A 115,343-nucleotide genomic window follows, 5' to 3' on the forward strand; every position below is an offset into this window, starting at 1 on the left:
ACCGCCCCCTCAAACTACGCAAAAACTCGCGCATCTCTTGCCTATTTCATAAGCAAACTTTCTAATGTCTAGCCCATACGCAGATCTCGTTCTATAGTGAGCGGGATTGCGGTGATTAAGGAATGTAGGCTCTGTGACAGTTTTGGAAGATCATCAGATTAAGGCGATAGCGAACTACAGCAGTGCGCTTGACACCGGAGTTCAGGTACCCGCATTTGAGGTACTCTCCCCAGATGAACATTCTGTCCCTTTTATTTTTAACAGCCCCCACTCCGGGCGCGCGTACCTTTCGTCGTTCCTTCAAGCCTCTCGATTGGACACCACCCAGATCAGACAAAGCGAGGATGCATTTGTCGATCTTCTCATCAAGGATGTCGAGCAGCTAGGTGCACCGGTTCTAAAAGCCAACTTCCCGCGTGCTTACCTTGATGTGAACAGAGAGGCCTATGAGCTCGATCCAAAGATGTTTGAAGGCAAGCTCCCCAAGCACATCAACTCGCGCTCTCTGCGTGTTGCAGGAGGTCTTGGAACTATCGCCCGCATTGTGGGTGAGCGCAGAGAAATCTACCACACGCGTATTCCGGCGGAAGAAGCGCTGGATCGCATTGAGCAAGTCTACAAGCCCTACCACAACACCCTGCGTGGCCTTTTGAGCAACGTACAGGACAAGTTTGGTCTCGCAGTCCTGGTAGACTGCCATTCAATGCCGTCCGCCAACTCAAACAAGAACCACGACCCCAAAGCCGACTTCGTCATTGGGGATAGGTTCGGGACTAGCTGTTCTGCCTGGCTTTCATCCTGTGCAGTCGGACTATTGCAAAACATGGGCTATAACGTAGCTCTCAATCGCCCGTATGCTGGCGGCTACATCACAGAAAACTACGGCAAGCCAGAACGCGGCGTGCACGCGCTGCAGGTTGAGATCAACCGAGCACTCTACATGGATGAGCACACCCACCAGCCACACTCAGGTTTCCACGACCTGCGCAAAGACCTGATGGAGTTCATTACTGCCTTGGTCGAGATGGTAACGGAAAGCTTTACCAGAGAAACTCTGGCTGCAGAATAACCTGCAGCCCCAGTCCATACTGCCTAAAAACCAAGCCAGTAGTCGTAAAGCCTCTCAATATCTGAGGAACACATAAGAGGCATGGCCCCTTTCAGGACTTCATCTGTCCAATCCCACCATTTCATCTCCAATAGCATCTGAACTTGTTCTTCAGAAAAGCGGGAGCGCACAACTGTTGCAGGATTACCGGCCACAACAGCATAGGCCGGTACATTCTTAGTCACGACTGCACGGCTGCCAATCAATGCGCCATTACCGATCTGCACGCCCGGCATGATCATCGCTTCAGAACCAATCCAGACATCATTGCCGACACATGTTGAACCTGCAGGTTTGAAACCGTCGTGAGCTCCTTCAAAAGCAGGCTCATCAAAATAGTGAAATGGAAACGTTGTGGCCCATTCAGGACGGTGTCCCTGGTTACCGGCCATCATAAACGCTGCCCCTGAACCGATAGAGCAATACGCACCGATTATCAGCTTGTCTTGCGTCTCTTCATCTGAGCGTAGGTATCGGGCACACTCATCAAAGCTGTGGCCGTGATAATAACCAGAATAGTAGGAATGCTTTCCAACAATAATGTTGGGATTGGTCACCTGCTCCTGAAGCGGGGTTCCCTTAAACGGACTCTCAAAAAAATTCGGCACCTTGTTCTCCCCTTGCCTGCACCTCCCTACGACGGAGAACATTAACAACCAGACAAAAAAAAGGCCGCTCTCATCTGGAGGCGGCCCTTAGTCTAGGGAGGAAACGCCCTTCGCGAAGGGCGGCGCAGACACTGAATGTCGCGCTGCAATAAAACTCGCATCGCATCGCAAACACGTCAAGCATTCAGCTCCGTAATCGGGCTGTTCCTATACGAATTGGCCAGTTTGTATCCTTGAGACAACACCCTGATTTTTCAGGGATCATAGCCGTTGGTATGAGTTTCACACGATAGTTTAGCAGTAAGTCGTAGACACCAACGCATGGTTTCAACAAGAGCATTTACGAACTAAAACCGGTCTCAGAGCCATAGACATTTGCACTTTTCTAAATCCTGACTATGGTGCGCATGCAATTGACTGCTCCTACCGGATAAATTGATATGACCTCTCCCAGTCCTGATTATGCTTTTCTTCACAAACTTGCTGACGCCGCGGATGCTAAAACCATGCAGCACTTCCGCAGTGGCTACGAGGTAGACAACAAACTGGAAGCAGGCTTTGATCCAGTCACTATCGCGGATCGTTCAGCAGAAGAAGCAATCCGCGCGGTTCTGGAAGCAGAGCGCCCGGATCACGGCATCATCGGTGAGGAATACGGCAAGGTCCGCGAAGAGGCAGAGAATGTCTGGGTTCTTGATCCAGTTGACGGCACACGCTCTTTCATCTGTGGCACCCCGTTGTGGGGCACACTGATTGGCCTCAGAACCAACGGCAAAGCATCTCAAGGCATTATGAGCCAGCCGTACAACAGCGAGCGCTTTTGGGGCGATTGCAACGAAGCTTTCATGACTGGTCCGCTCGGCAAGCGTGTTCTGAAAACCCGCAGCTGCGCATCCTTGTCAGAGGCAATCATCACCACGACCGAGCCAGCCTTGTTCAATGAAGTCGAGCGCCCGGTATGGGACACGATCTGCGCAGAAGCTCGCCTCACCCGCTACAGCACAGATTGTTACGGCTACGCCATGGTGGCAGCAGCAGGCTTTGATGCAGTCATTGAGACCGGCATGAACACCTACGACATCCTTGCCCTCATCCCAATCATCGAAGGCGCTGGCGGTTTCGTCACTAACTGGACCGGAGGCAATGCAGCAGACGGCGGACAGGTGCTTGCCACAGGCGACAAGCGCCTCCACGATGAGCTACTCACCAAGCTGGCAAAAGCAGCTGTTTAGTCCGCGCTTCCCGGAATAAACGCATCAAATGCAGCCCAGAATTGCTCACGATAAGGATCTCGCTCCATAAGAATCTCATGGCGAGATCCTCGAATTTCCAGAAAACTCATACCTGGGCAAGAGCGGCAGACTTCCTCTGCATCGTCAGTCGAGACGATCTGATCCTTTCCCGCGCCGATGACTAAGGATGGCACGCCGAACTCAATCTGGAATTCAGGCTCTCTGAAGCGCTCTGTCGCCAATCCCATAGCACGGAACCAGCTCACCGTCGGAGAACCCAGCCCCAATTGAGGCGCTTCTTCAAGAATAGCATTCATGCGCTTGAAGCGATCCGGGTCAGACGTGAGCGTATTGCCGTCATAGTCGACAAGGATCTTGTCATTGCCGCCGGGAACAAAAGCGTTCCCCATGCCAACCCAGACAAGCGTCTTGGCAAGCGCACCTGCCATCTTGACCATACGCCCCTTCATCGCAAGGCCGACGAGGGGAGCTGTTAGCACCGCACGGTCAATCTTGGTCTTCAGCCGCCGGTTATCATGCATAACCACAGCGCCACCGGTTGAGTGCGCCAGAAGGAAGTGCGGCCCAGGGCAATCAGAAAGCGAGACATTGTCCAAAACAGCGTGCAAATCCAGAGCAAACTCATCAAAGCTCTCAACGTGGCCACGTCGCTCGTTCTTCAACAAACGCTCAGAACCACCCTGCCCGCGCAGATCAAAAGCCACCACATAGAACCCACGCGCCCGCAGTTCCTCAACAACCTCAAAGTATTTCTCAATAAACTCGGTACGGCCTTGGACAACAGTCACAGTCCCCTTGAGCGGAGACGCGGTCGGAGCCCAGCGTGCCCAACGGATTTTCACGTTGTCTTCTGTCTGGATAAAACCAGACTCCGTTCCCTCTGGAACCCGATTGAAATCCGTGTTGACCAGTACCATCAGCGCGTAACCTCTAGTTCTCTCACTCTCAATTTGATAGCCTTTCCAAGCAACAGGCCGCAACCGCAATTTCTGGAAGTTTTTCCATCTCAGTACGCGGTAACAAGGATATTTACATGCAAGACACAGACCTAACATCTGTTTCCCACGAGATTACCAGCCTAGCTCAGCTCGAAGAGCTCTATGGAAGCCCGAAACAAATCTCTATCGATAAAGAAGTCGGCTATATTTCTCAGCACTACAAAACCTTTATCGAAACCTCTCCTTTCTTCGCACTCACAACTGTTTCTGAAGAAGGCACCGACTGCTCTCCACGTGGGGACCCTGCAGGCTTTGTAAAGGTCATTGATGAAAAAACCATCGAGTTTCCAGACCGTCGCGGCAACAACCGCATCGATAGTTTGCGTAACATCGTTCAGGATCCACGTGTCTCTTTGCTGTTTATGATCCCTGGTGTCGGTGAAACCATCCGCATCAACGGAAAAGCCAAAATCTCTGCAGACCCATTCCGGCTGGAAGCTCATAAGATAGAAGGTAAACTGCCGAAATCTATCATGGTTGTCACAGTCGAAACCATCTACTACCAGTGTCAGAAAGCCATCTACCGCTCAGGCCTATGGACGGAAGATGCGAAGGTAGACCGCAAAACGGTTCCAACTGCCGGACAAATGGCGCAAGCACTGTCAAAAGTGGAGTTTGACGGCGACGCCTATGACAAGGCTTATCCCGGGCGCATTAAAGAGACAGCATACTAGAGCCTAAACACCGAAAGACCTGCCTTGATAGCAAAGAGGCAGGTCAGACGGATAAACAGATTAAGATCTCGGGAATGCTTCTTAGTACCCCAGATAACGGTACTTGATGATCCAGCCGCTATAGGCATCAACAACCAGACGTGCCCGGTGTTGCCCCTGCCAGCTGGCTTTTACAATATACACGTCGCCCTTACGCTTTACTTTTTTGAAGTTCCGGTAACCCCAGGCCCGTAGACGGCGTTTCACCTGCTTCTTGTTCAATGCATGGTGTTGCCCATGTCCCCAATGACGGTTCTTCTTATAGTGAGCCTGCGTGACCTGAACGCTTACGTTTGGTCCATCGTAGGTGAATTGAGCGCCTGCATTTGCCGGAGCCGCCGCACCAGAAACTCCCAGAACAACAACAGCTGCAGCGGCCAGTCCGGTTACTTTTTTCTTCAAAGCATTCATCTGTTCTCTCCTTGTCGGCAATAGGGTTTGCCTGAATACAAGGAGAACGTAACAAGGCGCGGATGTACGGGATCAGAAGCGCCTGTTCAGGTTCTGTTAATCTGAAAATGCGGGCGCTATTCCAGCAAAAACACCTATTTTGAAAAAAACTCTTGAAACTTATTCGCCCCGTCCCCATCTCAAAATCACAGGCGCCACAGAGTGGGTCTGACACCGCTTAGAACCTTCGCCACGAATGGGAAGGCACTGTAAGTAAAAGGAAATTTCATCGTCCGCGCGCTTTGCGGCGAATGGTGAACGTTGCTCAGATGGCCTTAGAGCCACACAAAAGAGGACACATAAAATGCGTCATTTCGATCTTACCCCCCTCTACCGTTCCACTGTTGGTTTCGACCGTCTTTTCTCCATGCTGGATTCAGGAACGGAACAACAGGGCTCAGCCTATCCTCCTTACAACATTGAGCGCACAGGAGAGAGCGCATACCGCATCTCCATGGCAGTCGCCGGTTTTAAGGAAGATGAACTGACGATTGAAGCTAAAGAACATGTCTTGACTGTTTCCGGCGAGAAAAAGCCTGAAAGCGACGAAAAAGAAGTTCTCTACCGGGGTATCGCCTCCCGCGCTTTTGAACGCCGCTTCCAGATCGCCGAGTATGTGAAAGTGATTGGCGCAAGTTTGGAGCACGGATTGCTCCACATTGACCTCATCAGAGAAATTCCTGAGGCAAAAAAACCGCGCAAAATCAACATCACCGCTGGAGACAAAAGAGAACACAAACAAATTGAAGGCGAAACAGTAGCTCACTAAAGCAGCCCCAAGCCCTCGCGAGGACCTTCCTCCCAAACTCCCACCCTCGCGAGTGGCCACCCTTGTAACATTCTAGATTTTCTGATGTCTCTCCAAGATTGATTGGCACGCCCCTGCCAATCAATCTCACTCAAATCAACAGGTTCCTCCTCCGCAATCCTCCCATGCGGATTTGTCTGGCTGCCTCTCCCCCCTCCTGTAAGGGCCAGACACAATCAACGCCCCGCTTGCCCCAGCGGGGCGTTCTTTTATGCGCGCTTCAGCAAACACAGAGATACTCTCTCTGCATCTGTTTCTATTTTCTGGAATTTCTGCGTTCCCTACGACCACTCAGCCACTTAAGAATTATCGAGTGGTAAGTTACACGCAAAATAAGAAGGATAGGTTAGTTCACTTAAGGCCTTGCCTTGAACCCACTGGACTGACACCGCAAGGGTTGGCCTCTAACACCCTTGCTAACCCCTTGCAGGTGCCCCGCTGGTCTGCGGATTTATATCCCTCCGCAGACCAGCATTCTATGCTGCATTGCTCGACACTGCAATCATAAGATGCAATCGCGATACAGGCTGTTTGACGCAATTACCCACGCAGATGCGTCAGAAACTCGTCAACCATCTCTGGAGTGGTCGCAAAGCAGGTCACCAAGCGAAGGAACACTTCATCTTCTGAGACGAAATCCGCTGGAATATCATAAAACTTCGCACCAGCAGCTTCCAGACGTGCAGCTTGCGCTTTGGTGAACACCGGGAACAATTCGTTGGCCTGTGGTTCGATCGGCAATCGCACGCCTTCAATATCGCGCATCCCATCGGCAAGACGCATGCACATCGCGTTGGCATGACGCGCTGAAGCCAGCCAGTCATCGTCCTTCAGGTAACCTTCAAATTGCGCAGAAATAAAGCGCGCCTTTGAGAAGACCTGAGCAGCCCGCTTGCGCAAATATTCAAAGCCCTCAGATTCTTCAGGGTTGAAGAACACAACAGCTTCTGCACACCAACAACCGTTCTTGGTACCGCCAAAGGACAGAACATCCACGCCGGCTTTCCATGTCATCTCCGCAGGAGAGACATCCAAAGACACCAACGCATTCGCAAAACGGGCGCCATCCATATGCAACGGCACATTCCGGGAATGGGCCACATCTGCCAGTGCCTGAATTTCATCAAGCTGGTAGATGGTCCCAAACTCTGTCACCTGAGAGATGGATACCGCAGCAGGACGGCCATGCATCGGATTATTATCCGGCACCTTGTCCATCGCTGAACGCAGCGCATCAGGCGTAAGTTTGCCATGCTCGCCACCAATACCAATCAGCTTGTTACCAGCTGTAAAGAACTCCGGAGCGTGACACTCATCAACATTGATGTGTGCATCTTCATGACAAAATACTGCCCCGCCTGGCTTCGCATAGGTCGCAAGCGCCAGGGAATTGGCTGCTGTTCCTGTAGAAACCAGAAACACAGCAACTTCTTTTTCAAAGAGATCATTGAATTGCTGCTCAATAGAGCGGCTCAATGGATCAACCCCATAAGCGGTGGCAAAGCCGCTTGTATGGTTCGCAAGTGCAGTCATAACTGCACTCGTCGCACCTGCCCAGTTGTCACTCGCAAAAATCATAGGATTTGAATAACAACAAACCGAGGGAACTCAAGCCATTTTTGGCTTATAGGGCGGTGCTCTCCGCCATAAGCTCTCTAGGCCAACAACACTTGAACAGAGTCTTTGCGCAGTTGATCCTTCTGAGCATCTGTTTTCAGTGTCAAAACAAGCGGACAATGATCAGAAACCTCAGGCTTTTGAAGCACTTGAAAGTCCATAATCTCGTCAACCCGATCGATCAGCATGTAATCGGCAAATTTTCCCGGCTTTTTGTAATGGGAGTTCCGAGTGGTTTCGATCCCATAGTGATTGACCAACTCAACAAAACCATCGTCTTCCAACAAACGAATAGTCTCGCTGCCAGGCTCTACATTAAAGTCGCCACACACCACTCTTAGATCACCGGGCTCAGAAACCGACTGCGAAATATTGAGCAACCGCTTCGCTTGTTCAAAGCGTTCTGGCGTGTCCTTCTTACCATTCAAGTCACGCAGGCCATGCATATGGGTGATGCTCACGGCACGATCTGTTGTATAATCATAAACACGAATTCCATGCGCACTGCGAGAGCGTGGATGGTCTCCATAACTTTTCGCAGCATAACCTTTGTGCACAAATCTTTGCACCTGACCAACGATGGGAAAGGAACGATGCACAAACGTGGCCAGACCCCATTGAGATGAGATAGACTGCTCTTCATCCCACAGCACACCCTGAGCAGCAGGACAAAAGGCGGCAACATGCTCAGGCAGTGCCGCACACACATCACGGAAGAAATTTGCCCGCTGAGGTAAGACGTGATCGCCATCCCTATAAGTCAGCCAGTCCTTATCGCTTTCCGGTGTATGAACCACCTCTTGCAGACAAAGAACATCAGGCACAGCCTGAGATAAATACGGCAGCAAGTCAGAGTAGAGCGTCCCTCCCCAACCATTCAAGCACATGATCTGCAACACGATCTCCCATAGTTCTGAGTGCGCATGCTCCAGTCATATACGCAAACGAAAAAGAGCGTATCACTTCAACAGTGATACGCTCTAATATCTATACGCAAACCCGCAGGTTTGTCAGGCTCTCAGTGTAACCTTATGCGTGGCTCTTAGTGTCTGAAACACCAGTTTCGTGGTGAATGCCAAACCACTTGCCCAGCACCCAGTCCAACGAGAACACGCCAGGACCACGGATCACAAGCACAGTTGCCAGGAAGATCCATAGTGCGCGCTGATCAAAGATCAAAGCAGATGGATGACGATCAAACAGTGCACCAATTGTTGGCATATCAACGCCATGACCAACCACGTCCACAATGGACATAACAATCACGAAGCCAATGAAACCAATGCTTGCGGCACGAGTAAACAAGCCGACAACAATCAGTACCGGAATGATAACTTCACCCCAAGTTCCCAAAAGCACAATCAGGCCATATGGGAAAAACGGGATCTGAGAGATATCGTATCCAGCCGCCTCGGTAATATGCGGCAAGATCTGCGCATATGCACCGGTTGAGGGAAACAAGAACCCGAGCGCACCATCACCAAACTTGGTCAGCGCCGAATTCCAGAAGTACATAAACAGGACGCCTGCGAAAAGAAAGCGCGCAGACAAGCCGAGAAACCAGCCTTCAGTTACGCGCTCCAGCCAGCCAAATACGCCCTGGTATAAATTTACAAGCATTCTCATCGGATTCCTCCTCTGGTGCTTTCCACCACTCGGGGGCCTTACCGCCCGGCCCCTCGCAATCAATATTAAGCTTTGACGTCCACGCTCGCGAACACGCGTGCGCTCAGCAGGCTGCCCAATGCCTGCGACAGATCAAAGAATTTGTAAGAGGATGAAACTGCTTCTGCAGCTTCTCCCAATGTCTTGCCAAAGAACAGTAAATCAGCGAATGCCGCTACGTCCTGAGCCAATCCGGTCAGTGTCACGTCCATATCTGGTCGGCAAATCAAAATCACTTGATCAGCCTCTGGAGTGATGCCTCCCACATCTTCCGAGCGGTTCTGTTTCCAGATCTCGCTAAGCGGAAAACGGGAGTAAATCAGTCTATGTGCAGGGATAGGGGTAAACACCGCATTCCCTAGTTTTGCTGGATCAATCTTGGATAACACATCCGGCGCAACAGGCGTCGCATTTGGCCCGTGGTAAACACGCAGCCATGCCCATTCCAACGCAGCAACATCTTTCAGATAGGGATAGTCCGCGAGTGGAGGAAACGCGCCAATGAACTCAGAGAACTTGCCCCCAAACTCACTCAGTACCGGCTGCTCTGGCGGATGCTTACGAACGAACTCCGCAGCAAGTGCCCGGAAATAATCACGCCCAACCAAATCATATACTGCTGGAAAGTTGGCAGCCATCGCATCAATCAAGCTCGCCATTACGTTATTGCGATAAACGCCATAACGCTTCTCAGAGGGATGACCATCACGCCCTACAACCCCATCGGGCACAGGCACAGCTGGATTCATCAGCCCATCCGAAAACATGTCAAAACCTTGCATGTTCGACTGCAAATCCTGCAAAGGAACGCCAAAACCTTTCAACGCAATCTTTTCCTTAGTGCTATCAGGCGCTTGGGACATGATCACCCCGCTTCTCAGCGGCTTGAGCCTGCGTCTCAATGTGAGATTGTATCACCACATCCGCCTGTTCAGCTTCATAAGCGAGAATTTCCCAGGTCGGAATATTCGCATCCCACTCAATAAGAGTTGGCTGAGGGCCTGTCCGGTCAATTGTCCGCGCATAAAGCGCCCACACAGGATCAGCAACTTTACGATCATGTGCATCGATTAGAAGAGGATAGCCCAGCTCATCTGTTTCTGGTGCATGCCCGCCAAGGTGAATTTCCTGTACGTGCTCAACCGGGAATCGGTCCACATAATCTTCAGGAGAACCACCAGAGTTCGTCGCAGAAACAAAGACATTGTTCACGTCCAGCAGCAATCCGCAGCCAGTTCGTTTTACAATCTCGCGAAGAAACTCAGTTTCTTCATAGGTGCTCTCCTTGAAGATCACATAAGCACTTGGGTTTTCAAGCAACATCTGACGACCAAGGAAGGTCTGCACTTCATCAATATGGTCGACGACCTGCTGCAATGTCACCTCAGTGTAAGGCAGAGGCAGAAGATCATTGAAATACTCGGTGTCGTGTGTTGACCAGGCCAGGTGCTCACTGAAAAGGCCCGGATCATAACGATCAGCGACATCTTTCACGCGAGAAAGGTGCTCTTTGTTCAGCGGATCAGCTCCGCCAATAGACAACCCGACACCATGAAGAGAGATAGGATAATCACGCCGGATCGCTTCAAGGTAACCGTGTGGAGGACCACCAGCACCCATATAGTTTTCCGCATGAATTTCGAAGAAGCCCATGTCAGGCTTGTCATTGAGAATACGATGATAATGATCAGCTTTTAAGCCCACGCCACCTCGTGCAGGTAGTTTTGCATTGACTCTTTGCGCACACATATCAGTACCTCGTTCTATATTATGACTTCTTCTTAAAGAAACACCGGAGGGGAAAAACCCGCCCCGGTGCAACGCAGTATATTGTAAAGTAAAGCGATTAGTGAGGCAGATCGCGGGAAAGTTCAGTCAAAGAACCTTTACGGTCACCTGGGACTTCAATGGATTCACATGTACCGGTTGGTACGAGGGTCCAAGCATTGCCCTGATAGTCAACAGTGGAAGTACCTGCACAAGTGGTGCCAGCGCCCGCTTTACAGTCGTTTTCACCAGCAAGGGAAACGCCGTAACATTTTTCTTTAGAAGCAGCTTCAGCAACAGTAATGTTTGCACCAGCTACAGCAGCAGTAACAGCGGTTGCAAGTACAGCAGCGGACAACGTTTTTTTGGACATTTCAAAACTCCTCAAATTGAAATTCGGCGATGTGTTCAACAGGTTTGGTTCGCCTCTGAAGACAGTTCTGACAAAAAACTCGATCAATGGGAAATCAAACACATGTTATTTTCACGCGATTAAATCAATAAAATGAGATCATCGTCCTCACAGGTTCGTGAATAGTTGAAATATTATTGCATCTAACTTGAGTTTTAGATGCCAATGCGACAATCGGCCTAATAAAATTAAAAGAATAGAAATAAAGACTTTCTGAAACGCTCTTGCTCTACCCTCTGAAATCTGGCATGTTCGCGACGCGGAAAAGGACAGGAGTGCTGTCCTTATTATCCCGCATGCGTTGATGACAATCTGGAAGACAGCTTCCAAGCGATCCACCTAAGAGATCCACACAACGCAAAAGAGAAGGATGTAGGCGCGTTCCCAACGCCGCGACATTCTCCCCCAAATGTGTGCCATGCGGACATATCGCAATGCACTCGCCAAAGGGGTAAGATAGATCGGAGGAAACTCCGAATGGGCGGCCCTATGTATAAAGAGGCCGTGCTTCATTCGACAGATCCGGGGCAAGCCGTGCCGGGGCTTCGAACGAGCCGCGAGGAAGACCTCCCCGCGACCCGAACGAGGAAGTGACCTTAACCGGTCACATTGAGATGAGCGAAAGTGAGGCCAAAAATGGCAGAAAAAGGAGGAAACACGATGCATATGAGTGGGGGGGAACCTATGAAAACCCGAGCTACCACCACAGGCACCGTTACGGAAAAACTCCGCACTGCTGCCACTGAGGGGCTTTACAATCCAGCCAAAGAGCACGATGCCTGTGGCGTCGGCTTTATAGCTAACCTCAAAGGCGCACAATCTCACCACGTGGTACAAAGCGGCCTTCAGATCGTTGAAAACCTGACACACCGCGGCGCAGTTGGCGCTGACCCATTGATGGGCGACGGTGCAGGTATGCTGACCCAGGTCCCACACGAGTTTTTCAAAGAAGAATGCTCGAAGATCGGATTCGATCTTCCAGAAGCTGGCGAATACGGCGTTGCGTTCTTCTTCCTTCCACAAGATAAAAAGCTCCGCGAGCAGTGCGAAAGCATCGTTGCGGAATGTGTTTCTGATGAAGGTCTAGAAGTATTAGGCTGGCGTGATGTTCCGGTCGACAACTCTTCTTTGTCGAAAGCACCGGATATTGCAGCGACAGAACCTGTTTCCCGTCAGTTGTTTGTAACTCTGCCAAACAATACTGATGGCGATATTCTGGAGCGCCGCCTCTTTATCCTGCGCAAAGTGATCTCCAACGTAGTGCGCGAGAAATCTGAGGGCGTAGAAAAAGGTTTCTACGTCGTTTCCTTCTCCAGCCGCACCATCGTCTACAAAGGCATGTTCCTCGCGTACCAGCTTGGCGCTTACTATGACGATCTGCGTGATGAGCGCTTTATCTCTGCGCTGGCTTTGGTTCACCAGCGCTTCTCAACCAACACTTTCCCGTCATGGGATCTGGCTCACCCATACCGTATGGTTGCGCACAACGGTGAAATCAACACCTTGCGCGGCAACGTAAACTGGATGGCAGCCCGTCAGGCATCTGTGTCCTCTCCTGCATTTGGTGACGACATCAACAAGCTATGGCCGATCTCTTACGAAGGTCAGTCTGATACAGCATGCTTCGATAACGCCTTAGAATTCCTCACCACTGGTGGCTATTCCCTTGCGCATGCAGCTATGATGCTGATCCCGGAAGCGTGGGCCGGCAACCCGCTGATGGACGAAAACCGTCGCTCTTTCTACCAATACCATGCCTCTATCATGGAACCATGGGACGGACCTGCAGCGGTAGCCTTCACAGATGGTTGTCAGATTGGCGCAACGCTTGATCGTAATGGTCTGCGCCCTGCCCGTTACATCGTCACTGATGATGACTTCGTGGTTATGTCTTCTGAAGTTGGTGTTCTCGATATTCCTGAAGAGAAGATCATTCAGAAATGGCGTCTCCAGCCGGGTAAAATGCTTCTGATCGATTTGGAAGAAGGTCGTATTGTTTCTGACGAAGAAATCAAGCGCCAACTCTCCACGGCAAACCCTTATAAAGACTGGCTGCATCGCACGCAGATGGTTCTTGAAGACCTTCCATCCGTACGTGAACGCGCGCCGGTTGCAGGTGAAACCCTTCTCGACCGTCAGCAAGCCTTTGGTTACACGCAGGAAGACATCAAGCTTCTCATGCAGCCAATGGCAACCGTTGGTCAGGAAGCACTGGGGTCTATGGGTACTGACACACCTGTGTCCGTCCTCTCAGACAAATCCAAGCTTCTGTACACCTACTTCAAGCAGAACTTTGCGCAGGTAACCAACCCACCGATCGATCCGATCCGCGAAGAATTGGTGATGAGCCTCGTGTCCTTCATTGGACCACGTCCGAACCTGTTTGATCTGAAAGGTCTTTCTACCTCCAAACGTCTGGAAGTACGTCAGCCAATCCTCACCAATGCTGATCTGGAAAAGATCCGCGCTATTGGTGATATCGAAGACAATCAGTTCCAAACCAAAACCCTCGACATCACCTACTCTGCTGAGAAGGGGACCAAGGGCATGGAAGATGCTCTGGAGCGCTTGTGTGCTCGCGCTGAAAAGGCTGTTCATGGTGGTTACAACATCATCATCTTGTCTGACCGCGTGATCTCACGTGCCCGTATTGCAATTCCTGCACTATTGGCGACAGCTGCTGTCCATAACTACCTGATCCGCAAAGGCCTTCGTACCTCAGTGGGTCTTGTGGTTGAAACAGGTGAAGCACGCGAAGTTCATCACTTCTGCGTTCTGGCCGGTTATGGTGCAGAGGCAATCAACCCCTATCTCGCATTCGAAACAATCCGTTCAATGCACTCTGAAGGGTCTTTCCCTGAGGAAGTGGATGAGCATGAAGTTGTCTCTCGCTACATCAAGGCCATCAACAAAGGCATGCTCAAAGTCATGTCCAAGATGGGCATCTCCACCTATCAGTCTTACTGTGGTGCGCAGATCTTTGATGCGGTTGGCCTGAATTCAGAATTTGTAGAAAAATTCTTCTTCGGTACAGCAACAACCATCGAAGGCATCGGCCTGAAAGAAGTTGCTGAAGAGACTGTTGTTCGTCACCACGATGCATTTGAGGACATTCCTGTTCTGCGTCGCTCGTTGGACGTTGGTGGTGAGTATGCATACCGGACCCGTGGCGAAAATCACATGTGGACCCCGGACAGCATCGCCACACTTCAGCATGCAGTACGCAACAACTTGCCTGAAAAGTATCTGGAGTTTGCCAAGGAAGTGAACGAAGCCTCTGGCCGTTACACAATCCGTGGCATGTTCCGCATCAAATCAGCAGAAGAGCTGGGACGCCGTCCAGTCAACATCGATGAAGTTGAGTCCGCAGAAGACATCGTCAAGCGCTTCTCAACGGGTGCGATGTCTTTCGGCTCAATCTCTCGCGAAGCTCATACATCGCTTGCGATTGCCATGAACAAGATTGGCGGTAAATCCAATACTGGTGAAGGTGGCGAAGAAGCCGAACGCTTCAACCCACTGCCGGACGGATCTCCAAACCCAATGCGTTCTGCGATCAAGCAGGTTGCATCAGGTCGCTTTGGTGTAACAACCGAATATCTGGTCAACTCTGATATGATCCAGATTAAGGTCGCTCAGGGTGCAAAACCGGGTGAAGGCGGACAGCTGCCAGGCCATAAAGTGGATGCAGTGATCGCAAAGACGCGTCACTCCACACAGGGCGTAGGCTTGATTTCACCTCCTCCACACCACGACATCTACTCAATCGAAGATCTGGCACAGCTGATCTACGATCTGAAGAACGTGAATCCAGAGGCAGATATCTCAGTCAAGCTGGTGTCTGAAGTTGGCGTTGGAACAGTTGCAGCAGGTGTTGCCAAAGCGCGCGCAGACCACATCACGGTCTCAGGCTTTGATGGTGGCACAGGAGCATCCCCACTCACCTCTTTGAAACACGCTGGTTCTCCATGGGAGATGGGCCTTGCTGAAACTCAGCAAACGCTCGTTCTCAACGGCCTGCGTTCCCGTATCGCTTTGCAGGTTGATGGTGGTCTTCGCACAGGCCGTGACGTACTTGTTGGCGCTCTTCTGGGCGCAGATGAATACGGCTTCTCAACCGCTCCGCTGATCGCAGCTGGTTGCTTGATGATGCGTAAGTGTCATCTCAACACCTGCCCGGTTGGTATTGCGACCCAGGATCCGGTTCTGCGGAAGCGCTTTAAAGGCACTCCGGAACACGTCATCAACTATTTCTTCTATGTAGCGGAAGAACTTCGCGGATTGATGGCAGAACTCGGTGTCAGGAAACTGGACGAAATCATCGGTCGCTCCGACATGCTCGACAAAGAAACTGCGATCAATCACTGGAAGTCTGAAGGCCTTGATTTCTCAAGGATCTTCTATCGTCCAGATGCGACCCAGGAACAAAGCCGCTGGTCACAGCTTCAAGAACATCCAATCAACGATGTTCTGGACCGTGAACTCATTCGCAACGCTATGCCAGCGTTGGAAAGCAAAGAAAAAGTTGAGTTCCCGGCAAAGATCAAGTCAGTTGATCGTTCCGTTGGCGCAATGCTTTCTGGTCAGATTGCTAAACGCTACGGTGCAAAAGGCCTCAAAGACGATACCATCCATATCTCTATGACAGGTACGGCTGGTCAGGCGTTTGGTGCCTTTGTTGCCAAGGGCGTGACGATCGATCTTGAAGGCGATGCAAACGACTATGTAGGCAAAGGCCTCTCAGGCGGTCGCATCATCGTACGCCCACCAGAAAACACTCGCATCGTGCCGGAAAATTCCATCATTGTTGGGAATACCGTTCTTTACGGAGCAACCAGCGGTGAAGTGTACTTCCGCGGTGTTGGCGGCGAGCGTTTCGCAGTTCGTAACTCCGGGGCAACTGCGGTTGTTGAAGGTGTTGGCGACCACGGATGTGAATACATGACTGGCGGTGTTGTTGTTGTAATCGGTCAGACTGGCCGTAACTTCGCAGCAGGCATGTCCGGTGGTGTTGCTTACGTATTGGACGAAGATGGTACTTTTGGCTCCCGTTGTAACCTTGCAATGGTAGACATTCAGCCCGTGCAAGAAGAAGACGACCTGCTTGAAAAGCTGCATCACCATGGCGGCGACATCGAGTACAAAGGACGTGTGGATCTGTCAGCTGACATGACACGCCACGACGACGAACGTCTGCGTCTCATTCTTGAAAACCACGTGAAGTATACTGGTTCCACCAAAGCTCAGAATATTCTGAATGACTGGGAGAACTGGCGTCCGAAGTTTGTGAAAGTTATGCCGGTTGAATACCGTCGCGCGCTTCAGGAAATGAAAGCTGCGCGTCTGGGCCTCGCGGCTGCGGAATAAGAGGGGAAGACATGGGTAAGGTAACTGGCTTTTTGGAGATCGACCGGCAGGAGCAAAACTACCAGCCGGCATCAGATCGCATCCGCCATTTTCGCGAATTCACTGTCCCGCTCTCGCAGCCGGAAGTGGAGCGTCAGGCAGCTCGTTGTATGGATTGTGGCATTCCGTTTTGCCACGGTCCTGCCGGTTGTCCAGTAAACAACCAGATCCCCGATTGGAATGATCTGGTTTTCGCTGGTGACTGGGAAGAAGCATCACGCAATCTACATTCAACCAACAACTTCCCTGAATTCACGGGCCGTATTTGTCCTGCTCCATGCGAGGAAGCATGCACGTTGAATCTGGAAGACATTCCGGTCGCGATTAAAACTGTCGAACAAGCAATCGCTGATCGCGCCTTTAAGGAAGGTTGGATCAAGCCCGAACCAGCTGCGACCAAGACAGGTAAAACTGTTGCAGTTATTGGGTCTGGTCCTGCAGGTATGGCAGCTGCTCAACAGTTGGCGCGCGCTGGTCACACAGTTCATGTTTACGAACGCGAACCAAGTGCTGGTGGTTTGATGCGATATGGTATTCCTGACTTTAAGATGGAAAAACACTATATCGACCGCCGTGTAGCACAGCTGGAAGGAGAAGGTGTAACCTTCCACTACGGTTGTGAAATCGGTAAAGACGTAGAGTTTGAAGAGATCCACACACGTCACGATGCAACATTGCTTTGCACTGGTGCAGAACGCCCGCGCGATCCAGGCATTCCGGGCATGGATCTCAAAGGTGCGATGTATGCGATGCCATTCCTCGTACAGCAAAACCGCCGCGTTGGTGGTGAAGATGTATCGGGCGAAGAGCCATACTGGGCTGGCGGCAAACACATTGTTGTTGTCGGCGGTGGTGACACCGCATCTGACTGCGTTGGGACATCCTTCCGTCAAGGCGCTCTGTCTGTAACCCAGATGGACATCCGTCCAATGCCACCACTGAAGGAAGATAAGAACCAGTTCTGGCCATACTGGCCAACGAAGTTCCGCACTTCAACCTCTCAGGCTGAAGGCGCAGAACGTGAGTTTTCCGCGGCAACGCTCGAAATCGTAGGTGATGAAGACGGTCACGTAACAGGCGTAAAATGTGCCCGTGTAGATGAAAAACGTGTTCCGATTGAAGGAACCGAGTTCATTCTCAAGGCAGACCTTGTTCTTGCAGCCATTGGCTTCTCAGGCCCGAACATGGAAACTTACGTCAAAGAAGCTGGTGACGATCTGGAGCTGGACCCGCGCACCAACGTGAAAGCAAACACCGAAGACTACAAGACCTCCATCAAAAAGGTCTTTGCAGCTGGTGACGTGCGCAAAGGCCAGTCCCTTGTGGTCTGGGCTATCCGCGAAGGTCGTCAGGCCGCTCGTTCAATCGACGAATTCCTGACAGGATCTTCCAATCTGCCACGATAATCTTACAGCGTATCGCCGAAAAGTGGGGACCGGTTTTCGGATAAAGATACGCAAAAACAAAGGCTAAAGCAGTTCAGATGTTTCAACCTAAATGCGAACTGCTTTAGCCGACAATGAAGTACTAAAACCCCGGAAAGCCCCGCTTTCCGGGGTTTTTTGATGTTGCTCCATTCTTTCTCACTCATACATTCTGAGTTGAACTTGCAAGCACTAAAAGCACCACATGGCCACCCATGCAGTGTTGGAGAAGAGTTCCCGAAAGTCGGGATGAGCAAGGCGGCAGGCAACGCCTGCGCTACTTGTTAGAAATGAGTCTTTGGCATTGGCTACGCGCCTTGCCCGGGCATTTTGATATGGACAACATCGCCTCTTATCCTGAAAGACACGATAGCCAGTTTCCTGGAAAGACAACGGCTTTGCTTTGGCAAGTTTCCCGGCCTAAACAGGTCCTCTGTCCCTGACATTTATTGCTCTGACCAGCAAATGCCACTGCGTGATGCCCCTCAAGCTTGGGCCCTTCCTCTCAGACCATGCAGTCACGTCTGAAAATCGGTTCCACCGGACCTTTGAAAGATGCGTTACCTCTCTCAAAAGCCCCACCCAGCCCACGACACGCTGACGGACGGTCCGCCAACTGCCCGTCACGTGGGCATGGGATTAGTATGAGGGCATATTTGCTTAAGGGGGATAAGTTTTTTCAAATACCACTCACCATCATTTGCCCGCAGGCATGCAAAGAACATCAAGCAGCTTTCACATTCTCCAGGAAGCTTGCCACTTCAGATCGTAAGTTCTCGGAGAGATGACCCAGCTTTCCAGCGGCCTGATGCAGGTCATTCGAAGCATCTTTTGTGCCCTGAAACCCACTATCCAAATCCAGCATGTCTGTCGCGACCTGCGACACATTCTGGTGCGCACTATTCAGATCCCGAGAGATATCCTCAGTTGCCTGTTTCTGATCACCAACAGCTTCATTAATGCCAGTTGATAAGGAATTGATCTGCTCAATTGTCTCTCCGATTGAGCGGATCGCTGTCACAGCTTGCTCAGCAACCTTTTGCACCGACTCAACCTGTGTTGAAATCTCTTCGGTAGCTTTTGAGGTTTGGCCAGCAAGGTTTTTCACCTCACTTGCAACCACAGCAAAGCCACGCCCCGCTTCCCCTGCGCGTGCTGCCTCAATTGTTGCATTCAATGCCAACAGGTTAGTCTGGTCAGCGATCTGATCAATCAGCTCGATCACCTCACCAATAGCCTTCCCGCTTTCCACCAAACGCCCAACAATCTCATTGGTCTTGTGCGCATGTACGGCAGCATCCTGCGCAAAACGGGCAGCTTGTGTGGTGTTATCACCAATCATTCCCGAAGAACGCGACACACCTTCTGCCGCTTCAGCCAATGCTTTCACAGAGGTTTGTGTGGTTTGCGCGACATCACTGGAAGATGTCATGGCACTGTGAGCACCCTGCACGCTCGCATCCAGCTCTCTGGAGCGTGTCTCCACTGCCTGACTGATCTCCAGCAAATCATGCACGACATGACCAACTGAAGCCTCAAACTCCTGGGCAACACTGGCTAACGCCTGTTTGCGTGCATCTGCAAGTTCCAGCTCCTGCTGTATTTTTGCTTTTGCATCTGCTTCAGCCCTATCTTTCAGCACAACACGGAACTGAGCAATAGAACGAGCAATCGCCCCGATTTCATCTCCACGTTCTATGCATTTGATCTCAGTGTCCAATGCTCCTTCAGCCAGAGCATCCAGACCACGTTGCAACGCAGCCATGTTGTTTCTCATGCCCCGTGCAATGACAACAGCCACAACAAAGAACAGAGCCCCCACAGGTGCACAGACCATCACAATGTACATAAGATTATCGACAAGCAGCGACTCTAGCGCGCTTTGCCCATGATCAGACATAAGCTGCGACCTTAACGCCTCATCTCCCAGAGCAGACGTCAACGCATCGTATATTGTGACAAAGGAAAACAGCGTGCCGAGCGACATGATTGACATGGCCAGAAATACGACCAAGACAAACTTGCCTACCATCGACAGCTTAAAAACATGCGGTTGGGTAACCATCAATAGCCCCACTTCACCCATAAGTTTAATGTGAGTAATGTTACCCATGTATGTAAACAGAACACTACCATGAGGCTGTGAATTGCATACATTTTCGAAAAAACAGCGATAAAATTTAATTTTCTGCAGAAATTCTTGAATCTGCGCTAATATTCAAAGCTCAATCAATAAAAAATACTTCGAATATTAAAATCCAGTCCAACGTGTGTCGTCAGCTCGACCAGAAACTTCTGGCAGCACTTCTCCAGATACAGTCAGCTTAAACAGATCACTTCCCGCAGCAGCTTTCCCGCCTTTATCATCAGGCCCGATAAGCTTAGTTTCAGGAGACGTTAGACGACCGGTCAAAACAATAAAGTTCGGATCATCTTTCACGCCTTCAAAAATGAAGGCCGTCGCACTACCAAATATGCGTGCTATTTCTCGCTCAACAAAGTAGGCGACTTTGCGGTATCCAGCCCAGGTAAAGTAGACCCCATCCTTCGCCCTCAATCGGCGGCGCTTACCAGTAATGTCCGGGCCATGCGGCGTATATTCCCCCTCTTCACTTTGGAAGGCAGCCCAAATGTCGACAAAGATACCTCCAGCTGGTTCAACTTGCTCTTTGAACAAATCATTGAGATAGCTGAAGTTAGCACTCGTAAGATACTCTTCTGCAGGCGCAAGGCCCACCCAAATCAGAGGCAATTGCTCATTCCGGACGGCTGCAACCAACGAGGCCGTCCTGAAGCGGTATTCTTTCTTCCACTCTTCCCCTTGAAACTGCAGTTCCTCAGCGTAGCTGGCAGGCTGCCCATCAATAACACCTTGCCCTACAACCTTGATGTTCCGGTTATCGCGTGCGCCTAAAGAAACAACCACAAGCCCCACATCTTCGCTCTTCAGCACAGCTGTCACGTCTTCAGGCCAGTCCGGGTTTTTATCTGCGACAAGGCCAGTATGAGGATAAACAAGCTTCTTGACTTTAATCGAAGGCGTTTCAGCATACACGGCCTTCAAACCATCAGCCAAGCCCATCGCCAGATCATCACCAATGACCAGAAGGATCTTAGCGTCCTTACTCTTTTCTTTCTCAACGATCTTGGGAGTGTTGACTGCAGCAACGCCAGCACTACGGTTTTTTCGCGTTGTACTTCTGCGTCGCTTCTTCCTTGTAGGATTCGCCTGCTCGATTCTTTTATTACCCCCACCAAACAACCAGCCAAAGAATGACTTATTGCCTTTTTTGGGGGCGCCTGTGCTGTTGGTTCTCACCTGAGCTGCAACCTCAACGGGCACAACAGAAACACTGACAAAGCAAAGGCTTATCAGTGCCACAAACACAAAGGACAAAAAGGATCGTTGCATAATCGCGAGTCTCCAGCAGGAACCAACCACCAGCATTGGTTTCCTGCCATTAGGAAACCCGATTATGTTCTACCTTGCAACCTATTAAGAAGCTTTATTGAATCGTGACCATCTGGAACCAGTCCCGACGCTTTTTGATAAGCCTGAATAGCCTGACGGGTCCTCTGACCAATCTTTCCATCTACAGCTCCAGGTTTATAACCCTTCTCGGAAAGCCCCTTCTGAAGCGCTTTTTTCTCGCTAAATGTCAGAGGGCGATCACCACGCGGCCATTCCACAGCAAAACCGGAAAGCCCCAACAATCGATCAGAAAGGTGCCCAACCCCAAGCGCATAAGCACTTGAGTTGTTATAGCGTTTGATCACGTAGAAGTTTTTGAGCAGCAAGAACGCAGGGCCCTTCGCTCCAGCAGGTGTATAAAGCCGCGCCATGTCAGCGCCACGTGGGAACTTCGAGCCATTCGCCCGCTTCACACCAAGCTTGCCCCAACTCACAACAGACTGCTGTTTGCGTTGGTTGCTTAAGCGGTAATTGAAGTTCTTCGGCAATGTAACTTCATAGCCCCAGGTCTGCCCGGACTGCCAACCCATCTTGTTGAGATAGGCTGCTGTTGAAGCCAACGCATCAGGGATGCTATTCCAGATATCTCTTTTTCCATCACCCGTAATATCGACCGCATAGGCCTGATAAGTCGTCGGGATGAACTGCGTATGCCCCATGGCACCCGCCCAGGACCCCCGCATTTGCGTAGGCGAAACATCACCATTTTGAAGGATTTTGAGAGCAGCAATAAGCTGCTTGCGTGCATATTTTCCGCGACGGCCACCATTATACGCCAGTGTCGCTAGAGCACGAGGCGTTGAACGAACAATCGATGTATTATCGAGAATACGCCCATATGAACTTTCCATCCCCCAAATCGCCAGCACGACATGACGGTTTACGCCATATTTGGCCTCGATCTTATCAAGCCAACCAGACCATTCATCCACCATGCGGCGCCCGTGGAGCACCCGATCCTCTGAAACGGCGCTATCCAGATACTGCCAGATAGCACGTGTAAACTCAGGTTGGTTCTCTGCACTCTTCTTAATTCGTGGATCAGGGGTCATCCCCTTGAAGACACGATCATAGAGTTGAGCGTTAACCCCTTGAGCTACAGCAGTCCGCTTATAGCTTGCAATCCATTTTTGAAAATCACTCCCCTGAGCAAAGCCGTAGGAGTTACTGAAAAATAGAAACCCAGCGCACAGGACAGCTGGCAAAGAAGAAAATCGCATACTGCTTTCTCCAGTCACCCGAATGGGAGGTTGTTAGGCGCACTTTGCGCAGTCTTTTTGCTTAGCCCTCGGAGGCATTACTGCCATGACTGTCAACCATGGTAAAAAAAAGGCCGTTTTTAATCAAAACCCCTTTTTAAGCTTGTCAATTTTTACTAGATGCATCTCAAAAAATTAACGCGCTCCAAAACACTTCAAGAATTCAGCGTCTTATCCGAAGGCCAGCTTCAATGAGGCTGCTCGTATAGTTGCTATTTGGCGAGGAGCTCTCAAACGCACGGAACGTATAACGAGAAAGCAGTGCTGCATCCTTGGAGAAAGCCCACACCAAACCAAAGGATCCAGTTCCCTCCTGCTCAACAATATCTACCCCTTGATACGTCCTGTAAGTGTAGCCAAACTGGACATCACCAACCAGGTCCTGAGTAAACTGATGTGCATACCGAACATCACCCGCATAAAGAATTGAACCAGAAGCTCCACTGATATTGGTTCCGCTAAAGCTGGTTGCTCCACCAACGGTCACAGTATCCCGGCGTGTAGGAGACCAAACAAAAGCTCCATCGAAAATCAGCCCCTGCAAAGCATCAAGGCGATTGTCATCCAGATACTCAGCCCGATAACCAACCCCAAACTCCCCCCGAAGCTTAGGTCCACGATCAACACGAAGACCGGATTTTACAAAGTAACCACGCGATGTTCTATCGAAGCAGGATGGATCACCGCTACAATCTTGATCGTATTTTCGGACAAGAAATCCACCTTCTAAGTAAGGTTCAAATGCAGCTCCATTATCAAATGATGTACGCAGAGTGGCATCAAACACAGTATTATCGCGAGGCTGCGAACTGCTCATTTGCCCGCCGTAAACCGTACGGTCCACACCAATGCCGCCACGCAGCTGAACCAACGAAACTTGCCTGCTGAGTGAGAACCTACCTCCAATTTCCTGCACAGAATTGGTACGCCCGGTCGACGCCTCATTTTCAGCAGAGGACCGCTCCTCTCGCGAAAATGAATAAACACCATCAATACCGGCAGTTGTCAGGTCACTCAAATCAAGACGCACATTCCCACGGCCGGTGACAACAGGCTGGTTATTGTCAGGTTCACTAAAGAAAGCGCGAAGGCTACCCCGAAGCTCCAACCCGAGTCCGTGCCGCTCCCAATTTGAAACCACACCAACTGCCGCATCAACTTCATAAAACCCATCCGGCGTACCGCCATTTGCCTGCTCAGCATTGTCGGTCCAGCCAAGGCCAGCATCAAACGACGGCGTCAGGCGTAACGATCCAAGCTGAATGCCAACAGGTCGGTCCTGAATAGTCTCTCCATCAAAAACACCCTCATCAGAATTCCCACCTCCACCGACGGGTCGTGAAAGACGAGAAGCAGCTGCAACTCTCTCCGAAAACTTGGCCTCCCTACTCCTGCGACCAGTACCAGTGAGTTGCTGGCTAACAGTCGGAACAGGAGGCTGAGTTGCGGTACCTGGTGGTCCTTCTTCAATCAATTGCTCAAAGGGCGCTGCATCCGTTTCAGAAGGATTTTCAAAATCCGCACTCGGGTCATTCTCAAAAGTGAGGCTATCCCTGAACTCCAGATCACTGGTTTGCGCAACAGCATAACACCATGGAAATGCGCCCAGCATCAAAACACAGGTCAGAATTGACCTGTTTTGAATGCTCTTCAAAACGTCAGGGCGCAACCACATAAAATATTCCAGCAATCCACCTTCAAATGAAGGAAATTCAACAAGCCCCACACTCGCCGAACATGGTTAACGTTTCCTTGCAAAGAGACTCTCTACCTCTGATTGTTTTATCCATTCAGATTTGGTAGAGGGGAAACCAAGTCTTGCCCCAGAGTGTTCACAATGCACTCTTATTTAGTGCAGGAATCTTGCTGCAAAAGCGTCATTGTGCTCCTGAGAGCAAAGCTAAGAAGTAGTGCCAAATGCATATGCCATCATTTCTAACGCATGAAGACCGTCCTCTGCGCCCGGCTGATGAGTGGATACACTCCGCTGCAAAGACAATTGAAACTGAGATTGCTGCGCTCAACGCGTTACAGGCAAGTCTTTCCAACGGCTTGGCAGAGCCTTTCACAAAAGCGGTAGAGACAATCGCTCACTCAAAAGGTCGCGTAATCGTCTCCGGTATTGGCAAGAGCGGGATCATTGGTACCAAGCTAGCTGCAACGTTAGCGTCCACCGGGACGCCCGCTTTCTTCGTACACGCAAGCGAAGCAAGCCACGGTGACCTTGGCATGATCACCGAAGATGATGTGGTTATTGCACTGTCCTGGTCTGGCGAAACCCAAGAGCTTGCAAGCCTGCTCGGCTTCACACGCCGTTTTAAGGTGCCGTTGATCGCTATCACCCGCAATGCAGCTAGTGCACTTGGTCAAGCCTCGGATATTTGTTTGACATTGCCTAAAGTTCCAGAGGCCTGCCCCCATGGATTGGCTCCCACATCCAGCACTTTAATTCAGCTCGCCCTGGGAGATGCGCTTGCAATTGCTCTCTTGGAAGCAAAAGGTTTTACAGCTCAAGACTTTAAGGTCTACCATCCTGGTGGCAAACTAGGTGCGAGCCTGATGCATGTTAAAGATGTCATGCACACAGGTGATCATTTACCAGTCGCCCAGAACGGTATGCTCATGAAAGAAGCTCTCGTTTTGATGACCCAAAAGGGATTTGGCGTTCTCGGCATTACCAATAATGATGGAGTACTCATTGGCGTCATCACGGATGGTGACTTACGCCGCCATATCAGCCCGAACTTTCTCGATATGAAAGTTGAGGATGTCATGACGCACAATCCAAAAACAATTGAAGAAACACTTCTGGCACCATCAGCACTGGAAGTAATGAATTCACTCAAGATCAGCTCACTATTTATTGTCAGTAATGACAAGCCAGTTGGAATCATACGCACACTTGATCTTCTGAAAATCGGCGCGGCCTGACCCGCACCTGGAACAAGCTCTTTGATGCCCGAGATGTGTTCATCCTCGGGCATTTTGATTCTCATAGCCATCCATTTGGTTCACATCTTCCAACAGCACAACCCAATTTTTCCCATTTATTAGGATTTGGTTAGCCTTAATACCCCAAATTAACACTAGTTAAATTGCCTCATCAAAGGCGCACATTCGGGTAAGCTAAATGGATCTAGCCACGATAATCGGCGTTATCGCTGCTTGCGTAACTGTGCTGATAGCTATCTTTCTGGGTGGAAGCTTCAGCCAGTTCGTTGACCTTCCTTCCATCTTGATCGTGGTAGGTGGCGGTCTCGCAGCCACACTCGTCAGATTCCCGCTAAATGGGTTGCTAAGTGCTTTTGGAATGGGAGCAAAACTCGCTTTCACCCATAAGAAGATCGAGCCTCGCGAACTTGTCGAGAATATCGCTCATCTTGCAGAAACTGCTCGTAAGGAAGGCCCTCTCGGTCTGGAGAATGTTGAGATTGAGGAACCTACCCTCGCCAAAGGCATGCAATATGTAGCTGACGGTTACGACTACAATCTCATTCGCGACTCGATGGAAAAAGAGCGGGATCTCTACCTGACCCGCTTGAATGAAGGCGCTCGCGTATACCGCGCACTTGGCGACTCAGCACCCGCCTTTGGCATGATCGGAACACTTGTTGGTTTGGTACAGATGCTTGCGACTATGGATGATCCATCCACAATCGGTCCCTCCATGGCGATTGCGCTATTAACAACGCTGTACGGCTCACTCATCGCAAACGTTGTGTGCATCCCGGTTGCCGATAAACTGGATTCCAAATTTGAGCAGGAAGAGCTAAATCAAACCCTTGTCATCGACGGCGTTTTGCAGATTCGTGAAAGCAAAAGCCCATCGCTGATCCGTGAAATGTTGCTGGCTTATATCCCAGAAAAAGGCCGCAGCGACATGATTGAAGCGGCGGCTTAGTCCTTCGGGCAAGGGAGAGACACAATGGCAGGTAGAAAAAAATCAGCTCCCGCAGGCGCACCCGCATGGATGCTGACGTTTGCAGACTTGATGTCTCTGCTCGTGTGTTTCTTCGTATTGATTATTTCGTTCTCGGTACAAGACAAGCAAAAACTTCAGGTTGTTGCAGGCTCGATCAAAGACGCATTCGGCATCAAACAGGTGACCAAACGCGCTGGTGTTCTTGAAATCGAAGGTGTGCCACTACGCGATTTCATGAAAGACATCACCTACGAGAAGCAAATTACAGACGCTGATTTTGCAACTGAGAGCCATCCGGAAAAGCGTAAACAAGGCCCGGAAGCAAACACCCACACCACCAAAAAGGCAGACATCGAGAAGCCGAGGCAGTTTGCAACCGCAGTCGTTTCGCTCCGGCAGGCATTTCAGGAAATGCCTGAGATCACAGAGATCTCCAACAACATCATTCTTGAAGAAACAGATGAAGGCCTTAACATCCTGATTGTGGATCAGGAAGGCCGTTCAATGTATCCGGAAGGGTCAAAGTACCCTTATGAGATAACAAGGCAGCTCCTCGCTAAAATGGCGCCTGTTCTGGCAAAAATGCCAAACCGTGTCCGCATTACCGGACACACGACGACAGGACAGCTCATCACAGCTCCAAGTGAAACTGGCTGGGAACTCTCAGCAGATCGCGCAAACACAGCACGACAGATTCTTTCCGAGTATGGTCTGCCCTCGAACAATATTCATTCTGTAGTGGGAAAAGCTGATTCTGAACCTCTCTTCCCGAATGACCCATATCTTGCAGCAAACCGCCGCATTTCAATTCTGCTGATGGCAGAAGAACCGCCGCTGCCACCAGATTTCAATCCATATCAATAGGCCTAAGCCTCTTCGCCTTCTGAAGCTGCTTCCACAATGAGAGTTGTGCCGTCTTGGCCGACGACTTTCACATGGGCACCTGCTGGTAAATCCGGGCCATTTACACGCCAAATAGAGTCACCAATCTCAAGCGTGCCTTTGCCATGAGCGAGTGCCTGCTTCAACACAAACACACGTCCTTGATATCGGCTCCCTCTTTTATTGAGATGCGGATCACCTTCTTTGTCATCATCTTTAACAGTCAAACGACGACCAATGAGGAGGAAGCTGACGGACAAGACACCCCACAGCACAAGCTGCCAGCGCCAGTCCATATCAAAATATGCAACCAGAGCGCCAACAACGAGAGCCGCTGCCCCAAACCAGATCAGGAATGAGCCAGGAACAGCTAACTCAAGCCCAATAAGAACAAGCCCGGAGGCAAACCAAACCCAAGGTTCGATACTGTTTTGGAACAGCTCAATCAGCATATCGATCAGCCCTCTGAACTACCGGTGTTTGGAATACGGCTGGAACGACGGTGTTCGTTGTCCCTCAGTACTTCTTTGCTTATTTCAGCAATACCGGCAAGGCTTCCAATCATCCCAGTTGCTTCCATAGGCAGAATGAGAGTTTTCTGGTTTGGAGATTTCGCAAGTTCACCGAACGCTTCAACATATTTGTTAGCCACAAAGTAGTTGATCGCACCCATGTCACCTTTGGCAATCGCCTCAGAAACCATCATGGTAGCCTTAGCTTCAGCTTGTGCCAGACGCTCACGCGCTTCAGCATCGCGCATAGCAGCTTGCTGGCGGCCTTCCGCTTCCAGAATGAGTGACTGCTTCACACCCTCTGCCTTAGCAATCTCGGCCTGCCGGGCACCCTCAGCTTCCAGGATCGAAGCACGCTTCTCACGCTCAGCTTTCATCTGACGCCCCATCGCATTAACCAGATCGTTCGGAGGGTTGATGTCCTTGATCTCAATACGAGTGATCTTCACACCCCATGGCTCACAAGCCGCATCAACGACACGCAACAAACGAGCATTGATTTCATCACGATTGGAGAGCAGCTCGTCCAGATCCATGGAACCCATGACACTACGAATGTTGGTCATGGTCAGATTCAGAATCGCATTCTGCAAGCCCAGGACTTCATAGGCCGCCTGAGAGGCGCTCAACACCTGATAGAAAGTCACACCATCAGCAGTAATCGTTGCATTGTCTTTGGTGATCACTTCCTGCGCTGGAACATCAAGCACTTGCTCCATCATATTCAATTTATGACCAATCTGGTCAATGAACGGGATGATGATGTTCAAACCCGGATGCAGCGTCTTCCGGTATTTTCCAAAGCGTTCAACTGTATAGTTGTAGCCTTGAGGAACCATCTTCGCGCCAGCAAATACAACAAAAATGATCACAGCCACTAAAATGAGGACAGTAATCGAACTACCTGTCAAAATATCCATATCTATTAATCCTTTGGAGGAATTTGCCTTAACTATCGTAGCTTTGTCCCATTAAAACCAGAGAAAACTGCACGAATAAATGCCAAAGAGCACCGCTTCCTAAAAGAAACGAGTGCTCTTCTTTACATAGTAAATTAAAACTTAACTTCTAGATCCAACCCTGAAGCTCACGGCGAACCACATTCTCCAGCACTGCCATACCTTCAGGAGCATCATTGAGACATGGAATATGCGTAAACTGCTCGCCGCCATGCTCTTCAAAGATCTCTGCTGCTTCACCTGCGATTTCTTCCAGAGTCTCAAGGCAGTCAGCAACAAAGCCCGGATTCAAAACAGCAATCCGTTTCACACCATCTTTCGCCAGCTTCTCAACTGTCTTATCCGTGTAAGGCTGCAACCACTCTTCTGGACCAAAGCGAGATTGGAAGGTGATCTGAAGCTTCGTCTCATCCCACGCCAGCTTCTCACGCAACAAGCGAGTCGTTTTCTGACAGTGGCAGTGGTATGGATCACCCTTATCAAAGTAGCTCTGCGGAATGCCGTGGAAAGACGCGAGAACCATCTCTGGTTCTTCATCCAACTCACTGAGCTTGTTCTTGATCGAAGCAGCAAGCGAGTCAATGTAAGTATCGTCATCATGATAAGGCGGCACAATACGAATGGTCGGCTGCCAGCGCATCTTCAAAAGTGAACGAAAGACTTCATCGTTTACGGTCGCCGTCGTCGAAGCTGAGTATTGCGGATACAACGGGAAGACGAGAATACGGTCGCAACCCTTTTCCCTCAGCGCATCAAGACGGCTCGCAATGGATGGATTGCCATAACGCATAGCCCAATCGACAACAACATTGTCACCCAGACCCGAAAGCATCTCAGAAAGCTTGTCAGATTGGCTCCGTGTAATGGTGCGTAACGGACTTTCATCCAGCTCGTTGTTCCAGATCTCTTTGTAGGCCTCACCGGACTTTTGCGGGCGCTTGCTCAAGACAATTCCATGCAAAATGGGCAACCAGAGAAAACGCGACCACTCAATGACGCGGCGATCTGAGAGAAACTCTGCCAGATAACGACGCATGGACCAGTAATCTGTCCCGTCTGGTGTCCCAAGATTTACAAGAAGCACACCCACTTTCCCAAAGGAGACCGGAGGGTGGTTTTCTTGCTTTGTTGCGTTACCGCTTGTGCTCTGGTTCATGAGACCCCTATGCGCATCAGATCCAATCCAATTGCTAAATAGAGTTTCCCAATGCCCGCGCCAAGGTCAAACCCTGTGATTTTCTGATTATTACCGTGAAACTACCCAAAATAGAAAAATGCCAGCCCACAAACGCAAACTGGCATTCTCAAAATCGATCAAATCAAGAGCTGCTATGCAGTCACTTCACGTTCGTCAGAAATCACTTTACCATCGTTTGGCAAGGTATTTGGGGCAACCAGCTCCACATCACCATTGAGGCCAGTGTGCTCTTTCAGAGATTTCTTCAAAGCCGCAATGAAATCATCACTTGCAGCTTCAGTCTCGACCTTCAGGATCATATGATCCTGCTCACCCTGGCGCACGACTGAGAGACGCGCACGCCCGGCCTCATCACCAGCGTTTTTGCGCAGACGTTCAATCTGTGCTGGGTCAACAAACATGCCCTTCACTTTGGTACGTTGGTCTGCTCGTCCCATCCACCCTTTCAGGCGCATGCTCGTACGACCACACGGCGAGATGCCCGGTAGCACTGCAGATAAATCACCCGTTGCGAAACGAATAAGCGGATAGGTTGGCGAGAATGTCGTCACGACCAACTCTCCCACTTCACCCGGTGAAACAGGCTCTCCCGTTCCAGGACGAACGATTTCAATAATGAAATCTTCGTTGGCGATCAGACCTTCCATGGCTTCACTTTCATAAGCCACGATACCTAGATCAGCCGTTGCATAGGCTTGCAGAACTTTCACGCCGCGACTTGCGTATTCCTCACGCAAGCTCGGATAAAGCGCACCACCGGAAACAAGACCATGCTTAATGGAGCTTACATCCGCCCCCAACTCGACAGCACGGTCCAGAATAACCTTCAGATAGTCCGGAGTACCGGCATAAGCCGTCGGGCGCAGGCTCGAGATCGCAGAAACCTGCATGTCCGTATTACCGATACCAGCAGGAAACACCACACAGCCATATGCACGTGCGCCCTGATCCAGAATGAACCCACCCGGTGTCATGTGATAGGACAGCGCATTGTGAACGATATCGCCCGGACGAATTCCAGTCGCATGGAACGCACGCGCTGATTTCCATGGATCAGCTTCGGATCCCTGCGGTTCCCAGATTGGTCCCGGAGACATAAAGATGCGTTTGTATGTAGAAAAATCGCCAGCAGCGAACCCACCAAGTGGGGGCTCTTCAGCCTGAGCCGCAAGAAGGTCCGCCTTACGGAGAACAGGGAGCTTAGCCAAAGCTTCACGGCTCGTCACTTCAGCTGGGTCAACATCTGCCAGATGCTTTGCCCAACCAGACGCCTCGTTCTTTGCCATGGCAATCTGCCCCGGCAACCGAGCCATCAAATCAGCTTCTCGTTCCTCTGGGGACCGGATCTCCAACTCATCAAAATATTGGTTTCCCATAGAAGCCCTCCCATGGCCTCAAACATCTTCCCAGCAGGAGACGAAAGCCTCCCGCAAATTTATTGGACAGGTACTCTAGTTAAATCCGACAGGATCAACGCGGCCCTGACAATCAGATTGCACCGGCTTCGCGGCCAACAGTAACTCACTCATCGGGGTATCTGGCTCAACCCTGCCCTTCAGATTGATAAAAAGCTCGGTAATTAAACCACCTTTGCAACGCACCTGAACGCGGTTCCCTGCACCAGCGCCAAAGGTTTCATCAAACGCCGCACGAACCTGCGCTGTCGTGAGCACCTCACCTATGTTGGCGGCAAACAGATCACGGACAGCTGAACCGTTCAATTGCTCCATAAGATCAAGAGATTCCGCGTAATACTCTTCTGCACTATCGCTGTAACAAGTACCGTGTTTTACCCATTCATAACGGTCCAGATGCGACTGAGCGCCCGGCATCACTTTATCCAGCTCTTCACGAGTTGCATCATCCAACTCAACTGGAGGCAACTGCCCCCGTGTAGAACGCTCTTCTGCCAGACGCTTTTCTTCCCGAGTCACACCACACCAGAAGTTCCCACGGGGCTGAGGCCACAAACCATGCAATGCAAAGTGGTTCGCATCAAACCGTCCTTCCACCTGAGAAGAACACTCCGGTATCTCTTGATGTGTTTGACAAAAAGCAGGTTGCCAGCTCGCAGCAAGCAGGAACTCAGCATCCGCTGATGGTCCTTTGACAGCAGGGCGAACCACATTTGATCCATCAGAACCTCCGGAACCATTGCCAGTATTCTGCCCGCTACCATCAGCTTCAACCAGATGCAGACCACAGGAAACATCCACCCAACGCTCAGCTGGATTTACGCCATTCATGCGAATGAAGTAATGAGATGCTTGCGATTTGTTCTTCCCAAGCAGTTCATAGGCTCGCATCCGTTCCACATGAACGTTTCCAGGATTTGTCTGCTTACGAATAGATTGAAATGCTGGACAGGCTTCCTCAGCAAGAAAGAAACCCTCCAACTTCACTTGAGAAGCAGCAGGCAAAACAGAGGCCACGCTCAAAAGCGCAGCCCCGACAATCACTTTAGAAAGAAAATGCATGTGGTCCTCCAAAATACCTTTTGCAGCAATAAGCAGCATGCAGATTATTCAAAACCAGATACATTGACTTCCTGTGACAGTTCACCCCCATGTTTTTAGGGGCAAGTTCTCAATTAATGTAGCTTACGCCAACCACCGCTTGCGGCGTTTGTAGTGTTTGCCATCACGGAAGGATTTTCGCCCTTCTCCGCCAACACCTAGATAGAACTCTTTCACGTCTTCGTTTTCGCGCAAAGAATCAGCATCACCATCCAGCACGATACGGCCAGCTTCCATGATGTACCCATAGGTCGCGTATTTAAGCGCAACGTTGGTATTCTGCTCAGCAAGAAGGAAGGACACACCTTCATTCTTGTTCAGCTTCTTCACAATCTCAAAAATTTCTTCTTGCAACTGCGGAGCAAGGCCCATGCTTGGCTCATCCAGCAAAATCATGTCCGGGCGGCTCATCAAGGCACGACCCACTGCACACATCTGCTGCTCACCACCAGAAGTATAACCTGCTTGAGAACTCCGGCGCTCACGCAAACGCGGGAAGTAGTCATACACCATTTCCAGATCGCGCTTGATCTCAGCATTGCCATCTTTGCGGGTGTAAGCGCCCGTCATCAGGTTGTCTTCAATGGAAAGGTGGCCAAAACAACGACGGCCTTCCATGACCTGAATGCATCCGCGCTGAACCAGCTCGTTCGGAGAAAGCGCCTGAACTTGCTTTCCTTGAAAAATGATATTGCCCTTCGTCACTTCTCCACGCTCTGCTTGCAGCAGGTTGGAGATTGCTTTCAGGGTCGTTGTCTTACCGGCACCGTTCGCACCCAGCAGAGCAACAATACCACCCTTAGGCACGGTCAAAGAAACACCTTTGAGAACCAGAACCACGTGGTCGTAAATGACTTCGATGTTGTTGATAGACAAAATGTCTTCGGCAACCTGCAGGTTAGCGGCTGGTGCCTTGGATTTTGATGTCTGTTCTGCAATTGCGTTCATGAGATCAGCCTTAACCTGCGAACATTCCGATTGTTTGAATTCGATAAATTGGCCGGGCACCACCGCGCCCGACCAAAACAACAAGGCTTAGTTACAAGCGAGGTCGCCACGACCAGGCCAAGGAGCATTGTTTTTCGCGTAGTCAGCAGCTTTTTCCAGTTCAAGCGGCTTGATCAGTTCACGATTTGGAGTCAGCAGGTCACTTGCCTGTACAAACTCTTCGCCGTTCCACTCAAGCATCCATGCACCAGAGTGACCAGTATGGTTGTCACAAGCCATCTTCAGTGGAGGTGTCATGCCCTTCATACCCAGCTCTTCAAGGCGAGCTGCAGTGATATCTAGGTTCTCAAGCCCCCAACGCAGCTGTTCTGCATTGATGTTCTTTTCACCAAAGTTGTCCTGAGCGGTTTTTGCTGCTTCAGCAAGGATCATAGAGATGATGATACCGCGCTGATAGAAGATGGTGTCCATGTCAGCTTCAGATTTGATTTCTGAGTTGCCTTTGGAAACAACATGCTTACGGATGTCTTCAAGCACTGGGAAGTTGCCTGGAGCATTGAAGCTGACAGACTTGTAGCCCTTCGCTTTAGCGCCAACGTTCTGCAGGTCAGCATCAGAGCCAGACCACCAGATGCCGATGAAGTTTTCCATTGGGTAGCGTGTCTTAACCGCTTCGGTGATCGCACCGGCGTTCATAGCACCCCAACCCCACATAACGACGTTGTCTGGACGCTCACGACGGATCTGCAACCACTGCGCAGACTGGTTCTGCATTTCTTTCAGACCAACAGGGATCGGAACCAGCTTGAAGTCATGCATTTCTGCAAGCTTTTCCAGAAGCGGAATTGGCTCTTTACCGAATGGGTGGTCAAGATGCAGAAGAACGATCTTCTTACCCTTCAGCGAAGACATGTCACCACCAGCAATGTAGTCGAGGATCATGTATGCGCCATCCCAGTAGGACACTGGTGGGTTAAACGCCCACGCAAACGTATCACCGTCTGACATTGGCGAGAAACCGTAGCCAGGTGCCAGAATAGGAATACGGTCCACGTTGGTGCGAGGCATAACCTGCAGAGTGATACCGGTTGACCATGGCTGCGTTACGAGAGCTTCTCCCTTAGTCTTCTCGTAGCACTCAACGCCTTTGTTGGTGTTGTAACCGGTTTCACACTCGATGTAATCGATTGGCACGCCGCCAATACCACCATCACGTTCGTTCAGCATAAGCATGTAATCACGCTGGCCGTTCATGATTGGCGTACCTGTACCCGCAAATGGGCCAGTACGGTATGTCAGGTTTGGAAAGTTAAGACCGTCTGCTGCCATTGCAGCTGTGCTCATGGCAACTGCAAGGGCACCTGTTGCAACAGCCTTACCTAAATTCGTAAAGTGTTTCATATTTTCCTCCGCGTTTGCGGCTCCCGCCGCGGACCATTTCCTCTATTCCCCAGCTGCTCCCGCAGTTCTTTATTAGTGAGGGAATGGCCAAATGATGAGCTTTTCACGAATAAGCGCCCAGAACCGCGCAAGACCGTGAGGCTCGACAATCAAGAACATGATAATGAGAGAACCAACCACCATAACGTTGACGTGTTCCATGGTGGCAGAACCGATACTCAGGCCAAGCATTTCTGGCAGAAGGTTCAACACAACCGGCAGCGCCACAATCAGGATCGCTCCGAGGAAGTTCCCCATCACACTGCCAAGGCCACCAATGATCGCGATAAAGACGATCTGGAAACTCATTGGAATATCAAAGAGGTTTGGCTCAGCAGCACCTTTCCAGAAGAACACCATCAGTGCGCCGGCAATACCCACGATATAGGAGCTGACAGCAAAGGCAGATAGCTTTGCACGCATCAGGTTGATGCCCACCAATTCCGCAGCAATATCCATGTCACGAACAGCCTTCCACGTACGGCCATACCGGCCACGTGTCAGGTTGATCATCGCAAAGGTCACAACGGATACGATGCCAAGAACAAAGTAGTACTGAACCATAGGCGACGCATTCGGACCTGTCACAACAAGACCGAAGATGTCCATGGTCCGCACTTCAATCGCGCCGGATGCATTGTAGTTGTAAAGCCACGCCCACTTCTCAAAGAGCCACACCAGAAAGAACTGCGAAGCAAGCGTCGCAATCGCAAGGTAGAAACCTTTAATGCGCAGCGACGGCAAACCAAACGCAACCCCAACCGCAGCTGAGAAGAAGCCAGAAAGGAACAACGCAACAATGATGTTCATTTCCGGGAAGATCGTAGTGATCTTGTAGCAAGCATAAGCGCCAACGCCCATGAAGCCCGCAGTACCCAGCGAAAGCTGTCCGGCATAACCAGTCAGAATGTTCAGGCCAAGCGAGGCCAGAGAATAAATCAGCACAGGCACAAGCAGAGCCTTGTAGGTGAACTCCGATGCGAACATCGGAAAGATCACATACATAGCGGCAAGGATCACAACCAGCAGGACCATATCCTGCTTGATTGGGAAGAGCGCCTGATCACTTTCATAGGTCGTTTTGAACTGACCAGAAGTTCTGTAAAACACGTCAGGCCTCCCTTATACGCGCTCGATGATTTTCTCACCGAACAGCCCTTGCGGACGGAACAGCAGAACAATCAAAGCAAAGATGAAGGCGAACCAGGTTTCGGTGTTGCCACCAAACAGAGGCTGACCCCAGTAGATTTCGAAGACTTTTTCAAGAAGGCCGATGGCAATGCCGCCGATAATCGCGCCGGAGACTGATTCCAGACCACCAAGCATCAGCACTGGCAGAGCCTTGTATGCGATCACTTCCAGAGCAAACGACACACCAGCACGAGCCCCCCAGACGACACCGGTAGCAAGAGCAATCACGCCTGCAATAAACCAGACCAGAACCCAGATAGTGCTGAGAGAGATGCCGACAGATAGCGCTGCAGTATGATCATCACCCAGTGCACGGATCGCACGACCCATCGCAGATTTGTTCAGGAACACCAGCAGGCTGATAACCAGCACGATCGCCATAACAACCGCGAACACATCTTTTTCTTCCAGAAGCAGGAAGCCGCCGAACGGTTCAAATTCAATAGCACCGGTTGGAATACCAAGCGCTTCGGTGATCATCACCTTGTTCTCACCACCGAACACGAACTCACCGAACCCGATGAGGAACATGGTGATACCGATGGTTGCCATGAACAGAATGATGTCTGGCTGCCCGACAAGCGGACGAAGCACAACACGCTCAACGCTCATTGCCAACGCATACATGATGCCAAGAGTAAGCGGCATCGCGATTGCAGCAGCAACAAACTCGTTGCCAACAAAAGGAACCAGGAAGGTATGCAGGCCAACCAAAGACAGCGCAGCAAACACAACCATAATGCCTTGCGCAAAGTTAAAGATGCGCGAGGATTTAAAGATGAGAACGAAACCAAGTGCAATCAGCGCATAAAGAACACCGGAGACGAGACCTTCCCACAACACCTGTAGAAAGAAGTCCGGCATTCCGTACATCTGAACAAATGGATCAATTAGTACGTTATAAAGTGTTTCCATGGGGGTGCTCCCTAGTGTGACACGCCCAGATAGGCATCAATAACTTCTGGGTTGCTCTGCACTTCTTCTGGCACGCCATCAGCGATCTTGCGGCCATAGTCCAAAACAACGACACGGTCGGAAAGGTCCATCACAACACCCATGTCATGCTCAATCAGAGCAATCGTAGTGCCGAGCTGATCATTCACATCCAGAATGAAGCGGCTCATGTCCTCTTTCTCTTCCAGGTTCATCCCTGCCATCGGCTCATCGAGCAGCAGCAGTTCTGGCTCCATCGCCAACGCACGAGCAAGCTCAACACGCTTCTGCAAGCCGTAAGGAAGCGTTCCCACTGGTGTGCGGCGAATATGTTGGATTTCGAGAAAGTCGATGATTTCCTCGACCTTCTTACGGTGCTCAATCTCTTCCCTCTGAGCAGGCCCCCAATAGAGCATCTGCCAGAATAAGTTCTGCTTCATCCGCGTTGCACGTCCAGCCATGATGTTATCCAGCGTGGACATACCCTTAAACAAAGCAACGTTCTGGAAAGTTCGAGCGATACCCTGACTAACCGCAAGATGCGGTTTCATGGACCTGCGCTTTTCGCCATTGAAGGTGATCACACCTTCCTGAGGCTGATAGAAACCATTGATCACGTTGAGCATGGACGTCTTGCCAGCACCATTGGGACCAATGATCGCGCGAATTTCACCCTTCTTGATATTGAAGGAGATATTCGTGATTGCCTTAACGCCGCCAAAGGAGAGAGAAACGTTCTCAAGATCCAGCAGAACCTCGCGCTCCTCGGCCCTTTTTTTGACCTCTTCGAGCGTTGGATCCATTACAGTCATTCTGCCGCCTCCCCAATCGCGGACATTGCTTTAGTACTATGGGTGTCCATGTCCCGGATCTCGACGGTGGCTTCAATCGTGCCTTGACGGCCATCTTCAAAGGTCACCTCGGTCACCACATGCTTGGAGGTCTCACCCGCATAAAATGCTTCAATCAGAGGCGCATATCGGTCGGCAACGAAGTTACGACGGACTTTCTGAGTACGTGTCAGCTCGCCATCATCCGGATCCAGCTCTTTATGCAAAACAAGGAAACGTTTGATCTGGGCACCAGCCATCATTGGTTCTTCAAAAAGATCCTTGTTCACCTGATCCACATGGCTTTGGATTGTTTTGTAAACGTCAGGATGTGCGGCCAGTTCCTGATAGGAAGCATATGCAATGTTGTTCCGCTCAGCCCAGTTACCAACCGCAACAAGGTCAATATTCACAAAGGCACAAACGTAGTCGCGCTCGTTTCCGAAGGTCACAGCTTCTTTGATGTTCGGGAAGAACTTCAGCTTGTTCTCAATGTACTTCGGCGCAAACATGGAGCCATCAGTCAGCTTGCCCACGTCCTTCGCACGGTCGATGATCTTCAGGTGCCCATTCTCAAGGAACATGCCAGCATCACCAGTGTGAACCCAGCCATCCTCAGTCTTGGTATCCTTCGTTGCCTCATCGTTCTTGTAATAACCAAGGAACGCACCCGGCGAGCGATACATAACCTCACCACTCTCCGCGATTTTAACCTCAACGTCCGGCATAGGAACGCCAACCGTATCAGCATAAATCTGGCCATCAGGCTGAGAGGTAATGAACACGGAAGATTCCGTCTGCCCGTAAAGCTGCTTCAGGTTCAGGCCGATTGAGCGGTAGAACTTAAAGATCTCAGGACCAATCGCTTCACCCGCGGTGTAAGCCACACGAACACGGGAAAAACCCATCTCGTTCTTCAGCGGCCCATACACGCAGAACTCACCAACAGCATACTTCATGCGCTCAAACAGAGAGACTTTCTCTCCATTCAAAATGCGCTCACCAACCTGGTTCGCATAATTGAGGAAGTAGTCAAACAGCTTCTTCTTCATCTTGCCCGCATCTTCCATGCGAACTGTGATGTGCGTCAGCATGCCCTCAAACACCCGCGGCGGTGCAAACATGTAAGTTGGGGCAATTTCCTTACGGTCAATCGAAACTGTTTCCGGACCTTCAGGACAGTTCACGCAGTACCCGGCTGTAAGACACTGTGCGTAGGAGAACACATGGTCACCAACCCATGCCATTGGCAGGTACGCGACTGTGTCTGCATTCTCATCCAGATTATCAAACTTGTTAGCATTCTGAACAGCAACAACCAGGTTATTGAAGGTCAGCATCACCCCTTTCGGACGACCGGTCGTACCGGAGGTGTAAAGGATCACAGCAACGTCTTCACTCTTGCCAGCATTAACGGCATCAAACCAGTCATCCGCTAGCTTCTCATCATTGTCGAGCAGGGTCTGCCCGGCTTCCTGAACGCTCAGGTAACGATGAAGGCTTGTGTGGTCGTAATCACGAAGGCCTTTAGGGTCTTCGTAAATGATGTGCTCGAGCAGCGGCAGCTTCTCGGACATCTCAAGCAGCTTATCAACCTGCTCCTGATCTTCAACAACCGCAAAGCGCACTTCTGCGTGGCCAAGCACGTAGCCGATCTCTTCTGCCACTGAGTCAGAATAGACTGGGATCGGAATACCACCCAACGCCTGCACTGCGGCAAAAACCCAATAAAGATGCGGACGGTTTGCACCAATCACCGCAACCTTGTCGCCCTCTTTGCATCCAAGGCTCTTGAGCCCAAGAGAAAGCTTGCGCACTTCTCCAAGGACCTCACGCCAGGTCCAGCTCTGCCAGATCCCGAGGTCCTTTTCGCGATACGCGGGACGATCCCCCCATTCCCGCGCATTCCGAATAAGCAACTGCGGAAATGTGTCCATACCCGCTGACGGAGGCACCTGCATCTTTGAATCACCTCTCACCAAAGGTCATCTTGTGCCTTTGGTCTGCCTGTTTACTCTGAGGAAATACGAAAGACTAATAGTCCCGCCTCGCAAGTCCTCCACCTGCGAGTTCCTCCCTGGACTTATTCTTAGCAAGATACGAAAGCTTTTTTAATGGGTTTTATTCATTGCGCGTTGCAACCTTGAGCACTTGTGCAATGCAAAACTGTGATATTTCAACGAGTTACATTCAAAAAACTCTATACTAAGGTATACATGCATTATATTTGTCACGCATAAGCGAAATACTATAGGTAAATCAATGCCCAATACTTTTGAATAGGTTTCAATTCCTTTTTGTAGATCATTGGACTAAGTCAAAAAAGAATCACTACTTTGGGCTATGGGCACTGCAACAAAAAAGGGGCGCGAATACTCGCGCCCCTTACATATACTAAGCGATTAATACTTTTAGCCGTAGATCACTTTTGGCAACCATGTTGCCATTTCCGGCAGGTACCACAGGATGATCAGCATCAGAACCTGAATGAGAACAAACGGGATGATACCGAAGTAAATGTCTGAGGTTTTCACTGACGGTGGTGCCACACCCCGCAGATAGAACAGCGCAAAGCCGAACGGAGGCGTCAGGAACGATGTCTGCAAGTTTACAGCCATCATCACACCCAGCCATGCAGGGCTCATCGGTTCACCATTAGGCATCTCAAGCTGCAGCAGAATTGGTGCAACAAGCGGAACAACCACGAACACGATTTCCAGAAAGTCCAGGAAGAAGCCCAGCACGAACATTACAGCCATAACCGCAATGATCGCACCCAGCGCACCACCCGGCAGACCAGTCAGCGCTTCCTTCACCAGTTCCTCACCACCCAGATCACGGAAGATCAGGGAGAAGAATGTTGCGCCGATCAGGATCACAAACACCATACAGGTGATCTGTGTGGTCGACTGCATCACTGGCATAAGCACTTTCTTCGCCATCACGCGGTAAAGCGAAACGAGCAACCCATAAGCAAGCACTGCGCAGGCAAAACCAGCAACCCAAATACCAATCATATCACCGGTTGGGATCTCGTTACGTGCAACACGCAGGTCCATGAAGGATGTCAGAACCAACATCACAACAAGAAACAGCACAGCCAGATACACCGGCCAAGGCTTGTCTTCTTCCATGCGGTATCCAGCAAGCAACAACGCACCAACAGCACCTACAGCAGCAGCTTCAGTTGGTGTCGCAATACCTACGAGAATTGAACCAAGCACCGCGATAATAAGCGCAATTGGCGGCACAAGAGCATGAAGAACCTGACTGAGGGTTGGTCCCGCAGATCCATCATCACGCATTGGAGGCGCTTTGTGCGGCTGTGTGAACGCAACAAACAGCTGGTACACAATGTAAAGGCCAACAAGTGCAAGACCTGGAATAAGCGCCCCTGCAAACAAATCCCCTACAGAGAATGGATCTGGAGCAAAGTTACCCATCTCACGCTGAGCGATCTGGTAGCCGTTGGAAAGCTGGTCAGCAAGGAACACAAGCACGATGGAAGGCGGAATAATCTGCCCCAACGTACCGGAGGCTGCAATAGAACCGCAGGCAAGACGCGGGCTGTAACCGTTACGCAGCATAGTCGGCAGAGACAAAAGCCCCATGGTTACCACGGTGGCGCCCACAATACCGGTTGAAGCAGCAAGCAAAGCACCCACAATCGTGACAGAAAGCCCGAGACCGCCCGGCATACGCCCAAACAACCGGCCCATGGTTTCCAGCAGCTCTTCCGCAACCTTGGAACGTTCCAGCATCACCCCCATGAAGATGAAGAGTGGAACCGCGATCAGGGTTTCGTTGGACATGGTGCCGAAAATTCGGCTCGGGATCGCACCAAGGGTCACGCTGCCGCCAAAGAACGACGCGATCAGAGCGAAAATCAGTGCGACACCAGCAAGAGTAAATGCAACAGGGAAGCCCGCCAACAAACAAATACAGGCAACCGCAAACATCAAAATATCAAGAGTATGAAGAAGTCCATCCATCTCCGATTACTCCTGGATCTGACGGAATGAGTCGAGTGCCTTCTTGTCACCGCGAAGGGCAAGAACACTTCGAAGAATAATGGCGACACCCTGTAAGGAAACCAGAACGGCAAAGGCAATAATCGCACTCTTCAGAAGATACCGTCCTTGAATACCGGATGCCTCCTGAGACCCTTCCCAGATTGCCCAGGAACTGAGCACATAGCCCCAGGACCAGTAAATAATCACCGCACACATCGGAAGAAGGAAGAACACCGAACCGAGCAGGTCAACCATTGCTTTGATACGTGGGCGAGCATCCCGGTAAAAGATATCGACCCGCACGTGCCCATCTACGCTTAGCGTATAAGCAGCAGCCGACATAAACAGGAAACCGTGCATGTAGGTGATGGATTCTTGCATCCAGATGGAACCGATACCGAAAACGTATCTCATCACCACCACTGTAAATTGGACAAGCACAATGCCCAAAGTCAGCCAGGCGCAGCTCTTGCCGATGCCACGATTGACTGAGGTAATCAGGTTCATTAGGGCGCGCATGCCCGCCTCTTCGTCTTGGTCTACACCAAGCCTCTAGGATTATTATTGGGCCCCAAAGGCCAAGATAGAGCTCTTGAAAGAAAAGCTCCCCGCAAGGATTGCGGAGAGCGTGTGCAGCAATAAGTAAAATTAACCCAGGATACGATCGCGAGCTGTCAGGTAGTTACGCTCAGCAAGGCTGGACCATGCAGAGGTTTCCTTACGAGACTTGAGGTAGCTTTCGTAGATGCGCTTGGAGAGGTCATCTGTTTCAGCCACTTCAGCAACAACTTCTTCAGCTTTACGGCCGATAGCATCGAACACGTCATCAGAGAAGTCACGAACCTGAACGTTGTGCTTGGTCAGGAGAGTTTCCAGAGCAGCACCGTTGTTGTGGTTGTACTCAGCGAACATGTAGTTGTTCTCTGCCATACACGCAGAACGGATCAGCTCCTGCTGACCAGGTGTGAAGCTTTCCCAAACACCTTTGTTCATGCCGAAGGACAGACCAGCACCTGGCTCATGGAAGCCTTTGGTGTAGTAGTACTTAGCAACTTTATAGAAACCAAACGCCATGTCGTTCCATGCGCCTACCCACTCGGTTGCGTCGATCGCGCCGGACTGCATTGCTGGGAAGATTTCAGAGCCAGGAAGCGCAACAGCTGATGCACCCAGACGGCGAAGAACTTCACCACCCAGACCAGGCATACGCATTTTCAGGCCTTTGAGGTCTTCAAGAGATTTGATCTCTTTGTTGAACCAGCCACCTGCCTGCAGACCGGTGTTACCAGCCAGGAAGGATTTAACGTTGAACTGACCAGCAAGCTCATCCCAAAGCTGTTGACCGCCACCGAAATGCATCCATGCTTCCAGCTCAGCAGCTGTCATGCCCATTGGAACGGCAGTGAAGAAGCCAAATGCTTTGTGCTTGCCGAGCCAGTAGTAGTCAGCAGCGTGGTACATGTCAGCTGTACCATTGGAAACAGCGTCGAAGCTCTCAAATGCAGGAACGAGTTCACCGGCAGCAAACAGCTTTACAGTCAGCTGACCTTCACTGGCAGCAGTGATACGGTCAGCGATGCGCTGTGCGCCAGTACCGAGACCCGGGAAGTTCTTAGGCCAGGTGGTGACCATTTTCAGTTCGCGCTTACCAGCTGCGAGTGCTGGAGCTGCAAGAGTAGCTGCGCCAGCGGTTGCACCTGCCAAACCAGCATTTTTCAGAAAACTACGGCGGTCCATAAAAACTCCTCCCAAGAGCTTCTTAAATCAAATCTCTTTATGCCTCCGCAGAATTGAACCTCTTCCATTGAGATCTCTGCGACAACATGACCAACTTCTTATAACCCTAAAACTACGTGAAAATACAAGGAAATCTGCACCCTATTGGACAAATTAATTATTCTTGGATCAACTGAGCGTACCTCATCTATGCGTTTTCAACCGAAACCAGCCGCAACGTAACTATCGAAACATTTTTAGGAATCTCCGCCCTTGAGGGCTAACAATCAACCTCCAAAATCGGGATTCATAGCCTTTTATTTCAATGTTAATAAGTCAGCCTACATGACCTAACTGGCTTGAGCATTGCTCCATTAATTTTCTGGGTGAATTAAGCCACACAGGTGGTAGATGCTTTAAAATACAATAATTTAGAGGAAACTAATCTACAGTTTCAGTTGAAACTGAGCAGAGGTGCGCAGACACGATGCCACCCGATAAATCCGAGGCCTTAGACCTCAATCAGGTCGGCATTGCAAAGCGAAGACAGCTAACATTTAAAGATGCGTTCCGATGCACAAACAACTATCCACACGAAGGTGTGGTTTTCTACAGGTTCGCGCATTAACGATAGCGCGAATTTCTTCGAAAACACCCATACGAAATTGCTTGAAAGCAAATTTCTCAGGCATTTCGAGAGCGATTCTTCCAAAAATTGCCGTAATCTAGAACAGACCTGCCGTCGCGCCACCATTCAGCCCAGCAATCAGCATCAACGTTCCCATCAGCAAAATAGTCAGAGCGCCAACCACCTCAAAACCGCGCAGAATAACCGTACCAGCCTGACTGTCGGCACCCCAGATCCGCAAGGCAACCTCACGCGAGAGCACTGCGAGACTCGCCAGAATAGAAACGGTAATACCTGTCCCCAATGCCATCACGAGCGTGGAGGCCACACCAGCCCAAATCATGCCCTGAGAAAACGCAAACGCAAGCACGATCAAAGCACCGGTGCATGGGCGAAGCCCCACTGCCAGAATGATCGACCAGATGCTTGTGAGTGTCATGGCTGAGTTCTGAACCATCTTCGGATCCGGCGTATGCGCATGCCCACAGCTGGAACAAACCTCTCCATGCTCTGAATGCTCATGTTGATGATGGTCGTGATCATGGTCATGTGAATGACCGCAGCTCGAAGCAGGCTTTTTGCCAAACCATGGCTTCAAAACACGTTGCCAAACAAGGTAGAGGCCAAGCAGGAAGACCAACACATAAGAGCCAAGCTCAAACCAGCGGGCTGTTGCATTAATCGCCGTACTGGTCAGATGCAAAAGGACTCCAGCCCCGCCAACCAGCACAATCGCTGTCACCGCCTGCGCAAAGGCAGAAGCAAAGGAGAGCGCGATCCCTTTCTTCAATGTCTGCTCATCCGCAATCACGTAAGAAGAAATCACTGCCTTACCATGCCCCGGCCCTGCAGCATGAAACACGCCATACGCAAAGCTGATCAGCATTAGAAGCCACCCGGCAGAAGGATTGTTGCGGAAGTTTCTCAGCGCGCTTGTCAGCTTAAGATAAAACTCATTCTGCAACCGGGTAATGGTCGCCATGCCTTGCTGGAAAATATTCATATCCGGACCACGAAGCTCAGCAGTATCCGCAGTCTCACGCTCAGAAACGGAAGACAGCGTCATCGGCTCACCACCTTGCGCAAGCGCTGCCACTGCATCTTCTGCAGACGCAGGTGCACTCTCAACTGGCCCAGGTGTAATCTCGGAAATGAATTTAGTATTGCCCGTAGAAGCTGTTGTAGTCGCCACACCATCGCAAGACACAATCACCTGATTGACAAGCGCTGCTGTGTATCCCTGCAACTCTTCAGGAACATTCCGCTGGTCAGCACCGATCGTTGCCAACTGAGCAGCAATTTGCCCGTCCAGCTCAGGAGGATGGACCAGCTCAACAGAACATTTTCCGGGAGCATTCTTCAGCGTCACGGCCATATCTGCCTTAGGCCATTTAAAATCGATGTAGTAGGTTGGGTCATAAACATCGAGTGTGATCGGCTTGTCAGCCTTGATCTTCTCTTTGAGCGGCAGTGTAAAGCTCAACTCCACCAATGACACGGGGCTCGTGTCTGGCTGGCTGCGACCAGCTGCAATCTCTTCAGCAATTGCTGCTCGGTCTTCATCGCTGATCAACCAGTAATCATCAAAGGCTACCTTGATCATTTTCATGGATGGATCAAATGGCTCAGAGAAATCTATCTCCGCTTTGCTGTCATCCCCAAACGTGAAGTAGCCGTACTCTCCAAGACCCTCAATGTTGATCTTAGCCAGCTCATCCAGCTCATTTCTCTCGAAAAATCCATTCTGATTGGCATCCAACCCCTGCACGGCATAGGCCGTGTACAGGTCATCAAACAGCCATTTGTGCCGAATGTGAGTCAGATACCCGTCATCATCAAACACCAACTCGGCGCGCGCTTGCACAAACATATGCGGATGCGCTGCAACCTGTTGAGAAGGCAACAGAAATACCAGCAGCATGCAGAATGCGGTCAAAAACCGTAGGAGCTTATGAGACATGGTGCCTTAACAAAATGTGAGAACCCGACACGACAAGTGTAATAAAATAACGGCAAATTCAAGACCCATTTATTGAAGGTCCTGAGATACGTTTTTCCCGTAATTTAGAACCATTCGGATAATTCTTCCGAATTTGATGCCCATCACCTACGAAATAAACCGGATATTGCTTTAAGAATAAACCAATATCCCCGCAACGCTTCTTGTTCAATTTCGTTTGGGAGGGCTGAATGAACGTGCCATTGCATAATAAAATAACGATCGATACCTACATGACCCCATTGGATCATCCAGAATTCGCTGGCCACGAGCAAATCGTATTTGCAACAGACAACGAAACGGGCTTGAAAGCGATCATCGCGGTTCACAATACCAACCGCGGTCCCGGTCTCGGTGGATGCCGCATGTGGAACTATGCAAGCGCGAATGAAGCTCTGACTGATGTTCTCCGCCTATCAAAAGGCATGACCTATAAGAATGCGTTAGCTGACCTTGCTTTGGGAGGAGGAAAGTCAGTTATCATCGCAAACCCGCGCACTGATAAAACCCCTGAACTTCTCAGAGCGTTTGGTAGACACATCAATCGCCTGTCCGGCAGCTACATCACTGCGGAAGACGTGGGCATCAGCTCTGATGATATGGAAATCATTGGCAGCGAAACTCAGTTCGCTCGCGGGACTGACGCAACTGGCTTTGGCGATCCTTCGCCGTACACCGCACTGGGAACCTTCGTTGGCATCAAGGCTGCTGCTAAGCACAAGTTCGGTTCAGAAGATCTCTCAGGCCTGACTGTATCACTCAAAGGTCTGGGCCATGTGGGATATGATGTAGCCCGTCAGCTGCATGAAGCTGGCGCTAACCTGATTGTCTCCGACATCTATGATCCGGCAGTAACACGCGCCATTGAAGAGCTCGGCGCATCCAGCGTATCTCCAGACGACGCACATCTCGTCAAAGCAGATATCTTTGCCCCATGTGCGCTTGGCGGTGGCCTGAATGCTGCAACTATCCCGGAGCTGAAAGCAGCTGTGGTCGCAGGAGCTGCAAACAATCAGTTGGAAACACAAGAAGACGGCGCAGCACTCATGAAGCGCGGCATCCTGTACGCTCCAGACTACGCCATCAACGCAGGCGGTGTAATCTCTGTCGCTTTGGGTGAGCCTGGTGCATCAGACTCAATCGTGCGTCAGAAGACTCTCGCGATTGGTGGCACGCTTGCTCAGATCTTCGATCGAGCTGATGCGGAAAAGCGCCCAACCAACATCATCGCAGATGAGTTAGCTGAAGAGCGTTTCCAGCATCACCATAATCCAGCTTAAAACAGAGGGCTGATCTAGCCCTCTTTTGGCAAAGGCCCATCAAGCATTTTGGGGCAGTCACCATGCTGCTCCAATTGCTTGTGCCAGTTGACCATATAATCAACAAAGGCACGCACCTTCGCTGACAGATGCCTGCGATGCGGATAGACCGCGTACATCGCAGGCCCCGGCACTTCGTAGTCTTCTAATGCTGGTATCAGTGTGCCTGCCATCAACTCCTCCAGCACATAAAAGATCGGCAAACGCACAACGCCAAGGCCTGCCAGCGCTGCTGCAACCGCAGTCTTCGCACTGTTCACATGCATCGGCCCTTTAACGGGAACAGAAAACCGCTCTCCATTTGCCAGAAACATCCAGTTGGTCTTGTGCTTGTAGTTGGTATCAATGATGCAGGGCATACTCGCCAGATCACTTGCCTTCTCAGGCATACCATGTGCTTCCCAATACGCAGGAGAGGCACAAACCACGACACGAACGTCACGGATCTTCCGCGCAATCAGGCTGGAATCCTCAAGCTCGGCCACACGAATGGCAACATCATATCCTTCTTCAACAATATCGACGAAGCGATCTTCCATCTCGATGTCCAGCTCAACGCGCGGGTGTTCCTGCAAAAACGAAGCAAGCACTCTGCCCAGCGTCGCCTCAGAAAAGGAACGCGGTGCACTCAGCCGTAACCGGCCACGCACCTCCCGATGGTCTTGCTGTACAGCATCTTTCAGGTCATCAAACCGCTGCAACAGCTCACCAGCTTCACGGAAGTAGGCTTCACCAACCTGGGTCAGAGAAATCTGGCGGGTCGTCCTGTTCAGCAGGCGCACGCCCAGTTCGTCTTCCAGCTCGCTCACATACTTGGAAATAAGCGCCTTGGAGCGCCCCATATCCCGTGCTGCAGCCGAAAAGCCACCGCTTTCTACCACCTGCAAAAAACATCTAATTCGTGTGATGGAATCCATCATATTTTCCCCAAAGCAGCGAAAATCACCGCTCTCCAAGATAACCCAATTCTTGATAATACCTCCCGAAAGCGAAGGACGCATACACGACAGCAATCATTAGGATTCCAAACAACTCCAACATAAGTGCTTTTAGCCTCGAAGTTTTGGTCTCACAATAGATACCTACAAACCGAACTAGCAGCCCAACATGAAACAGGGCAGCAAAGAGTATAAAAGCACCATTCGGCAGCTTGTATGAGAGATAGGGTATATTCCTGATCGCTCCATATGCATGCCAACTCAAAAGCAAGATTGGTATGCCAACAAGCAGCTCAAGAAACAACAGCCACTTACGACTCGGCGCAATCAGGGGAAGCAATGCGAAAACAATACTAAGATACAATAGTGTCATCATCCCCCCATACGATGCTAATGAATTAAGCTAGATACTTCTCTGCAGTTTCCGGCGGCGTCTCACGCGGCCACCAACTCCTGCCAGACGCAACATGAACAAACCCACGGCAAACCCAAGTCCTGCCAGCACACCACCTTCAACAGTCACAGGCACAGCAGGCTCAAAATCTTCCCAGGTTGCCTTGGAAAGTTTGGTGTCTGGCTCTTTCATAAAGATCCAGACGCGCTCAAACACAGCAGCGGTTTCCATCGCCAGTTGCTGTTCTTTCAAAGCCTCAAGGCGATCCAATGACCGCTCAACACTCATCCCGCGCAACTGCACAAACTCATCCGCGCTCTGTGCCATATGCGTTAATGCAGAGGATGCGGTCTTGTTGGTCGCAGTCGCATCCGCAACAAAATCGGCTTTCACTTCCTCCAGCGCATCAATAGCGCCGCCCATACGCTGACGGTATTGCTGGGCGAACTCAGGAAGCTGAGAGGTCACAGTGCCGCTTACAAGCGCAACGCCAAGCGTCAATACCCTTGCAAACATCATTGCAAACCTCCCCTCTAAGTTAATCGACCAGAGTGATCACTCCAGCAGCACCTTCTTCCGTACCAAATGCCAGCCGGTTCCCCTTCTTATCCCAGGCAAGGGCAGAAACAGGACCAGCACCCGGACGGCGCAACAGCACTTCAGCATTATCGTGGAACCGAACGGCCATCACCATGCCATCCTGATAGCCAATTGCCACCATTTCTTCGCTCGGATGGCAGCAAACAGTCGTCACCATGCTGTCCCCGCGCACACCAAGCTCCAGAGGTGCCTGCCCCATAGGACCACTTTTGCCCATAAACGGCCAGAGGATCGCAGCCTGAGCACCGGACGTCGCCAGATACTTGCCCTTGGCAGACCAGCTTACAGACTTCACTTTGCCCGGATAACCGGTCATGCGCATGTCTTGACTGTCAGCCAAACGCCATCCGTGCAGAGCGTTCTCCTGCATAGTGGTCACAAGGTACTTTCCTTCAGGAGAATACGTGACCAGACTATGCGCACCTTTCCAGCTCAGTTCCTGAGGATCACCAGCGGCGTTCACCCAAAACAAAGTCACGCCATCATAACGAGACGCAGCAAGACGCATCCCCTTAGGCGCAAAAGCCAAACCAGCAAATGCGCGCGGCAGCTGAAATTCTTTGATCTCGCCGCTCTTCAGACGAACCCAGGCCGTACGACCAGATGCATAGGCCACACTGTCCTGCGGACCAACTGCAATAATGTCGATCCATTTTCGCGGCTGCTCAGCGAGCTCTTCAACACTTCCATCAGCGCTAACTTTACAAATCCTGCCATCACCGCCACCGGTGATCAGAGACTTGCCATCTAAAGAAGGCGTTGCACACAGCAGGCTGTTTTTGTGAACCGGTGTCTGGGTTTCCGGCCCACCAGCAAAAAAGACAGAACCTTCACCACTGGCAAAGGCAGCTACATCACCCAGAAATGTCGCAGAAACAACAAATCCATCGGTATCAAGAGGAGCAGTTACAGGCACCAGAACTTACTCCGCAACACAAGCTTCAAACGCAGTTTTCAGCGCAGCACCATCCAGCTCACGGCCGATGAAGACAATGCGGCTTTCCCGCTTCTCATCATCCCGCCAATCACGCTGATGGTTACCCTCTACGATCATATGAATGCCTTGCACCACATAGCGCTGTGGATCATCCTTGAACGACAGGATACCCTTCATGCGCAAAATGTTCGGTCCCTGAATCTGCGTAATCTGATTGATCCAGTCAAAGAAGACTTTCGGGTCCAGATCACCAACCGTGAAGGAATAGGACTTCACAGAATGCGTGCCTTCATGATCGTGATCACAATCTGGGCCACACTCATGGTCAGAGTGGTCATGATCATGTTTGTGGTCGTGCCCATGGTGGTGGTGATCATGGTCGTGATCACAATCCGGGCCACACTCATGATCGTGCGCGTGCTCAGCCTTTTTCAAAAACTCCGGATCAAGATCAAGAATACGATCCAACTCAAAGGCCCCACGATCCAGAACATCAGAAATCGCGATCTGGCAGCGTTCTGTGTGGTGGATCTTCGCATACGGGTTGATCTTACGGATCGCCGCTTCAACACCAGCCAGTTCCTCTGCTGAAACAAGATCGGTCTTGTTCAGCAAAATCACGTCAGAAAACGCAATCTGATCTTCTGCTTCCTTAGTGTCTTTCAAACGCTGCTGGACATGGCGGGCATCAACAACCGCAACAACAGCATCCAGCTTAGCCGCATCGCGCACGTCATCATCCATGAAGAACGTCTGTGCAACAGGAGCCGGATCAGCAACACCCGTGGTCTCCACGATGATCGCATCAAACGCGCCTTTGCGTTTCATCAGGTTCTCAACGGTGCGGATCAAATCACCACGAACTGTACAGCAGATACAGCCGTTGTTCATTTCATAAACTTCCTCGTCAGACTCAACGAGAAGGTCATTGTCGATACCAATTTCGCCGAACTCATTGACGATCACAGCATAACGCGTGCCATGGTTTTCGCTCAAAATACGATTCAGCAAAGTGGTTTTACCTGCGCCCAGATATCCGGTCAGCACGGTAACAGGAATACGGCTATCAGCAGCCTCGGACATTTACGTCTCCTTGGATGGGTGTGCGCTCACTTAGTGTGCGCATAAATCTCGTGCCCTCAATATAGACAGTTGATCTGCCAGCAAAAGAGCAGAAGTGCTCTTTTGCCATGAAACACGCACATCAATTTGGAGAATTCGCCAAACTTAACTCGGAACAAAAATGACTAATCGGGAGAGTAAACATGATGAAGAGGTACATCGATATCTTTATTTTGAAGCCTGATCCTTACATTATTACCTTCTATCTGAAGCACCTCCATTGGCCTCATCCTTGGGTTTGAGACGCCCAGATCACTACGGAAGTAAACAAAATTACCTGCAACTAAGGGCTTGTTAAAGTCATTCCTTAGGGTTTCTACGTCAGCATCCCAGAATTCAATGTCAGACAATGGCACTTCTTCAAGAGCGGGCGGGCAATCAAGACATCCCGTCATATTATAACGAACACATTTTGCTGTTTCGTCATGCACAAAATCAACAATCAATTGCCCGCAATATAGATCAGTCTCAGGATCCCCGTCAGCGTTTTCAATCTCATCAACCCGTACTTTCCAACGAACAACATCACCAATTTGAAAATCCATTTCACCCTCTAATCTTAACACCTTATGAGTGCATACCTTACATAACTCAACCTAACTCTCAACTAATTTCCGTTTGCATTCAATCGTTTCCATCCCCTACCATCCAGCCAATTGTTTTGGGGGACTGGGAGGCCAACCATCATGCTGAAAACCATAGAGGCGTTTGACCGCATCGGGGATGAAAACGCATTTGCCGTTTTGGCACGGGCTACTGAGCTCGCTCAGCAGGGCCGCGATATCATCAATCTCGGCATCGGTCAGCCAGACTTCAAAACACCAGAACACATCGTGGAAGCAGCCGTCAAAGCGTTACGCGATGGCCATCACGGTTACACCGGTGCAACGGGTATTCTCCCGCTCCGCGAAACCATCGCAGCAAGCTTGCATGCCGAAACTGGAGCGAATGTCTCACCAGACAACGTCATGGTCGTTCCCGGCGGCAAGGTCACCATGTTTATGGCAATCCTGATGTTTGGTGGGCCCGGCAAGGAAATCCTCTACCCAGACCCCGGCTTCCCGATCTATCGCTCTATGATTGAGTTCACCGGAGCAACCCCAATCCCAGTGCCAATCCGTGAAGAAAACGACTTTGCTTTCTCTGCCGAGGAAACCCTGAACCTCATCAATAAGCGCACAGCACTACTCATCCTCAACTCCCCGGCCAACCCGACAGGCGGCGTGACACCGCGCTCTGAGATAGAGAAGCTGGTAAAGGGATTGGAAAACCATCCAAACCTGCCAGTCCTATCTGACGAGATTTACTCCCGCATGACCTATGACGGGCTTAAGCACACGTCCTTAATGGAATTCGAGCAGCTCAAAGACCAACTCATCCTACTCAATGGCTGGTCCAAAACTTGGGCTATGACAGGCTGGCGCATGGGCTATTCCGTCTGGCCGGCTTCTCTTATTGATAAAGCCCGCAAGCTTGCAGTGAACTGCTGGTCGTGCGTCAACACACCCAGCCAATACGCAGGCATCGCCGCCATCGAAGGCCCACAAGATGCAGTAGATCAGATGATGCTGGCTTTTGACCGCCGACGTAAGCTTGTGGTGGAGGGACTGAACGCCCTGCCCGGCATCTCCTGCAACACACCCAAAGGCGCCTTCTACGCCTTCCCGAATATCAAAGAAACAGAATGGCAAGCAAAGCCCTTAGCTTCAGCGCTCTTGGAAGAAGCAGGTGTTGCGCTCATCGGCGGACCTGATTTTGGTGTCCTGGGAGAAGGATATCTGCGTTTCTCCTACGCCAACTCAGAGGAGAACATCAGCCGTGCATTGAGCCGTGTGGGTGATTTCCTAAGCACCCACACCAAATAGGAAAACTCTAACGCTGCGCTGTCACCACAATGGCCTTTTCGATCAAGTCGGAAAGGTCTGGGGCATTGCTGTCCTGATGCACAGGCTGCATGATGAGGAACAGAGAGGAAGGCCCAACCGAGGTCAATCCATCAAGCTCATCAATATCAAACTGAAGCACGACTTTCCCGTCTGCATCCATCAGCGACAAGCCATCATCATAGCTCCACTGCCACGCTGTAGCTTTGGAGATAGGCGCATAAAGCCCCTGACAATTCTTGGTCTCAAACGAGTTGCCATATCCACTCGCAGCAGGCTCAGAACCAAGCTGCGCGGAGCAGGTTTTAGACGACAACACATCAGAAATTGACCAGTGACCAGAAATTACACTGGCTTGACCGGATAGGACGCCAAAGCTAGCTAACGCCAGGGTTGCGCCGGCAGCTACTACTGTTTTTCTCAAAATCCCATGCATACGAACAGCCTCCAGGATCTGTTTTATGTACAGATTCTGGGCGCAATCAGTTAACTCAAGGTTAACAGGAAATTAAGTGAGAGATAACAGATTTAAAAACATAACTTATTCATGGATTTAACTCAAAAACAAATACACGCATTACTTGTTGAGTACAGATACAATCTAAAATAAATCTAATTACATACTAGTTATTATTTACATGAAGTGCAAAACGCACTCGTTTTAGGTGATTTGCATTTCGCATCAAAAGACAACCAAGCAAGGCAAGCCAACCAAAACTCAAAGGCCACCGCGAGGAGCACTCAAAAATGAGCAGTCCTCTCAACCTAGCGAAACGAGTCGATTTAGAGAGTTAGCCAACGAGAAGAACCATACACGTCATGGCGAGTGTAAAAAAACCAAACATCTTCAAGTCTTTATGATCTTCGATACTTCCACGAGAACTGACCATGACGAAACTCCAAACGCAATACAAGATGCCGCTTAGATAAGCGCGGCATAGTAAACATAGAGTTTCAATGAGGCAGTTTCACGATCACCAAACTGCCTTTTGGTTTCAAATGGCAGTTACTCAGGGTTCGCGCACAGCCCATCCACTGACACCAGCCGCTCACCCGGAGGAGGCGCACTCTCACGAATTCGCAGCTTAGGCTCGATTAACGTCAGTTCATTAGTGAGCTTTTCGCCATTCATCTGCGAAAGCATGAGTTCTGCAGCATTCACACCAATGGTTCCTGCTCCATTGTCCACAGTGGTCAGGGCTGGCGTCCGATTTTCCGTACCCTCGGTATCATCATAGCCGACAATTGCCAGGCCCGGCCCCGGCTCAACGCCAAGTCGGCGAACAGCACTCATCACGCCCAGTGCCACAAGGTCGTTGAAACACACCACAGCCGTTGGCCGAGGATCCGTCTGCACAATCTGCTTGGCAATGGATCGGCCATCATCCTGCGTCATCAATTCAGGAATATCCAACTGCTCATCCGCATTGATCGCCGCATCCTCAAGCGCTGAGCGCCAGCCGCGGTTCCGGTCACGCCCGGCAGAACTGCCACGCCGGCCACCAACCATCGCGATCTGGGTATGCCCTTGCTCAATCAGATGTTTAGTAATGCGGTAGGATCCAAGGAAGTCATCTCCGCGAACACAAGGCGCATCCGCCCCGGCCACATCGCGGCAAACCAGCGTGACAGGCACTCCTTGCCGCACAATGGAATTGATTTCCTTGTCAGTCGTGCCAACCGAAGCACACAGAATAAGCCCATCAACCCGATGCTGCAGCAGCGTATCGGTGAAATGTTTCTGCCGCTCGACAATATCGCGGTGATTACAAATCAGAATGGTCTTGTTGTGCAACGCCAGAGTTTCTTCCAGCCCACGAAACACCTCGGCAAAATATGGATTGAGAATATCGTGAACCGCCACCCCAATCATATTGGACTGAGATGTCCGCAAAGATGCAGCTGACCGATTATAGATATAGCCCACTTCCTCAGCATAGGCTTTCACCCGTGCTTTCGTGGCTTTAGCGATCAAAGGGGAATCTCTCAAAGCCAAAGAAACCGTAGCCGTCGAAACGCCCAGTTTCTCAGCAAGATCGCCTAATCTCAATGGTTTACCTGTGCCGCTCAATGCCGATGTCCTCGCATATCCAGCCGGATCCAGTTTGTATTCTTAAGCACTTATGCACAGCAACATTAGCAAATAGCAATACTCCACACTGCCAACAAAGAGAATTCATTATGAATTCTCAAGTTTTAGCCACTTGCCAAACCCATCAAACATGCTGATATTTTTTAGCGAAATACATAAGCAAATGACAGGTTTCGAGAAAATGTATTCAGACTTCAAATTATTGGCCCAGTACAACACCTGGATGAATGCACGGCTTTACGAATGCGCGGAGCAACTGAGTGATGCGCAACTCAAAGAAAACCGCGGCGCGTTCTTCAAATCAGTCTTCGCGACCTTCAATCATATCGTAGTGGGAGATCTGGCCTGGCTGCGCCGTTTCGCAAAGCATTCCCAAACATATGAGAGCCTGCAGCAACTTGATCAGTTTCCAGTGCCAACAGCACTCACATCTATTCCGTACGACAGCTGGTCAGACCTGAAGACTGCACGGCAAAAGCTGGACGCGATCATTGAAGAATTTGCAGGGGACATCACCGCTGCCCAAGCGGAGAACGCTCTCACCTATGCCAACATGAAAGGCATACCCGCAACGAAAAACTTTGGGGACTTGGTGCTGCATTTCTTCAACCACCAAACCCACCACAGAGGGCAGATAACAACCCTGCTCACTCAGTTTGGACTGGAAACACCAGATACAGACCTGCTGTTTCTCTGCCAGGACGCTTAAATCAATAAAAAATCATTGGCCTGTGTTTAACGCAGGCCTTGCGCCTTCAGCTTAATCAGCAGCTTCCAGCTCTACCTTCTTCGCAGCCTGCTCTTGCGCAGTTTTATCTTCGTTCTCCAGCTCATCTTCCAAATCCGGATCATCTTCAAAGCTGGCAGACAGGTTCTTCTCAACCTGACGCAACAAGCGACGAAGCTTCTTGCGGTCTTTGTCATCCATACCTGCAAGCGCTTCTTTCTCAAGACGCTTCCACGCACGATCAACCAGCAAAATCCGGTCACGGCCTTCCTCACTCAGGAACACACGCGCAAGCCTGCCGTCTGTTTCCGAGATCCGGCGAAACACAAGCCCCTGAGCTGTCAGGCGTGTCACCATTTTTGTCACGGTTGGCGGTTGAACCCCAAGCTCCAGAGCCAGCTGGCTCATAGTCTTGCCATCAGTCTCGCTCAAAACTTTCAGAACAGCTTCCTGCCCCGGATGCAATCCGATGCGCGAAAGGTGTGCCCCAGAACGCGCCCGCTGCGCCTTCGCTGCCTGCGCAAGACGAAATGTCGTGCTTTTTTTAAAATTAAAACCCATGGTCTGGCTAATCTCGCTGCTGTCCCGATCAACGTAAAACGCCCGAAAAAAGGCGCCGTACAGCAGTGATAGCCGCCGAATATATAACTCAGATGACAGTTCGATAATTATTTAGTGACCTAATGAGATTTCTTAGGCGAATAAGCTCTTTAAGTTCTACTCAGTGGAATTTTTGAGGTTACGCGGATACTTTTACCCCGTGTCCCATCGCTCGCTCCAACGCATCCACCGCTTCACGGCAGTATGCCGCGTATTGTGATTCCATACGGTAATTCATCGAGCGTGGGTAAGGTGCATCCAGCGTCATATCATGGGTAATACGCCCCGGCCCCGCGGCCATCACCACAATGCGGGAGGACAGGAACACACTCTCATAAACAGAATGAGTCACGAACAGAATGGTCCAGTCATGGGTGGACTTCAGCTCAAGCAAGTCATCATTCAGCTTGTTACGAGTAATCTCGTCCAGCGCCGCAAACGGCTCATCCATCAGCAACAGCTTCGGCTTGGAGACAAGAGCACGGGCGATAGAAACCCGCATCTTCATACCGCCAGAAAGCTCCGAGGGCATATGTGTCGCAAAATTGGAAAGCCCAACCATCTCCAGCGCTTCTTCCACGCGATCCTTCGCATCACGCTTGGAAACACCCTTCACCTTCAACGGCCAGTAGACATTCTCAAAAGTATTCGCCCACGGCAGTAAGGTCGGTTCTTGAAAAACAAACCCAACCTCACCCTGTCCAGACCGAACAATCTCACCTGAGCTTGGCTCCTCCAACCCAGAAATGAGCCGCAGAATAGTAGATTTCCCACACCCTGACGGCCCAAGAATACTCAAAAACTCCCCCGCCCTCACATCCAGATCAAACCTATCAATAGCGGTCGTGCCATTGTCGAAGGTCTTGGTGATGTCCTTTAAGGACAGGAAGGGGGAGTTTTTCATTTTCATTGAGACCTAGAAAGTTTATTTCTCTTAGTCGACCTATCATAAGATTGATCTCACGCCCACCTTATTGAACAACAGCCGTATTGAAGTTTTTGTTGACTGGATGATTGCATGGAACCGCAGTTCCGGCACCATCAATATCAGCACCACATACCTTTGCGTTGTCTTGATAATCCAAGAGCTGATGCCCCCAACCTAAAACTGTACTTCCAGGCATGTTCGGAACCACCTCGCCAGTCAGAACAGCGCGGGAGGCCGCAATGGTCTCAAGCATTCTTGCCTTCAAATCTTGATCATTGCCAGATCCAACAGCTAAATTACAGGCTGCCTGTACAGAACGTAAAGGACCACCTATAGGAGTGGTAATCTTCGTATTCCAAAGATAATCCATATCGGCAATACGCCCAAGAGCTTCATGTTCGCGAGAGGGATCTATAAACGCGAAGTCAGCACCGCTAGTATACTGAGCATTCGCAAAACTCGCATCATCTGAACCAGAAAAATAGCCGCTTCTCGGCCAGCCAACAATTCTCTTAGTCCCAGGGAATTTCGTTCCAACTTCATCAATCAGGCTGTGCCCTGACACCCCAGTTGCAGCCGAAGAGCATGAAAAGAACACAAGCTTATTGAAGTCGGCGCCAGTATCCCTCGCTGTCTTAAGATGTTGAGCAAAAGCGTCTTTAGCAAATGGCCCAATACCATCACAGTTGCCATGGGCAGTTGCAATCAAATCATCAACCTGAGTAATATTTGCAGGCCCAGAGAGCTGGATAACTGCGCCGTTATCTTTCATGTAATAAACATTATCGGCACCTAGATTATTCTCAGTCCAAATTTGGTTTCGAGAATTTGTAAATCGATCACAATAGGTTGAAGTAATCAGAACACCCGTAGCAGCTCCCGCTTCACCAGCCATCACCCCGGCCAGTGCCAGTGCAACACCCCCAAGCAGTCCTTTTCGTGTTTTTCTGGAAAACATAATCGGCTTCTCCTTTTTATTGTTAGCCACCAAGAAGGACGGGGCACTGCTCTTCACGTGAGCCATTAGCCCCAACTGCCAGTCACCAGAGTAAACGCCTTCCTACCCACTACCTCTGAAAAACCGGAGCATCCCACGCCCTCCCCCCATGACGTCCGCGCTCCAACGCGCTACTCTGCATGCAAGACAACAAGCACCGGGAAACCACATGAGCGACCTGCCCCGCCGTTTTTGGCATGAGATGACAACAACTGACTTCTCTGAGAACGACACCAGCGACTGGATCGCAGTGTTGCCGATTGCGGCGATTGAGCAGCATGGCCCGCATCTGCCGGTCTACACGGACACCTGCATCGCGGAAGGGCAAGTCGCTCGCACGGTTGAGCTGTTGCCCGATGATCTGCCAGTCACATTCCTCCCCGTTCAGGCCGTCGGCAAATCAGATGAGCATCACTCGTTCCCCGGCACGCTCAGCCTCACATGGGAAACTGCCGTCAAAGCCTGGATTGAGATTGGGGAATGTGTTGCCAGAGCAGGCATCCGCAAGCTGGTGCTGGCCAACTCCCACGGCGGCAACTCACCACTGATGGACATCATCACCCGCGAGCTGCGCCTTAAGCACAACATGCTGGCCGTGGAATCCAGCTGGCTCCGCTTCGGCCAACCGGAAGGCCTCTATGCTGAGGAAGAGTTCACCTACGGCATTCACGGCGGAGATATCGAAACCTCCATCATGCTCTCCTTACGTCCTGATCTCGTACGCATGGATCACGCCACAGACTTCACCTCTACCCAAACCGACCACATCAACAAAGATGCCTACCTGCGGGCCCATGGCCGCCATCAATATGGTTGGATGAGTGAGGACCTGAACAAGACCGGTGCCCTCGGCAATGCGGCGCTCGCCACAGCAGAAAAAGGCCACTCCTCCCTCACTCACGCCTCTCAGGAGTTCATCAAACTCCTGCGCGATGTGCAACGTTTTGATGTGTCATCCTTCAACAAAAGCTAGATCATACCTTCAATTAATGACGTAATTTCAATGCGGTAACACCTCATAAAAATTCCTCTTGCTATAAATTGTCATTTATGACAGTTTATTCAAAACAAACACATGAGGTTGGCAATGAAGATCTGTCTCATCAAAGCATCTGCACCGAGCTATTTTAAAGACTACAAGAAAGCGCGTGGAGGCCCGCCTCAGTCCATCTTCTCAGCTGCGGCAGCAACCCCCCGCCATTTTCAGCTGGAGATGCATGACGAAACCATCAGGATGGTCGATCCCCGCAAGGTGACTGCCGACCTCGTGGTGCTTTTCTTCGCAACCCCGGATGCCAACCGAGGCTACGAGCTCGCCGCAGCTTTCTCGGAAAAAGGCAGTCAGGTTGTGATCGGCGGCCTCCACGCCACCTTCGTGCCAGAAGAAGCCAGCGAATATGCAGATGCGGTGATGACAGGCGAATGTGAAAACGTCTGGGATGAGTTGCTACAGGATGCGCAAAACCGCAGCCTCAAGCCAAGATACACCGGCACCTACGCCGACATGTCCAAGCTTAACCCATATCCGCGCCATCTCATCACCGCAGAGCAGTATGGCTGGGAATGGTCCGTGCTGGTCAGTCGCGGCTGCAAACACCACTGCAGCTTCTGCCTCATCCCCGGCATGCTTGGCAAAACCCGCTATCGCCCAATCCCCGACATAATCAATGAGATTTCCGAAATGGAAACCGATTGGGTCGAACTTCACGCCGACCACCTGACGGAGGATCGCGAATACGCTTTGGAATTATTCAAAGCATTAGAAACGCTCAAGATTAGATGGGCAGGCGAAACCACTATTCGCATAGCAGATGATCCGGAACTTCTGGAAGCCGCAGCAAGGTCCGGCGCCAAGTACTTGCTCATTGGAATAGAAACCCCGTCCAAGGCAGCACTCAAGCGTGCAGGCAAGGGTTTTGTAAAACCTGAAAACTTAAAATCTCAAATTTCTAACATTCATACACATGGAATTATTGTCGACACCACGGCTATTTTTGGCTTCGACGAGCATACACCAGAAATTTTCATCGAAACCGCCAAGTTCTATCATGACATAGGGGTAGATATTACCGCACCGGCCATCGCCATCCCCTTCCCTGGCTCCCGCTTCTACAAACAGCTGGAAGAGGAGGACAGATTGCTCTCTGACAATTGGGGAGAATTTGATGGTGCCCATGCGGTCTACCAGCCAAAAAACATGTCCTGTGAAGAGCTTGAGGCGGGTGCAGAAGAATTCTCGCAGCATTTTTACTCAATGTCGCGGTCAGCTTCGAGAAAACTTCGTCAGATAAAAGATTTCGGGTTGGCAACCACGCTTCAGATTACGTGATTGCCAGCGCCTCATACCATAGGAAGGATGGCTAAGCCTAAAGGATCCCAACCCTTAAACTTTACCGTCCAATTAAGGAGAGCTTAGAACAGTTTAACTGTCTCTACAGCTCTCCTTTTTCCAAAATTTCACCCCACAAAGACGCATCAAATCCAAGCAAAAGCTGTTTTCCACCAATAATAAGTGGCCTTTTAATTAATGAAGTTTCCTGTGCCATCAAGGCGATAGCGCTAGCCTGGTCCGTGACACCAGCCTTGGTTTCATCATCCAATTTGCGCCATGTGGTACCGCGTTTATTCAAAACAGCGTCCCAACCGAATCGTTCACAGGCCTCTATCAGTGCATTTTCATCTGCACCATCTTTCTTGTAATCGTGAAAATTGTAGTTGATTTTAGATTCATCCAGAAGTTTACGAGCCTTGCGAACACTGTCGCAATTGCGAATACCATACATAATCAACAAGATCAGAACCCTTCATTTCCTCATCATTAGATGAAATATACTCATCTTAACGTTAGTGCGTCTCTCAACTGACGCGCATTAAACCGCAAGAAATACATCCCTTAGCACCTGAATACGCTATGAAATTGCGCTGCGCCCACATTAATTCCTCGTTTCAACTACGCAATGCCCCCTAGACGCATTCATTCATATGGGTAATATCACTAAGACGCCAGAATCCGCCTAATAAGTGGTCGGCGAAACCAGAGGGGCCCTGCAGAACAATTAATTTTCTGCATGAGGGGAAAAGGGGAGTTAATTTAGAATGCGTTTAAAGATTGCATCCGCTGCATTGGCAATGACGCTTGCTGCTGGAACTCAGGTAAATGCTGAAACGCTGAAGTTCGCATTTCAAGGTACATACAATCAGCTAGATCCATACAGCTTGAACGAAACATTCACCATGGCCATGCACGGCAATGTGTATGAAGGTCTCGTTCGCCGTACAGCTGATCTCCAGATCGAACCTGCACTTGCAGAAAGCTGGGAAGTTATTGAACCAACCCGCTGGCGCTTCCACCTGCGCAAAGGCGTAAAGTTCCACAACGGCAACGACTTCAATGCTGACGACGTGGTTTTCTCTGCAAACCGTGTTCGCGCTGAAGGCTCTGACCTGACAACCCGTATCGCAGCGGACGTCAAGGTTGAGAAAGTAGACGACTACACCGTTGATTTCGTCCTGACAGGCGTAAACCCTATCCTGCACTCCGAGTGGTCCACTTGGTACATCATGGATAAGGAATGGACTGAAGCAAACAACGCTGTAAAAGTGACAAGCGCTTCTGACACCAATCCAAACTATGCATCTTTGAACACAAACGGCACCGGCCCGTTCAAGATTGCAACGCATGAGCCAGGTGTAAAAACCACTTTCACCGTAAACGACGGTTGGTGGGACCAGAAGGTACACAACCTGACTGGCGTTGAGTTCACTCCAATCGGATCTGATGCAACCCGCGTTGCAGCTCTTCTTTCCGGTGAGCTGGACATGGCGTTCCCGATCCCGGTACAGGACATCAAACGCGTGGACAGCAATGCGGGCACATCTGCACTGACCGGTCCTGAGCTGCGCACCATCTTCCTTGGCTTCGACCAGAAGCGTGATGAGCTGACCTACTCCAACATCAAAGGCAAGAACCCGTTCAAGGACGTTCGCGTTCGTAAGGCGTTCTATCAGGCAATTGACGTTGATGCGATCAAAGCGAAAATCATGCGTGGTCTGTCCGAGCCAGCTGCTCTGATGATCTCACCATTCCTGTTCGCAAACTCCGGTGACTTCTCTCGCTACCCGTACGATCCGGCAGCTGCGAAGGCACTTCTCGCAGAAGCAGGTTATGCAGACGGCTTTGAAGTTGGCATGGACTGCCCGAATGATCGCTACGTCAACGATGAAGCAATCTGTCAGGCAACTGCAGCATTCCTTGCGCGCGTAGGCATCAAAGTAAACCTGAATGCACAGCCTAAAGCGAAGTACTTCGCTAAGATCCTGGCATCTGGCGGCTTTGACACGTCCTTCTACATGCTCGGTTGGACCCCAGGTTCATTCGACAGCTACAACGTTCTGCTCAACCTCAACAACTGTCGTGATGACAAAGGTGCTGGCGGACCATTCAACCTCGGTGGTTACTGTAACCCACGTGTTGATGAGCTGACAAAAATGGTTCTCTCCGAAAACGACGAAGAGAAGCGTAACAGCATGATCTCCGAAGCCTACACAATCCTGAACAACGAAGTATCTCACATTCCACTGCATCAGCAGGGTCTGGCTTGGGGTGTATCCGACAAGGTTACTCTGAAGCAGCGTGCGGATAACGAGTTCCACTTCAAGTTTGTAGTGAAGAACTAAGTTGACGACTTAGCCAATAAAATAATAGCCCGGCGCCCTAGGCGCCGGGCGCCTCTATTCTCAGGAACAACTATAAAACACCATGTTTGGCTTTATTTCCCGGCGTATCGCCATGGCTCTCGTGGTCATGTTTGTCGTAGCCTTAATCTCCTTCCTGCTCTTCCGCTTTGTTGGAGATCCTGTAAACCAGATGGTGGGCATTGAGACCACCCCGGAACAGCGTGAAGCCTTGCGCCAGCGCCTCGGTCTGAACGACCCTGTTCTCGTTCAGTTTTTCCGTTATGTCCTGGGCGCAATCCAGTTTGACTTCGGTAACTCCTACCAGTTCAAGCAGCCTGTGGCAGACCTGATTGGTCGCCGTCTGCCTGCAACTCTGGAACTGTCCTTCGCCTCTGCAATTTTTGCATTGCTGCTGGGCATTCCAATGGGCGTTTACACCGGTTTGAACCGCGACTCCTGGCTCTCAAAGATGTTCCTGTCGGTATCTCTTGTAGGTATCTCTTTGCCAACATTCTTTATCGGCATCCTGTTTATCTTCTTCTTCTCAGTCACACTGCAGTGGCTGCCAAGCTTTGGCCGCGGTGAGGTCGTTGCCCTGGGGTCTTTCTGGGACACAGGCTTCCTAACCATCAGCGGTCTGAAGGCCATCATCCTGCCGGCAATTACGCTTGGGCTGTACCAGATGACCCTCATCATGCGCCTGATCCGCGCTGAGATGCTGGAAGTGATGCGGACCGACCACATCAAGTTCGCCCGCGCTCGCGGTTTGCCGAACCGGTCTGTCTATTACATCCACGCTCTCAAAAACACGATGGTGCCTGTGATCACCATCACCGGTCTGCAGCTCGGCTCCATCATCGCCTTCGCGATTATCACCGAGACCGTATTCCAGTGGCCGGGCATGGGCATCCTCTTCCTGCAAGCCGTGCAGAACGTGGATATTCCGATCATGGCAGCTTACCTGCTGCTCACCGCTTTCATCTTCGTGTTCATCAACCTCATCGTAGACATTCTCTACGTCGTGATTGATCCACGCCTGCGCACCGAACGCGGCCGCGCATAAGAAACGGTAAGGATAATAATCATGACAGATAACACACCAACCGTTTCCGGCAGTGAGGCTTCAGAAGCCCCGCGCTCCGCAATGGCCCGCTTCCTCGACAGCGACTTGCTGCACAGCTTCCTCAGCTCCAAGGTGACAGTCCTCGCGGCCTTCACCACGGTAGTGCTGATGCTCGCAGCCCTGTTTGCTCCGCTCGTCGCACCGTTCAACCCGTTTGATCTGGCTCAGATCAGCATCATGGACGCACGCATTCCACCGATTGGTATGGAATGGTCCGACCCACGCTACCTGCTGGGCACAGATGATCAGGGCCGCGATCTGCTCTCTGGCATCCTGTACGGCATGCGCATTTCTCTGGCAGTGGGCTTCCTGTCTGTGGCATTTGCCGCAGTCCTCGGCATCTCCCTCGGCCTGATTTCTGGTTATGTCGGTGGCCGCACAGACGCGATCATCATGCGTATCGCAGAAGTCCAGCTCACCTTCCCGGCCATCCTGCTGGCACTGCTCATCGACGGCATTGCAAACGGCATCTTTGGCAACATCGATCGTGAGACCTGGGCAATCTGGATTCTAACGTTCTCCATCGGCCTGTCATTCTGGGTGCAATACGCACGTACAGTTCGTGGCTCTACATTGGTGGAGAAGAACAAAGAGTATGTTCAGGCCGCCCGCGTCATTGGCATTCCGGCATGGATCATCATGATCCGCCACGTGCTGCCAAACGTGCTTGGTCCGGTTCTGGTTATAGCAACCATCAACCTTGCTCTGGCAATCATCACAGAAGCAACCCTCTCCTTCCTTGGCGTTGGTGTTCCATCAACACAGCCATCTCTGGGCACCCTGATCCGCATCGGCAACGACTTCCTGTTCTCAGGTGAGTGGTGGATCGCGATCTTCCCAGGTCTGGCGCTCGCGATCCTCGTGCTGGCAGTAAACCTGCTGGGCGACTGGCTCCGCGACGCTTTGAACCCGAAACTGCGCTAGGGAGGCCAGACCATGAGCATCTTAGATATTCGCGGCCTCACTGTTGAGTTTCCGAGCCGCAAAGACGTCTTCACAGCGTCCCGTAATGTCAATCTCTCCGTAGACGCCGGTAAAATCCTCGGCGTGGTTGGAGAAAGTGGCGCAGGCAAGTCCACCGTCGGCAACGCCGTCATCGGTCTTCTGGAAAATCCGGGCCGGATCGCCGAAGGTGAAATTCACCTCGACGGCAAACGTATCGATAACCTTGCGGCTGAAAGCATGCGCAAACTGCGCGGTAAGCGCATTGGCATGATCTTTCAGGATCCGCTGACCTCTTTGGATCCACTCCAGACCATCGAGTTCCAGCTGGTCGAAACCATCCGCCTGCACCTGCCGCTCTCCAAAGCAGAAGCTCGCGCACATGCGGTTGATCTGCTGGATCAGGTTGGCATTCCAAATCCGGAAGAACGCATTGCGCAATACCCGCACCAATTCTCCGGTGGTATGCGCCAGCGTGTTGTGATCGCTCTCGCTCTTTGCGCAGACCCGGAAGTTGTCATCGCAGATGAACCAACAACCGCGCTCGACGTTTCCATTCAGGCTCAGATCCTGAAGCTGATGAAGCGTCTGTGTGAAGAGAAGAACGTGGCGATGGTCGTCATCACCCACGACATGGGTGTGATCGCAGACCTCACCGACCACGTTGCGGTGATGTACCGGGGTGATCTGGTTGAATACGGCGAATCCAAGCAGGTATTGGGCGCTCCAAAGCACCCATACACCCAAAGCCTGATCGCCGCCGTTCCGCGTCCGGACGTAAAAGTACATCGCTTCCCGCAGGTCGATTACATTGAAGGCTCAGCAAAGCCCTTCAAGCAAATCGACATCGGCACCCACTGGCTGGGCAAGGCGCGTGACTACAAATCTGTCGATGGCCCACTGCTTGATGTAAAAGACATCACCATGAAGTTCCTCACCAAGGACGCATGGATTTCTAAAAACAGGCAGTACTTCACCGCTCTGGATAAAGTTAGCTTTGACATCCATGCAGGGGAAACCTTTGGCCTCGTGGGCGAAAGTGGTTCCGGTAAATCAACCATGGCCCGCGTCATCACTGGCCTTTACCACCCGGCAGGCGGCACCGCCCACTTTGCTGGGCAGGAGCTGACCAGCCTGAAAGACAAGAAGCAGGTTCTGGCAATGCGCCGCCAGATGCAGATGATCTTCCAGGATCCGTTCTCCTCCCTGAATTCCCGCATGCGTGTGCGTGATATTGTGGCTGAACCAATCAAGTTCCACAAACTCGCCAGCACCAACAGCGAAGTGAACCAGATCGTTGATGACCTTCTGGAGCACGTCGGCCTTGGCATCGCAGCAGCAGCCAAGTTCCCGCACGAGTTCTCCGGCGGTCAGCGCCAGCGCATCTCCATTGCCCGCGCCCTGGCGACACGCCCTCGCTTCTTGGTTTGTGATGAACCAACTTCCGCGCTGGACGTATCCATTCAGGCACAAATCCTCAACCTGCTCAAAGACCTGCAGGACGAGCTGGGCCTCACCATGCTGTTCATCAGCCACGACCTCGCGGTCATCCGGCAGATGTGTAACCGCACCGGTGTTATGCGCCATGGCCAGCTTCTGGAAGTTGCGGACACCGAAGACCTCTTCGACAAACCTCAACACGCTTACACCAAGGAACTCCTCTCCCTGATGCCAAGCATGGACGGCCTGTCCCGCCAAAATCTGGAAGAAGAACTGGCCTAACACCACTCACATTCTAAAGACCACAAAGGGCCCCCAGCGGGCCCTTTTCTTTTGCCTGCAGAACCGACAATCCAGCCACTTAAATGTGATGCACCAACCTACATCTCAGGCAAGCTCGAACCTTGAGTTCCATCCAAAAATCAAATATGGAATATTATTCGAATTATATTCCAGAATCAAAAAACGATGGAACCAACCTCATGCAACCTTCTGGCAAGCAGCAAAAAACCAGAGTTCGCGAAGAAGCAATTTTGGAGAAGGCGCGAGAAGTCGCTATTGCTGAAGGAGTTGGCGCCCTGAAAATGCCAGAACTTGCCAAGCTATCGCAAGTCTCCGTCGGCACTCTCTACCGCCACTTCGAAAGCAAACAGGACGTCATAGCCGCACTGGCATCCCAAGCCCTTGATATCCGCCATCAAAAACTAAAATTAGTAATCGATCAATTTCAAGAGCCTGAAATGCGATGCCTCGGCGTGATCATGTTGGACTTTCTTTTCAACATCGCCCATCCAGACGTGTTCCAAATAGAAATGCAATGTGCCTCACCTTCTTTCTGGCAGGAAACTCATAATATCAGGCGTCACAATCATCAGATTGTAGCCTCAGATCTCTCTTCTTTTCTGGAAGAGCTCTGCTCAGAAATCTCTGGAACCACCACCGACCCCAAACACCTGACAACCGGTCTCTGGGCCTTCGTTTCAGGGATCTCGTTGGTTTGGTATGGCATGCCCCACGATCAGCCAGACAATCTGGAAGACGCCCTCGCCTTTCTCAGACCTCACCTCATGAATTTCATCAAAGGATACGGGCTGCCGTCCTCTAACACCCAGCAAACTCTAAACCAGCTCGAACAGCATTTTCTCGCAACAAAATCCCAATGGCTATGGACTCTGAAAGGAACAACAACAAATGACGTTCATTAAGCAATGTATGATCGCCGTTCTGTCACTATTTGGCGCGCAGTTCGCAGCTCAGGCAGAACCAACTCAGCCGGCCATTTACATGGTCACCCTGCACACAGCAAACTTCCCTGAGATGAAAGCTTTCTTCAAAGACAAAATGAAGATGAAACTGATCTCAGAAAATGGAGAGTTCGCGGAGTTCAAATCCAACGGCCTCAGGCTGTCACTAGCCAGTCATGAATACCTCAGTTCCTTCCTGAACGCTGAAACACTCAATGGAATCCGCACGGGTTCAGGACTGGGCATCGGCTTCGAATATGAAACCACAGCGCAGATTGATACCGCATACGATGCCCTCTTAGCCAACGGCGTTAAAAGCATCGCTGCACCTGCCCAGCAGCCCTGGGGCGAATACACCGCCTTCTTTGCAGACCCCGACGGGAACGTTCACGAGCTGGTTGCCGACACCAAATAAAGCTAGCAATTCAGATACAAAGGGGCCCAAACGGCCCCTTTTCTTTTGCCTGCACGCAATATGATAAGTTAACGCACTCTCACAACCTCTAATTCAATAGCGCTTAAACTCTCAGGCAACCACTTCAGCTTGCATTACCCTAGCAAGCACATCCTTCTTCCACTTAACATTTTCATTAAGACAGCCATCCCTAAGCTCTGCTCATCCGAAAGGATACAAAAGCGACTAATGCGAACTCATTTCGATCAGAGCAGGCTAAAAATATGAAAAAGACAACTGCCGCCGTCGCAGGCCTTGGGCTCCTCGGCCTCGCGACCTCACCGGTCTTTGCTGAAAATAACGATACAACTGCTGAAAACTCTAAAGTCGAGTTCTCCGACTTGTCACTCGTCAGCGGGCAACCTGACGATGGTACCTGCAAAACACGCTATACCGAAGGTTACACGACCACTCACAAAGGCAAAACTGACGAAGGCCATACCCAGCTTGAATCTCATAAGGGCCATGACATTCTCGTCACGGAGTCAGATGGAACTGTTGGTGAAGGCATTTACACGATGACCAACAGCTATGAAGTCGTCTTTCCGGAGAGCGAGGACAAAACTCCCGTAGAAGTCACAATGTTTGCGTCTGGCCTTATCGGAGAAAGCCCGATTGTTGGCGTGTTTTCTGACGGCACTTGCCGTGGTCACATCACCATTCATGACGCTCAAGATAAATCCTAGGAGGAGGCTCCCATGACTGATCTGAACAAACTACACGCCGCTGCGCAAAACCCATTCACTCACAAAGCAATCACACCAACACAAAAAGCAAAATGTGGTTTTTTCCCTGGCGGTTTTCCTTTCGAAAAAATCGAAAACAAAACTGAAGTAAACACAGAAAGCAAAGACTGAGAGTTTCCCAAACTCTGGTTAATCAAGCAAACATCGGGAGCCTAGAACATGGACTGGTATTCCTCAGAACGCATCTTCAATGAAAATGGCCGCAAGAAAATTGAGGCCCTCGATCTGGAATGTGTCTTTGACCAGCTCACGGCTCCCGTTGCAGATGGAGGTTACGAGTGGCCAAGGAAGGAAACACGTACAGCAGTCAATGACTATCGCAAATTCTTGATTGACTCACTCGAACTTGAGGTCAAATACAAAGGTGATTATCCGCAGGACGCCCGAGCATGGCCTTCCAAGGCCGTAGACATTGTCTGGCACACACACATCCTCTTCACCGAAAAGTATTTTGAAGATTGCGACGCGATATTTGGTCATTACCTTCACCATCGCCCGCAGATCCCACCACCGGTCTACGAATAAGAACGACAGTTTCTCAAATCGTTCTCAATACGGGACACCCATACTGTGCCCTTCTCTCCCTCTGATTTCTGCCAGGCTGCACAACACCAGAGAACCTCGTTCGATCTGGAAAAATTCATTGATTATCGAAGCCCACAACTTGAGGCGCCAGAAACACGCCCTAAGGCTCTGTTGCAAATCGACAAGTGCATTCAGCGCAATGTCTCAAAGCTCAATCTGTCCAACTACAACATAAAAGCAATCACTGAGTTGGAGACAACACTCAGGGATAAAAACAATCTGCCTGACAGCTGCTCAACTATGCTCGGCAGTGGTATCAATACCTTCCTCGAGGAACTCTCGCTCGCATTCGCGAAAGGTCGACCCGTCCTCCTGCCTGAGTTTGATTACTTCCTCTTTGACATCACGCTAGAAAAGCTCAGCATCCAGTCCAACAAGTTCAAGCTCACAAATGGTGGACACTGGGACACTGCCGACGCTTTAGCAAAGCTGCAAGAACACGACCCGGCAATCACCCTGCTCAGCACGCCCAACAACCCCACATCCAGAACAGCCCCGGTGGAGTTCATCGAAACGCTCGCCACCCATACAAATGGTCTCGTTGTCATCGATGAAGTTTATCACTTGTTTGCAGATGATCCGCACGCCCTGTGTCGCTTGCTGGAGACACACGAAAACTTCGTCCTCATGCGCAGCATGTCAAAGGCAGGTTATGCGGCAACTGGTTTTGGCTATATCATGGGCAACACCAAGATCATCAGTTGCCTCAGGCAGCTCAAAGGTGGCACGACCATCTCTCCACTCAACGTGGCGGCTGGCAAAGCTCTGATTGAAAACCATGACCTGCTTGCAGCACACGTCAAATCCTGCTGCCGATGGCGCGATCATGTAAAGAACAGCGTCGAGCAACACACCGCTCTCTCCTGCCTGCCCAGCGAAACAGACTTCTTGCTTATCGAAACACCGGCAGGACAAGCAGATGCATTCACCACCCATTTAATCGAAGCTGGCATTCCTTGCATCAGCTACGCACCAATGCCTCAGCTCACCAACTGCATTCGGGTCATGCCTTCCAACATATCTGACGCAATCACTCTGTGTCACTTCCTTCAGAAACTTAATGATCTGGCAGAGGGAGTTTTGCAAAAAACCTAGGCTTTCTGCCAAATGATTGCGCTGTCAAATAATGAACATAGTTTCGATTATACATAGCAGGTTCGCGCCTTCTAACTCCGTGAACGAAGAGTGTCATGTTCCTGCGCAACTCAATAATTGGAGTAACAAGTTTACTCCTCATATCTTTCCTGGGAATTATACATCCGATCGGCGACAGCTTGTCTGTTCTCCGGCTGCCTCTGGCCGTCTTACTCGCTATTCTCACTCTCTTTAGCTACCGCCAGCCCAAGTTGATGATCATCGGCTTTCTAGTCGCATCAATCAGCAGCGGAACGGTATTGTGGGCCGATCAGGGAGTGCGCGTCCCAGAGAATTACGATCTGGCAGTCTATCAAAAGAACCTGAGTTTCCGTGCCGGAGACCGCATGGATGTCCTGAATGACATCCTCATGCTACAGCCAGAAGTGATCACGCTTCAGGAAGTGCACAAAAGACATCTTCCTCTCATCAACTCACTCAAAAAGCAGTATCCCTACCACATCGTCTGCCCCTTCACAGCCGTCGGTGCAGTCGCTGTGCTCTCACGCCTCCCTCTTGCTTCTGATGCTTATCGCTGTGAGATCGGCCTCGGCATAGCAGCACTGCACATCCAAAGCTCAGAGGGACCGCTCTGGGTTGTGTCTATCCATCAGCACTGGCCATGGCCGTTTCCTCAAGAGACACAAGCTGGGAAAATCATCTCGATCTTATCAGAGCTGGATGGACTGAAGATGATTGCTGGCGATTTTAACATGGTCCCGTGGTCGCACAATCTGGATGAATATACCGACGCCACGGACACTCAATTGGCCGGTCCATTTGAAGCAAGCTTCCTCTTCAAAGGCACCTATGCCATGCGCATTGACCACGTCCTCGCACCAAAGGGCGGAAAGACCTTTCTCCGCCCTTACTACGGCTCCGACCACCACGGTTTGTTTGCCCGCGTGGACCTGTAAACGGCCTTACACCTTACGCGCAACTATGAAACGCCCCATGGGAGACGCCGGATAATTGCCAGTTTCAACAATCTTGAAGCCTGCCTGCTCAATCTGACGCCCCAATTCCACCTGCTTGAAGTAGGTCACATAGGGCGCATACCCAACAAGGCGCATCACATTGATCAGCCAGCGCCAGTAAAACGCGGAATCACCCAAACATGGCGTCTTGGAAATGAGCAATCCCCCCGGCTTCACGAGTCGCTGTACCTGATTGATTGCATCAGCCGGACCTTTGATCAGATGAATAACGTTATACGCCATCACCACATCATAGGTCTTGCCATCAAGCACTGATCCACCTGCGGGAGCATGCACAAAACTCACATTCTCAACGCCATCATCCCACGCCTTTTCACGCCCAAACTCAATCATCTTGCCGGAAATATCGCTAGCGGTCATGTGCTTGACATGCTTGGCCAAAAGCATCGCCGTCGCCCCACTGCCACAGCCCAGTTCCAACACCTCTTGCTCCGGTGTGAGATAAGAACGGACACGGTCCATCGCCTTCTCATAGGAAGCAACGTCTTTCATTGGTCGCGCCACATAACCCGGCGCATGCTTGTCCCAAAATCCTGCGGAATTCTGCATCGGAAACCCTCCATTTCCTGCAGTGTATCCATGCATATTATCAAAACAAATTGCCAAAATTCGCAGTTGAGGTATACAAATATGCATGAATTGGCAGAGCGTCTCATTCGACTGGAACCAGGCCCGCGCTTTCCTTGTCACAGCAGAGGAAGGCTCCCTTTCGGCTGCAGCAAGGGCCCTCGGCCTCACTCAACCCACACTTGGCAGGCAGGTCTCTGCGCTGGAAGAAGCACTCGGCGTGACGTTGTTTGAGCGTGTTGGCCGCTCACTCTCCCTCACGCAGGCCGGTTTTGAGCTGCTGGAGCATGTGAAATCCATGGGAGAGGCCGCCAACCGCATCTCATTGGCAGCGTCCGGCCAGTCTCAGGAAATCGACGGAACCGTCTGCATCAGCGCAAGCGACACCGCCTCAGCCTTCATCCTCACACCCATTTTGAAGCAATTGCGCGAGATCGCACCCGGCATTCACGTGGAGATCATCGCCACCAACACCGTCAGTGATTTGCAGCAGCGTGAAGCAGATATCGCCATCCGCCATATCCGCCCGGAACAACCAGACCTGACCGCAAGGCTTGTGAGGGAAACCACCGCACACTTCTATGCCAGCAAGACCTATCTGAACCGCAAGGGCCGCCCACAATCGGCCAATGACATGGCAAACCACGACTTCATCGCCTTCGACAGGCCAGACAAGTTCCTCAAGTACTTCACCGAGTCTGGTCTGCCACTCAAAGAAAGCAACTTCAAACTAACAACCGCAAGCGGACTGGTGGGGTGGCAACTGGTCAGAAACGATCTCGGCATCATTGTCATGATTCAAGAGATCGCTGAAATATTCCCGGAAATGGAACAGGTGCTGCCAGGCTTTGAGCCATTCGTCGTGCCCTTCTGGCTGGCAACCCACCGCGAACTGCACACCTCAAAGCGCATCCGCCTGGTCTTCGACCTTCTGGCGGACACGCTTTCAAGCAAAACTTTGCTGTGACGGTGCTACAAACTTTGCAAAGCAACAGTATTCAAAATTCAACGTATGCTCCAACACTCTTAACCATCAGGAAATGCATTGAGTGCCTCTTTATGACCCACAGATCTTTAAAGCACTTATCTTCAGCTTGCTGACAATATTCGGTCTTCATAAGATGTAAAACCGGTTGCACTCCAAATGGGAACATTGAAATGAACAAGATTCGCAGAGCTGGCCATGATGATTTGGAGGCACTCTACCGCATTTCGGTTCAAACAGGCCATTTGGGTAATGATGCCAGCCACTTGTATGACGATTATCGAATGATGGGGCACATATACTCAGCCCCCTATCTAAAGTACTCACCTCAACTCTCTTACGTGATTGAGCGCGACAACCAAGTCGTTGGTTACTGTGTAGGCACAATTAACACCGTCAAGTTTGAAGCGACCCTGGAAACTCAATGGTGGCCAAGCTTAAGACGTAAGTACCCCAAACCGGAGGAAGGAGCGAGATCGACTTGGACTGCGGATGAACGCAGGTACCAGATGATCCATTTTCCGGAGAAAACACCAGAACAGATTTCAATACGCTTTCCTTCCCACCTACACATGAACCTTCTCCCAGTTGCTCAAGGGCAAGGCATCGGAACCCTGCTCCTCAACAAATGGATGCAATGCGCAAAACGATATCAAGTAGCGGCTATACATGTTGGTGCGAATGCAAAGAACGCTAGAGCCATTCGCTTTTGGCAAAAACACGGGTTTAGCGAACTAGATGCTGTTGCTTCTAGAACAATCTGGATGGGCCGCGTTGTGTGACGCCCCTGATGCCTACCGCCTCAAGCTAAGCAACAAGAAAGAACTCACCCCGTAAACGCGACCTCATCATTGCAGACTTTGTTTCGCCGTAACAACCGCTAGGCTGATACAGGCTCTCCAGCCATCACATAATGCAGTTTCTTGAACTGCCACCGCCAGGCAGAAACCTCAGGCAGATACTGCTCAGGTAGATCAGAGCGCAGCGCTGCTGCAATCAACCGCGCCATCTCACCTGCATGTTCCACACCAACACCCCAGCGCACCAGTTCAGGCGTTCCAATACGCAGCCCGTTCATATCGCCTTCCACCTCCGCAATCGGCAAGCCGATACCACAGGCAAGGAAACCAGCCTTACGGAGTTTCTTGGAAGCCGCCTGCCCACCACCGAAGGAAGCCGCCTCAACAGCAAACTGATGTGACTGCGTAAAGCCCTGCGCCTTGGCAAACACAGGAATGCCCTGCGCATCGAGCGCCTGCGCCAGTGCTTTTGAAAGGGCAATCATCTCAGCAGCATACGCTTGCCCATAGTCCCGCCAATCCAGCATGGTCACCGCCAGCGCAGCAGACTTCGCCGCATCAAAGTTGGCAGTCATCCCGGGAAACGCAATGGCATCCATCCGCTCAATTAACTCAGCATCATTGGAGACAATCAGACCGCCCGCAGGCCCGCCAAGGCTCTTGTAGGTGCTCATAGTCATAAAATGAGCGCCTTCTTCCAACGGATTCGCCCAGGCTCTGCCAGCAATGATCCCGCATTGATGCGCCGCATCAAACATCACTTTGGCACCCACCTCATCGGCGATCTCACGAATAGCTCGCACAGGATGCTCAAACAGGTTAAGGCTGGAACCCACAGTGATCAGCTTCGGCTGTTCCGCTTTAGCAAGCTCACGAAGCCCCTCCACATCAATGGTGTAGCCATCCGCATTCACCGGAGCAGGCATAGTGCGCAAACCATAAAGCCCGGCACATCCTGCAATGTGGTGGGTCACATGCCCGCCAATGGAAGCTGGCGGCGCAATGATCGTATCACCCGGCTGACAGGTCGCCATAAACCCATAAAGATTGGCGATGGCTCCGGACGGCACACGGATCTCAGCATACTGTGCATCAAACACTTCCGCGCTTAGTTCAGCCGCGATCACCTCAATCTCTTCAATAGCTTCCAGCCCCATCTCATATTTATCACCGGGGTAGCCGAGAGACGGGCGAGAACCGATGCCAGAAGCCAGAAATGCTTCAGCTCTTGGGTTCATCACATTCGTTGCCGGGTTTAGGTTGAAGCACTGATCCTCATGAATTTCCCTGTTCTGAGATGCCAACGCATCCAACCGACCCAAAAGAACCGCAGAACTCTGAGCCTGCGTCCGCTGCGCAACCTCCTGCACCAGTGCTTCACAATGAGCCGGAACCCAATTTCGTTTCGCTAAAACCATCACAACCTCCCAATTGTTGAGAGGAGTGTGCGGACAGAACGCTTGAGAGCGCAAACCAGAATATGTAATTATTGGCCTAGAAAAACTAAGGCTAAGCCATGTCAGTCTCTCCCTCCCGCCCCAAAGGGCCACCTCTCAACGCCCTTCGTGCATTCGAAGCTGCCGCCCGCCTTGGTGGCTTTGCCAATGCAGCAGAAGAACTGAGCGTCACCGCAGGCGCTGTCTCGCAGCACATCAAAGCATTGGAGGAATGGGTTGGCGCGGACCTGTTCGAGCGCCGCTCTCAAGGCGTCCACCTGACAGAGCTGGGACAGGACATCGCCCCGCACTTCTCTAAGGCCTTCGATGAACTGGGCAACGCCGTCCGCCAATTACGAGCCAAAACCAGCCGCAAAACCATTCACATTGCTGCCCTGCCAAGCGTCGCGCAACTCTGGCTCTCCCCGCGCCTGCCCAAAATCAGAGAGGCTTTGCCAGACACCAACATCTCTGTCATCGCACTGGAAACGCCGCCCAATCTGGACCGCGAGATCTACGATCTTTCCATCTTCATCGGCAAACCCAAAGGCACAGCTCAAGAGCGCATCATCGCAGAGGACCTCATCACCCCGGTCTGCTCGCCAGCAACAGCAAAAGGCCTGAAAGAACCACAGGACCTTGAGACAGAAACCTTCCTCCACGATGTGATCTGGGCAGACGACTGGCAGGTCTGGGCCAACACAAACGCACCGACTCTGAATAGCTTGAGCGACGGCCCAAACTATTCCCTCTATGCCATCGCAATGGAAGAAGCGAAAAACGGTGCAGGCATCCTCATGGGTCACAAAGCCCTCGTCGAACCGTCTCTGAAGAAAGGTGACCTCCAAGCCCCTTTCACCCAATGGCAACCAACCGGAAAATCCCTCATCCTGGAATGCGCCAGCCTGCCGACCCCATCAAAAGTGATCACACAGATCATCTCTTTGCTGCTGGCATAGCCATTGAGCAGATACCGCTCGTTCCCATTACGTGACTATCCACAGAGCGCCTTTCCGTACCGAAGGGCCAAGGAGAGGTCAAACTTCGCAAAACCCTATGTGTTCCCTGCAAAAATGATCGGGCTGTGGTCACGGCTTCGATCAGGATCACAACACGACTACATCACATAGGAGAGCTTGCGTATTTACCCTCTCTACAACCACTTGACCCGCCCTCACCAATGGTAATAAGTCCTGAGGGTCTGAACTCGGCAACCGAAGATAGCTCTGATGAACGCACCCTCAGCCTCTGCAGCCCAAACCGTCAAACTCGACATCTCCGGAATGACATGTGCAGGTTGCGCATCTCGCTTGGAAAAGACTCTCCAGGCAACCGAAGGTGTGGTCAAAGCCACGGTCAATTTCGCACTTGAAATGGCAGAGGTGGAACACCTGCCTCAGGTCGCCGCGAATGATCTGGTGGACGTGGTCTCAACAGCTGGTTTTGAGGCAAAGGAGCGCCGGGACGAGGCAGAGGCAGCAAAGAAGGCTTTTGAAGAGCGCGAAGCACATAGCGACGCAGAAGAACGCAAAACCTTTCAACTTTTCGCGCTATCAACGCTCCTTGCGATTCCGCTAGTCATTCCAATGGTTTTGATGGCGTTTGGCGTGCAATTCGAGCTCTCTGGCGTACTGCAGTTTGCATTAGCAACGCCAATCCAACTTTTCGTCGGTGCGCGATTCTACAAGGGTGCGTTTGCAGCTCTGCGTCATGGCGGCGCCAACATGGATGTCCTCGTCTCGCTCGGCACATCCGCCGCTTATCTGTACAGCGTTTATAACGTCTTCTTCGCCACACAGGCGCAGGCAACAGACCTCTATTTTGAAGCATCTGCTGTCATCCTCACCCTTATCCTGATGGGTAAGTATCTGGAAATACGGGCGAAACGCTCCACCTCAGCTGCTGTTCGCTCTCTGATCGCCCTGCGACCAACCACGGCCAACAAGATCGTCGGCGACAAGATTATCCCCGTCGGCATCTCAGATCTGCGCCTCGGCGATTACATAGTTATCAAACCGGGCGAGTGCGTTCCAACCGATGGCTTGATTGAAGAGGGTGAAAGCGAGCTGGATGAATCTATGCTCACCGGTGAGAACCTGCCCGTGCACAAAAACAAGGGTGATCAGGTAACCGGTGGAACAATCAACGGAGCAGGTGCAATTTTTGTCCGCACCACTGCCCTTGGTGAATCAACACGCTTAGCTCAGATTATCCGCCTTGTTGAAGGCGCACAGGCCTCCAAGGCACCGCTACAAAAACTAGTCGACAAAGTCGCAGCTATTTTTGTTCCCGTTATTGTGCTGATCGCCCTCGCAACCTTCGCTGGCTGGATGCTTTACTCCGGCGACGTCACTACAGCCGTCAGCGCATCCGTCGCCGTCCTCGTCATCGCCTGCCCTTGCGCACTGGGACTTGCTACCCCGACAGCACTTGTCGCAGGCACCGGCGCAGCTGCGAAGGCTGGCATACTTATCCGCGATATCGAAGCGCTGGAACGCGCCCACAAAGTCGATACGATCCTCTTTGACAAAACCGGCACGCTGACCGTCGGCAAGCCAGTTCTGACGGATGCTCAGGCGTTTGACCGCAATGACGACCGCCTGCTGACAATCGCAGCCAGCATCCAACTGGGCAGCGAACACCCACTCGCGAGCGCACTTATCCGCGCAGCAGAAGAGCGTAACCTTAAGCTCACCCGCCCACGCTCCATCAAGGCTATCCCCGGCAAGGGCCTGATTGCAGAGCTCACCGGACAGCAGGTCTCCATCGGCAACGCAGCCCTGATGAAAGACCTGAATGTCGCCCCATCCATGATGGGCGATGGCCTCGTAAAGACTTACGAATCCTCAGGTAAAACCGCAGTCACAGTCGCTCTGGGTGACCGTGCAATCGGTGTTTTAGCGTTTGTTGATCAGGCACGGGACTCCGCCCGTGAAGCTGTAGAATCCCTTAAGAAACAAGGTATTCGCACAGTAATGATCACCGGCGACACGGAACTCGCCGCCAAAAACATCGCAGATCAGGTCGGCGTTGACGAATTCCAGGCACGCGTTCAGCCAGAAGGCAAGAACGAAGTCGTAAATGACTTGAAAGAACAAGGCTATAGAGTTGCGATGGTTGGCGACGGCATCAACGATGCCCCTGCTCTGGCAGCTGCTGACCTCGGCATCGCAATGGGCTCCGGTGCTGATGTTGCATTGGAAACCGCTGGTGTCACACTCATGCGTTCTGAGCCAAAGATGATCCCGGCAGCGCTGGACATCTCCAAGGCAACCCTCAGAAAAATAAGACAAAACCTGTTCTGGGCCTTCATCTACAACATCATCGGCATTCCGCTGGCAGCGCTGGGATTGCTCTCCCCTGTCATCGCAGGAGCCGCCATGGCCATGAGTTCCGTCTCCGTGGTTACCAACGCCATGTTGCTGCGGCGCTGGAAACCGAAGAACATGAACTGACATCATCAATCCAGCCCCTGAAAGACAAACTCAGGGGCTTTTTTGTATCTTCCCTCCCTCCGGTTGACCAATACCGTTCTTTCTTAGAAGAACTCTGACCAATCATAAGAGCGCTAACTAGAAGAATAATGCTTCACCACACTTATCAGACTGATGCAGTAGAAATAAATCAGTTAGACGGAAAACAAATAAGCTCTTCATAAGGTCAACCAATATATAAAATGGTTTGACAACTCCTCGAATCCATCCAATTCTTTCCATTACATATCGCAGCCTCAGCATTCTATAGTTTCATCTCACGAATACATTCGCTGCGATCATCCGGGGGGAAGCATATGTTTACGAGAAAGATTGCCAAAGCCACAGTTCTGGGTGCAGCTCTGCTTGCAACAACTTCATTCGGCTACGCGAAGACATTGAAACTCAGCCACAATCAGGGACCAGAGCACCCTCTGCACATTTCCATGCAGCACATGGCAGACAAAGTTGCAGAAGCCACCGGCGGATCTCTCAAAATCCGCATCTACGGCAATGGCGCACTGGGAACACAAAGAGAATCCATGGAGTTAGTGCAAGAAGGCACCCTCGCAATGGCCAAAACCAACGCCAGCGAGCTGGAAGCCTTTGAAGAGTCTTACTCAGCACTGAACCTGCCTTACATCTTCGTAGACGAGAACCATTATTTCGATGTTCTCAGCGGCCCAATCGGCGACGACATCCTTGCAGCATCAGCAGACAAAGGCTTTATTGGTCTGACCTTTTACGTGGAAGGTGCCCGCTCCTTCTACGCCAACAACGAGATTCACTCTCCAGCTGATCTCAAAGGCATGAAGATCCGAGTCCAACCATCCCCCTCCGCAATCCGCATGGTAGAGCTACTCGGCGGCAGCCCAACCCCAATCTCCTGGGGCGAATTGTACAGCGCACTTCAGCAGGGCGTGGTCGATGGTGCAGAGAATAACCCGCTGGCGCTGACCACAGCCCGTCATGGTGAAGTCTCCAAGGTTTACTCCGATGACGGCCACACAATGATCCCGTCTATCGTTGTCATTTCAACCACAGTCTGGAATTCGTTAAACACAGACGAACAAACAGCAATTCGTGATGCTGCCAAGTCCTCCATGCACTTCCATCGGGCCCAGTGGAATGAGATGACAAAGAAGCACATCGAGCAGGCAAAGTCCGAGCTTAATGTGAAGTTCATTGAGGTGGATAAAGCACCATTCATCGAAGCTGTTTTGCCAATGCATGCAGAAGCCGCGGAAAAATCTGAGAGAGTTGGTTCCTTGATCACACGCATCAAAGCATTGACCCAATAAGCCTTCTAATGGAATAAGAAAGGCCAGAGTAACAAGGCAAATCTCTGGCCTTTTGTCTCGCTTGCAAATCTGCTTTATTTAGTATCTTAAGCGTGCAGCAATCACTAAAAATCCGCCAAACCGCGCAGGCATGGGAGAATGAGCGAAATGGATGGTCAGCGTCGCCGCTATCAGGAAGTAGCTGAAGTCTTGCGCAAAGAGTTAGGCAACGGAACGTTCAAGGTTGGAGATCGCCTGCGCCCGGAGCGCCAGATTGCTGAAGAAATGAACGTCAGCCGCTCACTTCTGCGCGAAGCTATGATCATGCTTGAGATCGAAGGCTTGATTGATGTGCGCAAAGGATCAGGCACTTACGTTGTACGCCTGCCGGATGCGGAGCAAGTTACTCCCACCTCAAATCTGGAAGACATCGGCCCATTTGAGCTCCTGCAGGCACGCCAGCTTATGGAAAGCAACATCGCAGCCTTCGCAGCATCCATGGTCACCAAAGCAGATATCCTGCGCATGCGCGATGCTCTGGAGCGTGAGCGCGAAGACCTGGCAAAAGGCTCCGGCGGGTATGAGGCAGACGAGGAATTTCACCTGCTCATAGCAGAAGCCACCCAGAACTCGGTACTGGTCGATATGGTCAGAAACCTCTGGCAGCAACGCACCCGTTCCAGAATGTGGGATAAGCTGCACGAACGCATCTTCGACAACACATACCGCGAAGAGTGGCTCAACGACCATCAGGACATCCTCGATGCCCTGAAGCGAAGAGACCCGCAAGCAGCAAAACAAGCGATGTGGCAACACCTTGAGAACGTCAAGAAACGCCTGATGGATTTATCTGACGTCGACGATCCGGCTTTTGATGCATACCTGTTCCAGCAGGATCCGCTAACGCCTGCATAACCCACCAACGGGCATTAATAGAGCACAATTCATAGTACCGTTGCCAAATGGGGATTATATCTTTGATAAATTCCCATAGACGTTTTGCACCCTTTACAGGCGGATGCGTTCGCGAGATGTTTACTACGTAAAATCAACAAGAGTGGGATGGAACCAGCTTCCACTTCGCACGCTGTGCATAGGGTGGCCCGGCAATCATGCACGAGATTGAGCTTAAGCTTTCTGTAGACGAAACAACTCTGGAGCAACTGGCCAAAGCAAAACCACCAAAAGGCTTTGCGGTCAGTGAGCAATCCGTGAAACGTCTCCGTTCCGTGTATTACGACACGCCGGACCACACACTCAAAAAAGCCCGTATCTCGCTGCGCACGCGCCACAACGGCACCAACTGGCTACAAACCATCAAGCAAGGCGGCGGCATGCAGTCCGGGCTCTCCAAACGGATTGAGCTGGAATTGCCCATAGCCGGAATTGAGCCAGACTTCCATGTGATTTCTGATAATGAAATCAAGCAGAAGCTCTTATCTCTGCTTGAGGGCAAGCAATGGGGAATCCTGTTCGAGACCGCCATCACGCGCACTTTGACCTACTATACAGATAAAGCAGGTGCGAAGATTGAAATGGCTCTAGATTCCGGCATAGCCAAAACAGCCACTAAAGAGCATCCGATCCATGAAGTAGAGCTGGAGCTGATGGAAGGCCCGGTCGAAAGCCTGTACAAACTGGCAGGCGCACTCATGAAAGATCGACCAATTCTGTTTTCCAGCAGCAACAAGGCAGGCATTGGCTATCGATTAGCAAGTGGTGAACCACCTGAGCTGCCCTCAGAAGCACTTCACTCCAACTACATAGAGTTGGAACCAGGAGACAACGCAGGCTCAGCCTTCCAAAAAATCCTAAGCGAATGCCTCAACCAGATTGTCGCCAACCGTTCTTGCGTCCTTCAGCAAAACATCTCTGAAGGCCCGCACCAACTACGTGTCGGACTGCGTAGATTACGAAGTGCGTTCAATATCTACAAAGCAGCTTTCCCGGGCAACGAAACCATCGCAGCGCTGGATGTCTCCGCGAAGCAACTGGCAACAACTGCAGGAAATCAAAGAGATATCGATGTACTGGTGGAAGATATCATCACACCGGTTATCCCGTTACTGCCAGACACGCACTCAGTCGAACCGCTCTTTGAAGCCATTAAACTGGCACATGTGGAAGCTCAGATTGAACTGAGACAGGAGCTGATTGATCCAAAGCTCAACGGCTTCCTACTCCAACTGGGGGAACTCGCACACAGCTCAGCTTGGAAAGAGAACCTGGGACTAAGCGAGTTCAAGAAACTGGACCTACCAATTCAAACCTTCGCCCAAAACGCATTGTCCAAGCGTTGGAAGGCCTGCGAAAAACGGGCCGAGAACCTGCAGGACCTCACCATCGAGCAGCGCCACGACCTCCGCAAATCGCTCAAAAAACTGCGTTATACGGTTGAGTTCTTCCGCTCTCTCTATGAGCCAGAAGATCTGCGTATCTTCCTTAAGTGTCTGAAGCGCCTTCAAAATACCTTTGGCTACCTCAACGATGTGGCCATGGCTGACCGTCTGGTCGCAATGAAGCTTCCGCAATCCTTACAAAACAACGAAGTTTCAACGGTCATCGGTTTTGTCGCCGGTTGGCATCAGGCCAGAGCTGACAATGCATGGCTGGAAGCGCAAGAACGTTGGAACGCCGCCGTAGAAGCACCCAAGTACTGGCTCCAAGCAAAAGCCTAGTCATTTCTGACGGTTAGGTGCATCCGGTCAGCAGCCACATAGGCTCGACCAATTTGTATAGGCGCTCCACTCGCAATCACATTGATAGATTCCATCACGAGCACAGGCGATCCCTCGGAGATCTTAAGCAACTCCGCATTATGCGCACTACAAAGCGCCGCCGTAATCCGGGTTTCCTGACGCCGATAATCACCGAAACCATACTTCTCCATGATCTTAGTGATCGAGTTAGTCTCATTCAAATCTGAAGGCAGATTGGGAAAGCGAGACACTTCAAACCAGCGCGTTCCTGCGATAATTGGTGTGCCATCTGCGTAACTCACAGACTCGCATTTAAACAGTGCAGTGCCCGGCTCAATCTCCAACAGTTCGGATGTGTAAGCGTCTGCAATCACTTCGGTCGTACGGAAGATATCCCCATAAACCTCTTGCGCCTGACCCGACAAGTTCTCCGAAAAGCGTGTGCGCGGGCCGATGGGATAAACCAGTGGAGCCTTGGCAACAAAGGTCCCCCGCCCCTGATCTGAACGTAAAAAACCCTCTTCGATCAAAGTGGAAATCGCACGCCGAACAGTATGGCGGTTAACCTCAAAGCTATGTGCAAGCTCTTGTTCTGTCGGGATTTTCTCCCCCTCAGAAACCTCAGCTCGAGAAAGCTCAGAGCGCAGTACTTCAGCAATCTGCTTCCACATGGCAACGCCCGCACGTCGCTCAACAGGAGAGAAATCAAATTTCATCGCATTCGTCATGCCTTCGTCATGAAACAACACTAATCAGTTGGCGAGCAAAATATTTATCTATACAACTAGACAACATTAGTTCTAGCTTAGCAAACAAATTCAGACGCGCGGACTCAGTCTTTCGACAAACCCGCAAGGCGTCACCACACAATGCCAGAGAACCAGCGTGTTCCTGAAAGTTAAAGGGGCTGAAATGACGGCAAGTTCGCTCAAAGAGCAATCACCGGAAATTGCAGCTAGGCAGAATGCCATGGGCATTCTGGCAAAGGCCTCAGCGCAAGACCTTGCAGAAGCCTGGAAAAACCTCGGTTTAGAGCCGAACTACACGGTTATCCGCCCAGCAGAAATCGGGCTCGTGATGGTCCGTGGTCGCGCTGGTGGCACCGGCGCTCCCTTCAACATGTGTGAAGCAACCGTCACTCGCTGCGTCATAGCTTTGGACGACGGGACCACCGGTTTCGGTCAAGCCCTTGGCCGCGAAAAACAAAAAGTCCTACAAGCGGCTCTGATCGACGCTCTTTGGCAACAATCAGAATACCGGGATCTCGTTAAGACAAAGGTTCTTCAACCATTAGCCGCCGCTCAAGAACAAGCAGAAAACGAAACACGCGCTGAAGTCGCAGCCACCAAAGTTGATTTCTTCACCATGGTCCGGGGAGAGTAATATGAGCACGCAAACAGCCTCCTCAATCTTCGCCAAGGCGCCTGCTCCGGGTCTGGCAGATCCAGTCCACGACGCCCAGTCCGTCTTCCGCTCCGCCATGAACGCACTGGCACAACCGGGCACTGTGCAACAGCTGGGCAATCTCACACTTAGCCCTCCTGCTCCACTGTCTGTAGCTGCAACAGCGCTCGTGCTGACACTTTGCGATTATGACACACCGCTCTGGCTGGATCCTGCACTGGCAACCAATGAAACCGTCAAGAATTACATCCGCTTCCACACGGCAGCACCCTTCGTTGAAAGCCCTGCAGAATCCGCTTTTGCACTGGTCTCGGATGTAAGACTGCTCCCTGCTATCGCAAGCTTTGCTGCTGGCAATGCGGAATATCCAGACCGCTCAACCACGCTCGTTTTGATGGTCGATGAGCTCACCGAAGGCGACGGTATCACGCTGAAAGGTCCAGGCATCAAGACCGAGAAGCAGTTCAGCATTGCTCCCGCACCAGCAATGTTCTGGCAGCAGATGCAAGACAATAGCACACTCTACCCACTCGGCATCGACATCATTTTTGCTGGAACCAATCAGGTCGCAGGCCTGCCTCGCTCCACCAAAATCACCGGTTTGGAGACTTAACTCATGTATGTTGCTGTGAAAGGTGGCGAGAAAGCCATCCGTAACGCTCACAAGCTCATGGCACGGGATCGCCGCGGCGATACCAGCGTGCCATCCTTGAGCCTCAAGCAAATCTCTGAGCAGCTTTACCTCTCTGTCTCCCGCGTGATGGCAGAAGGTTCTCTGTATGATGCAGAACTGGCAGCACTCGGCATCAAGCAATCTCGCGGCGATCTCATCGAAGCTGCCTTCCTGATGCGTGCTTACAGAACAACCCTGCCACGCTTTGGGTATTCCAAACCAATCGACACCGCTAAGATGCTGATCCGTCGCCGTATTTCCGCAACTTACAAGGATCTTCCAGGCGGACAGTTACTCGGACCAACCTTCGATTACACCCAGCGCCTGCTCGATTTCAAACTGGCAGCAGATGGCGAAGCTCCAGCACCAGAAGTGCAGGAGTTCGAGAAGGAAGAGGTCGTCCCACGTGTGACAGACCTCCTCAATGATGAAGGCCTGATTGAACCAGATGAGCCAATCGCACCGGATGCTCCAGTAGGTGACATCACCCGCGAACCGCTCACCTTCCCAGCAGACCGTGATCTGCGCTTGCAGAATTTGGCACGTGGCGACGAAGGCTTTCTGCTGGCACTTGGTTACTCAACCCAGCGCGGTTTTGGCAGAACGCACCCGTTTGCAGGCGAAATCAGACTCGGCGAAGTCGAGGTTGACTTCTTCATGGAGGAGCTCGGATTCGAAGTTCCCCTTGGCACCATGACAGTCACCGAATGTCAGATGATCAACCAGTTCCAGGGCTCCGCATCCGCACCACCACAATTCACACGCGGTTATGGTTTGGTTCCCGGACAGGGCGAGCGCAAGGTCATGGCAATGGCACTCGTGGATCGCTCTTTGCGGGCTGAAGAGCTGGGCGAAGAAATCGACTCCCCGACACAAGATCAGGAGTTCGTCCTGTCTCACTCCGACAACGTGCAGGCCACCGGCTTCGTAGAACACCTCAAACTGCCACATTACGTCGACTTCCAGTCAGAACTGGAGCTGATCCGCAAGGTGCGCAAAGAGTGGCAAGAAAAACGGGAAGCAGCTGAACAGGAACTCGTAGCGGAGGCAGCACAATGACTGAGCGCATTGAAACACAAGGCATCTCCGGCGAACACTACAATTTCGCTTATCTGGATGAGCAAACCAAACGCATGATCCGCCGCGCGATCCTCAAAGGCATTGCGGTCCCCGGCTATCAGGTTCCCTTCGCCGCCCGCGAAATGCCAATGCCATACGGCTGGGGCACAGGTGGGGTGCAAGTGACTGCGGCAGTTATCGGCAAGAACGATTGCCTGAAGATGATCGATCAGGGGTCGGACGACACCACAAACGCCGTCGCCCTGCGCAACTTCTTTGTCGAAACCACAGATGTAGACACCACCACAAAAACCAAAGACGCCAGCATCATCCAGACCCGTCACCGCATCCCGGAAGAAACGCTGACAAAGGATCAGGTACTCGTCTATCAGGTTCCGATTCCAGAGCCACTCCGCTTTCTGGAACCGCGCGAAACCGAGACCCGTAAGATGCACGCGCTGGAAGAATACGGCCTTATGCATGTGAAGCTCTACGAGGACATCGCCAAGTTCGGCCACATAGCAACAGCCTACGCCTACCCGGTCATGGTGCAGGATCGTTACGTGATGGACCCATCCCCGACGCCTAAGTTTGACAACCCAAAGATGGACCAGATGGAAGCACTCCAGCTGTTTGGGGCAGGCCGCGAAAAACGCATCTACGCCATCCCACCACATACCAAAGTGGTGAGCCTGGATTTTGAAGACCATCCATTTGAAGTGACCAAGTTCGACCAGCCTTGCGCCATCTGTGGTGCAGAAGAGGTCTATTTGGATGAAGTCATTCTGGATGACGACGGCAATCGCATGTTCGTGTGCTCTGACAGTGATTTCTGCGAGGAACGCCGCGAGGCCGGCCATGTCGGGCACCTTGGAACCAATCCTCTGGAAGCAGAAGGAAACGACTAATGTCTCTGGATATTCAAAGCTCTGAAGACCTTCCGCTGCTTCAGGTCAGCAACACGACAAAACTTTATGGCGGCCGCATCGGCTGTAAAGACGTCAGCTTCGATCTCTATCCGGGTGAGGTGCTTGCAATTGTGGGCGAGAGTGGCTCGGGCAAAACAACGCTGCTCAACAGCCTTGCAACGCGCCTCACCCGGACCTCAGGTTCGGTCAACTACCGCAATCGCATGGGCCAGATGCGCAATCTCTACGAAATGAGTGAAGCCGAGCGCCGCATGCTCATGCGTACCGACTGGGGTTTCGTCCACCAGCACCCGGCAGATGGCCTGCGCATGACAGTCTCTGCAGGGGCCAATGTGGGTGAACGCCTTATGGCAGTCGGCGCACGCCACTACGGCAACATCCGCGAAACCGCCACCGATTGGCTAGGCCGCGTCGAGATAGCAGAAGACCGCATTGACGACGACCCACGCGCATTCTCCGGCGGAATGCGCCAACGTCTCCAGATTGCCCGAAACCTCGTCACTGCTCCACGACTGGTCTTCATGGACGAACCAACTGGTGGCTTGGATGTGTCTGTTCAGGCGCGTTTGCTGGATCTTCTGCGCGGTCTCGTTGCTGACCTTGGCCTCTCCGTGATCATCGTGACCCATGATCTAGCAGTGGCCCGCCTGCTCTCACACCGTATTCTGGTGATGCGCCACGGTCATGTCATCGAAAGCGGACTGACAGATCAGGTACTGGACGACCCGCAAGAGAACTACACCCAGCTCCTTGTTTCCTCCATCTTGCAGCCATAAGGACAAGACAATGACAAACACTCCTAAAACCAAGGTGCTTGTTTCCGACCTTGCCAAGTCCTTCAAGATGCACTTGCGAGATGGCTTGGAAATCCCTGTCGTCTCCGGTGTGAACTTCTCCGTTTCAGCAGGAGAATGTGTGGTTCTTGGCGGTCCGTCAGGATCAGGCAAAAGCTCGATCCTGAAAATGATCTACGCCAACTACCGCTGCCAGAAAGGCCAGATCCTGGTCACGGATGGCGACGAGATCGTCAATGTGGCCGATGCAACTCCGCGCCGCATTATCCGCCTGCGCGAAACGACCATCGGCTACGTCTCACAGTTCCTGCGCGCCATCCCACGCGTCCCTGCCCTCACGCTCGTTGCTGAACCCCTCATGGCGCAAGGCGTTGCAGAAGACGAAGCTTTTGAGCGTGCTGGCAACTTGCTCTCACGCCTCAATGTGCCAGAGCGTCTCTGGCAGTTACCACCAGCGACCTTCTCGGGTGGCGAACAGCAACGCGTTAACATCGCAAGAGGCTTCATCGCACATTACCCGATCCTTCTTCTCGACGAGCCAACCGCCTCACTCGATGCAGCAAACCGAGCTGTTGTTGTGGAGCTGGTGGAAGAGAAGAAAACGCAAGGTGTGGCAATGGTCGGTATTCTTCACGATCATGACGTTCGCGATGCCATTGCAGACCGGATCATCGATGTAACAACCTTCGCAACGGCCGCTTAACGCACTATGCGTGAAAAAGGGAAACTCACTCCATGACAAAGCCCCCCAAAATTGCGGAGACGGTCATCGAGTCAACCGTCACCCATCGAGAAGCTGCGGTTGGCAAGCAATGCGAAGTGCTTGGTCCAACCTATCTGGAATATTGTGAGATTGGCGACTACTCCTACATTGGCCCGAACTCGACGGTTGCGGACACCACAATCGGCAAGTTCACGGCTATTGCATCCAATGTTCGCCTTGGCCCTCCCAATCATCCACTGGAGCGGGTTTCCCAACATCGCTTTACCTACACCCCTGAATACTACCGCGAAGATAAGGAACGGGATCACCAGTTCTTTGCTGATCGCAGGGCCGCGCGTGTCAGTATCGGCAATGACGTTTGGATCGGACACGGCGTAACCGTGCTACCCGGTGTAACGATTGGCGATGGTGCAATCCTCGCAGCAGGCGCAGTGGTTGCAAAAAACGTGGAGCCCTACACCATCGTAGGCGGAGTCCCGGCAAAGCTGATCAAGAGACGCTTCTCCAAGGAAGCTGCTGATAAACTGATCCAACTCAAATGGTGGGACTGGCCAGAGGACATAATCTTCGAGCGTCTCCCTCTGTTTCAATCGATGACTGTGGAAAGGTTTCTGGAACACTTCGAACCAGCCTGAGGTGTCATAGGACTGACACCGTTTGCCCGGTACTTCGAAGCCCAAGGATATTCTGGATATGCGTTACTCAATCTATTTCACACACCCACAGTCAGCCACGCTCACGGAGTTGGGAAGCCAATGGCTCGGGCGCTCAGCCTTTACCAATGACAGCCTCGCACACCCGCACCTGAACGAGTTTGAGCCCGGGCACCTACACTCAATCACCGAAGACGCACGTCGCTATGGCTTCCACGCCACCATGAAACCACCATTCCATCTGGCGGAAGGTAAATCGCAGGAAGATGCAAAAGCGGCTTTCAGCACGTTCGCCAAGCAAACATCTGCCTTCACCATCGAAGGAGTTGCGCCAAACTTCCTCGGCAAGTTTCTCGCCCTGACACCGACGCAGCCGTCAGAACAGCTCAACGGACTGGCAGCGCAATGCATCAAACAGCTCGATCATCTTCGCGCTCCTTTGAGCGAACAAGACATCGAACGACGTCGCAAAGCGAACCTGACACCACAGCAGGATGCCTACATGCTGGAATGGGGCTACCCCTACATTTTCAAGCATTTCCATTTTCATATGACCCTGTCAAAACGACTTGAAGACGAGAGCGAGCGCAAAGCTCTCAAAGCTGCCGCAGAAGACCACTTCAAGCCTGTCATTCATCAACCAATCTCCATTTCGCACCTCGCCCTCTGCGTTGAACCAGAGGCTGGAGCGCCATTTCGAGTCATTGAAATAAGACCATTGGAAGGACAAGTAGCATGAGCGATGTATTAGTCGGCGTAGCGCCACATCAGACATCAACAATGGTCGAGCCACACACACCAATGACCTTCACCAACGCAAAACTGATCCTCCCCGATCAGACGCTGGAAGGCACACTGGCAGTCGAAAATGGCATGATCAGCGACTTAAGCGACGGCAATACGTCCAATGCACTGGACTGCGAAGGTGACTACCTCATTCCCGGTCTTGTCGAGCTGCATACCGATCATCTCGAAAACCACTACAAGCCACGCCCCGGCGTCACATGGAACGCAGTCTCTGCTGTTCAGGCCCACGACGCGCAGATTGCCTGTTCTGGCATCACCACCGTGTTCGATGCCCTGCGCGTTGGCATGGAAGACGATGCAGACCTGACTGCACAAGACATGCGGGCTATGGCCGATGCAATCGAGATCGGTCAACAAGAAGGCCGCCTGCGTGCTGATCACTACATCCACCTGCGCTGTGAGGTTTCCGCCGACAACTGTGTTGAAGGCTTTGAGCTGTTCAATGACGATCCGCGCGTTCGACTTGCATCCTTGATGGACCACACACCGGGGCAACGCCAGTTCACCTCTCTGGATCAGTTCGAGCTTTACTACAAAACCAAGAAGGGTTTTTCTGACGAACAGATGCAGGACTTTATGCTGCAAATGCAGGCCCGTGCAGATCGCAACTCCGATAAGAACCGTCTTGCCATTGCAGACCGCGCCAAAGCTGCAGGCATGATGTTGGCCAGCCATGACGACGCAACCCTCGCCCATGTTGAGGAAGCAAACAAGTTTGGTATCAACGTCGCTGAATTCCCAACCACCATGGAAGCTGCTAAGGCTTCACACGAAGCTGGCATGGCTGTGCTGATGGGTGCTCCGAACGTTGTACGCGGCAAGTCCCACTCAGGCAACATTTCTGCGCGTGAATTGGCAGAAGCAGGTTATCTGGACGTTCTGTCTTCTGATTACGTCCCAGTCTCACTTCTGCAAGCTGCCTTCTTACTGGCCCAGCAAATCGAGCGCATCTCCGTTCCTGAAGCCGTACAGAAGGTAACCAAGATCCCGGCAGAGGCAGTTGGCCTTGCTGACCGTGGTGCACTGGAGCTTGGCCGCCGCGCAGACCTTGTACAGGTGCGTATGGTTGGCGACGTCCCAATCGTCCGTGGTGTCTGGCGTGAAGGATATCGCGTCGCTTAGCACTGCGGATGAGAGGGGGGAACTATCGTGACAGTTTTGGATACAGCTCAGGAGCAAGCAAAAAAGCTTGGCCCCGGCGCACTGATCATGGTCGTAGGGCCAAGCGGTGCAGGCAAAGACACGCTGATTTACGGCTATAAGGAACTGTGCGAAGGCGATGAGAACATCATGTTCGTCCGTCGCCTGATCACCCGCCCGGCAGATGCCGGTTCAGAACCGCACGAAGCAGTCTGCCACAAGCAAATGTCAGAGCTTATCGATCAGGGCCGCGTGGCATTGTCGTGGCCAGCCCATGGGCTGACCTATGCCCTGCCAGTATGCATGGATCATCACATCACTAAGGGTGGGATTGCTGTCGCAAATGGCTCTCGAAAAGCCTTGGCAGACGCTGTCGGCAAGTATGAGAAACTGCTGGTCGTACATATTACGGCACCAATCCACGTGCTCGCACAACGCCTCTCCATGAGAGGCCGCGAAACCGCAGAGGATATCGAGCAACGGTTAAGGCGCGCAGACCTGTCCCTGCCGAAACTACCGCATCTGGTGGAGATACAAAACACAAACGACCCTCAGGTCGGCATCAAGCAGCTGCAACAAGCAATCGCGACATTTATGCGCTGAGCTTTTTCATCGCCTCCAGGCCAAGCAGATGCGCAGTGATCATGCCAAACAATGCCGGAGCAAATTCGTACTTGAGTGGAGCAAATTCTGGCTCCTCGTAGAGTGTCACCAGAACTGGTGGTGGATTGGTCACAGGCCACAGTCCGGCAACAAACACATGAATGCTGAAGAAGACACTCATCGCCTCTTCCGCATCAAGCCACGGCAACCCTTTTTGCAACGCACTCGTTGCTCGGGCAGCTTCCACCAGCAAGGCGCGCTTGAAATCACGTACACAATCAATGGAGATATTCTTCTCCATTGTCGGAGCAATTTCACTCATCAGCTCACATAGCACCTGACGCGACGCGAACATTTCAGCAAGAAGCTTCGCCATATCAGCGGGAGCCATCTCACCGGGGATTTCCTGCTCCAGATCCTCAATCAGCTTGACAAAATCACGTAGCAGCAACTCAACCAGAATGGCTTCCCGCGTTTCAAAATACCGATAAATGTTGGATTTCACGATACCTGCACGGCTGGCAATTGCCTGCAAGGTCAGTCCATCTACGCCGTCCTGCTCAAGCACGCAGGTCGCGGCACGTATAAGATCATTATGGCGCTGTGCCTTCGCTTCGGCAGATCTGGCGCGCTGAAAACTCTGGTTGGTCATAGTTTGGTGATAGGTCTCATTCCAATCCATGTCAATTAAACTTGGCAAGGTCCATTGACAAACATCTGTCAGATCATAAGTTAAGAGAACAAAAGTCTCCTAACTATAAATTTACGGGATCGCCAGACAAATGTACCCGAAAATACCTCTGACCGTGAATGGTCAAAAACAAGAGATAGAAGCCGACCCGGAAATGCCACTTCTGTGGGCGCTTCGGGACATTATGGATATCAAAGGCCCCAAATTCGGATGCGGTATTGCAGCCTGCGGCGCATGCACCGTTTTGATTGATGGGGAGGCCGTGCGTTCCTGCTCACAGCCGGTTGGAGAAGTCGAAGGTGAGATCACCACCATCGAAGGCATCTCCCAAGGCGATGAACTGCATGCCGTTCAGCAAGCGTGGATGAAACACTCCGTTCCTCAATGCGGTTACTGCCAGTCCGGCCAGATCATGGCTGCAGTCGCTCTGCTGGAAGAAAATCCGGACCCGACCGATGAAGACATCAGCGATGCCATGACCAATCTGTGTCGCTGTGGCACCTACCCAAAAATCAAAGCCGCGATCAAAGACGCAGCACAAACGCTGGGAGCTTGAAGATGAGCCGATTGGGAAAATACACCCGCCGCGCCTTTCTCGGCCTTGGCGTTGCAGCTGCCGGCGGTCTTGCCGTGGGCTTCTATTTTTACCAGAAGCCCTATGCAAACCCATTGGATGCTAAGAAGGCTGAAGGTGAAACACCGTTCAATCCCTATGTGATGATTGATCAAGACAACACCATCACCATCATCACTCCACGTGCTGAGATGGGTCAGGGCGTCCACACAACACTGGCAGCTCTGGTCGCCGAAGAGCTGGAAGTTCCACTTGAGCAGGTGGTTGTGGAACATGGTCCATCCAGCCCGGCTTACTTCAATGCTGCAATGCTGGAGGAATCCACCCCCTTCCCGTTTTATGATGAAAGTGTCTTGGCAGAACTTGCTCGCGGCTCGATGAAAATCGTCGCCAAGTTCCTCGGTCTGAACATGACCGGTGGCTCCTCTTCCACCACCGACGCCTTTGTGAAGATGCGCGAAGCCGGATATGCTGCAAAGTTCGTCCTTCTAAAAGCAGCAGCAGAACACTTCGGCACCTCAGAAGATAATCTCACACTTGCAGATGGTACCATCACAGATACAGCCTCTGGCAAGTCTGTCACTTATGGAGAGCTGGCAAGCAAAGCCGCTGCGGTCTCACCTCCAAGCGAGATGAAGCTTAAGAAAGCCAGTGACTGGAAGATCCTCGGCAAATCGCAAAAACGTGTTGAGCTGAAAGACAAAGTCACCGGAGGCCGCATTTTCGGCATCGACGTACAACTGCCAAACATGCTTTACGGCACCGTAAGAATGGCCCCGCGCAAAGGTGTCAGCCTCAAGAGCTACGACAAGACCGCAACACTCGCCATTCCTGGCGTCAAAGATGTCGTCGAAATCAGAACAATCACGGGTGAAGGCCTGGGCGTTGTTGCTGACAACACCTGGGCAGCGTTCAAAGGTGCTGAAGCCTTAGAGATCGAGTGGGACGATCCACTCTCCCTTCAAAACTCCGATCAGATGTGGTCCGCCCTTGAAGACGCACTGACGCAAGAAGCCACATTCGAGTTGGGTGGCACGGGGTCTGATGCAGAGGTCTTTACATCTATTCCGGAAAGTGAAGCCGTATCAGCGCAATACCGTGTCCCATTCCTGGCCCACGCCACCATGGAGCCAATGAACGCGACAGCCCAGCACGACGAAAACACGATCCGTGTCTGGACTGGAACACAGGCCCCCGGCCTCATTCAGTCTGTTGTCTCCAGTCACTTCGACATGGACAGCGCCGACATTGACGTTACCACTACCCGTCTCGGTGGAGGCTTTGGACGTCGTCTGGAAGTCGACTTTGCGCTCTATGCTGCCGTCATCGCTAAAGCAACTGCACCAAATCCAGTAAAAGTGACTTGGACGCGCGAAGAAGACACGCAGCACGACACCTACCGTCCAATGGCGATTGGCCAGTTCAAAGGTCAGGTGACACCGGATGGCAGGTTAAAGACCATGGACATGCAGGTGGCTTCCCCATCCATCATCCAGAGCGTAATGCCACGGATCTTCCCGGGTATCAGCCCCGCAGGTCCAGACAACACTGTACTCGATGGTGCCTTCAATCAGCCGCTGGATGTTGAAAACATCCGCTGTCAGGCTCACGTGGCAGATCTTCAGGTGCCTATTGGTTTCTGGCGCTCAGTCGGTAATTCAGTCAACGGTTTCTTCCATGAGAGCTTTATGGATGAGGCCGCACACAAAGCTGGTAAAGATCCACTTGAGTTCCGCTTAGCTCATCTAACCAGCGATGAATTCCGGCCAGCACGGGAAGCCCTGAAGCGCGTCGCAGAAATGTCCGGCTGGGGTACCCCGTTACCCGCTGGCAAAGGCCGCGGCATCGCCCACGTTCTCTCCTTCGGTACGTGGACCGCACAAGTGGTTCAGGTTGATGTCACCGACAACACTGTCACCATTGAGGAAGTCTGGGCCGTTGCCGATCCGGGCATCGTTCTTGATCCGGGTATATTCAAGGATCAAATCATGTCCGGTATCAACTTCGGGCTCAGTCAGGCGCTGGGACAGGAAATCACATGGGTTGATGGCGAGATCGAACAAGCAAACTTCGACACGTTCGATGCCATGCGCATGTATCAAGCTCCCAAGATCACCATTGAGTTGCTGGAGAATTCTCCACGAATGGGTGGTGCAGGCGAACCTGGTACACCACCATCAACGCCAGCATTGGCAAATGCGATCTTCGCAGCAACGGGCAAACGTATCAGACAGATGCCACTCAGCAACGAGATCGACTTTATCTAGAGAGCGTTCCGTTTGATTGCATTCAATCAAACGACAAGAATTCGCTCAAAGCAAAAAAAGCCCGGAGCATTCACCGCTCCGGGCTTTTCATTTCTGTATGGAGGCTTGATCAATCGGAGAGGAAGCCAGCTGGCATTCCAAACGCTTCTTCCAAAGAGCTCAGTGTCGCATCCGGATCCGCTGTACCATCGGCAACCGCTTCCACATTCACATTCCCCGGCCCACGCGGCACCACATCACGGCGCTTCAAGTCCCGTTTCGGAGCTGCGATCACCCGTGATTTCTTCGGTGTTGTAGCTGCAACCGCAGGCGTTGACGCCTCTCCCGGCTTGGCTACAGGCATAACAACCTTAGAGGTATCAGTGTTCGCAACGGCTCCTTCGGCAAGAGGAGGCAGATCACCATCCCCAACCGAGGCTGTAGTCACATCATTATCTTCCACTGATGGCTGAGCAAGCACGGCTGGTTCAGCTGCCACATCCTTAGCAGCTTCAGGTGACGCAACAGCCGCATCTCTTGCAGCAGCAGCCCGCAAACGCTGCGCCTCTGCAACTGTCTTTGCAGTATCAAGATCCTTCGCCAGCTTTTCAGAAAGCTTTTGTGTCTGCTTCACATCACCAAAAGACGCGCTTGCATACTCCTGAACATCGACGGGCTCAAAGCTCGGAAGGTTGATCGATCCACGGATCTTCAGCGGTGTCATATCCGCAGTCTGCGTCGTTGCAGCTCCCTCATCATCCAGCTTGGACTGATCGAGCAGGCTTGGCTGCAAATACCACAAGACCTCACCATCTTTGATGTTGATCGCACCGCGTCCTTCAACCAATGCAGTCTTGCTTTGCAACGTCAGTGCCTGAAATTCTGCAGTACCCTGATCAAAGATCACATCAGCACCCCAGCTGGAAAATTCAGTCTGATCATTGTCCGTAAACGGCCAACCTGTAATGCCTTTGCCTCCGACAGAAGCAACCAGCCGGTCCACATCCAATTCATGCAATATGCCGTTGCCAAGCTGAAAGCTGAGCGCTCCACCCATATTGGCCCAGAGGTCACTCGGTGTCTTACCGGAGGTGTTCACATCCATTTCAGCATACAGATTACCATCAACCCGCGGCATATCACTGAGCGATGCAAGGAATGGAGCCGCATCAATACCTTTTAGCGAGAACTCAGCAGAGATACCCGGTTTAACCGTTGCGCCGTTCAGAAGAAGCTTGCCAGCGCCCTCACCTTGATAAAGGCCAACACGGGCAACATCCAAAGCCAGTCGACCATCAGACAGCGCTGCTTTCAGCTCTGCATTCCGTCCACGAAGCGCACCGAGCTTCAGGTCCTGAATGGAAAGCGCCAGGTCCAGATCAAAGCTGCGCAGGACGGAGAAGTCATAAGCGCCCTCGCCCTTGGCATTCTTCTCATCACTGCGAGAGAACATCTTATCGAAAGACGCATGCGCAACTTCCAATTCACCACTGAGCTTTGGAACTTCACCTGTATCCAGACGGCCAGTTCCTTTGAGGCTTGTGTCATCCAGAACAAACCGCGCATTCTCAAAGGCGACACCGCTATCATCAGCTTCAAACTGACCAGAAAGCTCCAGCTTCTGACCGCGTAGATAGCGAGGGAGCGGTCGACCATACCAACGGGCAAAATTGTTGAAGTCATCTGTCTGGAAAGCAAAGATCCCATCAAAGCCATCACGCAATGAGTACGGACCCGTCAAACTCCCGGAAAACATCTCACTGGAGAACGCGAGATCAATATTCGCATCAGAACGCAGACCACCCTGCAAAACAATCGGCTCACCATGCCAGCGCGCGGTGCCTTGCAGCTGTAGTGGCTGAGACAGGCCTGAGAAGACAAAAGTCAGATCCATGTCATCAAGAGCTTCGTCGCGCCCTTCAACCGCCAGCATATTTGGCAGGTGAATGTCAGCGACACGCCCCTTCCGCAGGATCGCACCACCATCAACTTCCAGCGCAGCAACCAACTCATCGTAGGATTGGCCAACGCCGTAGAAAGACGCATCCACATTGGCAAAGCCGGATGCAGGGGCGTCTAGCCCTACCAGGCGAAGCAGTTGCTCAAAATTCAAGGACTGCCCGCTGACCTGCCCCTTTAATTCATAGCCATCTTCAAGGTAGTTCAGCGCAATGTTGCCGCCAAAGCCAACAGAGCCAGCGGTAATGGAAAGGTCTTTTGTGCGAACCCCACGTTGACGGAACTGCAGCTCACTTGTCAGTGCACCACTGCCAACCCCTTCTGGAAAGGCCGCATCATGTTGCGCAGCAACGGCAGCAAGGCTCGGCAACTCAACAGAAACTTGCAATGTGCCAACAGGCCGTGCACCAAAGGCAAGCTGGCCATTAAAACGAACTTTCTCTTGAGCAGGTCCAGTTACATGAGCCTCAACAGACGTCGCGCGAGCCTCGCTCAGCGCGGTAACTGATCCAACACGCCCACCAACAACATAACGCTCGTCACTCTGATTAAACGCACCTTCTGCTGTCAGGCCATCACCGTCATGCTCAAAATTAAGCACGAGATCGATCTCAGAAAGAACTATCGGTGCTTCTTGCTCAGGTTCACTGTAAGAAACGACACCTTTTTGAATGCTGACGGTGTCCAAGTCCAACTGCTGCATAAAGGAAGCAACGCGGCCTGCAATATTTGCAGCAACCAGAGAGGCTTCCCCTTCTTCACCCTCAGAAAGCTGCGGCTGCCAGGACGCGCCGCCTTTCTGATCAAATTCAAGCGTCCACTTTGGCTCAACAAGCTCAATGTTGCGGATGATGTTGCCACCAGTCAGCAAACGCAGAGAGTTCAGCTCGAACCGGGCTTTCTCAACCCGCGCAAACTCAATCCCGTCAGCTCGCGCAACACCTGCAACGCCAACATTATCAACTTCAATCGCCAGTGTCGGAAACAGATCCACACTCGTACGCCCATCAAGACGCAGCTTCCATCCGGTTGCTGTCTCAAAGGACTCTGCAATTTGGGCCTTCAGCTGTTTCTGCGGAACGAGAAGTGGCGCAAGCACCAGACCACAAACCACAAGAGCGGCAAGAGCTCCAAAAATAAGAAGAGAGCGTTTCATTTAGTCTTAGTATCCTAGTGGACGGTTTCGTGAGGCCCGAAAAAGGACTCTCATGTAAGCAGCTTGTACTCAACAAATACAGGGCAAAAAGCCCGTAGAAAACGTCTAAATTATGATTGGTTAAAGCCTTTCAAGACCCAGAACAAAAGCACAACCTATCCTGAACCACTGCGTTCTATCATATTTGCTCCCAATTGTCGCAGTATCACGTGGCTTCAAATTGGCGTATTTCTGTCCTTTTCCTTGGCTTTTGTAATTGTTTTTGCGTATCAATAGTATTCCATTCGGATCTGAAACATCTTTAAGCACAACAGAAAAGCACTATTTTAAAGTGCAAGAAAACCAATAGTTGCACGGAGCACATGAATGCTGGACGCCCTGAAAAAGTTCTTCAAAGACCTGTCAAACGAGCAGGAAGAAGCAGGCCGCTTTTCCGAAGACGATGAACGGCTGGCGGTCGCAGCGCTCATGTTCCATATCATCGCTGTAGATGGCGAGATTGAGCAGCAGGAGCTGGACCAGTTAAAACGCGTCTTACAGCAACAGTATGAGCTGAATGAGGAAGACACAAAAGAGCTGATGGACCTCGCCAAAGTACGTGATGAGGATGCAGTTGATCTTTATGGCTTCACATCAGTCCTCAAGCGCAAGCTGGAGCCGGAGCAACGCCTGACAGTCATCGAGGCACTCTGGGAAATGGTCTACGCAGATGGGTCCGTCCATGAATTTGAAGACAACACAATTTGGCGCGTTGCCGAGCTATTAGGCGTGTCCTCCAGAGACCGCATGAAGCTTAAGCAAAAAGTAGCCAAACGACAGAGTGGCAATAGCCCTTCTTCGACCTGAAGGTTTTGATTTACAATGTTAGAGCGGAATAATCAGCACCCTGCCAAAGTTCTGGTGGTGCTGCATCAGGAAACATCAAACCCCGGTCGCGTCGGGCAGCAATTGGTCAAACGTGGGTTCGAGTTGGATATTCGCCGCCCTCGTTTTGGCGACCAACTGCCAGACACACTTGCTGACCACGCGGGCTCTGTCATTTTTGGCGGCCCAATGAGCGCCAATGACACCGATGACTTCGTGAAGCAAGAGATCGACTGGATCAGTGTTCCGCTCAAAGAAAACAAACCCTTCCTGGGCATCTGCCTTGGTGCGCAAATGCTCTCCAAAAACCTTGGTGGCCAAGTCACAGGCCATGATGATGGATTGGTTGAGATCGGCTATTATCCGCTGGAAGCAACTCAGTTCGGTACAGACCTAATGGAATGGCCACAGCAGGTTTATCAATGGCACCGGGAAGGTTTCTCTCTTCCCACGGGTGCAGAGCTTCTGGCTTCAAGCCCAACCTACAAAAATCAAGCTATCCGCGTGGGCGATAATGCATTCGGCATCCAGTTTCACCCGGAACTCACCTACGCCATGATGAGCCGCTGGACCACTCGCGCTGCAAGTCGTCTGGTGTTGCCCGGAGCAAAAAAGCGCGGCGAGCACTTCCGCGAGCGCTTTGTGTACGACCCGGCAGTTCTACATTGGTTGGAAAACTTCATGGACAACTGGATCGGTTACGCATCCGAACCCGCCAGTCACTGGTCATCTCATTCAGCTAAATAGCAAAAAGGCCCGGTCATTGCCGGGCCTTTTCATTTAGGTTTGCACTTTAGTTATTCAGCTGCAACAGCCTCTGCGCCAGACATCTTTTCTCCCGGCTGCAGGATTGGCGAACCAACTGGCAAAACATCACGACCACAAACATCCTTATAGATGATGTGCGCCATCACATACCATGCGCAGAAAGAGCACAGGATCAACACGTAACCGGCAATCACGTTGAAGATCGCTGGACCGAAGTGCCCCAGAACCAGCAGGATGAAACCGAGCAGCAGGCTACCAAAGATGGAAGCTTCTGCAGTGTGAATGTGCAGCGCACCGTAGAACATAATGCCGGTATAGATGGTGAATGGCAGCAAGAAGAAGCCGATGTCAGAATGGGAAGATGTATAAAAGCCCAGTTTGTTGCCAACAAGAATGCCTGCAAACGCCAGCCAGAATGCACCGTAAATGGTGAAAGCGCTGTAACCGAAGTTATTGCCAGTCTTTCCTGTCTGGAAACCAGCAACCAACTGCGCAAGACCACCAACAAAAACGCCAAGCCAGAGCACTGGGCCCATGTTTTCCAGAAGACCAATGTTCACCATTTGCAGAACAAAAGTCGTCATACCAAATCCAGCAAGGCCGATAACTGCTGGGTTTCCTGTTTTAGTTTGCACGGTTGCACCCTCAATAAAAAACCCAACTCTGGCCTGGTAGGAAGGCAGTTCCTAAAGATCAGAAATTGGGAAACACATTGTTGAATTAGTTGGAGCGCTGAGTACAGAAGGACACAGACAGGAACAACCGCACTACTACGGAACGTAGCAATACCTAACGTCATACATCGCAGTCAAAAACACATAACATTCTGATAAATATATATATTTTCGCCACTAAAACGAAAAAATCAGCAATGCATAGTGCTCATGCACCAAACGCATTGCTGGTTAATCCAGACTAGCAAATACCTTCAGGACTTATCCCTTAAAGGTAACAATCAGATCTTTCGCATCAAGCTGATCACCCGAAGCTACACAGACTTCGCTGATCTCACCATCACGCTCCGCATGAACAGATGTTTCCATCTTCATTGCCTCAATGGAGACAAGCAGATCACCAGCTTTCACAGCCTGACCAGCTTTCACAGCGAGCGTGGAGATAACGCCCGGTACTGGCGCACCAACCTGAAGCTCATTGTCGTCATCAACTTTACGACGCGCAGGTGTGTTTGCAGCACTGTGAGTGCGGTCGATAATACGGATGTTCCGAGGCTGACCGTTCAGTTCAAAGAACACACGCTTTTCACCGTGCTCATCAGTTTCACCAATCGCAAGACAAGAGATAACCATTGTCTTACCCGGCTCCAGCTCAGCCATAATCTCATCACCAACCTTCAAACCATAGAAGTAGGTTGGTGTTGGAAGCACACTGGTCGGGCCATACTTGTCCTGAGCCTTGGCAAATTCAGTGTAAACCTTCGGATACATGAGCATAGAAGACAGCTCTTGCTCAGAACCTTTACGGCCCAAAATACCTGTCAACTCACTACGCTTGGCATCCATGTCCTCAGCTTCAAGCAAAGACCCAGGACGAACCGTAATCGGCTCTTGCCCCTTCAGAACTTTCTTCTGCAGCTCAACAGGCCAGCCGCCTGGAGGAATACCAAGGTCACCATGCATCATGTTGACGACGGATTCTGGGAAGGAAACTTCCTTGTTCGGGTCAATAACATCTTCCGGTGTAATGCCCTGAGACACCATCATCACCGCCATGTCACCAACAACTTTGGAACTTGGCGTCACCTTCACAATGTCACCAAACATCATGTTCACGTCCGCATAGGCTTTCGCCACTTCGTGCCAACGCATCTCCAGACCAAGCGAACGCGCCTGTTCTTTCAGGTTGGTAAACTGGCCACCTGGCATCTCATGCAGATAAACTTCAGAAGCACCAAAGCGCAGATCGCTCTCAAATGCACGATACTGAGTACGAACAGCTTCCCAGTAGAAGGAAATCTGCTGAATACGGTCTGTGTCCAGACCGCTATCGCGAGATGTTCCCTTCAGAGCTTCAACAACAGAGCCCATACATGGCTGAGAGGTCAGACCTGATAGGGAATCCATCGCCAGATCAACAATGTCAGCACCGCTCTCAACAGCAGCGAGTACAGTAGAGGCCGCAATACCGGAAGTGTCATGCGTGTGGAAGTGGATCGGAATATCGATCTCATCTTTCAGCGCCTTAATCAGAACCTTCGCAGCCTGCGGCTTCAACACACCGCCCATATCCTTAATACCAAGAATATGCGCACCTGCAGTTTCAAGCTCTTTCGCCAGATTGACGTAGTACTTCAGATCATACTTCGGACGCGCGCTGTTCAAAATGTCGCCAGTGTAGCAAAGAGCTGCTTCACACAGCTTGCCTTGCTCCTGAACAGCATCCAGGGACACACGCATGTTCTCAACCCAGTTGAGGCAGTCAAACACACGGAACACATCAACACCAGATTCTGCAGCCTGACGCACGAAGTGCTGAACAACGTTATCTGGATAGTTCGCGTAACCCACACCGTTGGAACCACGAAGCAACATCTGCATCAGCAGGTTAGGTGCTTTCTCGCGTACAAGACGCAGACGTTCCCACGGATCTTCAGTCAGGAAGCGCATAGACACATCAAAGGTCGCGCCGCCCCAGCATTCCAGAGAGAACAGCTCAGGCAAACCCTGGGCATAGCTATCAGCAACCTGCGCCAAATCGTAGGTACGCATGCGTGTAGCAAGCAAAGATTGATGCGCATCACGCATCGTCGTGTCGGTAACAAGCACTTGCGGCTGAGCTTTTACCCACTTGGCAAACTCTTTAGGTCCAAGCTGCTCCAGCTTCTGACGAGTCCCGTCCATTACTGGCAGCTTGAACTTCGGCGCCACAGGTGCCGGTGCATCAGCTGGTGGTTTCGGGCGTCCCTTTGTTTCAGGGTGGCCGTTTACAGTGACATCAGCAATGTAGTTCAGCAGCTTCGTCGCACGGTCAGCTGTTTTAATGTTCTCAAACAGCTCAGGTGTGTCATCAATAAAGCGCGTTGTGTAAGAGTTGTCCTGGAAGGACGCATGCCCAATAATCCGCTCAAGGAAAATCAGGTTGGTCGCAACGCCGCGAATACGGAATTCGCGCAGCGCACGATCCATACGCGCACATACTTCCTCAGGTGTTGGGGCCCAGGCGGTCACTTTCTCAAGCAGAGGATCGTAGAAACGGGTGATCACCGCGCCGGCATAAGCCGTGCCACCATCAAGACGGATACCAAACCCGGTCGCACCGCGATAAGCGCTCAGGCGGCCATAATCTGGAATGAAGTTGTGCTCAGGATCTTCAGTCGTAATACGACATTGAAGCGCATGACCATTCAACTCAATCGCGTTCTGCTCAGGAACACCGGTGACCGTTTTATCGCCAATACGACCACCTTCCGCAATGCGGATCTGCGCGCGAACCACATCAATGCCGGTGACTTCTTCAGTAACGGTATGCTCCACCTGAATACGCGGGTTCACTTCAATGAAGTAAACCTTGCCGGTATCCGCATCCATCAGGAACTCAACGGTGCCTGCACCGCAGTAATCCACTTCGCGGCCAATCTTCAGGCCATACTCGCAAAGCTCACGGCGCTTTTCTTCATCAAGATATGGTGCAGGCGCACGCTCAACCACTTTCTGATGACGGCGCTGAATGGAACAATCACGCTCAAACAGATGTACGAGATTGCCGTGCTGATCACCAAGGATCTGAACTTCAACGTGACGGGCGCGCTCAACAAGCTTCTCGAGGTAAACCTCGTCCTTGCCGAACGCTGCTCTCGCTTCACGTTTCGCTTCAACAACTTCGCGAAGAAGCGTCTCTTCATCACGGATCACACGCATGCCGCGACCACCACCGCCCCATGACGCCTTGAGCATCACCGGATAGCCGATCTGCAAAGCAAGACGCTTCACTTCTTCCATGTCTTCAGGAAGCGGATCCGTCGCAGGCATAACAGGAACACCAGCTTTAATCGCCAGTTCACGTGCTGCTACTTTGTTACCCAGGCGGCGCATTGTATCTGGCGATGGGCCGATAAAGATAATGCCGTTCTCAGCACATGCCTTAGCAAACTCTGGACTCTCGGAAAGGAAGCCGTAACCTGGATGGATTGCATCAACGCGTTGCTCTTTCGCGACGCGGATAATCTCGTCGATAGACAAGTAGGCCTCAATTGGACCCAGGCCTTTACCCACCTGATAAGCTTCATCAGCCTTAAAACGGTGTAAAGCCAGTTTGTCTTCTTCAGCAAAGACAGCAACTGTCTGGAGACCAAGTTCGTTTGCAGCTCGAAAAACTCGAATTGCAATCTCTGAGCGGTTAGCAACCAATATTCGTTGAATAGCCAAAGTTAGGTCCCCCAGTCTCTATGTATTTTGGGGCTTTATAGTCGAGCAAATCCCTCTATGGAAAGATTAATTTATAGTCACATGAGCCATTACTATATTTACCGGGTCACAAAACATTAAGAAAACGGGGAAATTCTAAGGAATTTATCGTACAATTGAGAAAAACTAAACACGTAAAAATATATACACAAACACCGTAAATTTTGACTTCTCTAATATATCTCACGAAAAATTTTCTACTTTTACGACTAAAGGTGCAACTTTTATCCGATCGCTCACGTGCAAACAGCAGGATTCGCGATGCGAACCCTGCCGAGAGCATAGGTAGGTGTCATTTTGGCTTAACGAATTAAGCCCAGCCGGAAACCCTCGGCCACAGCATGTGTTCTGTTTGCAGCATGCAGTTTTCTGGCAGCGGAAGCCAGGTACCAATCTGCTGTATGCTGAGAGATACTCAGGATCTGACTAATCTCCCAACTTGTCTTCCCTGCAGCAGACCATTTCAAGCATTCAAGTTCACGAGGGGTAAGGCGATGGCGGGGCCGACTGGTATTAGCACCAATCAATTCGCGCACCTTATTGCTCGAGTAAATGCCAACGAGATGAAGAACACTGATTTCGCGCTCATTCAGACGTACTTCCGGCCCACCAAAGATCAACATGCCTTGATAGCCTTGAAGGCCATGCACTGGCACGCAGACGCCGTCGTACATTCCGTAATCGCGCGCTTCTGACAGAACTTGCTGTGCAGCGGCAGTAATATTGCGATCACGAGCAACGCTTGACCATAAGAATGGACGGCTTGCGGTGCGCGCCTTCGCAACAATCGGATCGTTTTGTACGTAATCACGGTCGAGATAACGTTGTTGCCACTCAGGACGCCAACCACTCAACATAATTGACCCATCAAAAGATGCGCCAGCTTCGGGGATCGCAGCGAGACAGAAGCTTGTAAAGCCAAAAGACTGGCCAAGTTCAGCAATACGCTTAGAAACACCTTCGGATGTTTCTTCATTATTAATAGATTCAACAAATTCTAGTGCAGCAGTCAACGGATTCATTTTATACACCCCTACATATTATGCCTCCAACAACCTTACTCTACGCAATATCCACTCAATATAGAAGGTGTATCTATCACCCATCTTCTATTCGAGGCTCATTGTTTTCATATTGGGAAAGAAATCTATTCAATTTAACTTCTATACCAATAGAATTACGTCCATATATATTGACATTGTTAAATTGCACTATGTCTTTTTCGAAAAGCTTAGAAGGAAAAACTTTAAACTTAAAGATCGAATTAGTATTTCTTTGGAAAAAGCTATTGTTAGGAGCAGGTTAATAAAACGTTAACCTTAGATTGCACACCCACCAATACGGATGCGTATGTAATATAGGAAAAACATTCCAGCAATTAGCAAGGTATCGCAGTTAGATTCCGTGTTTCTTTTCATTCTGCATAGATGCAAAAAACTTAACGATACCGCTGAGGGGAAAGCGGGGATAACTCCTCCCCGATGAAACTCACTGGTTAAAACAGAAGTGGCAACAAGCCTCATCTAACACTTATCCGCGGCATGTCTGGGGGCAATTAGAATTGGCAAAATTTATGCTAATACAAGACATTTACTAATGAAATCGGCTAGTAACAACGGCGAATGTGTTACACATAACCCGCAAAACTTCAGGCTTCTTGTAACCATTTAACACGATGTAACCTACCCAAAACGGCATATACTGCACGTTATAGTCATGCATCTTATTCAGCGAAAGCAGCAGGCGAACAATAACGTATACGCAAAAAACCCTTTTATGCCGGTATGAAACTGAAACTTCATTCCAGCACTCATCATCAGCATTTTTCGTCTTTATTCATTCCAGAGCTTTACAGCGATTTTCTCTGCCATATAAATGCCACTTCATTGGGTGAGGCACCGCACGAGCATTTTCAGTATCCCAGCCGAAGAATTGGGTACCGAGATACGTTTGGCCATAGACTACGGAATTGCACTTCTAGATGAACAAGAACACGCTGCACCGAACAACAAGATCACGGTCTGTCACTGCGATTTTGGGGCCAACGAACACTGGTAAGACGCATCTGGCTATCGAGCGGATGAGCGCATACTCGTCTGGCCTTATCGGATTACCACTCCGTCTGCTGGCCAGAGAAGTCTACGGGCGTCTTGTAGAGAAGAAGGGACCGGATCTTGTCGCGCTGATTACAGGCGAAGAAAAGATCATCCCGAAGAACCCACGCTTCTGGGTCTCTACTGTAGAGGCAATGCCAAAAGATCTCGACGTGGATTTCGTCGCCATTGATGAAGTGCAGCTGGCTGGCGATCTGGAACGTGGCCATGTCTTCACCGACCGCATCCTGCATTTGCGTGGCAGAGAGGAAACTCTGCTGCTTGGCTCTTCGACAATACGCCCCTTGCTCGAAAAGCTGATGCCGGGTCTGAATGTGATCACGCGACCGCGCATGTCCATTTTGACATACGCAGGTTCTAAAAAGATCACGCGCCTCCCGCGTCGCTCTGCAATCGTCGCCTTCTCTTCCGATGAAGTGTACGCGATCGCAGAACTCATCCGCCGTCAGCGCGGCGGTGCAGCAGTTGTCCTCGGCTCTCTTTCTCCCAGAACGCGCAACGCTCAGGTTGACCTGTTCCAGAACGGCGACGTTGACTGGCTCATTGCCACCGACGCTGTAGGTATGGGTTTGAACCTGGATGTAGACCACATCGCGTTCGCCGGGCACCGCAAGTTTGATGGCTATCAGTACCGCCAGTTAACCCCGTCGGAGACCGGCCAGATCGCCGGACGAGCAGGTCGACACCTGCGAGATGGTACTTTTGGTGTAACGGGCCGGGTACCCGGTTTTGACGACGAACTTGTCTATCAACTCGAATCTCACGAGTTTGAGCCCCTCAAAGTGCTGCAATGGCGCAACCCAAATCTCGATTTTTCCTCGATTCGCGCACTTTTGCGCAGTTTGGAGCATTCTCCGCGAGAAGAGGGCTTGACCAAAGCCCCTCCGGCGGAGGATATCGGTGTTCTCGAACTTGCTAATCGTGACAGGGACATTCTTTCCCTCGCGACGACGCAAGAAAGAGTTTCATTACTGTGGGATACCTGTCAGGTTCCAGACTATCGCAAGATAGCTCCGGCAAACCATGCAGATCTCGTAACAGGGATTTATTCCCATCTGATCCGGGATGGAGCCATTCCGGATGATTGGTTTAACAGTCAGATAAAACAGGCAGACAAAACCGATGGGGATATAGACACACTGGCGAACCGGATAGCACATATCCGTACGTGGACCTTTGTGGCAAACCGTGCCGACTGGCTGAACGATCCTGCTCATTGGCAGGAAGTGACGCGCGGCATAGAAGATCGATTATCAGATGCCCTTCACGAACGGCTTACACAGCGGTTTGTGGATCGGCGAACCAGCGTATTGATGCGACGTCTGAGAGAGAACAAAATGCTCGAAGCGGAGATCACCGCAACCGGAGATGTCCTTGTAGAAGGACAGCACATTGGCCAGCTTCACGGCTTCCGCTTTGCTCCGGATGCAACGGCAGAAGGACAGGAAGAAAAAGCTGTCCGTGCTGCGGCCCAAAAAGCACTAGCTAGCGAGATTGAAAACCGTGCAGAACGGTTATCCCGCGCGCCCAACGAAGAGTTCATCCTCTCCGCAGACGGCACATTAAGATGGCAGGGTGAATCCATCGCCCGCCTGATAGCTGGTGAACAGACCCTGCGCCCATCCTTGATCATTCTTGCTGATGAGCAGTTGACGGGACCTGCACGCGATATGGTGCAGGAGCGCCTTGATCTATGGATCAAGACACACATCGAAACACTCCTGAAGCCGCTTTTCGACCTGGAACAGGGCGAAGAGATCGAAGGCATCGCTCGTGGCGTGGCATACCGCCTGACCGAGAGCCTTGGTATCCTTGAGCGTCAGGAAATTTCTGATGACATCCGTCAGCTCGACCAGCAGATGCGCGGTTCACTCCGCAAGCTCGGTGTTCGCTTTGGCGCCTATCACATCTATGTCCCTGCTCTTCTGAAACCAGCACCAAGCCAGCTGCTCGCGCAGCTCTGGGCGCTGAAAGAAGGCAAAGGCGAGATCAAAGGCCTGACTGAACTTCCTCAGCTGTCCGCATCTGGCCGTACGTCCGTTCCAGTAGATCCGGAGATCGAAGGCGCGCTGTATCGCGTCGTAGGCTTCCGCGTTTGTGGTCCACGTGCTGTACGCGTCGATATTCTGGAGCGCCTGGCAGACATCATCCGTCCGCTGGTAGCCTGGAAACCCCTGGAAGAAGGCATTGAGCCGCCAGAAGGTGCACTGACAGAAGGCGGCGCATTCACCGTTACTGTTTCCATGACCTCCCTGCTCGGCTGTGCAGGCGAAGACTTCACAAACATCCTGAAGTCTCTCGGTTACCGTCTGGAAACACGCGAAGAACAGCGCCCTGTCGCCAAAAAGCCTGAAGCTCCAATTGAAGCACCTGAAGGTGTGGAAGCAGAACAAGTTGAAGGCGAAGCTGCAGCACCGGTAGCGGAAGAACCAGCAACCGAAGAGACCCCAGCTGAACCAGTAGAAGAAGCAGCACCTGCTGAAGCTTCTGAGGAAGAAGCTGGCGAGCCAGAGATGGAAACAGTTACTGTTGAAATCTGGCGCCCGGGTCGTTTCGGTGGACGTCGCAACAACAACGAACGTCAGCGCAATACACGCAGTGGCAACGAACGTCGTGGCGGTCCTCGCAGCAACAACGCTCAGCAGCGTCGCAATCCTGGTAAGCCTGGCGGTAAAGGCCGTGGCTTTAGCAAAGACCAGAACCGCGGCCAGCAAGGCAAGCCTGCTCCACGCAAAGACAAGCCGTTGGATCCGGATTCTCCGTTTGCAGCACTGATGTCCTTGAAACAGAACTTGGAAAAGGGCGACAAATAGTCGCCCCTTCGGGCTAACTGATATGGCAATACCAGAAGCACAAGAGTCTCTTCGCATCGACAAATGGCTCTGGTATGCCCGCATTACAAAATCTCGGACACTGGCACAAAAACTGGCAGTGTCCGGGCATGTTAGATTGAACAAAGATAAGATTGCGGCCGCCAAAACAGCTGTAAAGCCCGGTGATGTACTGACCATCACAATGCCGCGACGCCTTTTGATCCTTAAGGTTTTAAAACTTGGCACCCGGCGCGGTCCAGCCCCTGAAGCACAGCTGCTTTATGAGGACATGTCTCCCCCTCCACCACCCAAGGAAATACAGGTCCAGGTTGCCAAGCGCGAGGCCGGTGCAGGACGCCCAACTAAACGGGATCGACGCCAAATCGCCCGGATTCGGGGCTTCAACGAAATTGATCCTTTTTAGCGGCAACTTTACGCAAATTTTGCCCCAATATTGCAATCTCTTCGCCTATGACAGCGCTTGCACTACCCACTGAAAACCGGTAGCAAAGAGCACAAGTTTAAAGGACGAGAAAATCGTCAGGGCCACGAGAGCCCGTGCCGTTTGTCTTCAGACTAATTTGCAGCGCCAGAGACTAAGAGGATTGCGATGACATACGTCGTCACAGACAATTGCATCAAATGCAAATACACCGACTGTGTTGAAGTTTGCCCGGTCGATTGCTTTTACGAAGGCGAGAATATGCTCGTCATTCATCCAGACGAATGTATCGATTGCGGTGTGTGTGAACCGGAATGTCCAGCAGATGCAATTCTCCCAGATACTGAGCCTGGCTTGGAAAAGTGGGTTGAGCTTAATGCTGAGTACGCAGAAAAGTGGCCGAATCTGACTGTTAAGAAAGATCAGCTTCCAGAAGCTGCTGAGTTTGATGGTGTTGCAGAAAAACTCGAAAAGTATTTCTCTGATAAGCCGGGCACTGGTGATTAAGGTCCCAAAAGCTTAGAGCTACCAAATATTTATTATTTGCCAGACAGTATCCGCGGATGTCTTAATTCCTCTCTTGCTTGAGAGAGGTTGGAAATCCGTGGATAATGTGCTATACAGTTTTTTACAGTCATTTGGCAGTCTGGTTGCACCCTCCCCACTCGGAGGTTTTTTTATGGTCGCAGTTCAATTGAAGTGCGCACAATAATTTACTCCAGCATTCGCCGAAGTAGCCACAACATAGAATTCGACTGATCACATTTGAACGCGGAACCAATTGATGCGAGAAGTAGCTTTCCGCATACATTGGACTTTTCACGTTTTTCCAAAGAGAAAGATGCGGCGAACGCGCTGCATCTAGGTTGCTTGCGTCTCCCAGACAGCAAACAACCACTGCGCAGGAGAAGTATAGCGTATGGCCACACCCGCAAAAAAGACCGCGCAGCGTCAGGGGTTTAAAACAGGTGAGCACATCATTTATCCATCTCACGGCGTTGGATTGATTACTGCAATTGAAGAGCAGACCGTAGCTGGATACTCTCTTGAACTCCTCGTAATTGACTTCGAACAGGATAAGATGACGCTCCGTGTTCCAGTTGCAAAAATTGCTTCTGTAGGAATGCGTAAGCTGTCTGACGCATCTACCGTTAAGAAATCTCTTGAGACCATCGCAGGTAAACCTCGCGTGAAGCGTACCATGTGGAGTCGCCGCGCACAGGAATACGAAGCAAAGATCAACTCTGGCGATCTCATTTCAACCGCTGAAGTTGTTCGTGACCTTTATCGCTCTGATTCCCAGCCTGAACAGTCTTATTCCGAACGTCAGCTTTACGAAGCCGCATTAGACCGTATGGCACGTGAAATCGCAGCTGTTCAGAAACAGACTGACACAGAAGCAATCAGACAGATCGAAGGCGTTCTTTCCACGTCTCCAGGTCGTGCTGCCAAAGTTGCTCCAGCAACTGATGGTGAAGGCGGAGGTCAGGAAGAGGCAGCTTAATCAGCCTCTCCTAATCTAACTGATTAAAAGAAAGCCCTGCTCCAAGCGGGGCTTTCTTTTTTTTGTCAAAAGATCCAAATGAACTTCAGCGCCGTATCCCAGTTTAATCGAGGGAGGCGTAAATGGCTCATTATGAAAGAGACCAAAGTCTCGGGCCTCTTGCCCGTCTGGCAAGAAAAGCCCCATATCTGTCAAAAGAAGAAGAATACAAGCTCTTGGAAGGCTGGATTGTCAGAGGCGATCACAGATCACTCGATAAGCTATCCTTGTCTCACTCCCGCTTGGTCATCGCTCAAGCACTTCGGTTCAAGTCCTATGGTGTCCCGCTCTCTGATCTAATTCAGGAGGGCCATATTGGCCTGATGGAAGCAGCCAACAGGTTCCAGCTATCCAAAGACGTCCGTTTTGCCACCTATGCAACTTGGTGGATCAAATCCTTCATTCAGGACTATGTGCTCCGCAACCAGTCGATTGTTCGCGGAGGAACCTCCTCTCGCCAGAAAATGTTGTTTTTCGGCTTCAAACGTTTGCGCGCAGAACTATCAAGCAAACATCCTGACTTAAATGAGGAACAGCTGCATCAGCAAATCTCAGAAAAGACGGGAGCAAAGCTGAGGGATATAAGAATGATGTCTTCCAGATTAGGCCGGAAAGACACATCCCTCAATGCGAGCCTGAAAGGCAGCGAAACGAACCTGCAGCTTCAGGACACCCTCGCGGCTGAAGAACCTCTGCCAGACGAACTCGTCCAAGTGCACTTAGACCAGGAACGCGCAAAACGTCGTCTTTTCAATGCGATCAAAACATTGCCACCACGCGAACAGCGCGTCATTAAAGATCGCAAGCTAAAAGACGAAAGCGTTACATTGGAAGCCCTTGGCAAGAAACTGGGTGTTTCAAAGGAGCGTGTTCGGCAAATTGAGTCACGAGCAATGCAGAAATTGAAAGACGCTCTCACGCATTCGGATGGCTATGAAGCCAGCGGCTCATAACACATTGCCTGAAAAACGAGCTTCTTTAGTCGGTAATGACCTTCAGGAGCTCACCTGGCTTGAAGCGTTGGTTCGCCTTAACCTGATTGAGGATCGTGAACAGCTCCAACCGACGCGATGGCTCAATGCCGCTCATGCCAACAGCAAGTTTACGAGCCGTCTCTCCACCCTTCGCCTGAATGATCTTAACTCGAAGTGGGTTAAGTCGAGCTTGCTCCGTCGGGCTTAACTGTCGGAAGCTACCAAGAGACTTCTCAAAATCACGAGTAAATACAGCAGTTGGCGAACGATTTGCAAAGATAAACCGATATCCGGTTAAGCCGATACGCACAACACCGATGCGGAAAGACCAACCATCTGTAATTGCAGAGCCAATAACGGCTGGCAGACCATTGATCGTGGTTGGGCGAACACTGTTATCAATCAGGCCATTGATCCAGCCAGATAACATGTAATCAGTTAAGCTGGCATATCCCGTCAGATCAGCACCATCAAAACGCATGGCAGTGCCGGAGTTATTACTCGCCAACACAGCCTCAGCAGAGTTCTCAAGCACAAAACCCTTTGGCACACTGAAGGAGATGCCAAGGCCTTTGTGAAGGAACTGCCGCGCACGGACATACCCTTCCAGTGGATCATCACCAAACAACATGCCATCCAAGCTGGTCAGATAGTCTTCACGACCATTTAGGCCAATCCCCGGCGCACCGATCTGCCGTGCACTACGCACAGCGCGTTGAATACGATCAGGCGTGTTTGGATGAGAAGAAAGAAAGTCTGGCGCTGAACTGCTTTGCCCACCAAGCTGCTGATAGCGTGCAAATTGCCCCATCGTGTTCAGGAAGCGCGCTGCGGCGTAAGGGTCATACCCAGCGCCAGCAAGCGTTCTCACACCCACATCATCAGCTTCAAGCTCTTGCTCCTGAGAAAAGCGCGCGAACTGTACCTGCTTTTCTTTGACTGCTGCATCAATGGTCTGCTGATCTTTGCCGATATTGGTCATCACTTTGGTGACGAACTCAGCCTCTTCAGCCTGACGTTGGCGCTTGATCGCATGGCGCGCTGTCACGTGTGCCATTTCATGAGCAAGCACAGCGGCAAGCTCTGAGGTGTCGTTGGCAAGCGCCAGCAACCCGCGCGTCACATAAAGATAACCACCAGGAAGAGCAAAGGCATTGACTGCAGGGCTGTTGAGCAAAGTAATGCGGTAGTGCGCTTCAGGGTCTTCCGAAGCAGCAACAAGACCACCAACAACACGTGCAATAGCTGCTTCAGCCTTACCATCCTTATAGACACCGCCATAAGTCGCGACGACACGCGGATGCTCTCGCGCCCCAACGTCGCTCCCAAGCCCGGTTCGCAAGCTACCTGGTTTTTGAGCGCCTTGATTGGCAGAGCCGGTCAGCTGACACGCAACAAGAGCTACGGTCACTGCAGATATCACTAGCATTCTCAGGCTTGTCTGAAGTCCAGACAATGCACTACTCAAAGTCATTCGCGTTTCCGGCTCTTTGCCTTAGTCCAGAAGCTCCAACTGCGCTGGGTGCTTTAGCTCTATTAATGGTCCTTGGTTCAGTTGCATAACGCCCCTGAGGCGAACTCGCTTACCTTTCATCACTGAAAGATCATGCCCGAACTCCGAAAAATCCGCCAGCGTTCCCCTTTGAATAATCCCGGTTAAATCCTCTGTCCAGCGCTCACCAAAATTCAAGTATGTTTTGGATCGTGTTTGCCCAACAGAAATCAGCTTGGCTTCCACAATTCCATAAAGGCCGATTTGCTCGTAGCTAATTGACTTATAATCATTAATTACATTTTTAATGACCCATAATCCAACATTTTTCTCGCGAGCCATACTCTCCAAATTAATAAGGAATTTCAAGCAATTGAAAGCTCTTAATTGTGGCCTAACAATGGCCATTCCAGCTTTGACCAGCCTGACCGACAAATCACCCAATTCAGGATCAACCAGAATCGCAGGTCGGCGTCCCCACCGATCCTTTTGCTCAATCAACGCTTTTACCCTGACTTCCCGTTCCTCAAAAAAGTCATCAGCCAGCAGCAAATCCTGCTCTGCCATTGTCAAATCTGCGAGATAATAAAACTCACCGTCACTCGCGGTAAATCTCAAAGGATTTGCGAGCACCTCCTCCATCATGATGGTCGGCAAGCTCTCATCAAGAACCGAACGCTCATCACACGGCGTCGCCAACACGGTTCCTATACAGCTCAGCAAAAAGCAGAAA

At 51.3% G+C, this 115,343-nt stretch carries 100 protein-coding genes (1 of these 100 cut by a window edge); 51 read left to right on the top strand and 49 right to left on the bottom strand.

Going from position 1 to position 115,343, the window contains the following annotated elements; translation table 11 throughout:
• The first annotated feature begins 253 nt into the window (after positions 1–253).
• A complete protein-coding gene (locus PsAD13_RS23725; protein ID WP_082596602.1) occupies positions 254–1,069 on the top strand; it encodes an N-formylglutamate amidohydrolase in 816 nt (271 codons plus the stop codon).
• Between the two features lie 23 nt (positions 1,070–1,092).
• Here the strand turns inward: PsAD13_RS23725 and catB are convergent, their stop codons facing one another.
• Positions 1,093–1,716, bottom strand: coding sequence for a type B chloramphenicol O-acetyltransferase (gene catB / locus PsAD13_RS23730; protein ID WP_063302800.1), 624 nt, complete (start codon positions 1,714–1,716; stop codon positions 1,093–1,095).
• Between the two features lie 440 nt (positions 1,717–2,156).
• Here catB and hisN point away from each other — a divergent pair, with 440 nt between their 5' ends.
• Positions 2,157–2,948 (top strand): histidinol-phosphatase, encoded by a 792-nt coding sequence (hisN, locus tag PsAD13_RS23735; RefSeq protein WP_063319657.1) that lies wholly within the window; start codon positions 2,157–2,159, stop codon positions 2,946–2,948.
• On the opposite strand, the gene PsAD13_RS23740 is transcribed toward hisN, so the two are convergent.
• Positions 2,945–3,886 carry an alpha/beta hydrolase gene (locus tag PsAD13_RS23740; protein ID WP_063319658.1) on the bottom strand — a complete coding sequence of 314 codons (942 nt, stop codon included), beginning with the start codon at positions 3,884–3,886 and terminating at the stop codon, positions 2,945–2,947. The genes hisN and PsAD13_RS23740 overlap by 4 nt on opposite strands.
• A 116-nt stretch (positions 3,887–4,002) precedes the next feature.
• Here PsAD13_RS23740 and PsAD13_RS23745 point away from each other — a divergent pair, with 116 nt between their 5' ends.
• A complete protein-coding gene (locus PsAD13_RS23745) occupies positions 4,003–4,641 on the top strand; it encodes a pyridoxamine 5'-phosphate oxidase family protein (protein WP_063302803.1) in 639 nt (212 codons plus the stop codon).
• 81 nt (positions 4,642–4,722) lie between these two features.
• Here the strand turns inward: PsAD13_RS23745 and PsAD13_RS23750 are convergent, their stop codons facing one another.
• On the bottom strand, positions 4,723–5,091 hold the full coding sequence (locus PsAD13_RS23750) for a hypothetical protein (RefSeq protein WP_063302804.1): 369 nt from the start codon (positions 5,089–5,091) through the stop codon (positions 4,723–4,725).
• A gap of 343 nt (positions 5,092–5,434) precedes the next feature.
• On the opposite strand from PsAD13_RS23750, the gene PsAD13_RS23755 reads away from it, so the two are divergent.
• Positions 5,435–5,899 (top strand): Hsp20 family protein, encoded by a 465-nt coding sequence (locus PsAD13_RS23755; protein WP_063319659.1) that lies wholly within the window; start codon positions 5,435–5,437, stop codon positions 5,897–5,899.
• A 579-nt stretch (positions 5,900–6,478) separates the two neighbouring features.
• Here the strand turns inward: PsAD13_RS23755 and PsAD13_RS23760 are convergent.
• The 6 genes from PsAD13_RS23760 to PsAD13_RS23785 all read right to left on the bottom strand — a co-directional run bounded on the left by PsAD13_RS23760 (position 6,479) and on the right by PsAD13_RS23785 (position 11,360).
• Positions 6,479–7,516 carry a low specificity L-threonine aldolase gene (locus PsAD13_RS23760; protein WP_063319660.1) on the bottom strand — a complete coding sequence of 346 codons (1,038 nt, stop codon included), beginning with the start codon at positions 7,514–7,516 and terminating at the stop codon, positions 6,479–6,481.
• A 77-nt stretch (positions 7,517–7,593) separates the two neighbouring features.
• Positions 7,594–8,451, bottom strand: a complete 858-nt coding sequence (locus PsAD13_RS23765; RefSeq protein ID WP_063290420.1) for an endonuclease/exonuclease/phosphatase family protein — start codon at positions 8,449–8,451, stop codon at positions 7,594–7,596.
• Positions 8,452–8,584: 133 nt separating this feature from the next.
• Complete coding sequence (locus PsAD13_RS23770; RefSeq protein ID WP_057461819.1) at positions 8,585–9,175, bottom strand: DoxX family protein; 591 nt, start codon at positions 9,173–9,175, stop codon at positions 8,585–8,587.
• A gap of 71 nt (positions 9,176–9,246) precedes the next feature.
• On the bottom strand, positions 9,247–10,083 hold the full coding sequence (locus PsAD13_RS23775) for a DNA-binding domain-containing protein (protein ID WP_063290278.1): 837 nt from the start codon (positions 10,081–10,083) through the stop codon (positions 9,247–9,249).
• The gene (locus PsAD13_RS23780; protein WP_063290279.1) at positions 10,067–10,969 is read right to left on the bottom strand and encodes a DUF692 domain-containing protein; all 903 of its coding nucleotides are present in this window, start codon (positions 10,967–10,969) and stop codon (positions 10,067–10,069) included. The genes PsAD13_RS23775 and PsAD13_RS23780 overlap by 17 nt, the downstream gene beginning before the upstream one ends.
• 97 nt (positions 10,970–11,066) lie before the next feature.
• The gene (locus PsAD13_RS23785) at positions 11,067–11,360 is read right to left on the bottom strand and encodes a DUF2282 domain-containing protein (protein WP_057461822.1); all 294 of its coding nucleotides are present in this window, start codon (positions 11,358–11,360) and stop codon (positions 11,067–11,069) included.
• 723 nt (positions 11,361–12,083) lie between these two features.
• On the opposite strand from PsAD13_RS23785, the gene gltB reads away from it, so the two are divergent.
• Both gltB and PsAD13_RS23795 read left to right on the top strand, forming a co-directional pair.
• Positions 12,084–16,766, top strand: coding sequence for a glutamate synthase large subunit (gene gltB, locus PsAD13_RS23790; RefSeq protein ID WP_084404805.1), 4,683 nt, complete (start codon positions 12,084–12,086; stop codon positions 16,764–16,766).
• 11 nt (positions 16,767–16,777) lie between these two features.
• A complete protein-coding gene (locus tag PsAD13_RS23795) occupies positions 16,778–18,211 on the top strand; it encodes a glutamate synthase subunit beta (protein WP_063290280.1) in 1,434 nt (477 codons plus the stop codon).
• 742 nt (positions 18,212–18,953) lie between these two features.
• Here the strand turns inward: PsAD13_RS23795 and PsAD13_RS23800 are convergent.
• The 4 genes from PsAD13_RS23800 to PsAD13_RS23815 all read right to left on the bottom strand — a co-directional run bounded on the left by PsAD13_RS23800 (position 18,954) and on the right by PsAD13_RS23815 (position 24,635).
• Positions 18,954–20,294 (bottom strand): methyl-accepting chemotaxis protein, encoded by a 1,341-nt coding sequence (locus tag PsAD13_RS23800; RefSeq protein WP_208980703.1) that lies wholly within the window; start codon positions 20,292–20,294, stop codon positions 18,954–18,956.
• A gap of 186 nt (positions 20,295–20,480) precedes the next feature.
• Positions 20,481–21,641, bottom strand: coding sequence for a DUF459 domain-containing protein (locus PsAD13_RS23805; RefSeq protein ID WP_208986909.1), 1,161 nt, complete (start codon positions 21,639–21,641; stop codon positions 20,481–20,483).
• 62 nt (positions 21,642–21,703) lie between these two features.
• A complete protein-coding gene (locus PsAD13_RS23810; RefSeq protein ID WP_063319662.1) occupies positions 21,704–22,921 on the bottom strand; it encodes a lytic murein transglycosylase in 1,218 nt (405 codons plus the stop codon).
• Between the two features lie 202 nt (positions 22,922–23,123).
• Positions 23,124–24,635 (bottom strand): outer membrane beta-barrel protein, encoded by a 1,512-nt coding sequence (locus PsAD13_RS23815; RefSeq protein WP_208986910.1) that lies wholly within the window; start codon positions 24,633–24,635, stop codon positions 23,124–23,126.
• Between the two features lie 242 nt (positions 24,636–24,877).
• Here PsAD13_RS23815 and PsAD13_RS23820 point away from each other — a divergent pair, with 242 nt between their 5' ends.
• From PsAD13_RS23820 to PsAD13_RS23830, 3 genes are all read left to right on the top strand, one after another.
• On the top strand, positions 24,878–25,891 hold the full coding sequence (locus PsAD13_RS23820) for a KpsF/GutQ family sugar-phosphate isomerase (RefSeq protein WP_057461829.1): 1,014 nt from the start codon (positions 24,878–24,880) through the stop codon (positions 25,889–25,891).
• A 199-nt stretch (positions 25,892–26,090) separates the two neighbouring features.
• Positions 26,091–26,861 carry a MotA/TolQ/ExbB proton channel family protein gene (locus PsAD13_RS23825; RefSeq protein WP_008551696.1) on the top strand — a complete coding sequence of 257 codons (771 nt, stop codon included), beginning with the start codon at positions 26,091–26,093 and terminating at the stop codon, positions 26,859–26,861.
• 24 nt (positions 26,862–26,885) lie between these two features.
• Positions 26,886–27,746, top strand: a complete 861-nt coding sequence (locus tag PsAD13_RS23830; protein WP_057461830.1) for a flagellar motor protein MotB — start codon at positions 26,886–26,888, stop codon at positions 27,744–27,746.
• A 2-nt stretch (positions 27,747–27,748) separates the two neighbouring features.
• On the opposite strand, the gene PsAD13_RS23835 is transcribed toward PsAD13_RS23830, so the two are convergent.
• From PsAD13_RS23835 to PsAD13_RS23905, 15 genes are all read right to left on the bottom strand, one after another.
• Positions 27,749–28,216 (bottom strand): NfeD family protein, encoded by a 468-nt coding sequence (locus tag PsAD13_RS23835; protein WP_063290285.1) that lies wholly within the window; start codon positions 28,214–28,216, stop codon positions 27,749–27,751.
• Between the two features lie 5 nt (positions 28,217–28,221).
• Entirely contained in the window at positions 28,222–29,196 is a 975-nt protein-coding gene (locus PsAD13_RS23840; RefSeq protein WP_057461832.1) for an SPFH domain-containing protein, read from the bottom strand.
• A 148-nt stretch (positions 29,197–29,344) separates the two neighbouring features.
• Positions 29,345–30,391 carry a ferrochelatase gene (gene hemH, locus PsAD13_RS23845; protein WP_063319664.1) on the bottom strand — a complete coding sequence of 349 codons (1,047 nt, stop codon included), beginning with the start codon at positions 30,389–30,391 and terminating at the stop codon, positions 29,345–29,347.
• Between the two features lie 173 nt (positions 30,392–30,564).
• Positions 30,565–31,809 (bottom strand): AMP-binding protein, encoded by a 1,245-nt coding sequence (locus PsAD13_RS23850; RefSeq protein ID WP_063319665.1) that lies wholly within the window; start codon positions 31,807–31,809, stop codon positions 30,565–30,567.
• A 75-nt stretch (positions 31,810–31,884) separates the two neighbouring features.
• Positions 31,885–32,910, bottom strand: coding sequence for a ribonuclease T2 (locus tag PsAD13_RS23855; RefSeq protein WP_244275208.1), 1,026 nt, complete (start codon positions 32,908–32,910; stop codon positions 31,885–31,887).
• Between the two features lie 123 nt (positions 32,911–33,033).
• Positions 33,034–33,897 (bottom strand): ABC transporter ATP-binding protein, encoded by an 864-nt coding sequence (locus tag PsAD13_RS23860; RefSeq protein ID WP_063319667.1) that lies wholly within the window; start codon positions 33,895–33,897, stop codon positions 33,034–33,036.
• 87 nt (positions 33,898–33,984) lie between these two features.
• Positions 33,985–35,298, bottom strand: coding sequence for an ABC transporter substrate-binding protein (locus PsAD13_RS23865; RefSeq protein WP_063319668.1), 1,314 nt, complete (start codon positions 35,296–35,298; stop codon positions 33,985–33,987).
• Between the two features lie 72 nt (positions 35,299–35,370).
• On the bottom strand, positions 35,371–36,447 hold the full coding sequence (locus tag PsAD13_RS23870; RefSeq protein WP_063290290.1) for a branched-chain amino acid ABC transporter permease: 1,077 nt from the start codon (positions 36,445–36,447) through the stop codon (positions 35,371–35,373).
• Positions 36,448–36,459: 12 nt separating this feature from the next.
• Complete coding sequence (locus PsAD13_RS23875; RefSeq protein WP_057461839.1) at positions 36,460–37,443, bottom strand: branched-chain amino acid ABC transporter permease; 984 nt, start codon at positions 37,441–37,443, stop codon at positions 36,460–36,462.
• Positions 37,444–37,454: 11 nt separating this feature from the next.
• Positions 37,455–38,264: an ABC transporter ATP-binding protein gene (locus tag PsAD13_RS23880; protein WP_057461916.1), complete on the bottom strand. Its 810-nt coding sequence runs from the start codon at positions 38,262–38,264 to the stop codon at positions 37,455–37,457.
• 5 nt (positions 38,265–38,269) lie between these two features.
• The gene (locus PsAD13_RS23885; RefSeq protein ID WP_084404806.1) at positions 38,270–40,252 is read right to left on the bottom strand and encodes an AMP-binding protein; all 1,983 of its coding nucleotides are present in this window, start codon (positions 40,250–40,252) and stop codon (positions 38,270–38,272) included.
• Positions 40,253–40,702: 450 nt separating this feature from the next.
• Positions 40,703–42,283: a TRAP transporter large permease subunit gene (locus PsAD13_RS23890; protein WP_063319669.1), complete on the bottom strand. Its 1,581-nt coding sequence runs from the start codon at positions 42,281–42,283 to the stop codon at positions 40,703–40,705.
• A 6-nt stretch (positions 42,284–42,289) separates the two neighbouring features.
• On the bottom strand, positions 42,290–42,823 hold the full coding sequence (locus PsAD13_RS23895) for a TRAP transporter small permease subunit (RefSeq protein WP_057461842.1): 534 nt from the start codon (positions 42,821–42,823) through the stop codon (positions 42,290–42,292).
• Positions 42,824–42,952: 129 nt separating this feature from the next.
• Positions 42,953–44,041, bottom strand: a complete 1,089-nt coding sequence (locus PsAD13_RS23900) for a TRAP transporter substrate-binding protein (RefSeq protein WP_063291083.1) — start codon at positions 44,039–44,041, stop codon at positions 42,953–42,955.
• Between the two features lie 704 nt (positions 44,042–44,745).
• Positions 44,746–46,608 carry a DUF1007 family protein gene (locus PsAD13_RS23905; protein WP_063303514.1) on the bottom strand — a complete coding sequence of 621 codons (1,863 nt, stop codon included), beginning with the start codon at positions 46,606–46,608 and terminating at the stop codon, positions 44,746–44,748.
• 230 nt (positions 46,609–46,838) lie between these two features.
• Here PsAD13_RS23905 and PsAD13_RS23910 point away from each other — a divergent pair, with 230 nt between their 5' ends.
• Positions 46,839–47,927 (top strand): Glu/Leu/Phe/Val dehydrogenase dimerization domain-containing protein, encoded by a 1,089-nt coding sequence (locus PsAD13_RS23910; RefSeq protein WP_063303515.1) that lies wholly within the window; start codon positions 46,839–46,841, stop codon positions 47,925–47,927.
• 14 nt (positions 47,928–47,941) lie between these two features.
• On the opposite strand, the gene PsAD13_RS23915 is transcribed toward PsAD13_RS23910, so the two are convergent.
• The 5 genes from PsAD13_RS23915 to PsAD13_RS23940 form a co-directional block, all read right to left on the bottom strand.
• Positions 47,942–48,883: a LysR family transcriptional regulator gene (locus PsAD13_RS23915; protein ID WP_063291085.1), complete on the bottom strand. Its 942-nt coding sequence runs from the start codon at positions 48,881–48,883 to the stop codon at positions 47,942–47,944.
• A gap of 424 nt (positions 48,884–49,307) precedes the next feature.
• Positions 49,308–49,817, bottom strand: a complete 510-nt coding sequence (locus PsAD13_RS23925; RefSeq protein ID WP_063319670.1) for a DUF2937 family protein — start codon at positions 49,815–49,817, stop codon at positions 49,308–49,310.
• Positions 49,818–49,836: 19 nt separating this feature from the next.
• Positions 49,837–50,814 carry a WD40 repeat domain-containing protein gene (locus PsAD13_RS23930; protein WP_063319671.1) on the bottom strand — a complete coding sequence of 326 codons (978 nt, stop codon included), beginning with the start codon at positions 50,812–50,814 and terminating at the stop codon, positions 49,837–49,839.
• 6 nt (positions 50,815–50,820) lie between these two features.
• Positions 50,821–51,918, bottom strand: coding sequence for a GTP-binding protein (locus PsAD13_RS23935; RefSeq protein WP_063319672.1), 1,098 nt, complete (start codon positions 51,916–51,918; stop codon positions 50,821–50,823).
• Positions 51,919–52,082: 164 nt separating this feature from the next.
• Positions 52,083–52,502 carry a hypothetical protein gene (locus PsAD13_RS23940; protein ID WP_063308222.1) on the bottom strand — a complete coding sequence of 140 codons (420 nt, stop codon included), beginning with the start codon at positions 52,500–52,502 and terminating at the stop codon, positions 52,083–52,085.
• Positions 52,503–52,643: 141 nt separating this feature from the next.
• On the opposite strand from PsAD13_RS23940, the gene PsAD13_RS23945 reads away from it, so the two are divergent.
• Positions 52,644–53,822 (top strand): pyridoxal phosphate-dependent aminotransferase, encoded by a 1,179-nt coding sequence (locus PsAD13_RS23945; RefSeq protein ID WP_063319673.1) that lies wholly within the window; start codon positions 52,644–52,646, stop codon positions 53,820–53,822.
• A gap of 7 nt (positions 53,823–53,829) precedes the next feature.
• Here the strand turns inward: PsAD13_RS23945 and PsAD13_RS23950 are convergent, their stop codons facing one another.
• Together PsAD13_RS23950 and PsAD13_RS23955 are read right to left on the bottom strand one after the other, a co-directional pair.
• Entirely contained in the window at positions 53,830–54,276 is a 447-nt protein-coding gene (locus tag PsAD13_RS23950; protein WP_063290300.1) for an AprI/Inh family metalloprotease inhibitor, read from the bottom strand.
• 570 nt (positions 54,277–54,846) lie between these two features.
• Complete coding sequence (locus PsAD13_RS23955) at positions 54,847–55,911, bottom strand: LacI family DNA-binding transcriptional regulator (RefSeq protein ID WP_063319674.1); 1,065 nt, start codon at positions 55,909–55,911, stop codon at positions 54,847–54,849.
• A 184-nt stretch (positions 55,912–56,095) separates the two neighbouring features.
• Here PsAD13_RS23955 and PsAD13_RS23960 point away from each other — a divergent pair, with 184 nt between their 5' ends.
• Positions 56,096–56,641: a DinB family protein gene (locus PsAD13_RS23960; protein ID WP_208986911.1), complete on the top strand. Its 546-nt coding sequence runs from the start codon at positions 56,096–56,098 to the stop codon at positions 56,639–56,641.
• A gap of 51 nt (positions 56,642–56,692) precedes the next feature.
• Here PsAD13_RS23960 and PsAD13_RS23965 read toward each other — a convergent pair whose 3' ends face one another.
• The 3 genes from PsAD13_RS23965 to PsAD13_RS23975 form a co-directional block, all read right to left on the bottom strand.
• Positions 56,693–57,220, bottom strand: a complete 528-nt coding sequence (locus PsAD13_RS23965) for a MarR family transcriptional regulator (RefSeq protein ID WP_063319675.1) — start codon at positions 57,218–57,220, stop codon at positions 56,693–56,695.
• Between the two features lie 178 nt (positions 57,221–57,398).
• On the bottom strand, positions 57,399–58,163 hold the full coding sequence (locus PsAD13_RS23970) for an ABC transporter ATP-binding protein (RefSeq protein ID WP_153040956.1): 765 nt from the start codon (positions 58,161–58,163) through the stop codon (positions 57,399–57,401).
• Positions 58,164–58,230: 67 nt separating this feature from the next.
• On the bottom strand, positions 58,231–59,145 hold the full coding sequence (locus PsAD13_RS23975) for a hypothetical protein (protein ID WP_063290304.1): 915 nt from the start codon (positions 59,143–59,145) through the stop codon (positions 58,231–58,233).
• A 208-nt stretch (positions 59,146–59,353) separates the two neighbouring features.
• Here PsAD13_RS23975 and PsAD13_RS23980 point away from each other — a divergent pair, with 208 nt between their 5' ends.
• Together PsAD13_RS23980 and PsAD13_RS23985 are read left to right on the top strand one after the other, a co-directional pair.
• On the top strand, positions 59,354–60,157 hold the full coding sequence (locus PsAD13_RS23980; protein ID WP_063291094.1) for a creatininase family protein: 804 nt from the start codon (positions 59,354–59,356) through the stop codon (positions 60,155–60,157).
• A 114-nt stretch (positions 60,158–60,271) separates the two neighbouring features.
• Complete coding sequence (locus tag PsAD13_RS23985) at positions 60,272–61,513, top strand: radical SAM protein (protein WP_063291095.1); 1,242 nt, start codon at positions 60,272–60,274, stop codon at positions 61,511–61,513.
• 103 nt (positions 61,514–61,616) lie between these two features.
• Here the strand turns inward: PsAD13_RS23985 and PsAD13_RS23990 are convergent, their stop codons facing one another.
• Positions 61,617–61,967 carry an ArsC family reductase gene (locus PsAD13_RS23990; RefSeq protein WP_063291096.1) on the bottom strand — a complete coding sequence of 117 codons (351 nt, stop codon included), beginning with the start codon at positions 61,965–61,967 and terminating at the stop codon, positions 61,617–61,619.
• Positions 61,968–62,280: 313 nt separating this feature from the next.
• Here PsAD13_RS23990 and PsAD13_RS23995 point away from each other — a divergent pair, with 313 nt between their 5' ends.
• The 11 genes from PsAD13_RS23995 (at position 62,281) to PsAD13_RS24040 (ending at position 72,446) form a co-directional block, all read left to right on the top strand.
• Positions 62,281–63,861: an ABC transporter substrate-binding protein gene (locus PsAD13_RS23995; protein WP_057461861.1), complete on the top strand. Its 1,581-nt coding sequence runs from the start codon at positions 62,281–62,283 to the stop codon at positions 63,859–63,861.
• Between the two features lie 82 nt (positions 63,862–63,943).
• The gene (locus PsAD13_RS24000; protein ID WP_057461862.1) at positions 63,944–64,924 is read left to right on the top strand and encodes an ABC transporter permease; all 981 of its coding nucleotides are present in this window, start codon (positions 63,944–63,946) and stop codon (positions 64,922–64,924) included.
• 21 nt (positions 64,925–64,945) lie between these two features.
• Positions 64,946–65,908, top strand: a complete 963-nt coding sequence (locus tag PsAD13_RS24005) for an ABC transporter permease (protein WP_063290307.1) — start codon at positions 64,946–64,948, stop codon at positions 65,906–65,908.
• Between the two features lie 12 nt (positions 65,909–65,920).
• Positions 65,921–67,648, top strand: coding sequence for an ABC transporter ATP-binding protein (locus PsAD13_RS24010; RefSeq protein ID WP_063312904.1), 1,728 nt, complete (start codon positions 65,921–65,923; stop codon positions 67,646–67,648).
• Between the two features lie 122 nt (positions 67,649–67,770).
• Complete coding sequence (locus tag PsAD13_RS24015) at positions 67,771–68,571, top strand: TetR/AcrR family transcriptional regulator (protein WP_153040957.1); 801 nt, start codon at positions 67,771–67,773, stop codon at positions 68,569–68,571.
• Positions 68,558–69,025, top strand: a complete 468-nt coding sequence (locus PsAD13_RS24020; protein WP_084404807.1) for a VOC family protein — start codon at positions 68,558–68,560, stop codon at positions 69,023–69,025. Before PsAD13_RS24015 ends, PsAD13_RS24020 begins: the two co-directional genes overlap by 14 nt.
• A 263-nt stretch (positions 69,026–69,288) precedes the next feature.
• The gene (locus PsAD13_RS24025; protein WP_063303529.1) at positions 69,289–69,750 is read left to right on the top strand and encodes a hypothetical protein; all 462 of its coding nucleotides are present in this window, start codon (positions 69,289–69,291) and stop codon (positions 69,748–69,750) included.
• 12 nt (positions 69,751–69,762) lie between these two features.
• Complete coding sequence (locus PsAD13_RS27885) at positions 69,763–69,921, top strand: hypothetical protein (protein ID WP_161831226.1); 159 nt, start codon at positions 69,763–69,765, stop codon at positions 69,919–69,921.
• A 48-nt stretch (positions 69,922–69,969) separates the two neighbouring features.
• Entirely contained in the window at positions 69,970–70,335 is a 366-nt protein-coding gene (locus PsAD13_RS24030) for a hypothetical protein (protein ID WP_063291103.1), read from the top strand.
• Positions 70,336–70,380: 45 nt separating this feature from the next.
• Positions 70,381–71,490: an aminotransferase class I/II-fold pyridoxal phosphate-dependent enzyme gene (locus tag PsAD13_RS24035; protein WP_063303530.1), complete on the top strand. Its 1,110-nt coding sequence runs from the start codon at positions 70,381–70,383 to the stop codon at positions 71,488–71,490.
• Positions 71,491–71,669: 179 nt separating this feature from the next.
• The gene (locus PsAD13_RS24040) at positions 71,670–72,446 is read left to right on the top strand and encodes an endonuclease/exonuclease/phosphatase family protein (RefSeq protein ID WP_208985897.1); all 777 of its coding nucleotides are present in this window, start codon (positions 71,670–71,672) and stop codon (positions 72,444–72,446) included.
• A 6-nt stretch (positions 72,447–72,452) separates the two neighbouring features.
• Here PsAD13_RS24040 and PsAD13_RS24045 read toward each other — a convergent pair whose 3' ends face one another.
• Positions 72,453–73,076 (bottom strand): class I SAM-dependent methyltransferase, encoded by a 624-nt coding sequence (locus tag PsAD13_RS24045; protein WP_057461870.1) that lies wholly within the window; start codon positions 73,074–73,076, stop codon positions 72,453–72,455.
• 85 nt (positions 73,077–73,161) lie between these two features.
• Between PsAD13_RS24045 and PsAD13_RS24050 the strand changes: the two genes are divergently transcribed.
• Both PsAD13_RS24050 and PsAD13_RS24055 read left to right on the top strand, forming a co-directional pair.
• Complete coding sequence (locus tag PsAD13_RS24050) at positions 73,162–74,061, top strand: LysR family transcriptional regulator (protein WP_063319680.1); 900 nt, start codon at positions 73,162–73,164, stop codon at positions 74,059–74,061.
• Positions 74,062–74,252: 191 nt separating this feature from the next.
• Positions 74,253–74,861: a GNAT family N-acetyltransferase gene (locus tag PsAD13_RS24055; protein WP_063319681.1), complete on the top strand. Its 609-nt coding sequence runs from the start codon at positions 74,253–74,255 to the stop codon at positions 74,859–74,861.
• 98 nt (positions 74,862–74,959) lie between these two features.
• Here the strand turns inward: PsAD13_RS24055 and PsAD13_RS24060 are convergent, their stop codons facing one another.
• Positions 74,960–76,297 (bottom strand): aminotransferase class I/II-fold pyridoxal phosphate-dependent enzyme, encoded by a 1,338-nt coding sequence (locus tag PsAD13_RS24060; protein ID WP_063319682.1) that lies wholly within the window; start codon positions 76,295–76,297, stop codon positions 74,960–74,962.
• 98 nt (positions 76,298–76,395) lie between these two features.
• Between PsAD13_RS24060 and PsAD13_RS24065 the strand changes: the two genes are divergently transcribed.
• The 5 genes from PsAD13_RS24065 to PsAD13_RS24085 all read left to right on the top strand — a co-directional run bounded on the left by PsAD13_RS24065 (position 76,396) and on the right by PsAD13_RS24085 (position 83,746).
• On the top strand, positions 76,396–77,274 hold the full coding sequence (locus tag PsAD13_RS24065) for a LysR family transcriptional regulator (RefSeq protein WP_063319683.1): 879 nt from the start codon (positions 76,396–76,398) through the stop codon (positions 77,272–77,274).
• A 270-nt stretch (positions 77,275–77,544) separates the two neighbouring features.
• Positions 77,545–79,770: a heavy metal translocating P-type ATPase gene (locus PsAD13_RS24070; RefSeq protein ID WP_063319684.1), complete on the top strand. Its 2,226-nt coding sequence runs from the start codon at positions 77,545–77,547 to the stop codon at positions 79,768–79,770.
• Positions 79,771–80,105: 335 nt separating this feature from the next.
• The gene (locus PsAD13_RS24075; RefSeq protein WP_063319685.1) at positions 80,106–81,089 is read left to right on the top strand and encodes a TRAP transporter substrate-binding protein; all 984 of its coding nucleotides are present in this window, start codon (positions 80,106–80,108) and stop codon (positions 81,087–81,089) included.
• 147 nt (positions 81,090–81,236) lie between these two features.
• A complete protein-coding gene (locus PsAD13_RS24080) occupies positions 81,237–81,983 on the top strand; it encodes an FCD domain-containing protein (protein ID WP_057461877.1) in 747 nt (248 codons plus the stop codon).
• 197 nt (positions 81,984–82,180) lie between these two features.
• Positions 82,181–83,746, top strand: coding sequence for a CYTH and CHAD domain-containing protein (locus PsAD13_RS24085; protein WP_063319686.1), 1,566 nt, complete (start codon positions 82,181–82,183; stop codon positions 83,744–83,746).
• On the opposite strand, the gene phnF is transcribed toward PsAD13_RS24085, so the two are convergent.
• Complete coding sequence (phnF, locus tag PsAD13_RS24090; protein ID WP_063291829.1) at positions 83,743–84,495, bottom strand: phosphonate metabolism transcriptional regulator PhnF; 753 nt, start codon at positions 84,493–84,495, stop codon at positions 83,743–83,745. The two genes, PsAD13_RS24085 and phnF, sit on opposite strands and share 4 nt — an antisense overlap.
• A 184-nt stretch (positions 84,496–84,679) precedes the next feature.
• Here phnF and phnG point away from each other — a divergent pair, with 184 nt between their 5' ends.
• Genes phnG through phnN form a run of 10 tightly spaced genes read left to right on the top strand, consistent with a single transcriptional unit; the run spans position 84,680 to position 92,553 of the window.
• Complete coding sequence (gene phnG, locus PsAD13_RS24095; RefSeq protein ID WP_063319727.1) at positions 84,680–85,150, top strand: phosphonate C-P lyase system protein PhnG; 471 nt, start codon at positions 84,680–84,682, stop codon at positions 85,148–85,150.
• 1 nt (position 85,151) lies between these two features.
• Positions 85,152–85,784: a phosphonate C-P lyase system protein PhnH gene (phnH, locus tag PsAD13_RS24100; protein WP_063319687.1), complete on the top strand. Its 633-nt coding sequence runs from the start codon at positions 85,152–85,154 to the stop codon at positions 85,782–85,784.
• Positions 85,785–85,787: 3 nt separating this feature from the next.
• Positions 85,788–86,903 carry a carbon-phosphorus lyase complex subunit PhnI gene (locus tag PsAD13_RS24105; protein WP_063319688.1) on the top strand — a complete coding sequence of 372 codons (1,116 nt, stop codon included), beginning with the start codon at positions 85,788–85,790 and terminating at the stop codon, positions 86,901–86,903.
• A complete protein-coding gene (locus PsAD13_RS24110; protein WP_063319689.1) occupies positions 86,900–87,811 on the top strand; it encodes an alpha-D-ribose 1-methylphosphonate 5-phosphate C-P-lyase PhnJ in 912 nt (303 codons plus the stop codon). The genes PsAD13_RS24105 and PsAD13_RS24110 overlap by 4 nt, the downstream gene beginning before the upstream one ends.
• Positions 87,811–88,608, top strand: coding sequence for a phosphonate C-P lyase system protein PhnK (gene phnK, locus PsAD13_RS24115; protein ID WP_063319690.1), 798 nt, complete (start codon positions 87,811–87,813; stop codon positions 88,606–88,608). The genes PsAD13_RS24110 and phnK overlap by 1 nt, the downstream gene beginning before the upstream one ends.
• Positions 88,609–88,618: 10 nt before the next feature.
• Positions 88,619–89,329, top strand: coding sequence for a phosphonate C-P lyase system protein PhnL (gene phnL / locus PsAD13_RS24120; protein WP_063290324.1), 711 nt, complete (start codon positions 88,619–88,621; stop codon positions 89,327–89,329).
• A gap of 32 nt (positions 89,330–89,361) precedes the next feature.
• The gene (locus PsAD13_RS24125) at positions 89,362–89,985 is read left to right on the top strand and encodes a DapH/DapD/GlmU-related protein (RefSeq protein WP_063319691.1); all 624 of its coding nucleotides are present in this window, start codon (positions 89,362–89,364) and stop codon (positions 89,983–89,985) included.
• 58 nt (positions 89,986–90,043) lie between these two features.
• The gene (locus PsAD13_RS24130; RefSeq protein WP_063319692.1) at positions 90,044–90,742 is read left to right on the top strand and encodes a DUF1045 domain-containing protein; all 699 of its coding nucleotides are present in this window, start codon (positions 90,044–90,046) and stop codon (positions 90,740–90,742) included.
• 41 nt (positions 90,743–90,783) lie between these two features.
• On the top strand, positions 90,784–91,932 hold the full coding sequence (locus PsAD13_RS24135) for an alpha-D-ribose 1-methylphosphonate 5-triphosphate diphosphatase (protein ID WP_063319728.1): 1,149 nt from the start codon (positions 90,784–90,786) through the stop codon (positions 91,930–91,932).
• 27 nt (positions 91,933–91,959) lie between these two features.
• The gene (phnN, locus tag PsAD13_RS24140; protein WP_063319693.1) at positions 91,960–92,553 is read left to right on the top strand and encodes a phosphonate metabolism protein/1,5-bisphosphokinase (PRPP-forming) PhnN; all 594 of its coding nucleotides are present in this window, start codon (positions 91,960–91,962) and stop codon (positions 92,551–92,553) included.
• Here phnN and PsAD13_RS24145 read toward each other — a convergent pair.
• Positions 92,543–93,235: a TetR family transcriptional regulator gene (locus PsAD13_RS24145; RefSeq protein ID WP_208982059.1), complete on the bottom strand. Its 693-nt coding sequence runs from the start codon at positions 93,233–93,235 to the stop codon at positions 92,543–92,545. The two genes, phnN and PsAD13_RS24145, sit on opposite strands and share 11 nt — an antisense overlap.
• Positions 93,236–93,335: 100 nt before the next feature.
• Between PsAD13_RS24145 and PsAD13_RS24150 the strand changes: the two genes are divergently transcribed.
• Both PsAD13_RS24150 and PsAD13_RS24155 read left to right on the top strand, forming a co-directional pair.
• Positions 93,336–93,800 (top strand): (2Fe-2S)-binding protein, encoded by a 465-nt coding sequence (locus PsAD13_RS24150; RefSeq protein ID WP_082827038.1) that lies wholly within the window; start codon positions 93,336–93,338, stop codon positions 93,798–93,800.
• Positions 93,801–93,802: 2 nt separating this feature from the next.
• Entirely contained in the window at positions 93,803–96,085 is a 2,283-nt protein-coding gene (locus PsAD13_RS24155) for a molybdopterin cofactor-binding domain-containing protein (RefSeq protein WP_063291765.1), read from the top strand.
• Positions 96,086–96,194: 109 nt separating this feature from the next.
• Here the strand turns inward: PsAD13_RS24155 and PsAD13_RS24160 are convergent, their stop codons facing one another.
• Positions 96,195–99,179 carry an AsmA family protein gene (locus PsAD13_RS24160; RefSeq protein ID WP_063319694.1) on the bottom strand — a complete coding sequence of 995 codons (2,985 nt, stop codon included), beginning with the start codon at positions 99,177–99,179 and terminating at the stop codon, positions 96,195–96,197.
• A gap of 366 nt (positions 99,180–99,545) precedes the next feature.
• Here PsAD13_RS24160 and PsAD13_RS24165 point away from each other — a divergent pair, with 366 nt between their 5' ends.
• Together PsAD13_RS24165 and PsAD13_RS24170 are read left to right on the top strand one after the other, a co-directional pair.
• Complete coding sequence (locus tag PsAD13_RS24165; RefSeq protein WP_063290330.1) at positions 99,546–100,025, top strand: TerB family tellurite resistance protein; 480 nt, start codon at positions 99,546–99,548, stop codon at positions 100,023–100,025.
• Positions 100,026–100,040: 15 nt separating this feature from the next.
• Positions 100,041–100,790, top strand: coding sequence for a glutamine amidotransferase (locus tag PsAD13_RS24170; RefSeq protein WP_063319695.1), 750 nt, complete (start codon positions 100,041–100,043; stop codon positions 100,788–100,790).
• A gap of 50 nt (positions 100,791–100,840) precedes the next feature.
• Here PsAD13_RS24170 and PsAD13_RS24175 read toward each other — a convergent pair whose 3' ends face one another.
• From PsAD13_RS24175 to PsAD13_RS24185, 3 genes are all read right to left on the bottom strand, one after another.
• Positions 100,841–101,446, bottom strand: coding sequence for a GPR1/FUN34/YaaH family transporter (locus tag PsAD13_RS24175; RefSeq protein WP_063319696.1), 606 nt, complete (start codon positions 101,444–101,446; stop codon positions 100,841–100,843).
• A 300-nt stretch (positions 101,447–101,746) separates the two neighbouring features.
• Positions 101,747–105,193: a pyruvate carboxylase gene (pyc, locus tag PsAD13_RS24180; RefSeq protein ID WP_063319697.1), complete on the bottom strand. Its 3,447-nt coding sequence runs from the start codon at positions 105,191–105,193 to the stop codon at positions 101,747–101,749.
• A 341-nt stretch (positions 105,194–105,534) separates the two neighbouring features.
• Complete coding sequence (locus PsAD13_RS24185; protein WP_057461895.1) at positions 105,535–106,254, bottom strand: LuxR family transcriptional regulator; 720 nt, start codon at positions 106,252–106,254, stop codon at positions 105,535–105,537.
• 959 nt (positions 106,255–107,213) lie between these two features.
• Here PsAD13_RS24185 and PsAD13_RS24190 point away from each other — a divergent pair.
• The 5 genes from PsAD13_RS24190 (at position 107,214) to PsAD13_RS24210 (ending at position 113,097) form a co-directional block, all read left to right on the top strand.
• Complete coding sequence (locus PsAD13_RS24190; RefSeq protein ID WP_063319698.1) at positions 107,214–110,159, top strand: helicase-related protein; 2,946 nt, start codon at positions 107,214–107,216, stop codon at positions 110,157–110,159.
• A 22-nt stretch (positions 110,160–110,181) separates the two neighbouring features.
• Positions 110,182–110,583 (top strand): RNA-binding S4 domain-containing protein, encoded by a 402-nt coding sequence (locus PsAD13_RS24195; RefSeq protein WP_063319699.1) that lies wholly within the window; start codon positions 110,182–110,184, stop codon positions 110,581–110,583.
• A gap of 186 nt (positions 110,584–110,769) precedes the next feature.
• Positions 110,770–111,108, top strand: a complete 339-nt coding sequence (gene fdxA / locus PsAD13_RS24200; RefSeq protein WP_057461898.1) for a ferredoxin FdxA — start codon at positions 110,770–110,772, stop codon at positions 111,106–111,108.
• A gap of 412 nt (positions 111,109–111,520) precedes the next feature.
• A complete protein-coding gene (locus PsAD13_RS24205) occupies positions 111,521–112,105 on the top strand; it encodes a CarD family transcriptional regulator (RefSeq protein WP_057461899.1) in 585 nt (194 codons plus the stop codon).
• Positions 112,106–112,227: 122 nt separating this feature from the next.
• Complete coding sequence (locus PsAD13_RS24210; RefSeq protein ID WP_063319700.1) at positions 112,228–113,097, top strand: RNA polymerase factor sigma-32; 870 nt, start codon at positions 112,228–112,230, stop codon at positions 113,095–113,097.
• 25 nt (positions 113,098–113,122) lie between these two features.
• Here PsAD13_RS24210 and PsAD13_RS24215 read toward each other — a convergent pair whose 3' ends face one another.
• Together PsAD13_RS24215 and PsAD13_RS24220 are read right to left on the bottom strand one after the other, a co-directional pair.
• Entirely contained in the window at positions 113,123–114,529 is a 1,407-nt protein-coding gene (locus PsAD13_RS24215) for a M48 family metalloprotease (protein WP_082827061.1), read from the bottom strand.
• Positions 114,530–114,613: 84 nt separating this feature from the next.
• A protein-coding gene (locus PsAD13_RS24220) for a thermonuclease family protein (protein ID WP_063303554.1) crosses the window boundary here: on the bottom strand, positions 114,614–115,343 show its 3' portion. 23 nt of this gene lie beyond the right edge of the window; only the last 730 of its 753 coding nucleotides appear in the window; its start codon lies off the right edge, out of view; it ends in the stop codon at positions 114,614–114,616.

This window comes from Pseudovibrio sp. Ad13 (assembly GCF_001623225.1).
GTDB lineage: Bacteria > Pseudomonadota > Alphaproteobacteria > Rhizobiales > Stappiaceae > Pseudovibrio.

What these genes read in the sequence shown, in the direction of transcription:
- PsAD13_RS23815 (WP_208986910.1), bottom strand. Translation starts at nt 24,635, where the DNA reads ATGTGGTTGCGCCCTGACGTTTTGAAGAGCATTCAAAACAGGTCAATT.
- PsAD13_RS24050 (WP_063319680.1), top strand. Translation starts at nt 73,162, where the DNA reads ATGAATTGGCAGAGCGTCTCATTCGACTGGAACCAGGCCCGCGCTTTC.
- PsAD13_RS23740 (WP_063319658.1), bottom strand. Translation starts at nt 3,886, where the DNA reads ATGGTACTGGTCAACACGGATTTCAATCGGGTTCCAGAGGGAACGGAG.
- PsAD13_RS23750 (WP_063302804.1), bottom strand. Translation starts at nt 5,091, where the DNA reads ATGAATGCTTTGAAGAAAAAAGTAACCGGACTGGCCGCTGCAGCTGTT.
- PsAD13_RS24125 (WP_063319691.1), top strand. Translation starts at nt 89,362, where the DNA reads ATGACAAAGCCCCCCAAAATTGCGGAGACGGTCATCGAGTCAACCGTC.
- PsAD13_RS23830 (WP_057461830.1), top strand. Translation starts at nt 26,886, where the DNA reads ATGGCAGGTAGAAAAAAATCAGCTCCCGCAGGCGCACCCGCATGGATG.
- PsAD13_RS23760 (WP_063319660.1), bottom strand. Translation starts at nt 7,516, where the DNA reads ATGATTTTTGCGAGTGACAACTGGGCAGGTGCGACGAGTGCAGTTATG.
- PsAD13_RS23995 (WP_057461861.1), top strand. Translation starts at nt 62,281, where the DNA reads ATGCGTTTAAAGATTGCATCCGCTGCATTGGCAATGACGCTTGCTGCT.
- PsAD13_RS23865 (WP_063319668.1), bottom strand. Translation starts at nt 35,298, where the DNA reads ATGAAACACTTTACGAATTTAGGTAAGGCTGTTGCAACAGGTGCCCTT.
- PsAD13_RS23755 (WP_063319659.1), top strand. Translation starts at nt 5,435, where the DNA reads ATGCGTCATTTCGATCTTACCCCCCTCTACCGTTCCACTGTTGGTTTC.
- PsAD13_RS23935 (WP_063319672.1), bottom strand. Translation starts at nt 51,918, where the DNA reads ATGTCCGAGGCTGCTGATAGCCGTATTCCTGTTACCGTGCTGACCGGA.
- PsAD13_RS23795 (WP_063290280.1), top strand. Translation starts at nt 16,778, where the DNA reads ATGGGTAAGGTAACTGGCTTTTTGGAGATCGACCGGCAGGAGCAAAAC.
- PsAD13_RS23855 (WP_244275208.1), bottom strand. Translation starts at nt 32,910, where the DNA reads ATGCATTTTCTTTCTAAAGTGATTGTCGGGGCTGCGCTTTTGAGCGTG.
- PsAD13_RS23945 (WP_063319673.1), top strand. Translation starts at nt 52,644, where the DNA reads ATGCTGAAAACCATAGAGGCGTTTGACCGCATCGGGGATGAAAACGCA.
- gltB (WP_084404805.1), top strand. Translation starts at nt 12,084, where the DNA reads ATGAAAACCCGAGCTACCACCACAGGCACCGTTACGGAAAAACTCCGC.
- PsAD13_RS24000 (WP_057461862.1), top strand. Translation starts at nt 63,944, where the DNA reads ATGTTTGGCTTTATTTCCCGGCGTATCGCCATGGCTCTCGTGGTCATG.
- PsAD13_RS24060 (WP_063319682.1), bottom strand. Translation starts at nt 76,297, where the DNA reads ATGGTTTTAGCGAAACGAAATTGGGTTCCGGCTCATTGTGAAGCACTG.
- PsAD13_RS23990 (WP_063291096.1), bottom strand. Translation starts at nt 61,967, where the DNA reads ATGTATGGTATTCGCAATTGCGACAGTGTTCGCAAGGCTCGTAAACTT.
- PsAD13_RS23960 (WP_208986911.1), top strand. Translation starts at nt 56,096, where the DNA reads ATGACAGGTTTCGAGAAAATGTATTCAGACTTCAAATTATTGGCCCAG.
- PsAD13_RS23820 (WP_057461829.1), top strand. Translation starts at nt 24,878, where the DNA reads ATGCATATGCCATCATTTCTAACGCATGAAGACCGTCCTCTGCGCCCG.
- PsAD13_RS23840 (WP_057461832.1), bottom strand. Translation starts at nt 29,196, where the DNA reads ATGGATATTTTGACAGGTAGTTCGATTACTGTCCTCATTTTAGTGGCT.
- PsAD13_RS24070 (WP_063319684.1), top strand. Translation starts at nt 77,545, where the DNA reads ATGAACGCACCCTCAGCCTCTGCAGCCCAAACCGTCAAACTCGACATC.
- PsAD13_RS24190 (WP_063319698.1), top strand. Translation starts at nt 107,214, where the DNA reads ATGAACAAGAACACGCTGCACCGAACAACAAGATCACGGTCTGTCACT.
- PsAD13_RS23785 (WP_057461822.1), bottom strand. Translation starts at nt 11,360, where the DNA reads ATGTCCAAAAAAACGTTGTCCGCTGCTGTACTTGCAACCGCTGTTACT.
- PsAD13_RS23975 (WP_063290304.1), bottom strand. Translation starts at nt 59,145, where the DNA reads ATGTTTTCCAGAAAAACACGAAAAGGACTGCTTGGGGGTGTTGCACTG.
- PsAD13_RS24130 (WP_063319692.1), top strand. Translation starts at nt 90,044, where the DNA reads ATGCGTTACTCAATCTATTTCACACACCCACAGTCAGCCACGCTCACG.
- phnH (WP_063319687.1), top strand. Translation starts at nt 85,152, where the DNA reads ATGAGCACGCAAACAGCCTCCTCAATCTTCGCCAAGGCGCCTGCTCCG.
- hisN (WP_063319657.1), top strand. Translation starts at nt 2,157, where the DNA reads ATGACCTCTCCCAGTCCTGATTATGCTTTTCTTCACAAACTTGCTGAC.
- PsAD13_RS23775 (WP_063290278.1), bottom strand. Translation starts at nt 10,083, where the DNA reads ATGTCCCAAGCGCCTGATAGCACTAAGGAAAAGATTGCGTTGAAAGGT.
- PsAD13_RS24075 (WP_063319685.1), top strand. Translation starts at nt 80,106, where the DNA reads ATGTTTACGAGAAAGATTGCCAAAGCCACAGTTCTGGGTGCAGCTCTG.
- PsAD13_RS23900 (WP_063291083.1), bottom strand. Translation starts at nt 44,041, where the DNA reads ATGGACCGCCGTAGTTTTCTGAAAAATGCTGGTTTGGCAGGTGCAACC.
- PsAD13_RS24105 (WP_063319688.1), top strand. Translation starts at nt 85,788, where the DNA reads ATGTATGTTGCTGTGAAAGGTGGCGAGAAAGCCATCCGTAACGCTCAC.
- PsAD13_RS23905 (WP_063303514.1), bottom strand. Translation starts at nt 46,608, where the DNA reads ATGTCTCATAAGCTCCTACGGTTTTTGACCGCATTCTGCATGCTGCTG.
- PsAD13_RS24185 (WP_057461895.1), bottom strand. Translation starts at nt 106,254, where the DNA reads ATGAATCCGTTGACTGCTGCACTAGAATTTGTTGAATCTATTAATAAT.
- PsAD13_RS24020 (WP_084404807.1), top strand. Translation starts at nt 68,558, where the DNA reads ATGACGTTCATTAAGCAATGTATGATCGCCGTTCTGTCACTATTTGGC.
- hemH (WP_063319664.1), bottom strand. Translation starts at nt 30,391, where the DNA reads ATGAACCAGAGCACAAGCGGTAACGCAACAAAGCAAGAAAACCACCCT.
- PsAD13_RS23950 (WP_063290300.1), bottom strand. Translation starts at nt 54,276, where the DNA reads ATGCATGGGATTTTGAGAAAAACAGTAGTAGCTGCCGGCGCAACCCTG.
- PsAD13_RS24210 (WP_063319700.1), top strand. Translation starts at nt 112,228, where the DNA reads ATGGCTCATTATGAAAGAGACCAAAGTCTCGGGCCTCTTGCCCGTCTG.
- PsAD13_RS23835 (WP_063290285.1), bottom strand. Translation starts at nt 28,216, where the DNA reads ATGCTGATTGAGCTGTTCCAAAACAGTATCGAACCTTGGGTTTGGTTT.
- PsAD13_RS24030 (WP_063291103.1), top strand. Translation starts at nt 69,970, where the DNA reads ATGGACTGGTATTCCTCAGAACGCATCTTCAATGAAAATGGCCGCAAG.
- PsAD13_RS23745 (WP_063302803.1), top strand. Translation starts at nt 4,003, where the DNA reads ATGCAAGACACAGACCTAACATCTGTTTCCCACGAGATTACCAGCCTA.
- PsAD13_RS23880 (WP_057461916.1), bottom strand. Translation starts at nt 38,264, where the DNA reads ATGGATCCAACGCTCGAAGAGGTCAAAAAAAGGGCCGAGGAGCGCGAG.
- PsAD13_RS23925 (WP_063319670.1), bottom strand. Translation starts at nt 49,817, where the DNA reads ATGATGTTTGCAAGGGTATTGACGCTTGGCGTTGCGCTTGTAAGCGGC.
- PsAD13_RS27885 (WP_161831226.1), top strand. Translation starts at nt 69,763, where the DNA reads ATGACTGATCTGAACAAACTACACGCCGCTGCGCAAAACCCATTCACT.
- PsAD13_RS23850 (WP_063319665.1), bottom strand. Translation starts at nt 31,809, where the DNA reads ATGGGAAACCAATATTTTGATGAGTTGGAGATCCGGTCCCCAGAGGAA.
- PsAD13_RS24045 (WP_057461870.1), bottom strand. Translation starts at nt 73,076, where the DNA reads ATGCAGAATTCCGCAGGATTTTGGGACAAGCATGCGCCGGGTTATGTG.
- PsAD13_RS23895 (WP_057461842.1), bottom strand. Translation starts at nt 42,823, where the DNA reads ATGCGCGCCCTAATGAACCTGATTACCTCAGTCAATCGTGGCATCGGC.
- PsAD13_RS23800 (WP_208980703.1), bottom strand. Translation starts at nt 20,294, where the DNA reads ATGGTTACCCAACCGCATGTTTTTAAGCTGTCGATGGTAGGCAAGTTT.
- phnF (WP_063291829.1), bottom strand. Translation starts at nt 84,495, where the DNA reads ATGACGAATGCGATGAAATTTGATTTCTCTCCTGTTGAGCGACGTGCG.
- PsAD13_RS23915 (WP_063291085.1), bottom strand. Translation starts at nt 48,883, where the DNA reads ATGGATTCCATCACACGAATTAGATGTTTTTTGCAGGTGGTAGAAAGC.
- PsAD13_RS24025 (WP_063303529.1), top strand. Translation starts at nt 69,289, where the DNA reads ATGAAAAAGACAACTGCCGCCGTCGCAGGCCTTGGGCTCCTCGGCCTC.
- PsAD13_RS23985 (WP_063291095.1), top strand. Translation starts at nt 60,272, where the DNA reads ATGAAGATCTGTCTCATCAAAGCATCTGCACCGAGCTATTTTAAAGAC.
- PsAD13_RS24085 (WP_063319686.1), top strand. Translation starts at nt 82,181, where the DNA reads ATGCACGAGATTGAGCTTAAGCTTTCTGTAGACGAAACAACTCTGGAG.
- PsAD13_RS24005 (WP_063290307.1), top strand. Translation starts at nt 64,946, where the DNA reads ATGACAGATAACACACCAACCGTTTCCGGCAGTGAGGCTTCAGAAGCC.
- PsAD13_RS24155 (WP_063291765.1), top strand. Translation starts at nt 93,803, where the DNA reads ATGAGCCGATTGGGAAAATACACCCGCCGCGCCTTTCTCGGCCTTGGC.
- PsAD13_RS24195 (WP_063319699.1), top strand. Translation starts at nt 110,182, where the DNA reads ATGGCAATACCAGAAGCACAAGAGTCTCTTCGCATCGACAAATGGCTC.
- PsAD13_RS24150 (WP_082827038.1), top strand. Translation starts at nt 93,336, where the DNA reads ATGTACCCGAAAATACCTCTGACCGTGAATGGTCAAAAACAAGAGATA.
- PsAD13_RS24080 (WP_057461877.1), top strand. Translation starts at nt 81,237, where the DNA reads ATGGATGGTCAGCGTCGCCGCTATCAGGAAGTAGCTGAAGTCTTGCGC.
- PsAD13_RS24010 (WP_063312904.1), top strand. Translation starts at nt 65,921, where the DNA reads ATGAGCATCTTAGATATTCGCGGCCTCACTGTTGAGTTTCCGAGCCGC.
- PsAD13_RS23940 (WP_063308222.1), bottom strand. Translation starts at nt 52,502, where the DNA reads ATGGATTTTCAAATTGGTGATGTTGTTCGTTGGAAAGTACGGGTTGAT.
- phnK (WP_063319690.1), top strand. Translation starts at nt 87,811, where the DNA reads ATGTCTCTGGATATTCAAAGCTCTGAAGACCTTCCGCTGCTTCAGGTC.
- PsAD13_RS24055 (WP_063319681.1), top strand. Translation starts at nt 74,253, where the DNA reads ATGAACAAGATTCGCAGAGCTGGCCATGATGATTTGGAGGCACTCTAC.
- PsAD13_RS24110 (WP_063319689.1), top strand. Translation starts at nt 86,900, where the DNA reads ATGACTGAGCGCATTGAAACACAAGGCATCTCCGGCGAACACTACAAT.
- PsAD13_RS23980 (WP_063291094.1), top strand. Translation starts at nt 59,354, where the DNA reads ATGAGCGACCTGCCCCGCCGTTTTTGGCATGAGATGACAACAACTGAC.
- PsAD13_RS24065 (WP_063319683.1), top strand. Translation starts at nt 76,396, where the DNA reads ATGTCAGTCTCTCCCTCCCGCCCCAAAGGGCCACCTCTCAACGCCCTT.
- PsAD13_RS23810 (WP_063319662.1), bottom strand. Translation starts at nt 22,921, where the DNA reads ATGCGATTTTCTTCTTTGCCAGCTGTCCTGTGCGCTGGGTTTCTATTT.
- PsAD13_RS24165 (WP_063290330.1), top strand. Translation starts at nt 99,546, where the DNA reads ATGCTGGACGCCCTGAAAAAGTTCTTCAAAGACCTGTCAAACGAGCAG.
- PsAD13_RS23885 (WP_084404806.1), bottom strand. Translation starts at nt 40,252, where the DNA reads ATGCAGGTGCCTCCGTCAGCGGGTATGGACACATTTCCGCAGTTGCTT.
- fdxA (WP_057461898.1), top strand. Translation starts at nt 110,770, where the DNA reads ATGACATACGTCGTCACAGACAATTGCATCAAATGCAAATACACCGAC.
- PsAD13_RS24160 (WP_063319694.1), bottom strand. Translation starts at nt 99,179, where the DNA reads ATGAAACGCTCTCTTCTTATTTTTGGAGCTCTTGCCGCTCTTGTGGTT.
- phnL (WP_063290324.1), top strand. Translation starts at nt 88,619, where the DNA reads ATGACAAACACTCCTAAAACCAAGGTGCTTGTTTCCGACCTTGCCAAG.
- PsAD13_RS23780 (WP_063290279.1), bottom strand. Translation starts at nt 10,969, where the DNA reads ATGTGTGCGCAAAGAGTCAATGCAAAACTACCTGCACGAGGTGGCGTG.
- PsAD13_RS24170 (WP_063319695.1), top strand. Translation starts at nt 100,041, where the DNA reads ATGTTAGAGCGGAATAATCAGCACCCTGCCAAAGTTCTGGTGGTGCTG.
- PsAD13_RS23770 (WP_057461819.1), bottom strand. Translation starts at nt 9,175, where the DNA reads ATGCTTGTAAATTTATACCAGGGCGTATTTGGCTGGCTGGAGCGCGTA.
- phnG (WP_063319727.1), top strand. Translation starts at nt 84,680, where the DNA reads ATGACGGCAAGTTCGCTCAAAGAGCAATCACCGGAAATTGCAGCTAGG.
- PsAD13_RS23875 (WP_057461839.1), bottom strand. Translation starts at nt 37,443, where the DNA reads ATGGAAACACTTTATAACGTACTAATTGATCCATTTGTTCAGATGTAC.
- PsAD13_RS23805 (WP_208986909.1), bottom strand. Translation starts at nt 21,641, where the DNA reads ATGCAACGATCCTTTTTGTCCTTTGTGTTTGTGGCACTGATAAGCCTT.
- PsAD13_RS23890 (WP_063319669.1), bottom strand. Translation starts at nt 42,283, where the DNA reads ATGGATGGACTTCTTCATACTCTTGATATTTTGATGTTTGCGGTTGCC.
- PsAD13_RS23860 (WP_063319667.1), bottom strand. Translation starts at nt 33,897, where the DNA reads ATGAACGCAATTGCAGAACAGACATCAAAATCCAAGGCACCAGCCGCT.
- PsAD13_RS24135 (WP_063319728.1), top strand. Translation starts at nt 90,784, where the DNA reads ATGGTCGAGCCACACACACCAATGACCTTCACCAACGCAAAACTGATC.
- PsAD13_RS23965 (WP_063319675.1), bottom strand. Translation starts at nt 57,220, where the DNA reads ATGGGTTTTAATTTTAAAAAAAGCACGACATTTCGTCTTGCGCAGGCA.
- PsAD13_RS24145 (WP_208982059.1), bottom strand. Translation starts at nt 93,235, where the DNA reads ATGGATTGGAATGAGACCTATCACCAAACTATGACCAACCAGAGTTTT.
- PsAD13_RS23910 (WP_063303515.1), top strand. Translation starts at nt 46,839, where the DNA reads ATGAACGTGCCATTGCATAATAAAATAACGATCGATACCTACATGACC.
- PsAD13_RS23825 (WP_008551696.1), top strand. Translation starts at nt 26,091, where the DNA reads ATGGATCTAGCCACGATAATCGGCGTTATCGCTGCTTGCGTAACTGTG.
- PsAD13_RS23970 (WP_153040956.1), bottom strand. Translation starts at nt 58,163, where the DNA reads ATGAAAAACTCCCCCTTCCTGTCCTTAAAGGACATCACCAAGACCTTC.
- PsAD13_RS24205 (WP_057461899.1), top strand. Translation starts at nt 111,521, where the DNA reads ATGGCCACACCCGCAAAAAAGACCGCGCAGCGTCAGGGGTTTAAAACA.